The organism is Chryseobacterium taeanense, from assembly GCF_900099685.1.
GTDB classification, from domain to species: domain Bacteria; phylum Bacteroidota; class Bacteroidia; order Flavobacteriales; family Weeksellaceae; genus Chryseobacterium; species Chryseobacterium taeanense.
The window spans coordinates 1-115,343 of the sequence record NZ_FNDW01000008.1 but is presented as its reverse complement, the minus strand read 5'-3'; the positions used below and the strand labels follow the sequence as shown (position 1 = coordinate 115,343).

Genomic DNA, 115,343 nt, shown 5'->3' with positions numbered 1-115,343 from the left:
CGTTACTGGATATCATCGATAAAACATCCACACCAATGGGCGGAAGGCTTCTCAGAAGAAGAATTATTCTGCCTTTAAAATCAGTCGACGAAATCAACAGAAGACTTTCTTTAATTGATTTTTTAAACGAAAACGATCATCTTAAGTATGAAATATCCCAGCTTTTAAAAGCCATTTCGGATCTTGACCGTTTGATGGGGAAACTGGCTGCAGAAAAGATTTCTCCAAAAGAACTCGGATATCTTCGCCAGAGTCTCATTAATATTCATAAAATTAAAGGGCTGCTGCATCCTCACGCGGAAGTATTGGCGTGGCTGGATCCGCTGTACGATCAGAGTGAATTGATAAAATGTCTTCAGAATCATCTGAATGATGAATTACCGGTAAATCTTGCGAAAGGAAATGTCATTAAAGAAGGTATTTCCGAAGAACTCGACCGATTGCGCGGGCTTCAGTCTAAAGGTCGCGGTTTCCTTGACGAAATGTGCCAGCGGGAAATTGAAAGAACCGGAATTTCCAGTCTTAAAATTGATTTTAATAATGTTTTCGGATATTATATTGAAGTCCGGAATACCCACAAAGATAAAGTCCCGGCTGACTGGCTCAGAAAACAAACCTTGGTCAATGCCGAACGCTACATTACAGAAGAACTGAAAGAATACGAAAATCAGATTCTGGGTGCTGAAGAAAAAATTGGAGTACTGGAAAGCGAACTGTATAGAAAAGTTTGCTCGGATACAATGATTTATATGGATCAGATTCAGGAAAACTCAAATATTATTGCGCAGCTTGATGTCGCCGTAGGGCTTTCTGAGCTGGCTGTATCTGAGAGTTATACAAAGCCCGTTCTCAACGAAAGTTTTTCCATTGATCTGAAAGAAGCAAGACATCCGATTATTGAAAACGCACTTCCGTTAGGTGAAAAATATATTCCGAATGATATTTTCTTAGACAAAGATTCTCAGCAGATCATCATGGTTACCGGACCGAATATGGCGGGTAAGTCGGCGATTCTTCGTCAGACAGCCATTGTCTGTCTCATGGCTCAAATCGGAAGTTTTGTTCCGGCGAAATATGCTGAAATCGGAATTTTAGATAAAATTTTCACAAGGGTTGGGGCAACGGATAATATTTCTGCAGGGGAATCAACTTTCATGGTGGAAATGAACGAAGCAGCTAATATTCTGAATAATATTTCGGAGAGAAGCCTTATTCTTTTGGATGAAATCGGTCGCGGAACTTCTACTTATGACGGTGTTTCCATTGCATGGGCAATCGCAGAATATCTTCATCAGCATCCTACTCAGGCAAAGACTTTGTTTGCTACCCATTATCACGAGCTGAATGAAATGACGCTGAATTTTGACAGGGTAAAAAACTTCCACGTTTCCATTCAGGAGAATAAAGGGAATATTATTTTCTTACGAAAACTTGTTCCGGGCGGAAGCGAACACAGTTTCGGAATTCATGTAGCGAAACTGGCCGGAATGCCATCTAAGGTGGTCAACAGAGCTAATGAAATTCTGAAAACCCTGGAAGCAAGCCGCAGTCACGGCAACTCCTCGGAAAGCATTAAAAGAGTAACCGAAGAGAATATGCAGCTTTCATTCTTCCAGCTGGATGATCCGGTGCTCGAAAATATCCGTGAGGAGCTGACGAAAATAGACATCAATACTTTAACACCGATAGAAGCTTTAATGAAGCTTAATTCCATAAAAAAAATGATTGGCGGATAACCAATCATTTTTTATTAAATCTTATCGTTATGGGAACACGAAACTTATACCGTACCTTTTCTCCGTTCATTTCAGCAGGGATCCATTTTTGGGTTATTTTTGAGATAGCCCTCATTGCTTCATCATTAAAGCTTTGATTAGTACCCAAAGTCTTTATATCTGTCATATTTCCATCTTTATCAATTATAAAAATAATTTCACAGGATTCTATGTCAGCAGTACTAATGACTTTTCTAGATCTAAAATTTTTGCTAAGCTTATTGGTAAATTCAGTAGATCCAAGAGGAAAAGAAGCTGGTTTTTCGGCATCCATTCTAAGTCTGCCATTTTTTTCAACAATCAAAAGCTCATTAAGCTGAGTGGTCTGCAGCGATTGTTCTTGTGCAAGACCAAAACTAAATAAAAGAATGCAGCAAAAAGTTAGAATTTTCACAATTGAAATTTTCACAAAGATATGTTAATATATTATTTTACTAGTGCTTTTTAAGCGTTAAAGGAAAAGTGTACAGATAGCGTACAGGCTCGCCATTAATGGTGGCCGGTTTCCATTTCACAAATAACCTTCTTACTGCTGCTTCTGCCGCATCTGAATGTTTTTTGTCGCTTCCTGTTGCCGCGACGTATCTTACATAGCCTGTCTTTTCAACAATAAAATAAACACGAGTATCAATACTTTTCGATTTTACATCGATAATATCCATTTTATCAGCAAACTGCCTTCTAAAATTGTTCATTCCTCTCGGGAATTCCGCAGGCGTATCTGCTTTGGTAACGACATCGTCCAGCTTCATTCTCTTTTTTAAGATTGCATAATCGGGAAGCTGAGAAACGGAGCTGTAATCGGTCTGTGAAAATAAAAAGGTGCCGACGAATAATGCCGAAAATAAGATAACCTTCTTCATGCTGTAAAATATTTGATTGTTTTTTAGCAGCAAAAAGAGCGCCAAAGCGCTCTGTATTATAAGTGATTATATTCGTAAGTTGTAATCTCCGATTTGTACGGTTGGTTATTGCTGTGATAATAATCCCGGATCGCTTTTGTAGGGTAGCTTTTGTTATTGTACTCGTAGGTTGATTTAAAAATAGTTGATTCTTCGCCTCCGTTAGAATATGTTATGATGTTCTTATACTCTTTAAGATTCCTTGCGGATCCGTTCATGTCCTCACTTTCAAGCATTTTTATAAATCCTGTTACATTTTTAAAAGGATAATGCCCTCCGTCGTAAACGATATTTTGTAAACTTCCGGTTCCGGTGTAGGTAACTGTAGGATAAACATCAGTAACGGTTTCTGTCCAGTTTTTTAATGAGCCGTCAGAATTTGTATAAGAATCTCTGACGTATGTTTTTGTATTGCCTGGTGAGACAAAAGTTTGTGTGATTTTAATCTTGTCTCCTTCAATATAAATATAAGTTGTTGTACTTGACGAATTGGGAGAATCGCTGGAAGTCTGCGTTTGTTTAGTAATTTTTTGATTGCTGTTGTATGTCAGGATCGTTGTGTCAACAGTTCCGTCTGAGTAAGTATCTACATATTTTGTAATCAGGTCTCCGGTGTAAGTATATACTCTCGTCCAGTTTTCGGTTGTGTTTTTCATTTCAGTTATTTTGGCTCCGTCGTAGCTGAATATAAAATTGTCGCCATCCTGAACCATTTTAGTTACTAAAACCGGATTGTCAAATTCTGAGGTGTCCCGATCTGCAGTTCCGCAAGAAATAATAGCACATAAAGAGAATAATAAGTAATTTTTTTTCATTGTGTATTAATTTCTACAAAAATAGGATAAATATTTTCTAATATCGAAATTTAGCAATGAAATATTTTGTGGTATTCTAAGGCTAAAATAAAAAATCATTATCTGAATACACTATTCATTAAATTTTAATATTATTGTTCCGAAATAATATCCCATGATAAAATTAACATTCAGCCTGAAATACTTTCTGCTGACCATATTCATTTTTTTCGTTGAAGTTTTAATTGCCACCGTGCTTAAAAATATTTTCTTTGTAAGAGCTTATCTCGGAGATGTTATTGTTGTGATGTTGCTTTACACGTTTTTTAAATCTTTTTTAATTATCAAAAACAATCAAAACCTTATTTTAGGAATCTTCATGTTATCCTGTGTTATAGAATTTGCACAATACTTCAATATTGCCGATAAGCTTGGGTTTCAGCCGGGAAGTATAATGTATATAGTTGTCGGAAACTCATTTTCGTGGATAGATATTGCTTGCTATGCGGCCGGATGCCTAGTGCTGTTAGCATTAAATAAAATAAAATTATAATCTTTTATTCAAATCCTGAGCAATCAGCCAGGCCTCGCTCCAGCAGGCCTGGAAATTAAAGCCTCCGGTTACGGCATCGATATTTAAAACCTCACCGGCAATATAAAAATTCGGTAAAATTTTTGAAGACATATTTTTAAAGTTAATTTCCTTTAAATCAACACCTCCGGCGGTAACAAATTCATCTTTAAAAGTTGATTTTCCTGTCACCTGAAATTTCTTTCTGCACAGGTTTTCAATGATGGTCTGCATTTCCTTCCCTGAGATATTGGCAATCTGCTTATTAAGATCTACTTTTGAAACCTCTAGAATTCTTTGCCAAAAGCGGTTGGTTATGTCGAAGATTTTAGACTGTCCCATCGTTTTCTTTGGATTGGATTGTCTGAATTTCTGAAACAATTCTTCAGCTTCGTCAGGATCTTTAGATATAAAATTCACCACAATCTCGAAGTTATATTTCACCTTTGCCAAATTAATCGCTTCCCAGGCAGAGATTTTCAAAATAGCCGGTCCCGAAAGACCCCAATGCGTAATCAGCAGCGGCCCGCTTTCATCTGTTTTCAGTTTGGGAATAGATGTTTCTGCCATTTCAAAACTTGTTCCGGCAAGATCTTTCAACAGATCATCTTTTATGTTGAATGTGAAAAGCGACGGAACCAGATCAACAATCTTATGACCAAGGCTTTCGATTATTTTTAAAGATTTCGGAGAACTTCCGGTGGTATAAATGATATAATCTGCTTCGAAATCTCCTAAACTGGTTTTAACCAAATATTTTTCATCAGATTTTTCGATTTCCCGGACGGAACATTTGGTTTTTACTTCAATATTTTTTTGCTGGATTTCGCTCAGCATTGCGTTAATAATACTCTGTGACGAATTGCTTTCCGGGAAAACGCGGTTGTCATTTTCGATCTTTAACGAAACTTTTCGGTTTTCAAACCATTCCATCGTATCTCCCGGCTGAAACTTAGTAAAAACGCTCAGCAATTCCTTGTTGCCACGAGGATAAAACTGAACGAGCTCTCTCGGATCAAAACAGGCGTGGGTAACGTTACAGCGACCGCCACCTGAAATTTTTACTTTCTGGAGTACATTCGAATTTTGTTCGAGAATGGTAATTTTATATAGTTTTTCGTCAAGGTTGGCCGCACAGAAAAATCCTGCAGCGCCACCTCCGATAATGATGATTTGTTTCATAGTTTTTTAATCTTATGCTCAAGATTATTTTTGCAAAACTACAATTTTTATAAACCATCTTATTTGAGTAATTTTGAAGGAATATAATTTAATTATTCTAAAACTGATTTTTTAATGATTTTCTACCATAAATTTGAAGTGCGTTGGAGCGATCTCGATGCCAATAAACATTTAGCCAATTCATCTTACGTGCAATATTGCGCTCAGTCGAGAATGGCTTTTATGACCAAAGAGAAAATGGGCGTTACGCAACTTAGCCGTTGGGGAATTGGCCCGGTGATTCTTCACGAAAGATATTCTTTTTTTAAAGAAATTTATGCCGATCAGACTGTAATTGTAAGCTTGGAAATCGACGGATGTGCGGACGATTCTTCCATCTATCGTTTTTTACATAAATTTTATACTCCGGATGGGGAACACTGTGCAACTGCTGAAGCAACGGGGGTTTGGATCGATATGATGCTGAGAAAAATGACAACACCGCCGGATGACGTGGTAGAAGCCATGAATAAATACAAAACTCCTGAAACAGTGGTTTTAACAAGAGAAGATTTTAAAAACCTTCCCTTCCGACCGGAGAATATTGATCCTGCAGAATTCAATTAATACATGATAAATGATAAATGTCTGCGATAAAAATTATCGATAATCATTTATCAACTATCAATCATCAATTATAATTAAAAATATGTTTGAAGATAAAAATCCTGAACTGACACCCATTTCCAAACTGGGAGAATTTGGACTGATTAAACACCTAACACAATTCTTTCCTTTATCCAACGAATCATCGGAGCTTGGTGTGGGAGATGATGCAGCAGTTATTAATCCCGAAAATAAAAAAATAGTTCTAACGACAGACGTTCTGGCAGAGGGAGTGCATTTTAATCTGGGCTATGTTCCACTAAAACATTTGGGTTATAAAGCAGTGGTTGTGAACCTTAGCGACATTGCTGCCATGAATGCAACTCCGACTCAGATTCTGGTTTCTTTGGCGGTTTCCAATCGTTTTCCGGTGGAGGCGCTGGAAGAAATTTATGCAGGAATTCAGGCGGCTTGCGAAAGATATAAAATTGACTTAATCGGAGGTGATACAACAAGTTCCAATGCCGGACTGGTCATGAGCATCACCGCTATCGGAATTGAAAGCGACGAAAATATTGTGAAAAGAAGCGGTGCAAAACCTAATGATCTGCTTGTCGTGACTGGTGATTTAGGAGGAGCTTATATGGGGCTTCAGATCCTGGAAAGAGAACACGCCGTTTTTCTTGCAGATCCAAATATGCAGCCTGAAATGGAAGGTTACGATTATATTCTGGAAAGACAGCTGAAGCCGGAAGCAAGAACTGATGTAAAAGGAATTTTAGAACAGCTGGATATTAAACCGACTTCTATGATTGACATCTCCGATGGCTTGGCTTCAGAAATCCTTCATCTCTCGGATCAGTCGAAAGTAGGATTTCGATTATATGAAGAGAAAATCCCGATGGATAATCTGACGATTACGACTGCGGATGAATTTAATCTAAATCCTGTCATGACTGCTTTGAGCGGCGGGGAAGATTATGAATTGTTATTTACTATTTCGCCGGCTGATTTTGATAAGATTAAAAACCATCCTGATTTTACCATTGTTGGGCACGCGGTTGAAAAAGAAGAAGGAAATTTCATGATTGCGAGAGGATCTAACCAACTGGTTGCTTTGACGGCTCAGGGTTGGGATGCTTTTTTAAGTTCGAATTAGAATGTTAACTTTTACCGTACTTCCGACTTTAATTATTGTTACATTTTTAATAGTAACGCTTTATAAGCATTTCATTAAAAAACAGACTCAGAACTTAAAGGATACTTTTAGGGTTACTTTATTTTTTGTTGTAGTCTGGGCATTAATTTATTATTGGGTTTTTGGTTAATCCATATGTAGCTTGTTTTAAAGCTTTTGTAAAAATAAAACTTTGTCAAAGTTCCGAACTTTGACAAAGTTTTATTTTTTAGACGTAAAATTTTAAAAAGAATTTACGCTTTCACAATATTCACGATTACTTCCATTGCTTTCTCCATACTTTCCAACGCTACATATTCATATGGACCGTGGAAGTTGATTCCGCCAGCGAAAATATTCGGACAAGGAAGTCCCATATAAGATAACTGCGCACCGTCTGTTCCTCCTCTGATCGCTTTGATTTTCGGTTCGATTCCTGCTTCTTTCATAGCAGCTGCAGCCAGATCAATAATGTGCATTTTGCCTTCAAACTGCTGTTTCATATTTCTGTACTGTTCTTTAATTTCAATTTCAGCGGTTCCTTCGCCGTGTTTCTGATTAAATTCAGCTACTCTTTCTTCTATGAATTTCTTTCTTGCTTCAAATTTATCGGCATCGTGATCACGGATGATGTATTGCAATTTTGCTTCTGAAATATCTGCATTTAAATCCATTAAATGATAAAAACCGTCAAAACCTTTTGTGGTAGCAGGCGTTTCATTTGCAGGCAGCATTTGAGCAAATTCTGAGGCCAGTAAAGCGGCATTTACCATTTTTCCGTAAGCATAACCCGGGTGAACGCTCAGTCCGTGGATTTTTACCACAGCACCTGCAGCGTTGAAGTTTTCATATTCCAGTTCCCCTACTTCTCCTCCATCCATCGTATAGGCGAATTCTGCTCCGAATTTGGCAACATCAAATTTATGAGCGCCTCTTCCGATTTCCTCATCCGGAGTAAATCCAATTGCAATTCTGCCGTGCTTAATTTCAGGATTTGCCATTAGATATTCTGCCGCTGTTACAATTTCTGCACATCCGGCTTTGTCGTCGGCTCCCAAAAGCGTGTTTCCGTCGGTTGTAATCAATGTCTGACCGATGTATTTTTTTAAACTTTCAAATTTAGCAGGCGATAAAGTAAATCCTGTTGTCTGATTTAAAACCAAATCACTTCCGTCGTAATTTTCCCAAACCTGCGGATTTACATTTTCCCCGCTGAAATCGGGTGAAGTATCATAATGCGAAATAAATCCAATCGTTGGCTTGTCATTATTTTCAAGATTAGAAGGGACGTATCCCATGATATAGCCGTTTTCGTCAATCGATACATTTTCAAGACCGATCGTTTTCAGTTCTTCCACGATATAGTTTGCGATATTCCACTGTCTTTCTGTAGAAGGTGTAGTTTCGCTTTCTGCGTCGCTGGTTGAATATATTTTTACATAATTAAGAAAACGGTTCAGTAACTTTTCTTTCCACAAAGGGCTGAATTCTATTGCGCTCATTATTAGTATAAATTTAGGACAAAGTTAATAATTTTGAGGCTCGGAATGACTTATTTGTAATCGGATATACACGATTGAAATTTTAAATAACATATAAATGTTTGACAATCAAATTAATGGTAGATTTGGTAATTGGTAAACTAAATTGTTTAGTTTTATTATATTTGAGAAAATCTAAAAGTAAAAAATGTTTCTTACTGAATGTCCGCGTGATGCAATGCAGGGTTGGGTCGAATTTATTCCCACAGATAAAAAAATAGATTACATCAACTCTCTGATGGATGTAGGATTTGATGTGCTGGATTGCCTCAGCTTTGTATCTCCCAGAGCAATCCCACAAATGGCCGATTCTGCTGAAGTAGCTGAAAATATTGATAAATCCAGATCCAATACAAAAATTTCCGCAATTGTAGCCAACTACAGAGGGGCGGAAAAAGCACTGAAGCATCAGTCTGTCGATATTATTGGTTTCCCTTTTTCTATTTCTGAGACTTTTCAGCACAGGAATACCAACAAAAGCCAGGAAGAAGCTTTTAACGAAATTGTGAAAATGCTCAATCTGGTAAAAACGGAGAACAAACAGCTGAATATTTACTTCTCCATGGCATTCGGAAATCCTTATGGAGAAATGTGGAAATGGGAAGATGTAGATTTCTGGACACAACGGTTTTCGGAAATTGGAATTAAAGATATTTTACTTTCTGATACAACGGGAGTTGCTACATCGGAAATAATCTCTCTGTTATTTGGGAAAATCCCGGCAAAATATCCTGAAATCAGTTTTGGTGCTCATTTTCATAACCGCTATGAAGATTCTTATTCTAAGTTAAAAGCTGCTTACGATCAGGGTTGTAGAAGATTCGACAGTGCCATTAAAGGAATTGGTGGTTGCCCGATGGCAAAAGATGATTTAGTCGGCAATATGCCTACTGAACAGGTTATCAATTTCATGAGTGTGGAAAAAGCGAGTCATAAACTGAACCTGCTGAACTTCGAAAGCTCATATAATAAAGCAAAGGATATTTTTCATTTTTAAATTAATTTGAAATAATATATCTAGCAGATTTAACAGATCAAGCAAATAAAAAAAATGCACTTATTTTTCTCTTTAAAAAAATCTGCGTCATCTGCTAAATCTGCGAGAGAAAAAAAATAAAAATATCAATAGAAGCGGGCCGAAGCCCGCTTTAATATTCAGAAAACAATTGGTTTTATCCCAATTTAATTAAAAAAATCAATATAATGTCACCAATAATTTCTCCTTCCGAATTAAAAAACCTCTCCTCAGAAAATCTTGTTATTCTTGATGCCAGAGTAGGTAAAGATGTCTACCAGAATTATCTGAATAAGCATATCAAAGGTGCAAGATTTATTGATCTGGATAAAGATCTGGCAGAAATTGGAGAAGATGCTGCGTTTGGGGGAAGGCATCCCTTGCCTGGGGTTGAAAAATTTATGCAAACCCTTTCAAATCTTGGAATTTCGGAAGACTCACATATTGTTGTCTACGATGATAAAAATGGAGCTAATGCAGCTGCCAGAGCTTGGTGGATGCTGAGGGCTTCCGGGTTTGAAAAAGTGCAGGTTTTAGACGGTGGTTTTCAAAATGCGGAGAAAGAAGGTCTTGAATTTACTTCCGGTGAGGAGTACTTTAAAAAAACTGAATTAACAAAAAGAGAGAATTGGTTTCTTCCTATTTCGATGCTGGAAGAGGTTGAAAATGAAATAGTAAACACTTCTTCAACGGTCATTGATGTTCGTGATGCTTATCGTTATAAAGGAGAGTCTGAACCGATTGATCTGGTTGCAGGTCATATTCCCGGAGCGATCAATATTCCTTTTTCTGAAAATCTTGATGAAAGTGGTAATTTCCTTTCCCCGGAAATTTTAAAAGAGAAATATTCAAAATTGTTGCAAGGAAAGCCTGAAAACCTAATTATTCATTGCGGTTCTGGAGTAACAGCGTGTCATACTATTCTTGCTTTGGAGTATGCCGGTTTTAAAATCCCGTCTTTATATGTTGGCTCGTGGAGTGAATGGAGCAGAAGGGAAGGAAAAGAAATTGCGAAAGGAAATTAAGTGAGTTATTAATAGATATAAGAAAGGCTGTCGAAAAAAAGACAGCCTTATTTATTGTAACTTAAATTAAAGCATTCCCAGCTCAAATTTAGCTTCTTCGCTCATCATATCTTTATGCCAGCTTGGTTCAAAAGTAAGCTCCAGATCGACGCTTTTTACATTTTCAACCTCTGCAACCTTGTCTTTTACTTCCTGTGGAAGCGTTTCTGCAACCGGGCAGTTGGGGGTTGTAAGTGTCATGATGATTTTAACGTCTGCATCATCGGAAATCTGAACATCATAAACAAGTCCAAGCTCGTAGATATCTACCGGAATTTCAGGGTCATAAACGGTTTTTAAGACTTTGATGATCTCTTCACCAATGTCAGCAATCTGATCGTCTGTAAATTTCATTTTTTAATCTAAATTGATGTACCTTTTCAACAAATCTTCCTGACGCATACGCCGGAAAATGTTTGCCAAAGTTAAGACATCTTTTTCACAATAGTCAACTATTCTTTGCAAGTCTTTCTCTATGTAGTAGATTGATGAAACCATTGAGCCGTCAATATCGTCTTTCGGGGTAGGAATTCCAAAGAGGTGAGCCAGGAGTTCGAGAGAAACAAAACTTTTATAATCTCCGAACTTCCAGAGTTCCATGGTATCGATATGAGGAATTTCCCATGGTTTTTTCCCAAACATCTGGAACGGAACAGGCGGCATGATTCCATTGATTAGAAACCGTCTCGCAATCCACGGAAAATCAAACTCTTTGCCATTGTGGGCACATAGAATTACGTCTTTCAGCCGCGGACTGTTAAAGATTTCTCCAAACTCCAGCAGGATCTTTTTTTCGTCATCTCCTGCGAAGCTTTTAATTTTTAACGTATCATTTTTTTCCAGCATTCCGATGGTAATGCAGATGATTTTTCCAAATTCAGCCATAATTCCGGCTCTTTCTGAATAAAACTCTTCTGCAGAAATCTCATCTTTTCTCTGAAATTTTGTTTTCTTATCCCAAAGGATTTGTTCCGGCTCAGATAATTCTTCCCATGCTCCGGAGCCTGGAACTGTTTCAATATCAATAAATAAAATCCTTTCTATAGGAATGTGGTGTATCATTTGTTTTTTTATTTTTTATCCTACCTGCATACCATTTTTTGTTGGCAATGAAGGCATTAAAAGGGTTACATCTTTTTTATTTTCTCCATAAACACCCAAAACCAGGCATTCGCTGAAAAAATTGGCGATCTGCTTTTTAGGAAAATTTACTACAGCCAGAATTTGCATGCCGATCAGTTCTTCCTTTTTGTAAAGAGAGGTAATTTGAGCAGATGATTTTTTTATGCCTAAATCTCCAAAATCTATTTCCAGCTGATAAGAAGGATTTCGGGCTTTTTCAAAATCATGAACTGAAACGATCGTTCCGCATCTGATGTCAATTTTTTCAAAATCTTCCCACGAGATTTCAGGTTTTATTATCATGATAATATGTGATTAAATATTGAAGTTCTATTCCATTATAGAATTTTGTGTTCTTACAAATGTAATAAAATATTGAAACTTAAAGTGAGTCTAAATTTTTCTATTCTTAATTTGACTTAATGACGAGCTTTACCGCTAAACTTTAAAACACCTTTTAATGATAAATCTCTGGAAAGATTAGAAAAAATATATTATTTTTGCATCAAAACACGTATAATGCTGATAAAAATTTATGGAAGTGCAATTCATGGCGTTTCAGCCCAGACGATCACAATTGAAGTTAATGTAGATACAGGCGGAGTCGGTTATCATTTGGTTGGTCTTCCTGATAATGCCATTAAAGAAAGCAGTTATAGGATTTCGGCCGCCTTGAAAAATGTAGGTTACAAAATTCCCGGAAAGAAAATCACCATCAATATGGCACCGGCCGATCTTCGTAAAGAAGGCGCTGCCTACGATTTAAGCATTGCCATTGGTATCCTTGCGGCATCTGACCAGATTCTTGCCGAAAATATTCAGGATTATATTATTATGGGAGAGCTTTCTCTCGACGGTAAACTGCAGCCGATAAAAGGTGTTTTGCCAATTGCCATACAGGCCAGAGAAGAAGGTTTTAAAGGAATTATTCTTCCGAAACAGAATACACGGGAAGCGGCTATCGTAAACAATATCAATGTTTTCGCAGCAGAAAATATCAGAGAAGTTATTGACTTTTTTAACGAAGGAAAACCACTACAAAAAGTTGAAATAGACACCAGGAAAGAATTTCAGGAAAAAATAAATGATTTTCCTTTTGATTTTTCCGAGGTTAAAGGGCAGGAAACGGCAAAACGCGCCATGGAAGTTGCAGCGGCTGGTGGACATAACATTATTTTAATTGGCCCTCCCGGAAGTGGAAAGACAATGCTGGCGAAAAGAGTTCCCAGTATTTTGCCTCCGTTAAGTTTAAAAGAAGCCTTGGAAACCACAAAAATACATTCTGTAGCCGGAAAAATGGGAGCGGAAACTTCCCTAATGACGGTTCGTCCCTTTCGTGCGCCGCATCATACGATTTCTGATGTCGCGCTTGTCGGTGGAGGAGGTTATCCGCAACCCGGAGAGATTTCCCTTGCTCACAATGGTGTGTTGTTCCTTGATGAAATGCCGGAATTCAAGAGAACAGTGTTGGAAGTAATGAGACAACCTCTTGAAGATCGTGAAGTAACTATTTCCAGAGCGAGATTTACAGTGAATTATCCGGCGAGCTTTATGCTGGTTGCATCCATGAACCCAAGTCCGAGCGGATTTTTTCCTGATGATCCGAATAATACTTCCACAGTCTACGAAATGCAGCGTTATATGAACAAGCTTTCCGGACCGTTGCTGGATAGAATTGATATTCACATTGAAGTACAGAAAGTAGAATTTGAGCAACTGGCAGAACGCAGAAAAGGCGAAAAAAGCGAAGAGATCAGAAAACGTGTTCTTCTGGCTCGTGAGATTCAGAGAGAACGGTATAAGGATTTGAAAATAAGCTATAACGCTCAAATCGGACCGAAAGAAATTGAAAAATATTGCAGTCTGGACGAAAGCTCATTTAGTCTGATAAAAACAGCCATGGAAAAGCTGAACCTTTCAGCAAGAGCATACGACCGGATTCTTAAAGTATCCAGAACGATTGCCGATCTGGAAGGTTCCGAAAATATTCTTTCTAATCATGTTTCGGAAGCCATACAATATAGAAGCCTTGACAGGGAATTTTGGAATGGTTGATGCTAAACAATCATCATTTAACGTTTGACTTTAAACTCCCTTGAATCATTTGCTCTCCTATTTCCCTGGATTTTAAGGTGCATCTTTCTTGTGTTAGCTCGAACAGTAATAAGATATAATCTTTAATATATAAAAGTTAATGCAGAACATGCTTTGTTCTGCATTATAATTACTTGAATCGTAAATACAATTTAATTGTGGAGAGTAATCAAATCAATTTTAGTAGAAAGAACATCTAAATCTTTATCATGAGAAACCATCTTATAGTCATAAAGCTTGCATAGTTCGCCATAATAACAATCATTAAAATCAATTTTCTCGAAATTTTCTAAGACTATCTCCATGTCCATTGTTTGTAAACTATCTCCAATTTTTATGAGATTGGGAACATTTAATATTTTATCTAGTAATATTTTGATAGAATAAACAGATTTCTTATATTCTTCAGTTCCAACAAAATCAATCTTAAATGATTTTGTGTACGAATTAGTATTTTCTTGCCATTGCTTAAAATCCCTCCTCAATAAAACGTTTGAAAATTCAGATAATACAAGAGATGTAATATAAATTGAATTTTCACTAGAAACTAGATTACCAAAAAAATTTGAATATTTTCTTTGTTCAAATTTTTGAAAACTAGCCACGGTCCCAAAAAGAAGCAACCAAATATTTGTATCAAAGAAAAATTTATCAGAAAATTTGATTTTATAATTATCAATATTAATCTTTGCCATAAATTGAATCTTGATTATTTTTATCAATAAAATCTTTATTGGCAAAATACTCTTTTGCCCTATTAATAACTTCGATAAATAATTGTGTGTCGCTACTATCTATATTTTTTAAAAGGACATTTTCGTTTAAAAATTTTGTTGTGTATTTTTGATCCCTAAACAGAGATCCAATCGCTGCATTTAAAAATGCAGTAATTATTAATGATATATCATAGAAATCTAAAATTACAGTTTCACCCTGATTAAGGTTTTTTTCAATCTCCTTGTATACCTTCTCTCCGTTCTCTGTTGACACAGCTAAGTTAGTACCAATTACATCTTTTACCTTTAAATGGATCATAGATTTTGTTTTTGTAAATATATAATTAAAAAGAATTACTTAAGTTATTTTCTTCATTTATTAAACTGTAAGTGCAGTAATTATTAAAGATTTTATGATTAAAAAGGATTGCTTAAATCATTTTCTTCATTTACTAAACTGTAAGAATTCTTATCATTGAAATTAAAAATAAGTGTAACAATTGTCCCTCCAAAATAACTTGTGAGTCTTTGTTTTCTAACATTTCCCTTAATAACTTCATAATAACCGTCCGCAGAAACTATTTGAATACTTCCTCCGTTTAATTTAATAAACTCGAATATTACGGCTAATCCTAAACCACCGGATTCATTTTTTTTAGTTGTGTTTCCTTTAACCATTGCCCATTCTATAGCATCAGAAGCTTCAATATCTATACCTAAATGTAATGCTACATTTTCTTTTATATTAATTCCTTTATCAACTAAAGTAAAATGTAGTGGTTTGTTAATAGGTTTTGGAAAAAATTGACCACACGCATGAATATAATCACATTTACCGTGCGTTCTTGCATTTTCATAAATTTCAAAAATGTTACGAAGGATTTCTTTATGAAGAGGTTTACTAATTACTGGAAAATCTTTTTTATTTAATAATTGTGTTATTATGTACTCATTAAATCCTTCATCGTCTCGTGGTACAAATCTCATATATTTTAAAGAAGTTGCATAATTATCATTAATAGGTTGATATCCTAATTCAACGAGAAAATTATTTTTTCTCAAAATAGTTTCAACTTGATTATTAATATTAATGATTTTAAAAATATTATTATTTTCTTTTAAAATTTCTAGGCATACTCCAAAAAGTGAGCATAAGTTTGCTTGAAAAAATGTTACTTTGTCGAAATCAAAGATTACCTCCTCATTTCTCAAAATTTTCACAAGTTCTATAATATGAGAAAAGTAATTGTAACCGTCATAATTACTTTTAATGTCAGATGGAAACTTGTACAGGACCATTACATTTGTTTATGCAAATATACGTTATTACATAATAAATATAATTAATGAGTATCAATTAGTTCAATATTTTAATATTAGGTGGTTTCAAAATTAAATTCATATTAAGTATTTTATTTTATAATACAAATATCAATAAAGCTAACGACAAAACTTGTCGCATATTTTATTCAATTAAAAATAAAAAAACCGCGAAAGAAAACTTTCGCGGTTTCAAAAATATATCAATAAAGATTATTTTCTTCTTGCTCTAGGCATTTTTGTTTTGGTATCTGCAGGCGTGTTTTCGTCTCTTACCAATTGTAATTCGTCGATTAGTCTTCTTGCACCAGCGTATTTGTCGATCGTCCAAAGAACGAAACGAACGTCTACGTTGATGGTTTTTTGCCATTCCGGTTCAAAAACGATGTCACCGCTTAATGCTTCGCTGTTTCCGTCGAATGCGATACCGATCAGGTTTCCGTCTCCGTCGATTACCGGTGAACCAGAGTTACCTCCTGTAATATCGTTATTGGAAAGAAAGTTTACAGGCATATATCCTTTAGCATCGGCATACTGACCAAAATCTTTAAGGTTATAAAGGTCGATCACTCTTTGCGGAAGATCAAACTCTTCATCACCTTTCTTGTATTTTCCTACAAGGCCGGTCATGTCTGTATAGTAATTATCTGTTACCCCAAAGTAGTTTCTGTCTGTTCTGATTGGCAAAGTATCTACAGTTCCGTACGTAAGTCTCATTGTAGAGTTAGCATCCGGATAGAATTTTTTCTCAGGCAATGCTTTCATTAATCCTGCTAAAAATAATCTGTTGTTTTTAGCAAAATTATCATCAATCTTTACAAATTTTTGTGCTGAAATTCTCTGGTCTGCTACGATACCGTTGGCAATTTTCCAAAGCGGGTCTGCATCCAGTTTCAGTTTGTCAGGATTCAATACAAAGTTTGTTGCAGACGTTTTGTTGGCAAAGATGGAAGAATAGGCAACAATAGAAAGGTTTTTAGCATCAAGTCCCATAATGGTTTCTGACGCAACATCTTTGTTTACTCTTGTCTGATAAAGATTGACCATAGAATTCATCATTTCACCTTCAAGTTTGGTGTTGATGTTTTCGTAAGCAGTTTTTAAAGCAGCATCCACTTTAGGTTTCATGGCAAGTCTGCCTTTCATATCCTGATCTGCGTAAGCTTTAAGAACACTTCCTACCTGTAATGCTAAAGAGAAATATTTAGCATTTCTTGAAAGCTGAGACATATACATTCTCTCAACATTTCTATCTGAAGTTTGCTTGTAATAGATGGCAATATCATCTAAAACCGTTTCGTATTGAGCTACATTTTCCGGCTGAACCGCCCATGTTTTAAATCTTTCTTCAACGTTCTGTTTATCGGTAATCGTTCCGTTTTTGATCACGGCATCGATAGTTCCCTGTCTGTTTTTCCAGTAGTTGGCTACAGAAGCATATTGAGAAGCATAGTTAAGTTGAGTTCCTTTATCCTTATCCATGTATTTTTTCATAACATCCATGGCAAGTTTGGAAGCCTCTACCCAAGCCGGATAATCTTTGTTGACCATCTGCTGAATTCCATAAGAAGTCAGGTAGCGGTTTGTTCTTCCCGGATATCCTAAGATCATTGAGAAATCTCCCGGCTTCACTCCTTTAAGGGAAACAGGTAAGAAATGTTTAGGTTTTAGCGGAACGTTGCTTGGAGAATATTCTGCAGGGTTTCCGGCAGCGTCAGCATACACTCTGAAAACAGTAAAATCTGCAGTGTGTCTTGGCCACTCCCAGTTGTCGGTATCACCACCGAATTTTCCTAATGCGGATGGCGGAGCACCTACCAATCTGATATCTTTATAATCCTGGTAAACAAAATAATAAAATTCATTTCCGTTGAAGAAATCTCTTACGACTACTGTATATTTTCCGTTTTCAGAATTTTCAGACTGGATCGCTTTGGTTTCAGCATCGATCACCGCTTTTCTTTCTGCCGCGGACATATTGTTGTTTAGTTTTGAATTGATTCTCTGCGTAGCATCATCCATTCTCACTAAAAATCTCACATAAAGATCTTTAGCATTGAATTCGTCTTTCTGCTTCATCGCCCAGAATCCGTTCTTTAAATAATCTTTTTCAGGAGTAGAAGCAGCAGCTACTGCACCGTAACCGCAATGGTGATTGGTGAAGATAAGTCCCTGTCCGGAAACAATTTCTCCCGTACAGAAACCTCCGAAGCTTACGATCGCATCTTTTAAGCTCGAATTATTCACGGAATAAATTTCTTCCGGTGTAAGATGCAAGCCTTCTTTTTGCATATCGACACCATTGAGTCTTTTAACAAGCATTAACAACCACATTCCTTCGTCTGCCCTCATTTGAGCAAAACTTAAAAGGAAAGTGAATAGTAGAAGTATTCTTTTCATTTTATAAAATAATTTTTGTGTCGCTAATTTACTAATTTTTACCGTATTCTGGCCTTGGAATGGTATGAAATTGGATTTTAAAGGCGTATGAAGACAATATTAGTTTCGATTTTGAGTGTTTTATTTTCAGGAATATTGCTGAATTGTAGCAGTGTAAACAGCAATATCTCACACCCGGATCAGGATGCTCAGCTTCACAGAGAGTGGATGCTCGTCGCTTACGGAAATTATTCTAAAGCGGATATGATGAGCAAAGGAGCCAGGATTAACCTTACTGAGAAAACAGAAAACGGTAAAATTAGAGGAACGGCATTTATGGGCTGCAATAGTATGTTCTTTACTTCCGAATTTAAAAATGACGGCAATGTAAAAATCTCGGAGATAGGATCTACCCTGAAAGCCTGCCAGGACATGAAACTGGAAATGGATTTTGGTAAAGAATTAAGAAATATGAAAACATATGCTGTAAAGGGACATTCTTTAATCTTCACGGATGATCAGGGACATACGATGGAATTTATCGCGGCTGACTGGGATTAATGAAAAAAAGCGAAGAAATTATTCTTCGCTTTAACGATCAGCTTAAAAAAACACCTCAAAGTTATTTCTACCAGATTACACTCTCCAGAAAATCTGTTTAATCTTAATCTACCATTTTAAACTAAAATGGTAGTCTGTTTTAATTTAATCTACCGTATTATATTCTCACGGCAGCCTGATTTAGTTTAATCTATCAGTTTAGAATAAATCAGAAGTCCGGTTTAGTCTAAACTGACAGTTTAAATTAAAATGGTAAACCATTTTAAATGAAAACATCTTTTTACCACTAAGGATTTACTGCATAACGTCTTATTTTTTTGTGCTTCGTCCATTCGAGTGTTTTTTCGTAACAAAGTGGAGAAAAAATGTATCGAGAATGAAATTTATCCTCAAAACCAACTTCTCGATACGATTTTTTCAAAATCTACTCGAAGTGACGGAGATGAATAAAATGCAGAACGCGTATATTAATTGTGTTTTTTTAGTATTTCCCTGAAATTGTTTTTAAGATAATCGGTTCCAGGTTAGAAGGAAGGTCTGCAGATTTTATTTCATACTTTTTAATTTTCATTTCCTTGAACCAGTTTTCCCAATATTCTTTGATAACCGCTTCTTCGAAAGGATTTCCTTTTTCAGGATTGATTCCCAGGACAATTACTTCAAGGTTGCTGAGATTGTCATTAGCCTTTACAAAACCGTATGTATTCTTTTCAATGGTATTTTTGAAATCGGAAGTGGTGAGATTGTTAGCTTTAATTAATTTACCGGTCAGGTAAGAAGTCTTGTTTCCTTCTGCAAACTTCGTGTTTTCGTGGTACATATATCCATCCGTGAGAATAAAAAGGATGTTTCTTTTATCATCTTTAATGCAATAATCTTTCACTTTGTTTTTAAAAAACTCCCAGATATCGGATCCTACGTAATTTCCGTCTTTTATGGCTGACTGATAAATATTTAACGGCAATTCGGAATACTTTTTATCAACCAAAGCAAAGTAACTTTTCTGAGTATTTTTATCAAATGAAACCTTCAGTTCTTTCGTAAAGTCATTGATTTTTGGATCGGAAGGTTCAGGATTAAAAAATACCTGCATCTGATCGTCGTACGTAATGATTTTCTTGGATTTGATATGATTTAAAAATCCTTTTTCGATGGCTTTGATGTATTCTACATCTCTTTGGAAATACTGCATCGTAGGATTCGGATTGGTTATGGGATCGATTCTGTCTGATAAGTCAATCAGAATGCTGACATTAATGTTGTTGAGATCAGTGGTTATCACAGAATCTTTTTGGGTTTCATCTTCTTTATTGCTTCCTTTATTGCAGGAAATCAGAGAAATAACCATAAACAGATAAAATAATTTTTTCATAAGATTGATTTTATAAAGCTGATAAATACACTAAATTCTGAGTATCCGAATTGGCTCCGACTCTTTCGAGATTGGTTTCATACGTTTCAATACAGCTTTCGATCATCATCTGCTTTTCTGTTTTGGAAACCGCAATTTTTTCTCCGATAAAGGTGATCCATCCCTGAACATATTCTGAAGCATACCGTTTGTAATCTTTAGTAGGAATAATAACACTGTCTATGATATTCTGAAGCTCTTCGATTCTGCCGCGTGTTTTGATAATGAGTTCTTTAATGCTTCCGATGCTTGCCGTAATCTCTTCGATTTCCTGTTTTAAGGCAGTGATTTTTTCTAAAAGAGAAAGTATTTTTTTCTGCCTGATTTCCTGCTCGCTTCTTATTCTGTCTTTTTCACGGTGCTCTTTCATAACAAAGTCGAAAACAAGTCCCCAGATAATATAGACGATAAATCCTGCGAAAATAATTCCCCAAAACTGAATTTTGGTAAAAGCGATTTTCAGATCGAAAGGGGGAGAATCGAAGGTTTTGTTCAATTCATATAATTTTGACTCGATCTCATACGCTAGAATAGAATCGAAAACAAAAGTCACCAGAAATAACAAGCCTAATTTGACATAATTGACTTTCGTTTTATTTTCCCCAAACATGTGGATCAGAAAGCCTAAGCCAAGAAATACAAAAGGAATCAGCGTAACGAAAGCCACTTCGATAAATCCGTCATTCCAGGCTCTTTCCCAAGCTTTTGCATCTAAAACACTTTGTATAATAGTTATTTTGGGATCAAAAGTCTTAAAGAAAGCCGAATAAGAAGTGGAAATATAAAATGTGGCCAAATATAATGTGATGGGAATGAGAAGAATCAGTCCGATCCAGAATTTTGCAGATGCACCTTTGGTGGCTTTTACATTATATTTTTCGGGGCTTCTGGGCAGATCAAGAATTTCGGCTTTTAAATTATCAATATTTTGCTGATGTACTTCAATTTCTTTGTTTTTGGTTTTCAGTTGCTCTTCCTTTGTTTCCTGAGAAACGGTTAATGCTTTGATTTCCGTTTCACGGTTTTTCTGTTCATTGATGTAAGATTCTTTCAGCTTCTGTTGCTTTTCAACCATTTCCTTTTCTTCATTCTGGAATTTGGAGTAAACGGCATCCAGGCAGATGGATAGGGTAGAGTGATTCCCGCTGGTGCGCGAACTGTCCCTGTATCCTGATTCGTGATACGTTCTTTTACGACTTTCTTCGTAAGATTCTTCCGAGGTATTGATTTCGGTTTTGGGAAGCTGTTCCTCTTGCTTTTCTATCGGAACGGATTTTAATTTAAATAAGTTTTTTATGCTGGTGGTATCCATGGCAGGTTAGTTTTTTAGTTCATATAAAATTTCATGTTTGTTCTTTCCAATTTTTACGGCTTCGATGAGATAATCTACAATGGCCGTTACATTTTCTTCCAGAAATCCGAACATCAGCACGTATTTCTGCATCGCAGAATATTCATTGGGAGAAACGACTCCGTCTGCCCAGATCATCACGGTGAGATCGTACAGATAATCTACTTTTTCCTCAATGGTTTTGGGAACGATTGATTTTAGATTGATCGGATTTAAAAGAATTTCATCCAGGTTTTTAGAGGAAATTCCTCTTTCTTCGGCACAGCGGTACAGCATTTTCAGTTCCAGGGCACTGAAATCGTCATCACAAATGGCCATTTGATATAATCTTAGAAAATGCGCTTTAAGATTTTCTGTTATCTGATTGTTGTCCATGAGATTGGTTTTCTTTTGGTTTTTTAGGGTTAATAATTTGGTCCCGCGAAGGAAGTCTGAGGTTTGTTGCCTGATCTGTTGTTTCTTCGGTAATGATTTTTTCTTTTATCAGCTCCAGCTTGTCTACGAAAGTAATCAGCAGAAATAGTATTCCTGTAATCGTATCGATAGGAATCCACAGGCTTTTCCGGAACAGATAAATGGGAAAAACAGGATTGAAAAGGATAAGAATAACAAGAAAGATTATACTGAAATAATGTTGCCTAGCGCTTAAGGTAATATATAACACCAGTAACGCTGCAATAGAAACAAGAATTCTGAGGAAAGTATAATATTCTATAGGAAGCCTGAAAATACCGATGAAACAACATAACGCACAGAAGGTGAGAAATGGTTTCATGATTTTAAAATCCGGTACGGAGGTTATATTTATAGTTAAATCGATGCTCAGACATGAAAAGAAAAGCGAAGAAGTCAATCAAAGCAATGAATGCAGGAATAAAAGTCCAGCAAAAAACCAGATAAAGTATTCCCAAAATATTCTGCCCCAGATAAAATCTGTGAATGCCTAATCCTCCAAGAAATAGAGCAAGCAATGCGGTGGTAGATTTTGATTTCATAATTAAACTCTTGATAAGATTTCGTTCTTTTTAGTTTCAAATTCTTCAGCGGAAATAATTCCGTGCTCTACTAAACCTTTCAGCTTTTGAAGAACCGCAAAAGGATCTTCATTTTCAATGAGTAATGGTTTTTGTTCGTGCTGAAATTGCTGAGGTTGTGCAATAATAGGAGTCGCATTGTTTACAGTAACACCTCCGGCAGAAGCTCTCAGTGTTTCAAGATTTTTTTCTCTTCTTACACCGCGCATTCTTTCCTCCACTTCCTGAGCAAACTGATAGAGTCTTCTCGCTTGATTTTTAGGAAGATAATCCATCATATTGATATGGCTGCTTACTGTTTTCATAATAAATGTTGAGCCTATGATTCCTTCTTTTATGTGACAATCTGCAATGTCTACCCAGTTATAATCCTGGAAATCCATGGATAATCCGAAGTTTTTTGGTCTGCAGAAAATGATTCTTCTGTTGGTAAGCGCAATACAGTCTGGCGATACGTTGAGTACCGGCTTTTTCTGAACCGCAATATATTCTACGGTTTCCTGTGAGGTAAGCAGGCTTTTTATCCTTCCTAAAAGCTTTTCAACGGCTTGAGGATCCTGCTCTTCATTTAAAAAATTCTTTAAGTTCATGTTATTTTGGTTTGATTATTTTACATCTTTATTAGAAACATATCCTTTCTTGCCGCTTGATTTCACCTGTACTTTGAACCATTGTCCTTCTTTTGAAAGCTGAATCAGTTTGGCATTTTTGGAAACAGTTGTTATTATTTTAGATTGAGTTGATGGTTTTTCATAGATATTAACGGCTCCGATTCCTGCGAGATACCTGTTGTTAGAATTGATATTAACGCTCAGCTCAACTTTCGGAATCTTGCCTGATTTATTTTTTGAAGAGGTATAGGAACTTAATGTTTTGTCCTTTCTAGGCTTGCTTTTTTTATAGGAACTGCCGTAAGATGAGTTTCTTCCAGAAGAACTTCCACTGCACACGCCGCAGGTTCCTCCGCTACCGCAATGTCCGCATCGCGAACAATTTGAGCAGGCTGTGCAATAGGCAGAACCGGTACATCTTCCGCCGTGTCCTATATTGTCATTTGCTTTCACGCAGGAATGCAAAAGGAATACGCTAAAGGTAAGTATGATGAAGGGTATTAGTTTTTTCATGGATATCGTTTTAATTATAATTTTCCAACGTCTGGTGCAATTGATTTCTGTAATGGTAGATTTCATCAAGATTATTTAATAAAATCTTTTCTCCTGCATCTTTTCCGTTATGGAATATTTCAAGGTATTTGTTGGTTGTATTAAAGTGTAACCTGCAAATTGGTTTCCGGTTGTTGTCGTCCAGTAAAATACCGAAATAAGATAAAGTATCTCTATGTGCAATTCTGGAAGCAGGAATTTTCTCCCGCAAAATTGCTTTTACAACCTGAAATCCTTCCAACTCTTCTTCGGTGGTGACAATTTTGGAATCGTTATTCTCGTCAATCGGCTGTGCATTTTTTACCTCTTCATCCCTTTTTTCGATCTGCTCGTTAATGCTCAGTGCCGATTTAAGTCTGAAGCTGATCGATTCATTAATAGAAGTCGTCAGCGCCTTTTTTGTATATTCCTTAAAAGAAATCATTCGGTTCGCAGTCAGATGTTTTTCAAAAAAGCGATTGACCAGGAGTTTTACCAATTCGTCAGAAGGATTTTCAATTTCCTTTTCAAATTCTTTTCGGATGGCTTTGATGTATTTCAACGCTTCCGCAGAGTCTAAAATACTTTCCAGATTGTAATCTTTCTTGGTGAAATTTTCCAGTATTTTGATCGAACTGTCTTTTAAGTCTTCAATATTAATCGTGAAAAAAGGCTTTTCATCCATGATATTCGGCTTTTCAAGATCGGTGTAGAAATTGTAAATAATTCCGTTCGTAAGCACGCCAAATCTCGTTTTGGAAACATGATAATACCGGTGGAGCTGCGAATTGTGAGCATCTGCGCTTTCTTTCCAGTGCTTGCATTCGATGATGAAGATCGGCTCGTCATTATTTTTAATTACATAATCTACCTTTTCTCCTTTTTTGGTTCCGATATCACAGACGTGTTCGGGAACAACCTCTGTCGGATTAAAAATATCATAGCCCAGAATCTGGATAAAAGGCATGACAAAAGCATTTTTTGTAGCCTCTTCGGTTCCGATCTGATCTTTCAGTCCGATAACTTTCTGGTGAAGCTGCTCAAGTTTAATTTTAAGATCCATAGAATTAGTATTAAAGAGTTTCGTCTATAATTTCTGCGGTCGGCGCATTAGATTTTACCGAAGCAATTCCACTTTCCATTCCGGATTTTGAAGTGTAGAATTGACTTTTTCCAATGATTTCTCCGTTTCTGGCTTTCAGTACGAAATAATCTTTACCATTCACCGCTACTCTTCGGTCATACCTGGAATCGTCCTTAGAATTAATTCTTACGGATTCTATTCCTTTCTGGCAGGAGGCTTTCTGAACGTAGCCTTCGCTGGTTAAAATAATTTCACCGTTTGAAGCTTTCAGGTTAAACTGATACTCCTTATTTACTCTTTGGCTGATTATAAATTTTCCCATAATTGATTTTTAATTAACAATCCAAAATTATGAGCATTAGATCCGGAATCCTTACGGTTTTCCGTAAATGGTAAAAAATAAACCTTCCGGATGATTCCGAAAGGTCTTTTTAGGCTGTTTTTTGATGGTAACTCAGACCGATTTAAATTTTAAATATATTTTTAACATTAAGGAATTGAGTTATTTTCTTAATCATCTTAATTTAAAATCAATGTATTGATTTCTTAGTTTTTTAGCTTAATAAACTGAATGTCTAAATGTTAAAATTAAGAATAAACAAAGTTTATTTGTATGCAGTAGATTAAGTGAAACTTCATAAAAATTATTAAATAAAAATTCAAAACATTCTTATAATATGCCGATGTCCTTGCACATGACAATCAGCTCAATATTGTTTTTGGCTCCAAGACTGTCGCGGAGGTCATTCAATCTTTTTTCGATAGAGCTTTTGCTGTCCGGAGTGATGCCGTTCTTTTTAAAATGTTCTTCAATTTCGGCTTGCTTCCAGCCTTTGGACAGAAGTTCAAGTAACAGAATGTCATAATCGGTAAACTCAAAAGACGTATTTCGGATGGAATTTAAAATCTCCTGCGGAATCACCGTTTCTCCGTTAAAAACTTTTTTGATGGTATTCTTCAGCTCTTTCCCGTCATTTCTCGCTTTAGCTACAAAACCGTTGATCTTGTAGATTTTATAAAGGTCATCGATGATCTTCGGCTTTTTTTCTATTGAAAAGGCAATGACTTTTAAATTCGGCTGAATCTTTCGTGCTTCCTCTATTAATTCCTGTCCGGATTTTATTTTTTGCTGTATATGATCCTTGTCAAAAGACAGATCCGTGATAAGAAGATCATAAGGGTTATTCTCTGCAAATGCAGTCTGAATGTGTTTTAATGCATCATCGCAATAACTCACGAAATCAAAATTTTTAATGTTTAATTCTGCGAGAGTATTGACAATCCCGGAATTTCTGATCTCATGGTCTTCGGCTATTAGTGCTTTTTTAAACATAATTTAGTGTATTGGAATAGTTATTTGAATTATTAATCCGCCTGAAGGATTTTTTTCAAAAGTAATATCTCCGCCAATCGATTCAATACGGTTTTCCGTATTGTGAATCCCTGCTCCTTTCCGGTCGTTAAGATTATCGATTCCAACCCCGTTATCGGTGTATTTTATTTTTAAGAGATCGTTGTTTTTTTCAAATTTAAGAGAAGCCAGCTTTGCGTTGCTGTGTTTTTTCATATTCACCAAAACTTCACGCACGATATAATAAAGCTCAAGCTGAACATTGTAAGAAACGTTTTCCCAGATATTCTCATTGTATCCCACGGTAAGAACCTTTTGCTCAGGAGAAGAATAAGACGAAATCATTTTAACGAAGCGTGACGAAAAATCTTCCTCGATGATCGTCTCATGAGAAATGTCCCTGGATTCTTCGTACATCTTTTCAATATTATTAAGGATCTTGGTTTTATCTACTTCAGGATTATTCTGTACATCTACCATCATGTGGTAAAGCCCGTTCGCCACCACATCATGAACTTTCTTAGACATTTTGAGTTGGGTGTTTTTTACTTCGAGCTCTTTTTCCTGTTTGAGACGGATTTGTCTTTTTCTGAACCATATGATAAGAACAATAGATAAAATTAAAGCGATCAAAAGCAGCAAAATTTGATTGTCACGCTCAGAACCTTCTGCCTTTAATTTTTGATTTTCAGCATTTTTCTGTTCTATATCGTACCTTACAACAGCAAACTGATTTTTTGCCTTACTTTTAGAAATCTGTAAGCTGTCATTTAATACTTGGAATTCTTTAAAATATTTCAGATAATTTTCTTTATCGAGATTAATTATCTTCTGAAGTGCTTGTGCCTGGTCTTCTATACTGTTATTTTGAATTGATACAGCCAACATTTTTTTAGCATATTCTAATGCCTTTTCTTTGTCTCTATCTAAAAAATAATTAGATAATGTAGCGTAACTTGAATTTTGTCCTAAAAGATCATTATCCTCTTTCCTTATTTTTAATGCCTCATAAAGCTCAGGTAAAGGATTGTAGTTTGGATCTTTATTATACTTTGCTCTTGCAATATTATTCAATGCTTTTGAATAATCTCTTGTATCTTTAGTTTGGAGAGCGATTTTAAAATTGTTTATTGCTTGTTTATAGTCTTTTAAAGTTGTTAATACATCTCCAAGATTGTTATGATATAAGTACTCGTTCTTTGGGGAATTTACATATTTTAATGCTAGTTTATAAAACTTGATGGAATTGTCAAATTCATAGAGATAAGAAGAGCAGATTCCTATATTATTATAACTTGCTGCTAAAGACAACCTAGTTATACTATCATTAATATTTTTAAGAAATCTATTAGCTTCAAGAGAGGTTTCGATGCTACCATAATAATCACCATTATCATGTTGGATAATAGCCATATTTACCAATGATCTTCCAACTCCCGAAGAATCATTGTTTTCTAAATAGGAATTCTTTGCTAAATTATAATAATAGAAAGCAAGATTTCCTTTTGTACTTTTCGCTTTTTTATAATAATTGGTAGCAATATTTTCATTTTGAATATTCGTTTTTGTCTTGCCACAGGAAGATAGCAAAAGTAAGAGAATAAGTAGGAAATAGTTTTTCATGGCTGTTGGTTGTCAGTTTTATTTTGCAAAGTAATAAAAAAGAGCAGATTAAAACAATCTGCTCTATAATAATTAATTATGGATTTGTAAAAGGAGGAGGTGTCTGTCCTGTGTTGCCTCCCGTACTTCCTCCGTTTCCCGGCCCGTCCGGATCCACTCCCTCTCCCGGATCTGTTCCGTCTCCCGGCGCTAGTTGTGTGGTTATCTGTCCGTTGTTGTCGTTATTACATGTTGATGTTTGGGCATTATGGTGTCCGAATGCTAATCCTAATAGCATCAATATAAATTGGATCATTGTTCAAAAAATTTAATTGTTAAAGCATTCGTGTTCTTCCCTGCGAAACTGATCGCAGGCGGTGCTACACGTTGAAAAAATTAGAAGCGCTTCTTAAATTTTTTGGGAAGTGAACCTTCAAAAACGGAAGAGAAACGTCTGCTTCCCAACCCGGAGTTTTCTTCCGTTTTATCTGGTGATTTTTGAAATCAGTTTTGTAAATTTGTTTTTGTCTGTTTGTTTTAATGTTTTGTTTATCTACTGATTTCTGAAGCAAAGATGCGACAAAGGTTGACGCATGTGTTAGACAAAACTTGGACATCGATGGACACAAAAATGGGCACACAAACCTTTACGGAAAGCCGTAATGCGACACGGTATAAAATCACTTATTTTGTAATACCCTTAAAAAACTAATTATGTCCAAGAAAAAACTATTAATTATTGAGGTATTTGAACAAGCTAAAAGAGAGTCTGATAAGACTTCAAAAAATGGTTTGGCAATGTATTTAAAAGTACATTTAGAAACTTTTAAACTTTTTCTTGATGAGAAAACGTTTAGCAGATATCACGACTCGTTTGTGACGGGTATAAAAAAGGAAGTTAATCCGGACAAGGACACGTTGGATAAATTAAGCCAATATGTAGGCTACAAAAATTTTACAGACTTTTCAAATACATTTATTAAAAAGGATGAAGAGGCACATTTTACAGAAATAAAAGTAAATGTTGATGGTAATGAATTGTCAAGCCCAAAGCCCGGCACTGATGTATATATTAATATTACCAATACTAATAAATCAACTATTTCTCCTGTAAAAGATTTCATGGTAAAAAACAAAATGGGAATTCTGGAAATGACCTTTGTTTTACTCCTCGCTACGGGCGGTGTCGTTTTTTCAAATCCCAAAACTACAAACCCTTTAGGAATTACATCGGTTTGGAATTCTCCCGCCACAGACAAACCTTTTATGTATTGGGATAAAGACCGGTATATGGCGACAGACAGCAGCTACCTTGGGCCACAGATAGAAGTTGTGCCGATGGATAAAGAAAACTTCACTTATCTTAAAAAGATCACCAGACCTGATACACTCACGGTAGATGATAAAGTCTGGTACGATAAAACCAATAACCAGGTAGAGTTTTTTACAAGCTTCGGAAAACATCCGGAAAATGGGAAAACACTAAAAGAAGCAACAGAGCATATCATTGAAACGTATGCGGGGCGATAGTTTCCTTCACAATTATTTAAAATTCAATTCAACCTAATCCTGAAATATTCCTTTACCTTCGTTCTTTTTTAAGATGAATAAAGGAATATTTTCATTATTGATATTTATTTTCTCATTGTTTTCGGCACAGCAGAAACCCGTGCAGATTGCTTTTCTGTCGGATGTGCATTTTCAGGATCTGTATGGGAACTTTTCCGATAATGATTTTAAAGGAATTACCAATCCGAAAACAGGAAAGAAAACAATCCTCCGAACCATGGAGGCACAGCTGCATTCTACCAGGATTTTCAATGAAAACTATTTTGCCTTTCTGAAAGCATTGGATGATATTGCCGAAAAAGGTATTGAGATTGTCGCGATGCCCGGTGATTTTTCAGATGACGGACAGGCATACAATCTCCGCGGACTGCATCAGATTCTTGAGCAGTATCACCAGAAATACGGTATTGAATTTTATATAACAACGGGAAATCATGATCCGGTAGGGCCATTCCGGAAGGATGCGGGGAAAGACGATTTTCTTGGGCAGGATGGTTATCCGCTCGGAATTTACAGTAAAGACAATATCGGAAAGATCAATCACAGGATCATCACCAGAGACATTGCAGAATCAGGATATCTTGAAATTCTTGATGAGCTGAAAAACTTTGGTTTTTACCCCAAAAAAGAAAATCTGTTCTGGAGTACGCCCTTTGCCCAATATTCACTCAAGGATTATTCTTATGAAAAAGCTCTTCAGAAGGCGGCATACACCCAAAGAATGTACGATGTTTCCGAAGGATTTCCGGTTCCCGATCTGAGCTATGTCGTAGAACCGGTACAAGGTGTTTGGCTGATGGCCATCGACGGAAATACGTACATCCCTAAGAATACCCATGAAAATCCTGCCAATGCAGAAAATTATAAAGGAGCCGGCATCGGATACAATAATGTGCTTACCCATAAAAAACATCTTATAAATTGGGTGAAAAAGACGATGGAAGAAGCCCGTAAGAATGGTAAAACAGTGATCGCATTTACGCATTATCCCATGATCGATTACAATGACGGAGCCACAAAAGACATCAAAAATCTGCTTGGTGAAAAGAAATGGCAGATGGAAAGAGTGCCGCAAGATGAGGTGGCGAAAGCCTTTGCAGAGGCGGGCTTACAGATTCATTTTGCGGGACATATGCATATCAATGACACAGGGGTACGGAAAATCGGGAGCAAAATGCTGGTGAATGTGCAGGTGCCGTCATTGGCGGCCTACATTCCCGCCTATAAAGTGCTTACGATACAATCTCCTGATAAAATGGAGGTACGGACGAAAGTTTTAAATGATGTTCCCCGCTTCGATGAACTGTTTCCGCTGTATGAAAAAGAATATGAAGTCTTGCAGAAAGAAGAGAGAAAGGATAGTTGGAATAAAGACATTCTGAAATCAGCGTCTTATCACGATTTTATGCTATTTCATCTGAAAGAATTGGTACGGTTGAGAATGATTCCCGGTGACTGGCCCAAAGATTTTATTGAGAAAACGAAAGGTTTCACCGGTGAAGATCTGTTGCTGTTGGTAAAGAACACAAACAAGCAGAAAGAAAAAAGTATCTACAATGAAGCATTTAAAAAGTGGAACATGGAAGATCTGCTCTTCGACCTCTATAAATTACAGTCGGCTGATGAGCTGGCTAAAAAAGATATACCTGCCGAAAGGCTTCAGCAGTATCAGATTCTTGAAAAGCTCTTTCTTAAATATAAAGGGAACGATCCCACGACCCTGAAGCTGAAAAGTGTTTTTAAGATTCTCACACTCCTTTCTCATGGAGATCCTGCCGATCATTTTGAAATTAATTTGAAGAAAAGTACCATTAAACGTATCGGAAACTGATGCATAAACTTCCCCCGAAAGGTTAAAAAATATAGTATTAGTTTCGAGGTTTTTAGCGGCTCTTATAAGGACATAAAAAAAGTAGTCTTGGTTGGACTACTATTTCAGCTACAAATGTAAACAAAATATTTTCACCGCCAAATACTAACCTCTTATTTTCTAATTTCTTACATATTGACAACAAAAACCATAAAACCGTACAAACTTACACTACAGTTTTCCTGATTTATTTTATATATTTGTGATCTAGTGTTCATTACCTAGAAATAGTAGTCCAACCAAGACTACTTTTACAATAGCACGTATGAACACAATGATGAAAAGCTATGAACCTTCTCCATTACTACGTTTTTGCGTAGTGTGGTGGTATATTTTCATCCCTTCAAAAGCATATTCCGGTTCGTTTGTACCGGCAGATTCCATTATTTTCGTAGCTGAAGACTCGTATGTCTATTCAGAAACCTCTGTTTTTATTGCAGGTTCTGAACAGAATAAAGGTTTTGCATCAGCTAAAAAGTCCAAAGATTTTCTTAAGAGATCATCTTTATCATTTTCTAGTCAAAAGTCAGTCCATATTGCAGCCCATAAGGTCTGCTATACAGGAAGTCCGTGGAACCGTAATGACCCCGGACGCATTTCTCGTACCTCAATGTTGGGGATTACGGGAAACTCTTCAGTAAAGCTTCTTGATAAAATAATAAAACCTTTATTTCTCGCGCTTGCAGTAATAAGTAGGGATAGAAAGGAGCTTATAAACGGAGCGTTTTATCCATTTCAAATTACAAATATCATCATCAATCACTTTGTGCGTCCTCCGCCTGCAGGCACAAAAGTTTTTAACACATAAGTCGTATAAGAGATAAGGTTACAGCTTTGAAAACAAATAGAACACATAAGACTTTGAAAATCGAAGATTTTCTTACATAAGGATTCATCATTCACTATTCACTCATTATTCACTCACGAGCCACTTCGTTTGTCATCCCATAGGGATCTTAGCAAAGTATTTCAGATTGCAATTGTGAATTGGATGTTTAAAAATAAGCGAAACGCCTAATGCAGAGGATGTGACTTCGAGAACCTCAGTCACCGGCGTTTTACAAGTCTTTGTCATTTCGCTAGGAATCTCGGCATAGCTGGTAATAGTAGCATGGAAAGATTCGGGCTCAGATTCCTACGGGATGACAATCGGAGTTGTAAGGAAACTAAATTTTGGGTATTGGACTCGTCGTCAATTCGAGTGTTTTTTCGTAACAAGGTGAAGAAAAAATGTATCGAGAATGAAATTAATCCTCAAGTTCGCAAACTTCTCGATACGATTTTTTCAAAATCTACTCGAAGTGACGATAAACCCAGCGAGCTCTTATAAGTGCAACGCCTTTGTGAAACTTAACAACATAACATATTAAAAAAAATCTTTGTGGGCTTCGTGTTCACAATTAAGAATATAACAACAACATAAATACAAAACAATGAAACATTTATTTACAGCCGCCGCGATGCTGTTCAGTATGACAACATTCGCTCAGGTGGGGATTAATAATACTTCCCCAAAAGCAACCCTCGATATCACCGCCAAAACCACGGACGGCAGCAAACCCGAAGGACTCATCATCCCGCAATTATCAGGTAGTAATATCCATACTGCCACAGCAGCAGGAGTCTATGGAACAAACCAGAAAGGGCTTATCATCTATGCAACCTCCGCTGACTCATCCCCAACTGGTGCCACTGCCAACATTACCGCTGCGGGATATTATTATTTTGATGGCAGCACATGGCAGAAGATTATGACCGGTAGCGTAACCAACTCAGATCTGACGACAGGAGTAGGCGGTATCTACAAAGGAAGCGGTTCTTTATCCGGAAACACTACAGTCACACAGGGGAGTAATACGTTGGCTTTTACTTCTACAGCCACGAATGGATTTTCAGTAGATGGCACAACACTTTCTGTAGATGCAGCGAATCATAGAGTCGGGATAGGAACTTCCTCCCCAACACAAAAATTTGAAATCACATCTGGTATTGCTAATGATTCTGGAATGAAATTTAATAATCTTACATCTTCCAGCCCTGTATCCAGCGGTAAAGCCTTAGCAGTAGATGCGAATGGAAAAGTAGTCACAATAAGTACTTCCACACCCACTGCACAGGTCGTGGCTGAAAATTTAGCTCCCAATGTAGGGAGTGGTACCAATAAGTCTTGGAGTATTCCATATAATCACCCAGGAGGTTTGGCTTATATTAATATAGCAGCAACGTGTTGGTCAACAACTGGGAATATGACATCAATTACTTTTGAAATTAGAGATGCTTCAAATCAAATTATTCAGCTCAAAAGTGTAAGGCTTCCAGCTGTTGTTCCCGTAAATGTAAGAATTTCAATGCCTCCTATTATATCGGCAATAAATTTACCTGCTGGTGCTTACACATTTTATGTTTATAAATCCTCGGGATTTTCGGATACTCTGATTGATGCTTCCGATGTTATTTCTATTTCTAGTTTGATTTTTTAAATCATACCTACGTTATATATGTATTAAACTGAGTTCGGTTTAAGCAAAATTTAGAAATAGGAGACTGTTCCCTCACTCTTACTAGTTTTAAAATATAAGAGACAGGGGCTATCACTAACAATCTGACAACTACATTAATTAATCCTAATCCTCATAGGTTTGTAAAAACCTATGAGGATTTAATAACAAGTTTAACAACCATTTAAAATCAAAAACAATGGCAAACATTCTCCACAAAATCAAAGCGTATCTCTACGATAACACCTTAACCAAAGACAATCCCAATGACTTCATTGCCCGCACCGCAAGCGAGCGTTCTCTTTCTGTAAAGCAGATATGTGAAGCTGCCGCCAGCCGTGGTGGTGCAGACGTTTCCGCTTCGGCAATGGAGCATGCGACTGAGCTCTTCCTAAAAGAAATGGCGTATCAGCTTTGCGATGGCTTTTCAGTGAATACCGGGTATTTTACCGCAAGCACCACCATTCGCGGGGTATTCGACAGCGCGTCTGAGACGTTTAACAAAGACAAACACAGCATTATCTTCCAGTTTAACCAGGGAGAAAAACTGAGAGCGGAGATTCCCAATATTGAAGTTGAAATCCTGAGCGTGGCAGAATCTTCTGCTGTGATTCTCCAGGTAACTGATGTGAAGAGTGGTTCAGTAAATGATCTTCTCACACCAGGCAGAAACCTGAAGATTGTGGGCAGCAAGATAAAAGTCGCCGGTGAAGATCCTTCGGTGGGAATCTATTTTGTAAATGCCACAACACACACAAGAACCCAAGTAGACACTTCCGATATCGTCACCAATAATCCTTCGGAAGTTATGGTCGTAATTCCTGAATTACCATCAGGTACCTACAATCTGGAAATAGTGACACAGTTTTCTAAGAACAGTGCTTTTCTAAAGGAGCCAAGAGTCGCTCTTTTAGATAAATTGTTAACCGTTGAATAGGAAATCAATGGTGTCGTCCGTAGGCTTCCTTGTCCCTCGTCCGAAGGAAGGTGTTTCCTTCGCTCGGAGGACAGTGTGTCACTCACCCGAGGGATGACGTGTCCTCAGTACTGTCCGGTCAGTGCCACTCGGGCGAACCGGTCAGTGCCACAGGTACGTGTGGGATCGTGTCACAGATGTGAACCATTCCAAAATAAAATTTAAGATTTATTCAACAGCTCCGGTTTGGGAAAGATTTCCAGGCCGGAGTTTTGGCTTCGGCTCCGCTCAGCCAACTTTTGATAGAAAGGGTGTAAGAGTTTTAGAGTTGAATTCCTTGTGGTGACCGAAGCCTTGTGAATTATTCTAGGATACAAAGGCGAAAAGTATTATGTTAAACCATTTATTAAAAGATACTTAAAATAAATTGGGCGGAGATTTTGTATATTTGTGTGAAATTTATTTTATGACAAATTCTAGAGCAAGAGAAACAACGGAAGCAATTGAAAGATTGTATATCTCTATGAGACACCTCTTTTACAGAGGTTTTTTTAAACCTGCCGGTGTTTCGGGAGAAAGTATCAGAAGTTTGTTGAAAAGCATCAATCCGGAGATCTACGGAAGCATGAATGTGCCGAGTAAACTGGAGCTGGATGGTTTGATGTACGTATTAGACAGACTTCCTGAGGGAATTGAAGAATGTGCTTTTATTCATCTTACATCGGATGAAGGGTTTGATAAAGGAAGTTTCGAACCGATTGTACCTAAAAAGAGAAGAAGAAACTGCTACAGGATCGATGAGCATCAGATGAATATTGAGGTTCTTCTGGGACGTTCCGAAATTTATGATATTCTTACCCACTTAACATTCCTTTTTATTGAAGCGGATAAAATCAGAAACCTGGCTTTTATTCAGGATGAAAACTGGAAACCGACCCGCGCCTTCAAAATTATTGAGGAAGTCGTAAAGGGCGAAAAGAAATTCAGCAGAAAGGAAAAAGAAGTTGCCCTGATTCATCTTTCTTCTTTAATAGGAAGAACGTTTGATGAAACATTGAACGCATATAATACATTCGGCGACGACAGTAATCCGGATCGTTTGTTTAAAATCATCTACAACCTCGGGAAAGTAAGCCTTGAAGATGCAAAACAGACGAGAGAACGCGAAATTCATTTTAGTGCGATCTTAAAAGAAAGAGTAGGGCATCACTATTTCGGTGAAAAATGGGCTCATAAAGTGAAGGAGGTTTTATTTGAAAATGATCTTCATATGCGTCCGCTTCATATTATTTCGGCCAATATGCATTCAGTGAAAAATATGTTGTATGCCAACGAGGCGCTGAAGAAAAAAGATCATCAGGTCGATTATAAAATGTACGGAGAAATTTCGGATAAGAAAGAGCTTCGTGATAAAGTTTCGAAATACGCTTTGGATCAGGGGATGATCTATATTAATGATAAAAGCGGAAGTAATATCGATGTGCAGATCATTGACCTCAGCAAAACCAATCTCAAAAATACGCCGTTTCAGGACATTAAATTCGGAGGAGATGATGTGATTATGGTTTTCGACTATGCGTTCGGGGAACAGGCTTTTGAAGTGATGGATGAATTACTGAGACCTTTTGAACATAAAGGTGAAGTGTATATGATGAAAGTAAAATCGGTCTCTATCATGGGTAAAGCAGGAATTCTTGCCGGCGGAAAAGGGGATATCATGATTCCGACATCACATATTTTTGAAGGAACAGCAGATAATTATCCTTTTGAAAATGCCTTAAAACTGGAAGATTTCAAAGATGACGAACTACAGGCTTTTGAAGGACCAATGATTACCGTTTTGGGAACATCACTTCAGAACAGGGATATCCTTTCTTATTTTATGAAGACTTCCTGGAAAGCAATCGGGCTGGAAATGGAAGGCGCACATTATCAGAAGGCTATTCAGGTAGCATCTAAGATCAGACATCATATTTCACCAGATCTGTTTGTGATGTACGCGTATTACGCTTCGGATAACCCTCTGGAAACAGGGAGCACGCTTTCTTCAGGTGGTTTGGGACTTACCGGAGTAAAACCTACATATCTTATTACGTTAAGAATTTTAGAAAAGATTTTACAAAGCGGCAAGAAAGAAATTCAGGCTAAAAAATAATTGAAAGTAACACTGATAATATTAATCCTTCAAGGTTTCAAACTTTGAAGGATTTTTTATTTTCCACGAATCTCACAGTTTTGCAGGAAAGTAACATTTATCATCAGTAAAATTAACATAGGCAAAATATATTATCTTTAAAGATAAATTCAAATGCTATGAGTACAACTTTACAACTTGCCAAAAGATTCAGAGAAGTAGTATTAGACGGTTTATGGATCGCCAATACCAATTTTAAACACCAGCTTTCCGATGTAACATGGGAACAGGCCACCACAAAAATAGGTTCTCTGAACACCATTGCCATGCTTACCTTTCATATAGATTATTATATTGCGGGACTGGTACATGTTTTTGAAGGGGGTGACCTCGAGATAAGGGATAAATACAGTTTTGATCTTCCACCGGTAGAATCTCAACAGCAATGGGAAGATTTATTGAATAAACTTTGGAATGATGCTGAAAGATTTGCAACCCTTCTGGAACAAATGCCCGATTCTAAAATGGATGAAGGTTTCGTAGACGAAAAATACGGAACCTATTTGAGAAATATTGACGGAATGATCGAGCATTGCTATTATCATTTAGGTCAGATTACTTTGATTAAAAAACTTTTATCTTAAAAATATCACCGGCATCTGTATCACGTGAACAGGAATAACTGTCTGTGTTTAATGTGGAATATTTGTGATTATTCCTATCTGATTTTAACAATCAAAATAAATTTAATCTAAAACTGAAATAAGCAAAACGAAATCCTCATTAAAGCTTCTTTTTTGAGGGTTTTATTTTAAATACTTACCTTTAGAAAAAAATAAATTTTAAATGAAAAAATTGGTTGCAATCCTGTTTGCGTTTATCATTTCTCAGTTTCAGGCTCAGCAGGGGCCATATTATCAGCAGCATGCAAATTATAAAATGGACATTGATGTAAATGCTGAAAAATTCACCTACGAAGGCAAACAGACGCTAGACTATACAAACAATTCACCGGACGAGCTTAATGTGGTATATTTTCATTTGTACTGGAATGCTTTTAGACCCAATTCTATGATGGATCAGCGGGTGGCTGCACAGGGAAAAAATGGTGATTCAAGATTGCAGAAAGACGGGGTTTCAAGACTTGCATCAATCCCGAAAGATCAGGAAGGCGCACAAAATATTCACTGGATTAAGCAAAACGGAAAAACACTGAAATTTGAAGTCCAGGAAACCGTAATGAAAGTGTATCTGGCAGAACCGATTAAACCAAATTCTTCCACTATTTTTACCCTCGAATGGGATGCTGTAATTCCGCAACAGATCAGAAGAAGTGGCAGGAATAACAAAGAAGGCGTAGATATGACCATGACGCAATGGTATCCTAAAATAGCAGAATACGACTATGACGGCTGGGCAACCTTCGACTATATCGGAAGGGAGTTTCATGCGCCATTCGCAGATTTTGAAGTTAATATTAAAATCAATAAAGACTACGTAATCGGAGCAGGAGGAATTCTTGAAAATCCGGCTGAAGTGAAAGGATATGATGCAAATGCAAAAATTAAAGCAGATAAAAATAAAGCAACCTGGAAATGGACAGCAAAAAATATTCTCGATTTTGCATGGGCAGCAGATAAAGATTACATCGTAAAAAGCTTCGATGTTCCACAGGGCCCGAAAGTATTCCTGGTGTACCAGAATAATGAAAAGACAAAAGTTTGGGAAGAAGCGCTGCCTTACCTTACCCGATATTATCAGTTGATGAATGCCCATTTCGGAAAGTATGTCTATCCTACCTATGCTTTCATTCAAGGCGGAGATGGAGGAATGGAATACGGAATGTGTACCATGATTTTGGGAGAAGCTAAAAACATTGAAGGACTGATGGGTTTAATGGCTCATGAAGGCGCACACTCCTGGTATCAGCAGATGCTTGCTACCAATGAGCCGATGCGTCCGTGGATGGATGAAGGATTTACCAGCTACGCAGAAGGATTTGTTATGAATCAGCTTTTTCCTCCGGCGCAGCCGCTTCCAAATCCGTTTTTGAATTCAATCAATGCCTACAGAAATTTTATTAAAAAGGGAATTGAAGAGCCTGCGGTATGGTTGGGAGATCATCATGATAACGGAACTTCTTATACCTATGCCTCTTATGTAAAAGGGGAGTTGTATTTAGTACAGCTTGGTTACATCATGGGCGAACAGAATTTAGCAGAAACATTAAAACAATACTATAACCAATGGGTGTTGAAGCATCCTTCCGACAGAGATTTTCTGCATATTGCCCAACAGGTTTCAGGGATGGATCTGAAATGGTTTCAGCATTACTGGATCAATACCACTAAAACCATTGATTACGGAATCAAAGATGTGAAATATGATGCCAAATCTACCACTATTACATTAGTGAATAATGGTCAGGTACCTATGCCAATAGATTTCAGCGTAGTGACAAAAGATAACAAATTAGTTAATTATCAGATTCCGATGAATATGACACGTACCTGGAAAGAAAAAGATGTATATGGCGAATTTAAAACAATTCCTTACTGGTCATGGACTCAAAAAGAATATACCCTCACTGTTCCTTACACCAAATCTCAGCTATCTGCTTTAGTGATCGATCTTAGCCAGAGAATTGCTGATGTGAATTTGGAAGATAACGTTGTTGAAGTGAAATAGAATTTTAAAAATAATAATCTGCCACATAACTATATGATCTGTTAAACAAGCTTTGACATATAATTGGTTCAGGAAAATTACAAGAAAGGCCGTCTACACAAATTGTGAGACGGCCTATTAATTTTGACATAAATAATAAATCTATATATGATCTATGCAGAATTATATTATTTATGGTTAGTTAATATAATGCAAAATTATAAGGAAATACAATATCTTTTAACGGAACTAGGGCATCCTATAACTGACATATATGTAAGACCTGGACCCGGATTTAATTGGCATCCCATAGCATACATGCTATCGACACATTCTTGTGTATATCCTCCTTTTAAGGTTCTTAGATTTTCTCTTGAAAGTTTTTTTAGATTTTTCATAATTATTAATAATTGTTTGTAATTCCTACTCTTTAATAAGCTTTTCGGATCCCGCTTTAATTTTTTTCTAAATTAACAAATTTTCCTTACAAAGCAAGGGCTGTTTTCAAAGATTTGTGATTTTAATTTTTAGATTTATAAAGTAAAATAGATTTAATATTGAGACCCTGCTTGGATGAAAATAAAAATAAGTTTCAGATATTAAATAGCACTATCCTCCCAATAAAATAATTCCTGAATGAATTCGTTTTCGCTATATTAAAATCATTAAATTTAATGCCTTAAATAATAGAGATTCCATTTTACAGTAAATAAATGAATTCAATCGTAATCAATGTAGGAAACAGCAATATCAGATTTGGGCTTTTTAATGATGATAACTGTGATATTTCTTGGGTTATTAATACCAAACCTTACAGAACGGCAGACGAGTTATATGTTCAGATACTAATGCTGTATCAGACCTATAAAATTGAACCTAAAGAGATTGACAAGGTTATTATGGGGTCGGTAGTTCCCCAGCTTACCAAAATTATGAGTTCTGCCATCCGAAAAATTCATGATATCAGTCCGGTGATTGTAGACAGAAGTACTCATTCTGGCGTTGAAGCGAAGTCTAAGCAGATGGGAACGGATATTTATGCCAATCTTGTGGCAGCACACAATATGTATCCGGACAGGAAAAAAATTGTTCTTGATTTCGGAACAGCACTCACTGCAAGCTGTATTGCAGAAAATGGTGAAACGTTAGGAGTCATCATTGCTCCCGGAATTATTACGGCTTTAAATTCACTCATCAGCCAGACCGCTCAGCTTCCGGAGATCGAACTGGTAAAGCCCAAAACCGTTCTTGGCCTGGATACGGTAACCTGTATGCAAAGCGGGATGGTTTACGGTTTTCTGGGAATGGTGGAAGGCTTTATCGACCGAATCAATGATGAGGTGAACGATAATTGTTTTGTGGTAGCCACAGGAGGTGTTTCACATGTGTATAAACCTCTTACGGATAAAATCCATGTGATGGACAGGCTTCATACCCTGAAAGGGCTTTATTTTTTAGGAAAAGATTTGTAGAAGGAGTTTAAGGTGAGGTTTACAAAACCTGGATGTGAATAGAGCAACAAATTACTCAGCCTTAACCTTAGCCTCAACCTTTCATAATTATCTCTTTGATTTAAAGAATTCTTTCACAATAGAAGAGCATTCATTTTCCATAATTCCTGTTACGATTTCCGTTTTGGGATGCAGGGAAAGATGTTTATTGATAAATCCGCGCTGCTCGTCTCTTGCGCCAATTACGACTTTCGAAATCTGCGCCCACGAAAGGGCTCCCGAACACATTATGCAGGGCTCCAGCGTTACATAAATCGTGCAGCCTTTTAAATATTTTCCGCCGAGAAAATTCGCTGCGGAAGTGATGGCCTGCATTTCTGCGTGTGCGGTAACGTCATTTAATGTTTCAGTAAGATTATGGGCTCTTGCAATAACACGGTTATTAGATACTACGACGCAGCCAATCGGAACTTCATCTTTTTCAAGGGCAATTTCGGCTTCGCTCAATGCCATTTTCATGAAATATTCGTCGGTAAACATTTTTATTATTCAATATTCATAGTTAAAGGAAGTCGGAAACGGTACCTCACCGGATTTCCATTGACGATGGCCGGAGAAAATTTCTGCGAAACAGAATAAAGTGCAATTTCAGCCTGTCTGTTGAAGGTAAAATTATCTCCCTGTGCTTCAACATGGGTTATGGAGCCATCTCGTTCAACGATAAAAGCAACACTGGTTTTTACGGTTTTAATTTCTGAATAGACCCCACCAAGATAAAAAAGATTTGCAATCTCCGTACGAAGCTCATTAATTCCTCCGGGATAATCTGCCGCTTTGTCTATGACCGGCGATGCGACAACAGGTGCTTCAGGAAAAGCATTGGTTGTTTCTGTAAGATTGAGCCGGGCAAGATCTTCCATGTTTTTTGTTTTTAATAAAACGGCAGTTAATGCGACATTTTCAACACTGTCCATTTTCTGCATAAAGAGCAGATAATCCTGCTTGATAGATAGCTTCCGGAAATTATCTGTTTCAGCATCGAATTTTTTCTTGAACTCGCTGCCCAGCATGGAGCGATGCTGATTGTAATATTGTTTAACCAGCCTGAAATCTTCAGTCTGCTGCGAAAAGCATAAGGCAGAGATAAAGAAAAAAAGAAACAGAAAAAAGGGTTTCACTTCGATATATTTATGTAAATGTACTTAAAAAATCTTATACATTTTTAGTTTTCGAGGTAGCTGTTCAGGGACTGCTGCAAATGATTCCGGATCTCATCAACTAAAACTTTAGGTTCCAAAACCCGAACCTCTTTTCCATAAGATAAAATCTCTTGCATAAAATCATACGTCGGATGCAGAAAAAATTCAAAAAAGATCTCTTCGGGAGTTTCTTTTGTTTCTTTTTGAGACTGATGAAGCGGAAAACTTTTGATGTATTCTCCCTGATGCCTGCTGCATTTCAGTACAATTTTCTGAGGATTCTGAGCGCTGAGATTCATCACGCCGAAAGCATTTTTAAAATGTTCTCTGAAATTATATTTATACTTTTCCCTGAATTGCTTGTCGCTCACGTCAAGATAATTGATCCTGTCGAGACCAAAAGATTTCAGTGCTTTATCCTTCGTGTCAATGGCAATAAGATACCATCTGTCTTTGGATTCTTTTAATGCCAAAGGATGAACTTTACGGGAGGTCATCAGTTTATTTTTGTAATTGTAATGCTCAAAGGAAACGATTCTTTTGTTTCTGATGGCGAAAAATAAATCATAGAAATGTTCGACTCCGGTTGGTTTTCTGCTTTCAAAAAAGATAAAATCTGAAAAGTCGGGGTGGAGGTTCAGGGCATTGCTTACCTGGAAAGATTCCAATAATTTCTGGTTGTATTCATCTACTTCCATGATGGGACGGCTTTCGATATAATATCGGTTATCACCCTTCTTTTTATTGTGAATAGATAAATTAAAAAGATCTGAAATTTCACGAATATCTCTTTGTAAGGTACGAATTGAATAGCTTTTAATGTCAGCATCCTGAAACTCAAAAGAATTAAGCAGATACTCTTCCAGTTGCGAATAGGTGGCCGGAGAGCTTTCCAGTCTTTTTATAATTAAAGCGTATCTTGTCAGGTAAAAGTCTTTTTTCATTATTAAAAGTTTCTATCACAAATATATGAGCTTAATGCGACAAAAGGTGTCGTGTTTTATTATTGTGGATAAGTTTTGCCAATAAATTTTCAATAATATTCATTTTAAATTGAATGGAATATTTGTGTTAATATTAATGAATTAAATACGCAGGAAGGGAGTGACAGAAACATACGGATAAAAAAAATAACTCAAAACTGAGTTATTTTTTAGGTAAAGTCGTTTAATTCTATTTCATCACCCATTAGCATCAGAATATCCATTTCAGAGAGTGATGATTTTAGTCTGACGGCACCCATCTTCAGATCATTATCCGATAAAATGTACAACCATATTTTTCTGATGAAATCTTCAAATGGCATACTTTGATCGTAGATCTGCGTGTGGGTCTGAGCGGTAAGTACCAGCAACTGTTTCACAATTTCCCTGCATTCGTTGATCTTTTTTTCATAAGGTATCAGGACGGTGAGAACGGTGTTCTGGATGTCGTACAAAATCCCGGAAGCTGCTTTTACCTGATTTTTTTTGATGTTTGTACCTCTTCCTTCCGCCATTCTTGCTGCAATAATTTTGCTTCTGAAACCTGCAAGTTCAGATACTTCGCTGATATTATAAGTAGAAAAAATGTCTTCCGAAGTTTTCAGCCAATGCATGGTCTTGTCGACAAAATGCGGATCTTTTTTTTCAAGCGAAGAAACAATCGCAGGAAATTCCTGTAACTTTTCTTTGAGCTGGCTTACCAAAATAAACTGTGATTTTCTCATTACTCAGGAATTAAAGTTTCAACAATATTTCCATTGATATCTTCATATCGTGACCATTCCATGCCTTCTTCACTTACGCTCATTTTGGCATAGATTAGACATTTAGGATCCAGGCTCATCAGTTTGTTTGCTTCTACGATAATTTCATTTTGGTCTGCTTTTTCGATGGTTTTTCTCGCTTCAAGAAGAGTACGGTCATTAAGGCTTGCTTGCAACGTTTCGGATTTAACCTCTCCCCATTTAAAGTTGGGCAGGCTCAAACAAAAATCGGTAATGTATTCAGGAATAATTTTAAAATAAGTTTCCTGTTGTGCGGTTAGTGTCGGGGTATTTTCTTTCCTGATTTTATCAATAGCATCATCATAATATACTTCCATGTCGATCAGGAATGCTTTCAGCTGTTGGTCACTTGATGTGTCAGAGGCATTATAGCCAGTTTTCATAACAGTGGTGATTTCGTCATAAGCAAAATCTCTGAGTCTCATAATGGTTTGTACTCCTGCTTTGGCGAAGGGGATCGTAAGATCTACGGTTCCGATCTTCATTCTCGGGATAGAAAAGTTTTTCAGCATTTCATCCTGTGCATATTCTTTTGCGATTTGTACGGTCTGCAAGTCGGCCATTTTTCGGGCAGAGGCAATTTCAGAAACAATTCCTCCAAGATATTCATTTAATGTGGGCATGATAAGTTTTTTTATTTAATTAAGATGGTAGAAAAGGATGGCTGCTGAAGCAACCATCCAAAAAAAAATTAATTGTTGACTGCAGAAATGCTGTCTTCAAGCATATCCATCACTCTTGCAAGTCCGGCTGGCAATTCGTCATTTACCGCTCTTACATGAACACCCAGAGTGTATGTTCTTTCGGTAGTGGAAGTGCTGGATGAAGTCTTTTTGTATGATGCAGATGCATTAAACTTCACTTTCCAGAATTTTGCACTTATGCTTGCAGAACCACTGAATTCGCTTGAAACATTCTGAGTTTCCACAGAGTTTAGTTTAGCGTTAAAATCAATGGTCATTTCATCAATTCTCAAGGCAGGAATGGTAAGCATTGTAAGAAAAGGAACCTTAAGGTTAACTTCTGCATCGGTAAAAGGATTGCTGTATTCTTCTGGAATCTCAGTAGCACTTTCATTTACTTTTCCTTCTGCTTTTAGCTGCTCAAGAGTTTTTTCGGCATCTGGATTGGGGACCGACTTTTTGTAATTAAAATCCACGTATTTTAAAGCGACCGGTTCATCTTCGTCCTCAGAAGGAACAAAACCAACCTCTTTAATAAAATTGACCTGTGAAATGGATGCATCGTGCTGGGCTTTTACTGCTGCCTGTAACGGGCCGCCAATGTAAACGCTGAAATCTAAACTGTTTAATTCTTGTACTAAATTTGCCATAATGTTAATGGTTTTAATGGTTAATAAATTGATTATATAGCAGTGCTAGCAAACTGATATTATTGGGTAATACATATTCTTTCCAGCTTTTGAAGCTGAATACTGAAAGTAAATATGTCTGAAGTTTTTAGCCCGGAGAATTCCGGCTATTGAAATTTTTAAACTACAACAAAGAGATTGTTTAAATATCTGATTATGATTTTACAAGGATTTTCATTCAGCCTGATAAAAAATAATTTTTAAATAAATTTAAACACTCTCTAAATGTTGTAGAATATTTTTCATGTTATTTGGCTTTTTGGTTATTGTTTTTAATTTCTGAGTCAAAGATATATGCCCGTAACGACAAAACTTGACGCATAAAAATTATTTTTTTAAAATTTTTGATATAAGGTTTTAAGCTTATTTTCTGCTTTTATAAGTTAAGAAGCTTATATTTTATTTTTAATAAGTTTTTGAACGATCTGATTCAGCACTTCTCTGTGATCATCAATACAACTTAAACCTGCCTGTATCAGATTTTCGATATTTGATCTTTTTACATTATCCATTGCAGGGGATGCATTTTTTAGAGAAGGATTGATTCTATAATAGTTCTTCTGATTCCGCTGTCCCAATGTCTGAAACATCTGACATAGCTGATAATCTACTGTTTCTGCGTTGGCCGACATTAAAATATCAATAATAGGATTTACCCAACTTATTTTTCCTGCTTTTTCGAGTTTTTTGAAAGAGTAAGATCTTGCTTCTATTCCTGTTCCAATGGAAATAATAATCATATCGTTCACTACAGGATAATTGGTTTTTTGATGATTTTTCAGAACTTCCGCAAAAGGAATTTTCCGTGCTTCGGCATAGGCGCAGAGCGAAGGATTATTGGCAAACATTCCGCCATCAATAAGGCTGAAAATCTGCCCGTACATCGATTTGATCTGAACCGGCGAAAAATAAGTGGGTGCTGCTGAAGTTGCCCTGCATACATCTTTTACATAAAAATTGTCTGTACTCAGGCTTGCCTTCCATGAATTAAATAGCTTAGCTCTTCTGTTCTCGATGTCATAACTTGTTATTAAACATGGTTTTATTAATTCTTTTAATTCTAAATTTCCAAAAAATGCATTAAGATTTTTTTCGAGTGCTTCCTGAGATATCTTTTCGTTAATCAGCCCAAAAGGATTGAGAAGCTTTTCCCAAAAAGACACCTGAAATATGTCGCCACCTTTTTCAGCATACAATTCCAACCCTTTCTGGATAGAATATTTTGCTTTCCGGTGTTCATCGGGACATAGAATAATAGATGCAATCAGGCCTCCTGTACTGCTTCCGGCTACAAAGTCAAAATAATCGCCGAGTTTGGCACCTGGTTTATCATGAATCTGCAGCTGCTCTTCTATGTAACGCAGAATAATACAGGTAATAATTCCCCTGATTCCGCCCCCGTCTAAAGAAAGAATGGTTGTCTTTTTCATTTTATTTTTGCTTTTTTTGAGAAATTCCTGACAATATTAGACAACTAAAACCAATAGATTCCGGAAGAAATGGCTATTGGTTTTAATTTTATATAGAGATTGTTTTGGTGTTTCTCTAAAGCAAAAGTAGATCAGGAAAGCGACAGAACTTGACGTGTTTAAAATAATTTTTCAAATAAAAGAGAATTAAAATATCACATAATCATCTTTATCTCTTTTCATTTTAATAAGCGTTCTCCAGCTTGTTTTAATTGAACTTTTTTCCGTGAGGATGACTTTTTTCTCGAAATGCGGAAGATCTTTAAAGGTTTTCCAGTTGCCGCCCCAGTCCCAGCCATATTTTGCAAAAATTTTCACACATTCGTACCAGTCTGCTACTCTGTCATTGTCCCAGTCTTTCACGGTATCCCAACTGGCTGTTTTTCCATCGATCATCAGGCATATATCAACGGCCAGCCCGTAATTGTGGATGCTTTGCCCAGCTTTGGCATTGGTTACTTTTTTTCCGGAAGTAATTCTTCCGATTGCATACAGCTTTTCCTGCTCTTCAAAGCTTCTAAGACCTTGTGTAATCCTTATTTTTGCTCTTCCGGTTAAAGCTTTGTCACAGTCTTTAATAATCTGTTTTACCTCTTCCCTTACCAAAGGGTGAAGCTTTTCAATTCTTTGTAATGTTACTTTGTCCATATCAGTATTTTAGAGTTCCGGAAACAAAATTATAATGAGAAAGCGACAAAACTTGACGTATTAAAATAAATTAAACGATTGTATATCAAATATTTAAATTTAATGTTAAAATTGCTATTAAACATAATATTGTATGATAAAAATTCTAATTTTGTGCATTGAACCGTTCCGTTTTTCATCATGTATGCTTTAGTAGATTGCAATAATTTCTTTGTTTCCTGTGAAAGGACTTTGGATCCTACACTTGAAGGCAAGCCTGTCGTGGTACTTTCCAACAACGACGGATGTGTTGTGTCCCGAAGTAAAGAAGCAAAAGATCTCGGCATTCCTATGGCGGCACCTGCTTTTAAGTACAAAGAACTTTTTAAAGAACATGATGTAAGAAGTTTTTCTGCAAAATTTGAATTGTATAATTTTAAAAGTCAGCAGGTTATTTCAATTGCCAAATCATACGTGCTGGATCATGAAGTGTACAGTATTGATGAGCTGTTTCTGGATTTTACAGGTTTTAAATACATCAATATTCATGAGTATTGCATTGAAATTAAAAACAAAATAAGGGAGGAGGCCAATATTCCGGTAAGCATCGGAATTGCACCTACAAAAACATTATGTAAAGTGGCCAACAGGATTGTAAAAAAATATCCTGAAAATTTTGATGGCGTATTTATACTCGATTCTCCCGATAAAATTGAAAAAGCTTTAAAATGGCTGGATATAGGAGATGTCTGGGGCATTGGTCGCCGGCTTGCTATAAAAATGCATGATAACGGCGTTCATAAAGCCTGGGATCTGTTGCAGAAACCAGAAATGTGGGTTCGTAAAGTGATGGGAATTCACGGAGTGAGAATGATTAATGAGCTGAAAGGAATCCGCCAGCTGGAATTGGATGCTCCGTCGCCGAAAAAATCTATCGCGGTAACAAGAAGTTTCATGGAAATGCTTACCGACAAAAAAGATGTTCGCGAAAGGGTGGAAACCTTTGGGATGTACTGTTCTGAGCGATTAAGAAAGCAGAATACATGCTGCAAAATGGTAACGGTTTTTGTGCAGACCAACCGCTTCCGGAAAGATCTGCCGGAATATAAGAATGCAGTGACAAAGATTCTTCCGAATCCTACCAATTCTTCAATTCTTATAGGAAGAGTAGTGAATGAACTGTTTGAAGCTGTTTTCAGAGAAGGATTTCACTATAAAAAAGCCGGAGTGATTGTAAATGATTTTGTTCCGGAAGATCAAAGGCTGATTAATCTTTTTGAAGAAGATACACAAAACCAGCATCTGCCGGTAATGAAGGCTATGGATGCAATGAACAAGAAATTCGGGAAAGATAAAGTTCGCCTCGGGAGTATGAGCGGAGAAAATACCTACGGAAGAAAACAGCTTTCACCGGAATATGAAGCTTTTCTTAAAAATAATACCTTTACGGAAGCTAATTTCAGATTTCATTAGTGTTACTGAAAACTTTTACAGTTTCATTTACCAGAAATTTCACTTGATCTGGCCTTCCTCTGTCATTTTTAGGAAGATTGTTGTAGCTTCCGGTTCTTACAATGACCATGTTATGTTCAGGAATCATGATGATGTATTGTCCCTGCAAACCTAAAAAATAATAATGTTTTATCGGGTTATCATTGTTAATCCAAAAGCCCATTCCGTAAATTTCTTCAGATTTTTCTGTTGGTGTTCGCATTTGATTGATAAAATCAAGGTTTAAAACCTGCTCACCATTCACTTTTCCATTGTCTAAGAATAATTGTCCCAGTTTTGCAAAATCACGTGTAGTAGAGTGAATGCAGCAATATGTTTTTTCCATCCCGTTTTCGTCGGTGCTCCATTCTGCATTTTGTTCCATTCCCAATGGAGTCCAGAATTTTTCAGATAAATAACTCGAAAGCGATTGGTTGACCGCTTTTCTTACCGCAAAACCTAAAAGTTGCGTAGAGCCACTTTGGTATTCAAATTTTTCTCCGGGGTTTTGTTTGAATCTTCTTGAAAAAGTAGCTTTTACGAGACTACTTCCGTAATAGGCTTTGGCATTCGGTAAAAAAGGATTCTTGTAATTCTCCTCCCAGTTAAGCCCGGATTCCATCTGTGCCAGGTTTTTCAGCGTTAAATTTTCTGTGAATTCTTTACCTTTAAATTCATTAAAATAATCGGAAAACTTATCATCAATACTGTTGATTTTTCCTTCTTCGACAGCTTTTCCCAACAGCATGACCGTAACAGCTTTCGCCATGGAAAAAGAGTTAGTCTTTGAGAGTTTATCATAGCCATTCCAATATTGTTCGTGAAGGATTTTTCCATTACGGATAACAAGAAAAGAAGCTGTATTGGAATGTTTTAAATCTTCAACGATGTTTTTAGGTAATTCTGTTTTATTGTATTCAGGATCTTCTTCCCAGGGAACAGGATTTCCGGCAGCGATGATATTGCGGGAGAAAAATTTTCCGTCATCAATGTGGGCACTCATTTTCCCTTTCAGGTAGGTTTTTGAAATTCCGTTGAAAATATAGCTGTAACCGAGAATATAAAAAAGCACAGCAACGATTACAGCGAATATCGCAAAGTAAATAAGGATTATCATATAGTGGATCTTGAAACAAATTTAAAATAAATTTGAAGACAAGAAGTAGAATGACAATTTATTGCAAAAAAAAGCCCTGATTTCTCAAGGCTTTTGGATTATATTTTAGAAAGTAAATTTCTGAAACTTGTTTTTTCGTCGATAATTCTTCTTAATTCCGAAACCGGAACTCTTTCCTGTTGCATCGTATCTCTGTCTCTGATCGTTACAGTGTGATCTGTAAGAGAGTCATGATCGATCGTAATGCAATAAGGCGTTCCAATCGCATCCTGTCTTCTGTAACGTTTTCCAATTGCGTCTTTCTCTTCGTAGAATAAGTTGAAATCGTATTTCAAATCGTTGAAGATTTTTTCTGCGTATTCTGCTAAACCGTCTTTCTTCATCAAAGGAAGAATGGCTGCTTTAATCGGCGCTAAAGCTGGCGGCAAAGATAAAACTGTTCTTTCCGAACCGTCTTCCAATACTTCATCTTTAAGGCAATGAGAGAATATAGAAAGGAATAACCGGTCTAGTCCAACCGACGTTTCAACGACATAAGGAACATAGTTTTCGTTTCTTTCCGGATCGAAGAACTGAAGTTTTCTTCCTGAAAATTCTTCGTGTGCTTTTAAATCAAAATCTGTTCTTGAGTGAATTCCTTCCAGTTCTTTAAACCCAAATGGGAAATTAAATTCAATATCAGCAGCAGCATTCGCGTAGTGTGCCAACTTCTCATGATCGTGGAATCTGTAGTTTTCGTCACCTAATCCTAAGGCCAAATGCCAGTTCAGACGTTTTTGTTTCCATTGCTCGTAGAATTCAAGCTCTGTTCCCGGAGCTACGAAAAACTGCATTTCCATCTGCTCAAATTCACGCATTCTGAAGATGAACTGTCTTGCCACAATTTCGTTTCTGAAAGCTTTTCCGATCTGTGCAATCCCGAAAGGAAGTCTGTGACGGGATGTTTTCTGTACGTTTAAAAAGTTAACAAAAATCCCCTGTGCGGTTTCCGGTCTTAAATAAAGATCCATTGCAGAATCTGCGGAAGCGCCTAATTTGGTTCCGAACATCAGGTTGAACTGTCGTACTTCCGTCCAGTTTTTGGAGCCGGTATCTGGATCGGCAATTTCCAGTTCTTCAATTAACGCTTTTACATCGGCAAGGTCTTCATTTTCAAGAGATTTTGCCAGTCTTGAAAGAATAACTTCTCTTTTTGCTCTGTATTCCAGTACTTTTGGATTCGTCGCAACAAACTGTTCTTTATCAAAAGACTCCCCGAATCTCTTCGCTGCTTTTTCGATCTCCTTATTTTCTTTATCTTCAATTTTAGCGCAGTAATCTTCTACCAGAACATCTGCTCTGAAACGCTTTTTAGAATCTTTATTGTCAATCAATGGATCGTTGAAAGCGTCTACGTGGCCCGATGCCTTCCATGTTGTAGGATGCATAAGGATCGCCGAATCGATACCCACAATATTTTCGTTAAGCTGTACCATCGCTTTCCACCAATATTGTTTGATATTATTTTTGAGTTCAGCACCGTTCTGTCCATAGTCGTAAACAGCGGATAAACCATCGTAGATCTCACTCGAAGGGAAAATAAAACCATATTCTTTAGCGTGAGAAATCACTTTCTTGAAAACATCTTCTTGCTTTGCCATAATTTTTTTACGTCTGAAGTGCAAAAATAGGAATTTGGATTCCAATTCCATGAAATTCAACAAAAAAAGCAGTCAAAAAACTGCTTTTACATATTTTCTTAAAAATTATAGGTTAGTCCAATGCTATTTCCACTGATATCAATTCTGTAAGAAGTCGCTTTCGTTTCATCAGTTCCCGGATTCTGATTTTGAGTGTCTACAGCTTTTTTCAGGTTTTTCTGCGCGCTGAGTGCAAAAGGAATTCCTATTCCGATAGCGCCCAAGCCAGCTCCGATCAGCGCCCATCCTCCTTTGTCTTTTTCCTTGATGGCAACACCGTTGTAATAGACTGTTTTATTTCGGGTTACCTCTTTTACAAGTCCGAATCCGATCAATCCGCCACCCACTGCGCCGAAAATCTGAGATACCGTACTGTTGGTATTGGCTTTCTTCATGTAGCTCAGTGCTTCCGGATTCGTAAACACTTTTTTATATTCAGAAAATTTGAACTTCTGATCGCCTTTAATAAAAAACTCTCTGTTGCTTTTTCCAAGCTTTAGCGAATCTGAATTCTGTGCAAATGAAATTAAAGGTAAAAGACTCAAAACGACAGTCAGTACGTACTTTTTCATGGATAAAATTTTTTTGCGAAAATAGAAATTATAGTGTTTATGAAAAAATTCCAGATGTTAATTTTTATGAACATTTATCTTTAAAGCTTTTATTATAACGATAATCAGGGATAAGTCATCTGAAAATTTTTACTTTTGCCTCATGCTAGAAATTCTTTATCGCGACGAACATCTTATTGCCATTAATAAACCCAGCGGATTATTGGTTCATAAATCTTTCTATTCCGGAGAAGCCGATACGTATGCAATTCAGGAATTGAAAAAGCAGATCGGGCGAAAAGTTTATCCGGTACATCGCTTAGACCGAAAAACGTCCGGGATATTGCTGTTCACTTTAGATAAAGAAACCCTGAAAATTATGAGCGAGCAGTTTGCTACCCGCCAGGTTGAAAAGAAGTACATCGCTATTCTCAGAGGCTGGGCGAAAGAAGAAGAAAAGATTGATTATGATCTCGTTAATGAAAATGAAATTAAGCAGAATGCGATTACCTATTATCAGCGTTTGCAGACATCGGAAATAGATTTACCTTTCTTAAAACATCAAACCTCGAGATATTGTTTGGTGGAAGCGATCCCTGAAACGGGGAGATTTCATCAGCTGAGAAAACATTTTAAGCATATTTTACATCCGATTTTAGGCTGCCGTAAACATGGTTGCAATAAACAGAATAAACTTTGGCTTCAAACATTTGGAATCAATAAAATGACACTTCACGCACATCAATTGATTTTTGAACATCCGCTCACCAACCAAAAAATAATTATAAATGCTAAAATAGACGATGAGTTTAAGAGGGTGGGAGATATTCTGAATTTTGATCTAAGAGCCTATTTTTAGGGATTTATCATATTATTTCAGGCTTTAATTGAATCTTAAACAGATTATTTTCAACTAAAATCAATACCTTTGTATTCCAAAAAAAGGCATGTACAAAAGTTTGATCCGCCCGATCCTTTTTAAATTCGATCCTGAAGAAGTACATTATTTTACTTTTTCGATGCTTAAAAATTTCTCTTTTTTAGCAAAACTTTTTCTCCCGAAACCGATTGTCGACAAAAGACTGGAAAGAGAAGTTTTCGGATTAAAATTTAAAAATCCGGTAGGACTTGCTGCCGGTTTCGATAAGAATGCTGTGCTTTTTGAAGAACTCTCTGATCTTGGTTTCGGATTTATTGAAATTGGTACTTTAACGCCGAAAGGACAGCCTGGAAATGACAAAAAAAGATTGTTCCGACTTATGGAAGATTCTGCGATTATCAACAGAATGGGCTTTAATAATGACGGAGTGGATGCCGCGGTTGAAAGATTAAAGAAAAATAAAAACGTTCTGATCGGCGGAAACATCGGAAAAAATAAAGTAACTCCGAATGAAGAAGCTGTAAATGATTATAAAATATGTTTCGAAAAACTTTTCCCCTATGTAGACTATTTTGTAGTGAATGTAAGTTCGCCAAACACGCCAAATCTTCGGGAGCTGCAGGATAAAGAACCTCTCACTCATTTGTTGGGAACTTTACAAGAAATGAACGCCGAGAAAACTACTCCAAAGCCAATCTTACTTAAAATTGCTCCGGATTTGTCAGACGATCAGTTGCTGGATATCATCGATATTGTAAAGGAAACAAAAATCGCCGGTGTGATTGCAACCAATACGACATTATCCAGAGATGGGCTGAAATCGGAGAATAAATCTGAAGCGGGAGGCCTTTCGGGAAAACCTCTGACGAAAAGATCAACGGAAGTTATTCGTTTTCTTTCTGAAAAAAGTAACAGGGCTTTTCCGATCATCGGAGTCGGAGGAATTCATACCGCAAAAGACGCGATTGAAAAACTGGACGCAGGAGCCAGCCTTATTCAATTGTACACGGGATTTATTTATGAAGGCCCGGAACTGATTAATGAAATCAATAAAGAACTCCTGAAAAGAGCCAGCCGTTTGCCAAGATAATGCGAGTAGTTCTGATTTAAGAGAGAAAAATAAAACAAATAATGGAAATCGAAATATGACTTCCTTTTTTATTTTGATTTCGTAACCGTGGCATTCTTAATATCTACAGTTAAGGTATAAGCGGGAGAACCCGATGTCTTTTTTATGCTGAATTTCAATATTTTTTGATCTTTAAGTCTTTTTGATGTTGTATTATAAATGCCTTCCAGGCAGCTTTCAATCAGGAAACCTTCATAGCTTTTGAAATTCCAGTCGTTGGTGAAATAAATGACTCTGTAGCCTTTCTCTCCATCTCCGGCACCACACATTCCGCAATAATTAAAATTTGATAATTCTTCAAAATATAACAATACTCTGTTTCCTGATTTACCTGAAGAATATGAAACTAGCCGGTTTCCGCCGAGATTGTTGATGAAATTATATGTATTGATTTTTTTATGATTCGGAACGGTAATATAATCATTGAAACGGTATATTCTGGTGTCTTTGGTGTTCAGATTTAGAGGCAGGCTTTTATTTCCTATGGAGAAAGTTCCGGTTGCCTGTTTATCTCTTTCTTGACCTTTGATATTTATTATTTCTTTTACATTCAATGTTTTGGCGATACTGTCTGACTTTTCGATGAGGTCACGATTTATTTTTTCTTTAAAAAGCTGAACTCTCTTCTTCTGGTCATTACCAAAATTGAAAAGATACAGATCGCCAAGATTATAAATACCCGTTAAAGGAATTTTCTTTTTGTACTTATCGTAATAATACCATCCGTCGACAAAATGCTGGTATTGATGGCAATCGATTATATTATCGTAGTTCAAACGAAATGTTACGGGATTTCCTGCAATTTCACCTTTGAATACCTGAAAAGTATCTGTTACTTTTTTGAGCTCTACTTTTTGGGCAAAGAAAAATGACAGAAAGAGGGTGAATGTAAAAGTCAGTATTTTTTTCATAAAGATTTTTTATAGAAAGAAATGAGCAATCGTATAGATGATTAAGCCTACCAGCCCGCCAACCAAAGTTCCGTTGACTCTGATGAACTGAAGGTCTTTTCCTACTTCCAATTCAAGCTTCTCGCTTAATTCTTTTCCTTGCCAGTTTCCCACGGTAGAGCTGATGAGGTTTCCAAACTGATGCGTATTTTTAAGGATATATTTATAAGCTGTAACGCGAACCCAGTCGTCGATTTTGTTCTGAAGGTTTTCGTCAGTTTTTAAATTTTCTGAAAATTCATTAATGTTTCGTGACAGATAAATCTTTAATGCAGATTGTTCTTCCTGTAATTCGTTTTTTAAAGTATTTTTAATGGAAATCCAGATGTCGATTGAGTATTCTTCGATTTTATTGCCTTTTAAAAGATCGTTTTTAATACTTGTGAACTCTTCATCCCATTTTGGATCTTCTTTCAGATCAATAGAAAATTCATGAATTTTTTGGGTAATTAATGCTCTTATTTCGTGTTGAGGATCTTCTTCGATTTCTTTAAAAAAATCTGAAAGTCCGATAGCAATTTTATCCGCAATCTTGTTGTCTACAAATGATGGAATGAATGTATAACTTCCTTTTTTTACCCTTTCTTTTATCATTTCATCGTTCTCAATGATATAATTTTTAATCTGGGAAGAAAGATTGGTTACAATTCTCTGATGATCGTTTTTTTCGATAATATAGCTGATTCCGTTTCCTACAATTTTGTTCAGCTTAATATCTGTAGTCATTTCCTGGACTTTTTTTGTTATAAACTGGCTCACTGAAGAATCATCAAGCTTGTTTAGGATATCCAGAACAATATCTGAAATGTTCCTAATTACGACTTCTTGGTTTTTCTCCTTCCCGAGCCATTCTCCCACAAATCCGGAGATTTTCAGCTTTTGTATATAAGGTCTGATATTTTGAGATGAAAGGAAATTATTTACCACAAAACTGCCGAGATTATCGCCCAGCCTTTGTTTGCTGTTTTCGATAAGGTTGGTATGAGGAATCGGTAAGCCTAAAGGATGTCGGAAAAGCGCTGTAACTGCAAACCAGTCTGCCAAAGCCCCCACCATGGCCGCTTCGGAAAAAGCACGTACATAGCCTATCCAATGTGAGTTGATATTTTTCTGTAAAAGAGTAGTGGCAATAAAAATTATAGCCATTAACAGGAATAATCCTGTGGCAAATGCTTTGTATTTCCTTAACTGTTTTCTTTTTGCCTCATCATTCATATTCTCAAATTTAGTAAATTTGGTTTTGATATTATTCTTTATTCGTCATTACAAAGATCAAAGAATTTCAAATATATCGAAGACTAAGTATGCTTAAAATTTTTACTTGATCTAAATCTTTAATAAATAATTTTAAGCCAATTATTAAAAAACATTTAAAATAATTTTCATGGAAAGCCAAGCAAAAAACAATCCATATTATTCCCGCACAGATAAGACAGAGCTGAAAATTTCCAACGATGAATGGAAAACAATACTTTCTCCTGATCTTTACGCTGTTGCAAGAGAGGCTGCTACAGAAAGAGCATTTACCGGAAAATATAATGAATTCGACGAACTAGGAGAATATTTTTGTGCCGTATGCGGAAATCACCTGTTTCGTTCGACTTCAAAGTTTTCAAGCAGTTGCGGCTGGCCGAGCTTTTTTGAGGCTGATAAAGAAGGCGTTTATTATAAAAGAGATTTGGCATACGGAATGGATAGGGTGGAAGTGCTTTGTAAAAGATGCGATTCTCATTTAGGGCATGTTTTTGATGACGGTCCAAAGCCTACAGGACTTCGGTATTGCATGAATTCTGTGAGTCTGGAGTTTGTTCCCGATGGTGAAATGTAAGCTCTTTTATTCACAAAATCAGGAAGTTAAAATTTCTTAAATTTGAGTTAAATTAGTGGAGTTATTCTTTCAGGTGCATATGTTTTTATACATTTGCTGTCCTAATTGATTTAACATAATATATTGAATGAAAGGATTGTATAGCTTATTAAGTATTGTTTACATGGTTACGACTTCGTTTTACCTGTCTCCTCGAAAAGAAACAGCAAATAACGAAATCAGTACAAAAAAGATTGAAAGACCCATCGGTGCAAAATCGGGAAAGACCACGGAAAATACTTTATCCTCATCAGCAGAATTATACAAATCTATCGCATTTGAACCTGGACATGAACTTAATGAAGAAGTTTTCTTCAAAGCCTTAACTGGTTTTGAGAATTTGAAGAAAGCTGGTTTGCTTAATCAAGAGTCGCACCTGCTTACGGTATGCGACTTTTCTATGTCTTCAAATACGAAAAGACTTTGGGTAATTGATATGAATGAGCGAAAAGTATTGTTCAACTCGCTGGTTGCTCACGGAAAAAATACCGGAGAAGAGTTTGCTACAAATTTCTCCAACACCGAGAGTTCGCTTCAGAGCAGCTTAGGATTTTACATCACAGATGCTACATATAATGGAGACAACGGATATTCTCTGAGACTATTGGGAATGGATAAAGGTTTTAATGATGCTGCTTACAGAAGAGCAATCGTCATGCATGGCGCAGACTACGTAAGCGATGAATTTGCAGCAATGCATAAAAGAATTGGAAGAAGCTGGGGATGCCCGGCAGTACCGAGAGATCTTACACAGCCGATTATTAACACCATAAAGGGAAGAAATCTTCTTTTTATTTATTATCCAGATCAGAATTATCTTTCGAAGTCTGAATGGTTGAAAGCATAAGTTTAAAATGGAAAAGAATTCGGAATTTATTGAAGTGATAAGAATTATCAACGATAATGATGGAAACAGTTCTTTTGAGAAAGGCAGAATTCCTGTCCTAAAGCCTATAAAAACGACTTCATTTTGGATCAGCAATAAAACTGAAGAATGGGAGAAATCTGAACATACGGCTCCGAGAAAACAATACGTGGTAACGCTGGACGGAAAAATAAGGTTTAAGGTAAGCGATGGTTCAACATTTATTATAGAACCGGGCATTATCCTTTTAGCCGAAGATGTAGAAGGAAAAGGACATAGCTGGGAGATGGAAGAAGGTGAAAAATGGGTAAGAATTTATATTCCGGTTATTGATAGTGGTGAAGACTTTTTTGTTCCCGATTATTAGTAGAAATATTTTAATTGATTTATTTGAAAAGCAGTCTTTTGTAGGCTGCTTTTCTGCTTATAAGTTTGTGATTTAGCTTTTTATTAAAAATTTAATTTTGCTTACAGGAATTTAAATACACAAAATCCCTGCGCTTTAAAGAACAAGGAATAAATTTCAGGCATTTTGTTAGGAAAACTTTTTGAAAATCAATGTAGCATTGTGTCCCCCGAAACCAAAGGCATTGCTCAAAGCATAATTGATATTCTTTTCTTTAGCCTCTCCAAAAACAATATTAAGATCTTTCGGAATATTCTCATCAATAGAATGAAGATTAATTGTTGGCGGAATAATTCCGTTTTCAATTGCTTTAATCGAAAGAATGGCTTCAGCTGCTCCGGCTGCTCCTAGCAGGTGGCCAGTCATCGATTTTGTAGCACTGATGTCTAGATTTTTACTTCCTTTAAATAATTTATTAATCCCGTTCAGTTCCACCAAATCGCCCATGGGTGTTGAGGTTGCATGAGGATTAATGTAGTCTATATCTTCTGTATTTATTCCTGCTTCATTAAGTGCCAATTGCATTGCTTTTATGGCACCTACGCCGTCGGGATGAGGTGCTGTCATGTGATACGCATCTGCTGTCATGGCAGCTCCTACTAGTTCTGCATAAATTTTTGCGCCTCTTGCCTTAGCATGTTCATATTCTTCCAGAATCAATGATCCTGCGCCTTCTCCCATCACAAAACCGTCTCTGTCTGCATCGTACGGACGGCTTGCCGTAGCAAAATCATCATTCCTTGTAGACATGGCTCTCATAATCGAGAAACCTCCAACGGATGCCGGAGTAATGGCTGCTTCTGAACCACCACTCACAATAACTTTTGCTTTCCCCAGTCTGATATAATTGAAGGCATCCATTAAGGCTGTATTTCCTGTCGCACAGGCTGAAATTGTTGTGTAGTTGATTCCCTGAAGTCCAAATTTCATGGAGATCATCCCCGAAGCCATATTGGCAATGAACTTAGGAACGAAAAAAGGGTTAAACCGTGGCGTACCGTCACCTTTTGTAAATTCCATCACTTCACTTTCGAAAGTCCACATTCCTCCCTGGCCGGTTCCCCAGATAACTCCAGTGTCGAACGGATCCATATTTTCCAATTCAAGCCCTGAATCTTTCAAAGCTTCCGCAGTGGAATACATGGCATATTGTGAAAAAAGATCGCTTCTTTTAATTTCGTTATGGGTTAAATGAACTTTAGGATCAAAATTCTTCACTTCACAGGCAAAATGTACTTTAAATTTTTCCGTATCAAAATGGGTAATTTTATTTGCTCCGCTTATTCCGTTGATGCTGTTTTCCCAGAATTCTCCGACATTGTTTCCCAATGGGGTTACGGCACCGAGACCTGTAATGACTACTCTCTTCATAGGTAGATTTTTATCTTTATAGTTTACTTGTATCATCTCAAATCTTTCTTAGATATAATTGAGACGTTTGTATTTATCTTAAATAATTATTGTGTTTGCTTATTTTTGTAAAATCATCGTAACACCCTGACCGCGTGCTGCACAGATGGAAATAAAACCTTTTCCGCTTCCTTTTTGATTAAGAAGTTTTGCTAATGTTCCGATAATTCTGCCACCAGTAGCGGCAAAAGGATGTGCTGCGGCAAGGCTTCCGCCTTTTACATTGAGTTTATCTCTGTCTATTTTCCCTAAAGCTTTTTCAAGTCCGAATTTTTTTGCAAGATCGTCGTTTTCCCAGATTTTTAAGGTGGCTAAAATCTGTGCGGCAAATGCTTCGTGAATTTCATAATAATCGAAATCTTCAAGGTTCATGCCTGCTTTTTTCAACATTCTTTCAGCTGCGAATACCGGAGCTAATAACAGGTTCTGTTTGTTTTCAACATATTCGATCCCTGCCACTTCCGAGAAGGTGATATACGCTAAAATTGATAAATTATTTTCTTTTGCCCATTCTTCACTCGCCAATAAAATAGCAGAAGCTCCATCCGTAAATGGTGTTGAATTTCCTGCTGTCAATGTTCCATTTTGTTTGTCAAATGCTGGTTTTAATGTAGCTAATTTTTCTAAACTCGTGTCACGACGGAGATTATTGTCTTTGTCCAGTCCGAAAGCAGGCGATATCATATCGTCAAAAAATCCTTCATCATAAGCTTTTGCCATATTCTGATGACTTTTAAATGCCAGTTCGTCCTGTTCTTCACGGGAAATTCTGTAATATTTTGCAGTAATTTCTGTATGACCGCCCATCACCAGACCTGTTTTAGGTTCCTGACCTTTGTATGGAATCGGCATCCAGTCTTTCAGCTTCGGATTTAACAACTGCTTGATTTTTCCAAAAACAGATTTTTCTTTATTGGCTTTTAATAAAGCTTTTCTTAAATTTAAAGATGTTTCAAACGGGATGTTGCTCATCGCTTCAACACCGCAGGCAATGCCACTCTCGATCTGGCCTAGCGCGATTTTGTTTCCGATATAAACTGCTGCTTCAATGCCGGTGTCACAAGCCTGTTGTAGATCACAAGCCGGAGTTGCAGGATCAAGATCTGTATTCATAACAGTTTCTCTGATGAGATTGCTCTCGTAAATATGCTTGATCGTTGCACCTCCGGCAACTTCTCCTAAAAGTTTGCCCTTAAGGTTGTAACGGTCGATCAAACCATTCAAAGCAGGAAGCAATAGATCCTGATTTCCTTTGTCTGCGTAAGCTGTATTCATTCTGGCAAATGGGATCCTGTTGTATCCTACGATGGCCACTCTTTTTGTTTCCATAAGGTTGAAGTTTATGATGGGTGTTTGTTCAGTTCTTTATCGATAATCCTAAGAATTCTGTCTAATGCCTGATTGAGAAATTTTTCTTCTCCTGTTGTTTTGGATAATAAAATTCCACCTTCGATCAGCATGACAAATAATGAAGCGTATTCTTTTGCATCAGCATTTTCATTCAACTCTCCAGCTTTTTGTCCTTGTGTAATAACTTCTGAAATTTTGATTATCCATTCTTCAAAAGACTTTTTAACTTGATTTTTTAAGTCAGGGAAAGTATCATCAGCTTCGGTTGCGGCGTTCATCAGAGGACATCCTCCATTGAGAAATACCGGCTTCCAGTTTTTCCTGTAAAATGCAACAAACGCCCGTAGCTTATCAATGACATTAGGAAATTCTTCACTGAAAGAACGCGACATGTTTTGCTTTAATAATCTTGCATTGTACTTGTACACTTCAAGGGCGACTTCGTCCTTATTTTCAAAGTTTCCGTAAATACTGCCTTTCGTTAATCCGGTGACTTCCGTAATGTCTGATAGTGTCGTAGAAATATACCCCTTGGTGTTAAACAAAGACGCTGTTTTTTCGATGATAAATTGCTTTGTCTTTTCTGCTTTTGACATTTCAATTGATTATGGTGCAAATATATAAAAAATATACCAATCGGTATATTTTAATTAAAGATTAAATATGATTTTAATTTATAAGTATAAACCATTAAATATAATCAAATGTTTTTGGGCTTCGGCTAAAGCCAATCGATTGATTTTCTAAATGGAAAAAACGGGCTAAAGCCCGTTCCTGCTGATGATTTAAAGTTTTAGTTTTAGTTCGCCAAAGTAGCCTCTAAAGTAATCTCAAAATTGAATGCAGCACTTACCGGGCAACCTTCTTCTGCGATTTTAGCGTACTTCTGAAATTCTTCTTCTGAAATTCCCGGAACCTTTGCAGTTAAAGTTAATTCAGATTTTGTAATTTTCCCGATGTTTGGATCTAATGTAATCACTGATTTTGTCGTTAGTTCCTCAGGAGTAAATCCTGCCTGAGAAAGTTCAGCGCTTAATTTCATGGTAAAACATCCTGCATGTGCAGCCGCCAGTAACTCTTCAGGGTTTGTTCCTACGCCATCCTCGAATCGGCTGTTAAATGAATATTGCGTCTGGTTTAAAGTTGTACTTTGTGTAGTCAAATGTCCTTTTCCTTCTTTGATGGTGCCGTTCCAAACAGCTGTTGCATTACGTCTCATAATACTTTAATTTTTTTGTTGTTAATATTGTTTGTTTTGATGTTACAAAGGTATATCACATTTCATTCCAAATAAATACATAAAAAGACTTAAATGTTGTACTTTTTTCCCGGAATGTAATTTTTCTTGAAGTTTGTGGGTGTACTTCCAGTTTTGTTGGTAAAAAGACGATTAAAATAGGCCGGATCTTCGTATCCTAAATCGTAAGCAACTTCTTTAACAGTTTTTTCCGTGTAAATAAGAAGTCTTTTGGCTTCTAACAGAATTCTGTTGATGATGAGATGGTTAGGAGATTCAAGATGTAAATTTTTAAACTTATGGGTCAGTGTTTTCGGCGCAATATGAAGAAGGTCTGCATATTCTGAAACATTGTGTTTTTCTCTGAAATGAATTTCCAGATATCTGCTGAAGTCCCGGAAAATATCAATTTCATTATTTGGAATTTTAAGGGTATCATTATCAAGATTCTGCTTTTTCCATTTTCTTGTAGCCCGAATGATAATCTGTTTTACATACGTTCTAATCATTTCTTCAGCAGAGGAATCTTTTTCTTGCAGCTCATCTTTAATATTTTTAAATAAACTTTTAATAATAGAATCTTCATTTTCCTCAAGCTCTACAAAGGGGATTTCAAAAACATTATGGAAAAGAAGTCCGTCACAAGCCACTTCTTTATCGTGAATCTGAATGCAGTAAAAATCACGGTTATAGTATAGCAAAGTAGCGCTTTCATTGGTTTTTGAGATTTTTATCTGTTGATTGGTGAGGAAAAAAAGACTGGGTTTTGTTGCTTTAAAATGATTAAAGTCTACAGAAATCTCAGAGCCGGATGGCATATATAAAACTTTAATATCATAACGAAACTTACTTCCGTTGAAGGCTTCAAGAGGGTTTTCAGAAAGATTTTCTATACCGAGCTTCTTGTAATGATCTTCAAAAATAAGTGATTGTGACATGAATTTTCCTTTATGATAAATATACAAAAAAGCATGGCTTTAATCATTAAACCATGCTTTTGCTAATTTAAAAATTTGCGAATGAAATAATTTGAAAATCATTCAAGCTTTATAGCTCTCAAACTTTAGAACGTCACATCCAGCCCGACATAAAAATTAGCTTTCATAATCGGAGCGTAAACCATTCCGCCGTCAAAATAATTTCCGAAAGGGTTCTTTACGTCAACAATTGCATTTTTCTGATAATAAGAAGTTAAATTCTCACCACCCAAATAAGCTCTTATTTTTTTATTGAAATTTCTTGAGATCTGCGCATTTAATACAACATAAGAGTTGGAATAAATTGGTATTTGAAACTGTTCCGGATTCGTTGAGGTGTTCGGAAGTCTTTGTTTTCCAACCATATTCAATGTTGTGTCAAAACTCCAGAAACCACCATTGTTGTTTTTGTTTGTTGAATAAGCAACATTTACAAATCCACGATGTTTAGCCATAAAAGGAACTTCTCTTCTTCCACTCAGATAATCTGCCTGCACGTCATAATATTTGTAAGCCAGTCTTACATCAAAGTTTCTGAATGGTATGAAATCCCACTGAGTCTGAAAAGAATTGGCAAATGACTTTCCTTCCAGGTTATAAAAAGTCAGTTGCTGAGGCGACTGATCCAAATCTACCATCACCTGGTTCTGAAAATCTGTTCTGAAAAAATCGGCAATAACCGTAGATTTCCTTCCGAAGATTTTGAACTCCTGCTGAAGACTCGCACCGTAATTCCATGCGATTTCAGGTTTTAAACCATAAATATTTCCCCCATTTTCTAGAATCTGAATATTTCTGTTTGAAGCAAAATATTGTTGGCTTTCCGCAAAAACATTTGCTGTTCTGAAACCTCTTCCTGCCGACAGTCTTAAAATAGTTTGAGGCGTAATATCATACTTAAAATTTAATCTTGGTGTGAATTGAGTTCCTGCCAGATTGTGAAAGTCAACCCTTGCTCCTGCGACCAAAGTATATTTTAGACCAGTTAAAGTGTACTCGGCAAAAGCTCCCGGAACAATTTCGTTTCTTTTAAAATTTCCAGCTAAATATGTTTCGTCATAACCGTCATACATAAAACTTACTCCTGCTTTGTATTTGTGATTGGTATTCCCTAAAATACTTTCAAAAATTAAATTTGAATAATAGGTTTGCTGCTTTCCTGAATAATTTCTAAGACCGAAGAAGCTGTCCTGCTGATGAAAGGTGTACTGATTCATCCAGCCTAAACTTTGGTAAGGTTTTCCTTTAAAAACATATCCTGTTTTATTCCAAACCTGAAATCGTGAGATATCGATCCCGACACCGTACAATGACTGCTGATTTTGTGGAATTTTTTTATCAAATCCAACCTGACCTGCAGTTCTTTCATCTTTGATAAAATTAATTCCGAAATGAGATCCGAATCCAGACTTTTCAAGGTCATTAAAGTTCAGTAAGTAGGCGGCGTTAAGTTGGGTTCCTTTCGGGCGGTCAAGAAAGCCATCCTTGTTCATATCAGTATCACCAAACGTTCCGTTGCCATGAAGAAGGAAAGTCTGAGACCATTTTTCGTCGATTTTAGAAACGCTGGTAATGTTAGCTTCCGTTCTACCGTTGAAATCTGCAAAAAGATTGAGCGATGTTTCAGGCTTTTCTGAATTTTTCAATAATTCAGTGTTAATTTGTCCGGTAATACTTTCATAACCATTCGTTACCGTACTTCCTCCTTTGGTAAGCTGAATACTTTCGATCCATCTTCCTGGAATGAAACTTAGTCCGTAAGCAGATGCCAAACCTCTTATTTCGGGCAACAGTTCTTTTGTCAGACTTGTGTATTTCTGATCTAAGCCTAACATTTTTAGCTGCTTCGTACCGGTTACCGCATTGCTGAATGAAACATCCACCGTTGCATTGGTTTCAAAACTTTCGGATAAATTACAGCAGGCAGCTTTTAGCAGTTCTTTTTTATCAATATTGAAAATTAATCCTGCTTCTTTTTTACTAAGTGAAGTAGATGCCTTGCTACCTGTTACTGTAACACCTTCGATGGCTTTTTCATTGTTGTTTTCAGTGTGTGAAGCTCCATGATCATGATGGTCTTGGCTGGTACTTTCTTCCGAATGAACTTTCGGATTTGCTTCACCAAATTGAATTTCCCTGTCGTAAAGACAGCAGGAGGGCAAATTTTTATAAGTGCTGTCGCTGGATTTGTATTTTTCATTATCATGCCCCACTTGAGCGATTTTCTTTAAAATTTTATCCGCTGAAGTCTTTTCAAGGTTAAAATTTAATATAACTGTTTGTTTTTCTGCACTCCATTCTGCTGAGTCGGCACCTGCATCTTTAGCTGCCTTTTCAATTCGGGCTTTGCATGATTCGCAATTTCCCTTTACATAGAATTCATTTTCTTTTTTTGAATGGATATGATGATCTTCATTGGCAACTATTTGATCTCTTTCATAATGACAACAGGCCGGAAGTGCATTATATACGGTTTCATCCGCTTTGAATAGCTCATTATCGTGACCTGCCTCTGCAACTTTCTTTAAAATGTCAGCGGATGAAACATTTCCTTCTGTTTCTAACGTTAAAGTTTGTGAATCAATAGAGTAACTTGCTTTTTTGGCACCAGCCTTTTTTGCAGTAGTTTCGATTCGCTCTTTGCACAGGTCGCAATTTCCTTTTACTTTAAATTGGTTCTGAGAAAGGTTCTGTGCAAATATAAATGGGGTAAATAATAGGAATATACCAAGAATGACCTTGGAAATATATGATTTCATGTTGTTTAAAATTTAGATTAATTCAATTAATGGAACAATTTAACAATGCAATAATTTAACAGTCATTGATAGATTGTTAAACAACTACATTGTCACATTTCTTTTTAATTAACCTATTTTCGGCGGTTGCCAGATTTCTTTTAAACGACCGGAAATATAAGGATCCGAATATTGAAATTGTAAATTTTTACCGGATCTATAATAAGAAATATCAAGATTAATGTCTCTTGAATAAGGAATTTCTATAAAGCTATAGCAGGTGGCACAATAAGAGCAACAATCGTCATTACATGATTGTTTTTCCTGTTGTTTTTTACCATGATTTTCTTTTGAATGCTCTGTGTGCTGTTTTTTGCAGCAGTCATTTCCCGAGCTTTCTTTACAACATGTTTCCTGCATATTCTGAGCATAAAAATTATCTTTAGGAATCAGAAAAATTCCTAAACAGAAGACAATTGTTATGATCTGAACCAGTTTCATTGTTGCAAAAATACAAAAATTATGGCAAAGGTTCACCAACTTTTACGCTGCAATTATGCCAGGGTTCACCATGAGCAGGATTTAGTTCGGGTTTAGGACCTGTCGGAGTCGGAGTATTTTGGGCAATAACCTGAGTCGGTTGTGCAGCGGGAGCGGGTTTACTGTTCAATGGCTGCCCCACAGGAATATCACATCGATGACCGGGTTCGCCGTGTGGAGGGTTCATTCCTTTTGGTGTTTTAACGTTTTTTGCTTTCCCATTGTTATCGACAGAGAATTTTCCGGGTTGTAAAGCATTAGGATCAATCTGTATCGTCTGGGTGTTATTTTGTGCTGAAGCTGACGTTTGTGATACAGGAGCAGGCTTGCTATTTAAAGGCTGACCGACCGGAATATCACATCGGTGTCCGGGTTGTCCGTGAGGAGGATTCATTCCGGGTGCGGTAACTGCTGTAGCTTGAGTATTCTGTGCTGTCTGAATTCCTGCCTGATCTAAAAGCGAAGGTTTGGGCGTTTGATTTACCGCAAGTGCCGGTTGCTGAACACCTGCCTCTTCTTTTAAATAAGTTGCTCTTTCATCTTTTTTGCAAGAAATCGTCAGTATAGAAATAGCGATTAAGCCTAAAATTGTATTCTTCATATAAAACAAAATTAGCAAAACATTTTTAATTGCTTTGCTAATTTTATAGTTGATAAGAATATTTTGTATTTAGTTTTTAACTAAAAGTCTGAATCCTTCACCGTGAACATTGATGATTTCTAAGCCTTCGTCGTCTTTCAGTAACTTACGAAGTTTTGCGATATAAACGTCCATACTTCTTGCTGTAAAGTAATTTTCTTTTTTCCAGATTTTTCTTAATGCCAGGTCTCTCGGCATAAAATCGTTTCTATGAATGCAAAGAAGTTTCAGCAGTTCGTTTTCCTTTGGGGAAAGCTTATATTCATTATCACCGACTCTCAATTGTCTTAGCATAGAATCAAAGAAAATATTGCTGATCTTGAACTGTTCCTGCTCTTCATTTTCCAATGTAGAACTTCTCTGAAGAATTGCTTTAATTTTGTATAAAAGTAATTCAGTATCAAAAGGTTTAGTGATGTAATCATCGGCTCCAAGCTGATATCCCTTCAGAATGTCTTCTCTCATATTTCTGGCTGTTAGAAATATGATCGGAGTATTTTTGTCAATTTTTTTCACGTCTTCGGCTAACGAAAATCCGTCTTTTTTCGGCATCATCACGTCGAAAATGCAGATGTCGAATTCATTTTCCGTAAATTCTTTCAATCCCTGTTCTCCATCTATCGCGAGTGTAACTTCAAAATTATTTATGGATAAATAGTCTTTTAATACTGCTCCGAAACTCTGATCGTCTTCTACTAATAATATTCTGTTGCTCATAATTTTAATAATTTAGAATTAAAATTTAATAATAAGTAAGAATGAATAGTCACTCTCTTCTTCTTCTATTTTGTTTATTTGGTTTGAATTTTTTTTAGTTCGTAGGTAATTTTATGGTGAATGTGCTTCCTTTTCCTTTGTGGGAATCTACCAATATCTGACCTTTATGAAGCTCAACAATTTTTTTTACATAGGAAAGACCTAATCCTTGTCCTTTCACATTATGAATGTTTCCGGTTTCTTCCCTAAAGAATTTCTCGAAGATTTTTGTTTTATTGTGAGTCTCCATTCCCATGCCTTTGTCAGAAACTTCAATGACGTACCAATGTCCTTCGTTTCTGGTTTTTATAGTTATTTCAGGCGTTTCGGGAGAATACTTATTGGCGTTATCCAGAAGATTCACCAACATATTAGAGATATGAAACTCATCAATTTTAAAATTATATTCTGTTGCATTAAATTCCTGTCTAAGGATTCCGTTTCTCTGTTGCACAATGAGATTGAAGGATTCTGTCGTCTTTCTGATAAGTTCGCGCACATTCGTCTCTTTCAAAAATAATTTCACTTCATTTCTTTCAAGCTTAGACATATTCAATACATTTTCTACCTGTTTTTTCATTCTCAGGTTTTCCTGCTTTATCAGTTCAGAATAGTATTTTACTTTGTCAGGATTGGTCGCGATTTTATCATTTGCTAAAGAATCAGTAGCAACGGAAATAGTTGCGAGAGGAGTTTTAAACTCGTGAGACATATTATTGATGAAATCTGTCTTTACTTCAGCCATCTTTTTCTGCCGCATCATATAATTAATGGAAATAATATAAATCCCTAATATCGTGAGCAAAGAAAGAAAAGTGCCCAGAAGCATTGGCCAGTTGTTCATCGCCAGAGAATATTCTTTTTTAGGAAAAACCAAAGCCAGCGTATAAAGCGTTCTTTCTTTTGAGTCTGTAAAAAGCGGATAACTGTACGTATTGTTGTCTTTCTTTTCTTTGTATAAATTATTAACGACGCTTGTCAGTTTGTTATTTTTATCGGTAATTCCGTAGCCGAAAGTTGCGGAAATTCCTCTGATTCTCAGTTCTTTTGTGATTACAGAATCAAGAACTTTTTCGTCTACTCTTTTGGTGATAGGCAGATTGTTTCCATTGACTTTCACAAACTCTTTCATGGCATAATCGCCGTTTTCAATGTCACGGTTGATGTCTGTTGTAAGAAGTTCGCGATTGGTAGTGTCCCTTTTTATTTTGTAGGCTGCCTCGTCAGAATATAAAGTGGTCAGCTTCAGCGAATCTCCTTTTGCGGAAATCGGGAGCTGATTTTTCTCAATAATACTTTTTGAATAAACAATCTGTCTCTGCGTCCCAGAATCTTCCACCTGTTGTATCGTCGTTAAAGAAGGCTGGTTACTGCTGGCCAAAATACTATTTCGGAAATCTTTGTTTTCAACATTCAGGTATTTGTCGACTTCTGCCTCACCGATGATTTTTGAAGTATTTTCCAATGAGGAATATACTTTAGAAGAGAAATCCTGATCCAACGCACCGTAATAACGCTTCAACCAATAAAACTGTAGCGTAACAAAGACAATCAGTGAGATCGTCATAAACACCGATATTATTGGGATGAATTTATTATTCATTATTTATTCAATTAAAAAATAGAATGTTAAAATTAAATATTTTATGACTTCATAAACAAAAAACGAGCCATAAAATTGTTTAATTTTTCTTAAAAAGCAGTTTTTTAACATTTATTTATAAATTGTTTAATGCTTGGCATAAGAAATGTGTTCCGGGAAAATGGAAAAAGACCGTTTGTTTATTGGTATTTTCAATTATTTAAAAAAATAAAATGGAAAGTAAAAATACTCTCCATTTTTATTTAAGTTAAATTCTCAGATTAATTCTTCATCCTGAAAATACTGAATAATTGCCTTTTTCATCAGAAGCTGTTGTTCATTTGGCTTCAATTCGGGAAGATCTTCCAGTTTTTCAAAGTGTGGATATCCATCGTCGTCATAATGAGAGAATTTGTAGTATCCGAAAGGCTCAAGTAATCGGCAAACGGCAATATGAATGAGGTTTACTTTGTCATCTTTCGTATATTTCTGCTGCCCGCTGCCCAATTCCTGAAGGCCAATTAAAAAAAGGTATGTTTCAATGGGTGCATCTTTCTCTGTGTCAAAATTTTCAATGAAAAACTGTTGTATTTTCTGCCAGTATTCTGCTTCATTCATGATTGATAATTGATAATTTATAATTGATTTTGTGGGTGTTTTAATTCATCACCAAGTTTCTTTTTGTAAGATGAAGTTGCTTTTAGGATTTCATCACATTCTTTTAAAAAATCATTTAGTTTTTCTTTTTTTAATAAATTTAGTTCATTAAGCAATTCTAACCAGAATATAGTTTCATCTGCTTCCTCTACAACAATGCAAATTTTAGAATATTTTTCCCTTAACGATCTGGCTCTACACATTGCTCTGTAATTACTTGCAGTTGAAGAGGAGGAACGAAAGATCTGTTTTCTAATATTTGATATTTTGTCAGAGTAAGGAATTTCAGATAACTCATTAATTATTGCTACGGTTAAGGATTTTGTTCTCCTTGCAAATAATTGATTATAATTAGTTTCTGTAGTCATCAATTATAAATTATCTCTTATCAATCATAAGTAAAAACGCATATTCCAGTGCATCTTCTTTTAAAGATTCAAATCTTCCGCTGGCTCCGCCATGTCCTGCGCTCATATCTGTTTTGAAAATCAGAATGTTGTTATCTGTTTTTAATTCTCGCAGTTTTGCAGTCCATTTTGCCGGCTCCCAATACTGAACCTGAGAATCGTGCAATCCGGTGGTAATTAATAGATTTGGGTAATCTTTAGATTCTATATTATCGTACGGTGAATATTCTTTCATATAATGATAATATTCTTCGTCATTTGGATTTCCCCATTCATCATATTCTCCGGTCGTTAAAGGGATCGTGTCGTCAAGCATGGTCGTCACGACATCTACAAAAGGAACTTGCGCTACAATCCCGTTGAATAAAGTAGGTTCGTAATTCATCACGGCACCAACCAGCAATCCTCCTGCACTTCCACCCATCGCATAAAGATGTTTTGATGAGGTATAATTTTCTTTAATCAGGAATTTTCCGGTATCAATAAAATCGAAAAATGTATTTTTCTTAAACAGCATTTTTCCGTCTTCATACCATTCTCTTCCTAAATATTCACCACCACGAATATGTGCAATGGCATAAATGAAGCCTCTGTCTAAAATCGAAAGTCTTACATTCGAAAAGCTTGCATCAACCGTATGTCCGTAACTTCCATAACCGTAAAGAAGTAAAGGCGTGTCCGCAGATTTTTCCGTGTCTTTGTGATAAACCAGGGAAATAGGAATTTTCGTCTTTCCGTCTCTGGAATCTGCCCAGATTCTCTCTGAAATATAATTTTCCGGGAAAAATTTTCCGCCCAAAACTTCCTGTTGCTTCAGTAGTTTTGTGGTTTTTTCCTTCATATTGTATTCGTAAGTTGAGCTAGGCTTTGTTAAAGAAGTATAGCCGTAGCGTAAAATCTCGGTATCAAATTCAAGATTGATACCTATGTAAGCGGTATAAGTAGGATCCGAAAATGGTAAATAATGAGATTCCTGCTTTTTTTCGTCAATAATTTTTATCTGTAGCAAGCCTTGCTCTCTTTCTTCAAGAACGAGATAATTTTTAAAAATTTCAAAGCCTTCCAATAAAACTTCAGGGCGGTGCGGAATTACATCTACCCAGTTTTCCATTCCGCAGTTATTGATCTTTGTTTTAACGATTTTAAAATTAAATGCATCGTCTGCGTTGGTGATGATGTAAAATTCATCTTCGTAATGTTCTACAGAATATTCAAGATCATCTATTCGAGGCTGAATGATCGTCCAGTCTGCAAAAACATTATCGGAAGGAATAAACCGATGCTCGTCTGAAATCGTACTCGAGCTGGCAATGAAAATATATTCTAAAGATTTTGTTTTAAAAACATTCACATCAAAAGTGTCGTCCTTTTCATGGAAAATTAAAACATCTTCAGAAGAATTTGTTCCCAGTTTGTGTCTGTACACCTGAAACGCCCTTAAACTTTCATCTTTTCTTATATAGAAAATGTGTTCATTGTCGCTTGCCCAAACTGCCTTTCCAGTGGTGTTTTCAATTTTATCCGGAAGAATTTCTCCGGTTATTACATTTTTAAAATTGATGGTATAAATTCTTCGGCTTACATTATCCGTCGAAAAAGATGCCAGTTCATTATTCGGAGCTACTGCTACACTTCCGACATCGAAGTAATCTTGTCCTTCTGCCAGGACATTAACATCGAGAATAATTTCTTCTTCATTCTCTAAGCTTTGGTACTTTCTGCAGAAAATAGGATATTCTTTCCCTTTTTCATAACGAACCATATACCAGTAACCGTTAAAAAAATACGGTAAAGATTCATCGTCTTTTTTATAGCGGGCTTTCATTTCTTCAAAAAGTTCTTCCTGAAGCTGTTCCGTATCTTTCATGATAAAATCCGCGTAAGTATTTTCTTCTTCAAGATATTTTATTACCTCAGGATTTTCTCTTTCATTGAGCCAGAAATAACTGTCAATTCTTTTATCACCGTGTTTTTCAAGTGTTTTTTCTATTTTTTTTGCCTTTGGAGCTTCCATTCAATATTAATTCTTGTTCAAATTTAGTTAAAAAAAAACCATCTTTCCTGTAAGAAAAGACGGTTGCTTTATTTTTTATAGTAAAGCTTACTTATGAAGCGCCTTAATATATTTTTCCAGTGCCATCGTCATAGACGGAGTTTCCTTTGTAGGAGCCATAAGGTCTACTTTCAGTCCTGCTTCTTCAGCGGCAGCCATTGTTGTAGTTCCGAATACACCGATTTTTGTTTCTTCTTGTTGGAAATCCGGAAAGTTTTGTTGTAGAGACTTTATTCCTTGTGGGCTGAAGAATATCAGCATATCATACTCTTTTACCTTGATATCGGTAAGATCGCTGCATACTGTTCTGTACATGATTGCTCTTGTCCAGTCAACATTGGAAGCTTCCATTGTTTTCACGATATCCGGGCTCAGAACATCTGATGACGGAAGCAGATATTTTTCTGTTGGGAATTTTTTAAATAAAGGAAGAAGGTCAGAGAAATTCTTTTCCCCGAAACTGATCTTTCTTTTTCTGTACACAATATGTTTCTGAAGATAATTGGCGATCGCTTCCGACTGGCAGATGTATCTCATCGTGTCAGGAACCGCAAAACGCAGCTCTTCCGCTAATCTGAAGTAGTGATCAATCGCATTTTTACTCGTGAAAATAATTCCCGTATATTGCGTAAGATCAATCTTCTGTGTTCTCAATTCTTTATTGTCAACTCCTTCGACGTGGATGAAAGGGCGGAAATCTATTCTTATCTTTTCCTTCTTTGCAATATCCAGGTACGGAGACGACTCACTTGGCGCTGGTTGAGAAACCAATATAGACTTTATTCTCATCATTGACAGTATTAAAAAAATAATAATTTCCAAAGCAACAAAAGAGGTGCAATTTGGAGGGTGCAAATATACAAAAATTTATAATACCATTTTTCAGGTAAGATGTTGTTCTTGTGAAATAAATAGAAAAAAACCTTGAAAATGAATACGAAAGAAAAAAAGAAAAAGTAATACATAAACATTTTATTTCTGTCAATCGGGAAATAATAATGGGCTACACACAAGATTATCAGTAAGAATGACAGGATAAAATAAAATTTTGTTGCAGTAAAGTAAAAAACAGTCCACTTTTTTCCATCGCCGGTACTTTGAAAAAATAAAAATCCCAAACCTGACTTTATCATATAAAAAAGAATGACAGCAAGTAAACAATATCCGAATTTGTTCAGTTGGTATCCCAAGATCTGCAGATCTGCAATGTATTTGGGCACAACAGGAATATACTGTGAGATCAGTACAGATAGGGTGAGGGCGGTCACGCATGAGGTAATAACCCAACTTGGAAGATTGTTGCTGGCATCAAAATATTTCTGTAGCAAAAAATCTTTCAGATTGGCTTCCCTTTCAACGATATTCATCATGAAAAGGTATAAAAAGATGCAGCCCAACAATATAAAGATTACCCAATCGTTGTTCTCAGGTATTCTTATATGATTTATAAAATGTTGTGATAAAGGCAAAGGAGTATTTTTTTGCAAAATTATAGATTATTTTGTATAAAATAAAAAGGTTAAATAAACTATCTTTGCAAACTGAAATGAAAAAACTCGTCATCATTCCCACGTATAACGAAAAGGAAAATATTGAAAATATTATTTCCGCAGTTTTTGCATTGGAAGATGGCTTTCATATTTTGGTTGTGGACGATTCATCTCCCGATGGAACAGCTGATATTGTGAAGGAACTTCAGGAAAAATATCCGCATTTCCTGCATTTATCCGTGAGAAGAGTTAAAGACGGCTTGGGCAAAGCCTATATTCATGGATTCAAATGGGCTATCGAAAACAAATACGATTATATTTTTGAAATGGATGCGGATTTCTCGCACGACCCTAATGATCTTCCAAAACTTTTTGAAGCCTGCCTGAATGCCGATATGGCAATCGGGTCGAGGTATTCTAAAGGTGTTAATGTGGTCAACTGGCCAATGGGGAGAGTGCTGCTTTCTTATTTTGCTTCAAAATATGTAAGATTTGTGTTAGGATTACCGATTCATGATACAACAGCAGGTTTTGTATGTTTTTCAAGAAAAGTGCTTGAAGAAATTGGCTTGGATAATGTGAAATTAAAAGGATACGGATTTCAGATCGAAATGAAATTCAGAGCCTTTAAGAAAGGATTCAAAATTGTAGAAGTACCTATCATTTTTACCAACAGAATCCTGGGAGAAAGCAAAATGAATGGCGGAATCATTCATGAAGCGGTTTTTGGAGTTTTAAATTTAAAATGGAAATCCATCATCAACAGATTATGAAAAAACTGATCTTCATTTTCGTTTTAATGTGTCTTTTTTCCTGCGGAGATTATATTGATAAGCCTAAAAACCTGATATCAGAAGATAAAATGGCTGAAATCATGGCCGACCTGGCAATCAACGATCAGGCAACTTTCATGTATACGAATTCAAATCTTGAAGCAGGAACAAGGTATGTTCTTAAAATGCATAACGTAAAATCTGCGGACTATATTGACAGCTTCAAATATTACATCGTAAAAGAGAAAATGAACGCTATCGCCGAAGATGCGCAGGAAATATTATTAAAAAAAGATCCGAAAGCGGAAAAATATGTAAAGGATAAAAAAAGTAAAACGGAGAATTTTCAGAATGCTCCCGTTTTATCAAGATAATTTATGATGCAAAAATTTTTTAATATAGAAAAAACCTCGGAGGGAAAGGCAAGAACGGGAGAACTTACGACAGATCATGGTAAGATTCAGACACCGATCTTTATGCCGGTAGGCACGGTTGCAAGCGTAAAGACCGTTCATCAAAGAGAGTTAAAAGAAGATATAAAAGCTCAGATTATTCTGGGAAATACATACCACCTCTATCTTCGTCCAGGAATGGAAGTGATGAAGGAAGCTGGAGGGCTACATAAATTTATGAACTGGGATCTTCCAATTCTTACAGATTCAGGAGGTTTTCAGGTCTTTTCATTAGCGAGCAGCAGAAAAATGTCTGAAGAAGGAGCTAGATTCAAATCTCACATCGACGGAAGTTATCACATGTTTTCTCCGGAAAAATCTATGGAAATCCAAAGGCAGATCGGAGCAGATATTTTCATGGCTTTCGACGAATGTGTTGCATATCCTTGCGAATATAATCAGGCGAAATCTTCCATGGAACTTACGCACCGCTGGTTGAAGAGATGTATCGAATGGACCGAAAATAATCCTGAATTATATGGTCATAAACAAAGGCTTTTCCCAATCGTTCAGGGGTCTACTTTTTCGGATTTAAGAAAAATTTCAGCAGAAGTTATCGCAGAAGCTGGCGCGCAAGGGAACGCTATCGGAGGACTTTCTGTCGGGGAACCCGAAGAGGAAATGTACAGAATTACCGATGAGGTAACGGATATTCTGCCAAAAGAAAAACCAAGATACCTAATGGGAGTCGGAACGCCATGGAATATTCTGGAATCCATCGGATTAGGAATTGACATGATGGATTGTGTTATGCCTACAAGAAATGCCAGAAATGCTATGCTTTTCACATGGCAAGGCGTCATGAACATGAAAAACGAAAAGTGGAAAAAAGACTTTTCACCATTAGACGAGTTTGGAACAAGTTTCGTAGACAGAGAATATTCAAAAGCTTATGTGAGACATTTATTTGTTTCTAAAGAATATCTGGCAAAACAAATCGCTTCAATTCATAACTTAGCGTTTTATTTAGATTTGGTTAAAGTGGCAAGAGAACACATCATAGCAGGGGATTTTTATCAATGGAAAAACTCTGTTGTTCCTGTTCTGAGACAAAGGCTTTAAATTTTAATATACATCAGATGCTGAAAATCGTAGACAGATATATCATAAAAAAGTACCTTGGAACCTTCAGTTTCATGCTGATACTGCTGTCTATAGTTGTACTTGTGATTGATGTGCAACAGAAGATTCCGAGAATTGAAAACGCTACGGCAATTGATCCTAAACTGAATGTCACGTATTTTTTAGTACATTTTTATCCGTTCTGGATCGTTAATCTTGTGATGACGTTTCTGTCTATTTTGGTATTTATTTCAGTAATTTATTTTACGTCCAGAATGGCAAATAATACAGAAATTGTAGCCATTATCAGCAGTGGAGCAAGTTTTCACAGATTTGCGAGGCCTTATTTGTTAACATCGCTTTTTATTGCTGTGGTATCATTAGGGATTAATCATTTTGTCCTGCCTTGGGCAAATATTCAGAAAAATCAGTTAGAAGCTTACACTTACAATGCTGCCAATAAGGAAAAGGTATTGGGTACGGCTCCCGCCTCGGCGCAGTTGAGCAAAACAGAATATATTTTTATCAATTCATGGAATAAACGGGAAAAGAGAGGTTCAGGATTTGTTTATCAGAAGTTTGATAAAAACAGAAAGATGACGTATGAGCTGAAAGCTTCGGATGTATCCTGGGATAAAGATAAAAAGCTTTTTGTACTGAATTCCTACACCGAAAAAACGATCAATAAAGATGATACGGAAAAACTGGCAAACGGATTTGATCTGAAAAAAAGCTATGGACATGATCCTGAAGAGCTTTTCCCCAATGAACTTTTAGGCCAGAATAAAACAACTCCTGAACTTCTGAAATTCATTAAGAGAGAAACCGAAAAAGGGAACAGTAATCTGAATGCGCATCTTAATGAGCTTTATCAGCGGACTTCAATGCCTGTTTCTATTGTAATTCTTACTTTTTTGGCACTTTCCCTTTCGTCGCAGAAAAAAAGAGGAGGATTGGGAATTAATCTTGCATTGGGAATTTCCCTGGCATTTGTTTTTGTATTCTCATTTGAGGCTTTAAAAGTCGTATCTGAAAACAAAAGTATGTCGCCGGCTCTGGCGATGTGGTTTCCAAATATTGTTTTCTCACCACTGGCTTTGTTTTTATATCTGAAAAGAGCCAATCAGTAAAGAAGTTTTATTTCTTTGTGATAAAAAGATTTTAAGCCATCATTTTCGAGATCAATCCAGATTTCTCCATTTTTGTCAGCATTTTTGATGATGCCATTTTGTCGCTGTCCGTTCAGTTCAAAAACAGAAATCTCATTCTTTCGGAATAGATTAACGTTAAAATAATTCAGAATTTCAGTTTCAGATGGAATTTTATTTAATTTTTCTACTAAAAAATCGTGAAGGGAAATCGTAAATGCATTAAGATCAAAATGCTTGTTAGTAAGGGTTAAAAGCGAACCTGCATTTGATATTTCGTCAAATTTTTCCTGAAGAACATTAAAGCCCGCTCCAATGATGAAATAATTGTCTTGATTAATTTTTTTCTTCTCAATTAAAATTCCGACGATTTTTTTACTTTTAAGGATAATGTCATTCGGCCATTTAATTTTTATGTTATTTTCAGTCAAATTGGCAAGGAAATCACGGATTATGTTTGCGGTATAATAATTGAACATGAAATCGGACAACTTAATGTTTTCCGCCTTTGTCGCAAGAGTATAGGCTAAATTTTTTTCAGCAGTTGATGACCAAGTATTTCCATACTGACCCCTCCCGTTGGTTTGATTGAATGTATAAAGTGCCGTAAAATCAGAATTTTCATAAAGTAAAAACTTTGAAATTTCGTCATTAGTAGAAGAGCATTCCTTCAGATAGAATAGTTGACTCATTTAAGAAAACTTTAAGACTTTCGGGCGGTAAAAGTAAGGCTAAAGTGAAAGAAAAACAATAAATTTGCAGATTATAGTATTTTTTAATGAATAAAACAGTAGAAAAACAAGCGCTAATAGATAAAATTGTAGAAGCTATTCAGGATGTAAAAGGTGAAGATATCATGATCTTTGATCTTTCTAATATTGAAAATTCAGTAGCAGAAACTTTTATAATTTGTAGCGGAAACTCAAACACTCAGGTTTCAGCGTTGGCAGGAAGTGTAGAGAAGAAAGTAAGAAACGATCTTAAAGACAGACCTTGGCACGTAGAAGGTACGGAAAATGCAATGTGGGTGCTGGTAGACTACGTTTCCGTGGTTGTACATATTTTCCAGAAACAGGTACGCGAGTACTACGATATAGAGGAACTCTGGGGTGATGCCGCCATTACCAGAATTGAAAATGAATATTAAATTTTAAAAAGTATAAATGAACAATAAAGGATTTAACTGGTTCTTTCCGATTGCGATCATAGCTCTTTTGTTATTTTTTGTCCCTAATTTTTTAGGCGATAATAGTGCAAAATCTATTGATGAGGATGGTTTCTTTAAAGAAATGCAGGCAGGGAAAGTCCAGAGAGTTTTGATAGATAAACAAGCCCAAAAGGCTGATGTATTTTTAACACAGGCTGCTAAAACAGCTGCCGTAAAAAAAGATGATAAAACAACAAGCCCTTTTTCTGCCTTTTCGATGGCTCCAAAAGCAGATTATACACTCAAATACGGAGATCTGAGACTTTTCCTAGAGAAATTTGAGGCTCTGAAACAGCAGAATCCTCAGCTTACCACATCCAAAGATTATGCAGAAGGAGAAAGCCCGTTGATGAGTATTCTTATTCAGGCTTTGATCTGGATCACGATTTTAGGATTGTTTTATTTCCTTCTTTTCAGAAAAATGGGTAGCGGAGGCGGTCCCGGAGGACAAATTTTTTCTATCGGGAAATCTAAAGCTAAGCTTTTTGATGAAAAGGAAAGAATTCAGGTGACATTTAAAGATGTTGCGGGGCTGGAAGGAGCAAAAGAAGAAGTTCAGGAAGTTGTAGATTTCCTTAAAAACTCAGAGAAATATACAAAATTAGGAGGGAAAATTCCTAAAGGAGTTCTTTTGGTAGGCCCTCCGGGAACAGGTAAAACTTTATTGGCGAAAGCTGTAGCGGGTGAGGCTAAAGTTCCGTTCTTCTCATTATCTGGTTCCGATTTTGTGGAAATGTTTGTTGGAGTTGGAGCTTCAAGAGTAAGAGACCTTTTTGCTCAGGCGAAGGCTAAATCTCCTGCTATTATTTTTATCGATGAAATTGATGCAATAGGACGTGCGAGAGGGAAAAACAATTTCTCTGGCGGAAATGATGAAAGAGAAAATACACTCAACCAGCTTCTTACGGAAATGGACGGTTTCGGAACTGATACCAATGTTATCGTAATGGCTGCCACCAACAGAGCAGATATTCTGGATAAAGCATTAATGAGAGCAGGGCGTTTTGACCGTTCTATCTTCGTTGATCTTCCGGAATTACATGAAAGAAGACAGATTTTTGATGTACATTTAAAGAAAATTAAGCTTGATGATAATGTAGACCGCGAGTTTTTAGCAAAACAAACTCCTGGTTTTAGTGGGGCAGATATTGCTAATGTTTGTAACGAAGCGGCACTTATTGCAGCAAGAAACAATCATACATCCGTAACGAAACAGGATTTCCTTGATGCGGTAGACCGTATCATCGGAGGTCTTGAAAAGAAGAATAAAGCCATCAAACCTTCTGAAAAGAAAAGAGTGGCGTATCACGAAGCGGGACATGCAACAATCTCATGGCTTGTAGAGCATGCATCACCATTGTTGAAAGTTACGATCGTTCCTAGAGGGCGTTCTTTAGGGGCTGCATGGTATCTGCCGGAAGAAAGACAGCTGACAACAACTGAACAGATGCTTGACGAAATGTGTGCGACATTAGGAGGTAGAGCCGCAGAGCAGGTGATATTTAATAATATTTCAACAGGAGCACTTTCTGACCTTGAAAGTGTAACGAAAAGAGCTCAGGCGATGGTTACTATTTATGGATTAAGCCCGAATATCGGTAATATTTCTTACTACGACAGTTCTGGCCAGTCTGAATATAGTTTTGGTAAACCATATTCTGAAGAAACCGCAAAGAGAATTGATGTTGAAATTAAAGGAATTATAGAAACTCAATATGAAAGAGCGGTTCAGATTTTAAGAGACAATAAAGATAAGCTCGATGCGCTTGCCAATAAGCTCTTAGAAAAAGAAGTAATCTTCAGAGAAGATCTTGAAGAAGTATTCGGAAAAAGAGCCTGGGATCCGGAATTGACGGAAAAACCTGTAACGAATACAATCCCGACGGCTAAGGAGCCGAATGAAGAAATTATCATTAAAGATAAAGAGGAAGAAAGTGAAATTCAGGCACCTGAAAGCCCGACACAACTTTAAAAATCTTTAAAATTAAATAAGTAAAACCTGACAGTTCCGTAATTGTCAGGTTTTTTCATATTTATCGGCACGTTTTTAGATTTCTATGTGATTAATTTTATATTTTTGTATTAATTGATTAAAAAAATAATTTAAATTGAATTTATTCAAGAGGATTGTAAGCAAACTTACCAACCAGCCTGAAGAGGAAGAAAGACCAAGTCTGGAGAAGCTAGGGGATTCGCTGAAAAATGCGGATCTTGATTACAAATTTGCCCAATTGTTTACTCATTCAGGAGGATTTTTCAATTACTGCGCAGATGAAGCCGAGGCTTTGCAGACTTTACACCAAATTATTAAAATAGAAAACATCAACAACATTTTCTGCTGGGATAAAGACCTCCAGAACTTTTTGAATGTTGTAAAAACTCCTTATACCCAAGAGCTGAAAAGCGATAATGATGCTAGTTTCATTACCTGCGAATATCTTATTGCATATGATGGAAGGATTATGCTTTCTCATAATAATATCCTTCATTATCACTCTTCAAGGCTGCCCAACAAGATTATTATCATGGCAAACGTTTCACAGATCGTGAATAACCTTAACGATGCGATGGGGAAGATCAAAAGAAACGGAAATATCAAAAATCTCACATCCATCAGTGGAGCTCAGTCGAAGCTGGATACTTCTTCCAATAGCAATACCAAACTGTTTTTACTGTTGCTTGAAGATTAGGCATCACTTTATAAATTTTTAGAATTTTGGACAAAAATCTCATTCAAAGAACGATATCAGGAATTGTTTATGTAGCAATCATTATTCTTTGTACAACACCGCTGGGAGCACAGCTTATCAATAGTATAGTGCCGGATCTTGTGAAGCAACAATATCTGTATTACGGTTTAATTACATTGCTGCTTGGAGTAGGTTCGTGGGAGTGTTTTAAAATAATGAAGTTCGGAAACGGATATGAAAGATGGGTTGTCCTTCCGCTCATCATTTTTATATTTTATATTTTTTCTAAACGATATTTCCACTTTGATTTCTTTTTCGATTTCAGGATCAGTGAGATTTTGGCTTTACTTTTAATAGTTATTGCAGTGGTCACACTGTTCAAATATCCGAACGAATTGTATTATGATAGTGGGAAATTGATTTTTACAGTCATTTACGTAGCGCTTCCCTTCAGTTTTGCATTAGGCTTACCGAAGTTCTCCAGATTCGATGATCGGTTTTCCTTAGAGGTACTTTTTCTTTTTGTTTTAATATGGAGCAGCGACACGTTTGCTTATCTTACCGGAAAGTTTTTTGGAAAACATAAAATGGCACCCAAGATTTCCCCTAAAAAAACATGGGAAGGCTATATAGGTGGAGTACTGCTTACCTTGGTCTTGTCATATTTTATTGAGCAATATCAGCCTGATCTTCGTGGGAACTGGATCGTAGTAGGATTTCTGGTGGCCGCTTTTGCGCCTGTGGGAGATTTGGTGGAAAGCCAGTTGAAAAGAAATTTCGGGGTAAAAGACAGTGGAAACATTATTCCGGGGCACGGCGGAGTGCTGGATCGTCTGGATAGTTTTTTAATCTGCGTTCCTGTCGTATATTTGTACTTTATTTTAGAAAAATTTATTTAATCTCATGAAATTACACAAAGAATCAAAAGGAACAATTACCGTTGCATCCTTATTGTTTATCATTTTGAGTGCATTGGCCATTTATTTCCTCGAAATGTGGTCGTTGGTAATCATTCTGCCTTTGCTGGTGGTTTACAGTCTTGTATTTTGGTTCTTCCGGGTGCCGGATCGTGATATACTGGAACACAGAGAAAATGTGATCGCACCGGTTGACGGAAAGGTAGTCATGATTAAAGAAGTGGAAGAAGATGAATTTATCAAAGGAAAAGCGATTCAGATTTCTATATTTATGTCTCCGCTTAATGTACATATCTGTCGATATCCGGTTTCAGGAAAAGTTATTTACAAAAAATATCATCCCGGGAAATATCTGGTTGCATGGCATGAGAAATCTTCTACCGAGAATGAAAGAACTACTGTTGCTGTAGAAAGCTTAACCAATCATCAGGTCGTTTTCAGACAAATTGCCGGGTATGTTGCCAGAAGAATTGTTTTCTATTGTAATGAAGGCGATGATGCAAAAGCAGGACATGAGTTTGGCTTTATTAAATTTGGCTCAAGAATGGACGTTTTCCTTCCTCTTGATACGGAGATTATTTGTAAGATCGGTGATATTACAAAAGGCGGACTGGATGTAATCGCAAGAATGAAGGACTAAAGAATAAAAAATTTATTTGATAATATAGGGCTGTTTCTTAAGAATACAGCCTTTTTTAATTCATCATTAAAAACAGCAGGTGAAAAATATACTTTAATACTCATTTATCTTTATTATTTTGATACTTATTTTGTACTTCATCCTAATAAATGAATAAGTAAATTTGTAGCTTTGGAGAAAATAAATAATTTATGAGAAAAATTCTACTTTATTTAATGATCTTCATCGGCTTTTGTAAAAGCACAGCGCAAACCACGGTCAATGTATTTTCACAAATCGTTTTTTACGACGGATATGCTGCTAATGTTTCAGATCCCGTTCCTGCCAATACCATAAGGCTTGCCAATTTCAGATATACTAAAAAATTAACGGATTCTGAACTGAATTCTTTTCACAATAAAATTCAGATGAATGTTAAAATCGGAGCGCTTTGTGATAACTATGACAGAATCGGAGGTGTTCATATTGCACTGGTTCCGAAAAATCAGGCATCATACACACTCAATGATACGACTGTAAAAAGGATTGAGGTCGGGAGATATATTACACCTTTCATGAATAAAAATATTTCTCCTATAGAAGTTCCTTATACTTATCAGGTAGACAATCTTTATTCGATTTTTAGCAATATGACGTTGCGAAATTCTTATGATATCTGGGTAGAATTGGATGTTTTTGGTGTTCCTTATGCTGCCAATACTCAGGTTGCCGGTTGTGCCGGAAGAAACGATGTTTTTGCCGGAACGCTTGATTTTGTTACTTATAATGATCCTTCACTTATTACGGCTTACAATAATCTGCTTCCGCTTTTAGATTCTAATGAATTAAATAATTATAATAATACCGATCAGACAGGGCAAACAGTAAGGCTTGTCAATTTTAATCTTACGCAAAGTACAGATAATGCCCAGTTTTTTATTATTTCCACACCACACGGCGCTAATACAAATGGTGAAGAATATGTAAGAAGGCAGAATTTTGTGTCATTGGATAATAATCAGGTTTTAACTTTCACTCCGGGTGGAACTTCCTGCGAACCTTACAGAATGTATAATACTCAGGGAAACGGTATTTATGGAACATCCGTTCATTCTACATCCTGGTGGACTTCCTGGAACAACTGGTGTCCGGGTGATGCTGTTCCTATAAGAAGTTTTACGACAGCTACCTTGGCGGCAGGCAATCATACACTTAAATATGAAGTGCCAAGTGCTGTTTTCTACGGACAGGACGGAAGAATCGTTCTTTCCATGTATTTGCAAAGTACCAGTCAGCAATTGTCTGTGAAAGATGTTTCTACCGTTGATGTTGCCATATTTCCTAATCCTACGACAGATTTTGTGAATATCAGATCAGATAAAAAACTCAGAAGTATTTCGGTTTATTCTACGGAAGGAAGAAAACTTAATGAAGTAAAGGAATCGAAGGTAGATCTTTCGGCTTATCCTGCAGGAGTATATATTTTAGATATAAGCCTTGAAGGCGGAATGCAGTTTAAACATAAAATAGTAAAGAAATAAAATTTTATAAACGAAGAATATACATAAAGGCTTGGATTTTATAATCTGAGCCTTTTTATTTTATTTAGCCAGAAAGAAAAGTATAATCTAAAATTTAGAACACAATATTTAATATATATTTGTTGATGAAGTTCAGGGATAATTCTATACTACTTCTGAAACAAAAGATTGAAATTATCATAATTTGATATGAAAAAAGTATTTTTAATTTGTTGTCTGTTCCTTATAGTTAATAAAGTGCTTTCACAAAATACATCATTTATTTATGAGCTGAAATACAGACCAAATGCAGAGAAACAATACTATAAAGACCAGCTTTTCTACCTGGATATATATGGTAAAGAATCTATTTTTAGGTCACAGCATGAAAGAAGTGCAGATTCACTGATTCAAAAAACAGGTTTTGGTCTAGGATTTAAAATGAATTATAATCATCAGTATTACACTCAAAAAATATTAACCGAAAATAAAGTGTATAAAATTATAGTTACCCCTATTTTTAGTGATATTTATTCTATTCCGATTGAAGATCTTGCCTGGAAAATCACCAACGATAAAACAAAAATAGGTGACTTTGATTGTCAGAAGGCAGAATTAATTTATGGTGGCAGGAGTTGGACTGCATGGTTTACGCAGGAAATTGTTTTACAGGATGGTCCTTACATCTTTCATGGACTTCCAGGTATGATTATTAAAATCACGGATGAGCGTTCTGATTTTGTTTTTTCATTGGTGAAAATTGAAAAAAATATGTCTCAAATTTCTCCGCTCAGATCCAAAAAAGAAATTAATTGGGAGATATTCAGGAAACTTGAGTCTGACTTTTATAAAGACCCTTATGCAGAAGTGAAGGCACGCAATATAGGATATGTAAATGCCAATGAAAAAGGCGAAAAGATAAATATAAGTATGAAGAAAATGACTGAAAGTATGCAGAAAAATATTAGAGATAATAATAATGCGATTGAATTGAATCATGCATTAAAATATGATTACCAGAAAATATGATTACCAGGTTTTTTTAGCAATATTTTACTAAAAAAAGGAGTATTTCGCTGAGAAGTACTCCTTTTTAATTTATTTAAATGATGAAAATTAATCAAAATTTTGCAACTCAACCAACTTCTGATATGTTCCTTTTTTTGCGATGAGCTCGTGGTGAGTTCCCTGTTCCACGATGTTACCTTTTTCCATGACAACAATCCAGTCAGCTTTTTGAATCGTTGAAAGACGGTGGGCGATCACCAGGGAAGTTCTGTTTTCCATCATCTTTTCAAGAGCATCCTGAACAAATCTTTCAGATTCCGTATCCAGTGCGGAAGTGGCTTCATCCAGAATCATGATTGGAGGGTTTTTCAAGACCGCTCTTGCAATCGAAACTCTTTGTTTCTGCCCTCCGGAAAGTTTACCGCCATCATCCCCAATATTAGATTCGTAGCCATTAGGTAATTGTGAAATAAATGAATCTGCATTGGCGATTTTTGCAGCCGCAATTACTTCTTCGCGTGTTGCATCAGGTTTACCCATCAGAATATTATTGTACACCGTGTCGTTGAATAGAACAGACTCTTGGGTAACCATTCCCAATAGTTTGCGGTATTCTTTTAGGTTTAAATTTTTAATGTTTTCTCCATCAATCAGGATTTCTCCTTCAGAAACATCATAAAATCTTGCCAGAAGGTTGGCAATAGTTGTTTTCCCACTTCCACTTTGTCCTACCAAAGCTACTGTTTTCCCTTTTGGGATACTCAATGAAAAGTTTTTAAGAATCGTGTGGTCTTTATCGTAATAAAAACCAATATTATTAAATTCTATTGATTTATCCAGGGTTGAAATACTTACCGGATTCGCAACTTCATCAATTTTTACATCGGCATCCAGGATTTCCAGTACTCTCTCCAACGATGCTTCCCCTTTCTGAACGTTTGAAATAGACTGGGATAAACTTTTTACCGGAGGCAAAATCTGGAAGAAAATTCCTAAAAATACCAAAAAATCAGCCGGCGAAATACTTTGCTCTACGATAATCTGCTTCCCCCCGTACCAGGCAATAATTAAGAAAGTAACGGAGCCTAAGAATTCGCTCATTGGAGAAGCTAGTTCCTTCTTTCTTCCTAGACTTATAGAACTATTGATCCATCGTTGCATCGACTGCATAAAGCGGTTGTCCATTATTTTCTCAGCGCTGAAAATCTTAATGACTTTCGTAGATTTTAGGGTTTCGTCTACAATAGAGAAAATGTTTCCCATCTCGTTCTGAGCTTTATGAGAATCTTTTTTAAGGCTTTTCCCAATCAGGGCAATCATTGTTCCCATCACCGGTAAAACCAGAAGGGAGAAAAGTGTCATTTCCGTACTTAAGAAAAACAAAGTTATCAATGTGCTGATGAGCATGAAAGGGGCATTGATTAATTCTACCAAACTTCCTAAAATATTTCCCTCAACTTCCCCTACATCATTCGACATACGCGACATCAGATCTCCTTTTCTACTTTCGGTAAAAAAAGCAACCGGCAGGGAAAGTATTTTCCTGTACATCGCTCCACGAAGGTCTTTGGTAACGCCTACACGATAATTAATCAGTAAAAAAGATCCCAGGTATCTGAAAAGATTTCTTAACAGAAACATAAAAGCTGTTATTATACATAGCCACGCCAAAACGGTAAGCGCTCCGTATTGTGTTACCAGGCTTTGGACGTAATAGTTGGCATATTCTTTTGCGTAAGAGAAAAAATCCAGAATTTCTCCTGAATAGACTGGTGGAGTGCTGTATTTTTTAGCTTCGATAGTTCCGAAAAGCATTCCCAAAACCGGCAGAATGGTTCCTAAGGAAGCAATCTGGAAAACAGAATACATAAGGTTGAAGAATAAACTTCCGTAGATGTATTTTTGATGAGGTCTTGCGAACTTAAGTATTTTAATGTACTGATTCATTCAATGAAAAAATTGGATAGCAAAATTACATAATTTAAATGATAAGACGTTTTTTAATAGACTTATACTTTATCTAATAGGTGTTACTTATGATCTGTTTGTTACAAACTCTCTCATTAAATATTATAACAAAAGATTTTCCGATGTGGTTTTTGATTACAGATTAAAATTAATCGTAGATAAACGGATTTATTAAAATTAAAAAATAAAAAAACAGCTCCTGAAAAGAAGCTGTTCTCACTCAAAAAATCGTTGTAAGGTTATCGAAGTCTGTCTACAGATTTTACGAGCCTCTCATCTTTTTTGATGTACGTGTTTGCAATAAACAAACATACAATCGCAATCAATGGAAACATTGGCTCAATACCCTTCTCAGGAAACTGAATTCCTCCGGGTAAGTTTAGTAACCAGTACGTCAATACACCAACCAACAAAACGTTTATAATGATGCTGATGTTATTCAGCAAAATTTGTCTTTTTCTGTTTTTGTAACTGAATACACTTAGTAATCCGACCAAAACAAGGATCACACAGGCAATATTCAGTATCGGGAAATGATCGGAGAGGATCACATCCTGACCTGTAATGAACAGAAACACAGCAGCTAAAACTGCCAGAAATGTCCATATGGTCTGTATTCTTTGTATCATTACAATTAAATTCAAAGCAAAAATAGCATAAATTTTGCACAATTCAAAAATAAGTGTAGATTTGCATTATACAAATGTACTTGAAAACAAAAGTCACCGGACTTACTTTTCTTACTCACAATTAATTACATTTTTTACATTAAATATGTTTAACATTGAAACGTTAAGGTCAAAATCCGTAACGGAACTGACTAAAATCTTAAAGGATTTGGGCGTTAAAGTTGCAAGAAACAGCACTGAAAATGACAAAATCTTTGCAATTCTTGACTTTCAGGCTTCAAATCCAAAAGTAGCGAAAGAATATTTCAACGCTACAGAAAACAGTTTAGAAACTGAACAGAAAACCGAGGATAAACCCGCAAAAGCACCTGCAAGAAAAGTTGCACCAAGGAAAACAGCAGCCAAGCCAAAAACGGAAGCTAAAGCAGAACAAAAACCAACGGCTGAAGAAAAAGCTGAAACAGAAGAGAAGCCTTCTGAAGAGCCAAAACAGGAAGAAGTGAAAACAGAACCCGCAGCCAATGCAGAAGAAACTTCACCACCTGCAGCGAAGAAAAAAAGGAAAAGGGTAAACACAACAGATGCGGCGGTTGCTGCCCCGGAAATTCAGCAGGAAAAACCTGACACTTTTAAAAACACAGAATCTCAAGAATCTGCTCCGGCAGAAGAAAGGCCAGCCAACCCTCAACATCAGGCCAGATCTCAAAAAGGACAACACAACAATCCGCACAACAACGGAAATCAAAATAAAAATCAGCATCAGAATCAAAACCAAAATCAGAATAAGCAACAACAGCAGAATTCTGAAAAAAATGATGAGCACCAGGAACAGAAAAAAGAGTTCTCTTTTGACGGAATGGTCAGCATTGAAGGTGTTTTAGAGATTTTGCCGGATAACTATGGCTTCCTTCGTTCATCGGATTTCAGTTATATTTCTTCCCCTGATGATGTGTATGTTTCTACCGCGCAGATCAGAAATTTCGGTTTGAAAACCGGGGATACCGTAAAAGGAATCGTAAGATTGCCTAAAGAAGGTGAAAAATATTTTTCATTATTAAGACCAACTGAAGTCAACGGGCGCGACCTTGCTTTCATTAAAGACCGTGTTGCTTTCGAGTATCTTACACCGCTTTTCCCACAGGAGAAATTTAACCTGGCAGGAAAAGGTTCTACGATTTCTACGAGAGTTGTCGATTTATTTGCTCCAATCGGAAAAGGGCAGAGAGCAATGATTGTGGCTCAGCCGAAAACGGGTAAAACCATGTTGCTGAAAGATATTGCCAATTCTATTGCTGCCAATCATCCTGAAGTTTATATGATGGTTCTTCTTATCGATGAACGTCCTGAAGAAGTTACCGACATGGAAAGAAGTGTAAATGCAGAAGTTATCGCTTCTACCTTTGACGAAGCGGCAGAAAAACACGTAAAAGTGGCCAACCTCGTTTTGGCAAAAGCGCAGAGAATGGTAGAATGTGGACACGATGTTGTTATTTTGCTTGATTCTATTACAAGATTGGCGAGAGCGTACAATACGGTAACGCCGGCTTCAGGAAAAGTGCTTTCCGGAGGGGTTGATGCCAATGCGCTCCACAAACCGAAAAGATTCTTCGGGGCGGCCAGAAAAATTGAAGGTGGCGGTTCTTTAACGATTATTGCAACAGCACTTATTGATACAGGTTCTAAAATGGATGAAGTGATCTTTGAAGAATTTAAAGGAACCGGGAACATGGAACTTCAGCTTGACAGAAAAATTGCCAACAGAAGAATTTATCCTGCGATTGATCTCGTGGCTTCAAGCACGCGTAGAGACGATTTGCTTCTTGATGAAGTGACTTCACAGAGAATGTGGATTTTAAGAAAGTATCTTTCTGAAATGAATCCTGTGGAAGCTATGGAATTTGTTGACAGAAACATCAAAGGAACGATCAATAATGAAGAATTCCTGATGTCTATGAATAAATAATAATAATTAATTTATTTTGTTAAATAGAAAGCACGGATCACTCGATTCGTGCTTTTGCTTTTTAAGGAACTTTTCTATTATACTATTTTCCTGCTTCATAATTCTCCTTCTTGATTTTAAAAATTTAATTCATTCTAAATCAATCTGTCAATGTTAAAGATTTATTAAAGTAATGTATGATTTTTGAATATCGTTTTATTTATGGCTAAATTTGGGTTAATAACAATTAAAAAATAAAATATGTCATTTGAATTACCAAAACTAGGATATGCTTACGATGCATTAGAGCCAACTATTGATGCGAAAACAATGGAAATTCACCATACAAAACATCACCAGGCATATATCGATAATTTAAACAATGCAATTAAAGGAACTGACCTTGAAGGAAAAAGCATTGAAGAAATCTGCCAGACAGGAACTGATAAACCTGCAGTAAGAAATAACGCAGGAGGGCATTTCAATCACTCTCTATTCTGGGAGATACTTACGCCCGGAGGAAGTAAAGAGCCTGTAGGAAATGTAAAAGCTGCTATTGAAACGTATGGTGGTTTCGAGAAATTTAAAACCGATTTTTCTGATGCTGCTAAAACAAGATTCGGGTCAGGATGGGCTTGGCTAGTAAAAAATGGTGACGGTTCTGTTACTGTAACTTCTACACCTAATCAGGATAACCCGTTAATGCCTGTTGCGGATGTAAAAGGGACACCTGTTTTAGGACTTGATGTTTGGGAACATGCTTATTATCTGAATTATCAAAACAGAAGACCAGACTATGTTGCAGCATTCTTCGATGTGGTAAATTGGGATAAAGTAGAAGAATTATTCAACAAATAATTTTAAACTATTATAGAATAAAAAAGGTTCAGCGTTACGCTGAACCTTTTTTATTAATGCCTTGTTGTATCGCTGCCCGAAAGTCCATTCATTTTCAGGCCATATTTCCAGTTTACATAGGCAAAAACCTGATACAATTTGTACTCAAATTTTACTCCGTATTTTTCTTTTGGATCGTAGTCAATTGATGATTCTATAATATTTCTGTATCGTCCGGAAAAATAATAAGAATTCCATTCAGAAACCAATAAAGTATTTCTGTTCTTTAAATAAGATTCAGAATATTGGCTTATGGGTTTTGCAATAGCATTCAGAAAATAATCGAATTGCGGATCGATTACTGTAAGTTCCCATTCACCATCTTCGTTTTTTGAAGGCTTCATTTCTGATTTCTCTTTCTCATTTTTAGGTTCAGTCTGAGCAAAACAACTGCAAGACAAAAGAGATAAGATTAATATTAAAAGAAAATTTTTCATATGCATAAAGTTATAAAAAAAGCACTCAAAATGAGTGCTTTAATTTTTATGGTTCTTTCTGAAGAACTACAAAAGCCGGGAAATGGTCGCTATAACCGCCGGTAAACTGATCTCCGTTCCATGATCGGAAAGGATATCCTCTGTAATTCCCTTCTTTATTTACGAGATAAGCGGGAGCAAAAATTTCTGCTTTATACACTGAATATTCTTTTGTTACATTATCTGAAATCAGATTTTTAGAAACAATTATCTGATCGAATAAGTTCGGAGCATCCTGATATGCCAGTGAAGCTACCCCTTTTTTATATAAAGGATACATTAAATTGAGATAAGGTGTCGTTTCGCTCAAATCTTTCGGACTAGGCTGTGCCTTTAAGTAATTTTTTAAGCTTGAACTTACCGGATCATCATTAAAATCTCCCATGGCAAAAAGTTTTGTAGTAGGATCTGCAGCTCTTACGCTGTCCATTTGCTGCTTTAGCAATGCTGCCGCAGCATTCCTTTTTGGAAGAGATGCCGCTTCGCCTCCTCTTCTTGAAGGCCAGTGATTCATGAAAAATGCGACTTTTTCATTATCCAGAAAACCGGTAACAACTAAAATATCTCTTGTATATTCTCTTTTCCCGTTTTCACCGAAAATTTTAAGTTCTTTTTTTAAAGAGTTAGTAGGGGTAAATCTTCTCTTCTGATAAATAAGTGCAACATCAATTCCCCTGTAATCGTAAGAGTTGTAATGAATAATGCCATAATCGTATTTCTTTAGCGCGGGCTCCTGGATGAGATCTTCAATGACCTGTCTGTTTTCTACTTCAATAAGTCCGACTACTGCAGGGGCTGTTTTGGTATATTGTGCTCCCATTTCGGAAATTACCTTTGCCTCGTTAGCAAGTTTTGCCTTGTAAATTTTGGTATTGTAATTTTTTGCACTTTGAGGAGTAAACTCTTCGGAACCACTTTGGTATCTCACGACTTTTTTACCAGCTAATGCACCATCGCTCCATACGCCGTCATATTTTTCTGCTTCTAAAAATTTAATGGAATCAATAGGAATACTCCTGTGAAACGCAGGGTTTTTAATATCCTTCGTTCCATCGATATAATCTGCTGAGCGTATCGTATCCCAAAGGTTTTCCACATTTAAAAATCCTACTGTTGCAACTTTTCTCAGTTTTCCCTGCTGTTGAGAGAATGCCATGATCGAAAAAACAATGGCAAACAAACTCGAAAATCTCTTCATTATCTGTTAGCGTTAATATTAATAAATTAGTTAATCTGCAAATTTACTTTTTTTTAATTCATTGCATTTTAAATATTTGTAAATTTAATACGTAGATTTTATGTTTTTTATTTATAATGATTCTTAAAAGATTACAATGTTAAGAAAAAATAATGTGAATAACATTGTAGATTATAAATTTTGACTAAATTTGTCGCCCCAACTTTTTAAACTGTTGAGAATTAATAGGAAAAGTGTTAAAAAAATAAATATACTCATGATTAAAAAACTATCATTAGTCTCTTTATTTACTTTGCTTCCAGCATCATATTATTTTGCACAGACTACAGTCTCTGCATATTTGAAGGATGCCGAAGGCAAACCCGTTGAAAGGGCAGAAGTAGATCTTAAAGGGAGTGAGAATGATGTAACGGCCGACAAAATCGGATATTTCCAGTTTGTAGACCTAAAGCCGGGACATTATCAAATTGTGATTACAAAACCGAATTACGAAACAAAAGTAATGGAGTTTGATGTAATGGACAGTGAGAAGAAAAAGGATTTAGGGATTATTACCCTTTATTCTTCACTTACAAGTGCGGATCAGGGGTTAGCTATTATTGATAATGGCGGCGACAGTGATGAAAGCAGCAGCCAGGTTTCTACTGTTGGTTTATTACAATCTTCACAGGATGTATTCAGCAGAATTGCGGCATTTGATTTAGGTTTTTACTGGTTCCGACCAAGGGGAATTGATGGTAGATCGGGAGAAACAATGATGAACGGTGTTTCCATGGTAAAATCAGACAATGGAAATGTAGACTTTAGCAATTGGGGAGGTCTTAACGAAATTACGAGATATCCGGAGATTGCTTCCAACCATTCGCCGTCAGAATACGCATTTGGAGGCAACAGTGGTGTTATTTACAAAAATACGAAAGCCAGCGAATACAGAAAAGGTTTTCAGTTTACACAATCATTAACCAACAGAAATTACAGAAATAGAACATCTTTGCGATATACTTCAGGAATGAGTAAAAGCGGATGGGCATTTACGGTAATGGGAGCGAGAAGATGGGCTGAAGAAGGTATTCAGGAAGGCACATTCTATGATGCATACGGAACTTACCTGGGTGTTGAAAAAAAATTCAGTGATAAGCATACGATGACCTTCAACTTCATTGGATCTCCTTATAGAAGGTCTACGGCAAGCCCAAGTACTCAGGAGGTTTATGATTACCGAGGAGTACATTACAATTCTTACTGGGGATGGCAGGATGGAGAAAAAAGAAGTGAAAGGGTAAGAAAAGGATTCCAACCTATTTTCCAGCTACAGGATTTCTGGAAGATAAATAAAAAATCAAACCTTTGGACTACTGTTTCTTATCAATTAGGTAAAGATAAAGGTTCCCGCTTAGATTGGAACGGTGTGACAAACCCTTCTCCTACTTATTACAGGAATTTACCAAGTTATTCCATTAATAGCATCATTTATAATGCTACAAATAATCCTCAATTTACCCCGGATCAATTTACGACCTTAATTGATGATTATAATACAAAACTAAATGCATGGGTAAGTGGAGATCCAAACGTTACTCAGATTAATTGGAACAGACTTTATGATAATAACAGAAAGTATGACCAAAACAGAAGAGACGAAACACTTCGTTTGTATGGCTTAACAGGAAACCGCTCTTTGGTTTATTTGGTAAATGATGTAAGTGATGATAAAATCTTTAATGCAGGAACTCACTATACTTATAATTTTAATGATCGTACAAAGTTTATTTTAAACGTTTCTTATCAAAACTACCGATCTGAGCTCTATCGTGAAATGAAAGACCTTTTAGGTGGAGACTTTGCCGTGAACGTAGACCCGTTCAAAGAGACGGCAAAACCAGGCTCTTCCGGAAGTTATAATACCTTAAATCCGAATTTTCAGGTAAATGTTGGTGATCGCATGACCTACAATTACATTCTTAGAAGACAGGAGGCAAAAGTAAATCCGGGACTAAAATTCTCAACAGGAAATTTTGATGTTTTTGTTTCTGCTTTGGCAGGCTACTCTTCTTCAAACAGAGAGGGATTGTTTAAGCATTATTTGTACGAAAATTCCTATGGAAAAAGTAAAGATTACAACTTTTGGAATTTTGGGTTAAAAGGACAGGTAATCTATCGTATTAATGGTAGAAACTTCCTTGTGTATAATGGGGCAGTTTACAATCAGGCTCCTTTCCTTGAAGACTTGTTCATTAATCCGAGAGTTAATTCTCTTGTAAATCCTAATATCAGAAGTACCGTCTATACAGCAAATGATTTAAGCTATGTGGTGAGTACTCCTTTCCTGAAAGTAAGGGCTACAGGGTATTTGGTTGATACCCAGAATGAGACTAACGTGCAGCGATTCTTTGCAGATGGTATTCAGTTGAATAATACTAATCCTGATGGATCTGTTTCTCAGGTACAGAGTGCTTTTGTAACCCAGGTTATGTCTAATGTAGAAAAGAGAAACATGGGGGCTGAATTAGGTGTTGATGTTAAAGTTTTACCAACTTTATCACTACAAGGACTGGCAAGTTACGGACAATTCGTTTACCGAAATAATCCCGATGTTTATCTCGTATCAGATGCTTCAGGAAGCAATGTTACTTCGTTCGGGAAAGCTTACATCAAAAACTACAAGCAGGGAGGAACTCCTCAACAGGCATTCTCTTTAGGATTCCGATACAATAGTCCGAAATATTGGTGGGTAGGAGCAAACTGGAATTACCTTGATGATAATTATTTAGACCCTGCTCCGGCACTGAGAACAAATAATTTCATTCAAAATGCTTATTCCAGTACACCTTATCTTGGTCTTACGGAAGATGATGTAAGAGGTCTGCTAAAACCGGTAAAACTACCTTCCGCATTTTTCTTAAATGCCAATGTTGGAAAGTCCTTTGTATTTGGTAAGTATTATCTGTTAATTACAGCATCTGTTAATAATATTTTAGACAATAAAAAATATATTACCGGCGGATTTGAGCAGACAAGAGAAACAAAAGCAATTGATTTTGCAACTGATTATTATAGCCCGACACCTTCTTTCGGACCAAAATACTGGTACACACAGGGGCGCTCTTATTTTGTTAATTTACAATTCAGATTCTAATAAAAGATAAATAATATGAATAATATCACTAACTTTTTAAAAACGACATTCCTGACGGTAGGGGTACTGTCTGCAGTGTCTTCTTGTGTAAAGAACGACGAATGGGAAACACCACCTATTGAATGTTCAAATAAATTCCCGGCTACTACGATTTCTATGGCAGATTTTGTAGCTCAGGTACCTTCTTCAGGATATAAACTAATTACTACGGATCAGATTTTTGATGGTTACATTATCTCTTCTGATGAACAGGGCAATTTTTATAAAACAATTTCTTTTCAGGATAAGACATCTAATCCTACAGTAGGTTTACAGATTGAAGTAGACAAAGCAAGTAACTTTGCAGATTTTCCTGTAGGATCCCACATTAGAATTAATGCCAAAGGCCTTCGTCTAGGAGTAGACAGAGGAACCGTAAAATTAGGTTCTGAAGATCCTGTATATGCAATCGGAAGAATTCCGCAGGCTCTTGTAGGAAGATATGTATCGGGAGTATGTGGAGGAAATGGTCTTGATATACAAACTATTGTGCCGACACAGCTTACATCATTAGCAGATGCCAAAAATCCTAATTTAATTAATACTTTAGTTACGGTTCCGGATGTTCAGTTCAATATTGCCGAAATTTATCCTAACGTAAAGAAATTCATTGATTATGATGCAGGAGGACAAGGTTTGGATACGGACAGAAATATCGAAGATAAACTTGGAAGTTCAGCGGTTATCAGAAACTCAGGCTTCTTTAAAACCGGAGGAGAACTGTTGCCGACAGGAAACGGAAATATCACCTTTGTGGTGAGTAGATATAATTCAACTTGGCAGATGTTGATTAGAAGTATTTCAGATATTAAATTTACAGGAACGAGAGTAGATGCTACTCCGCCAAAAGGAGGAACTGCAATTACCTATTCAGGTTCATTCCTTGAAAATTTTGAAAGTTATTCTACCTCACCTTCCAACCTTGAAGTTTATCCTAAATATGTAAATGACCCGGTTTTAGGAAATAGATACTGGCAGCTGAAAACATTTAATAGCAATAAATATATTCAACTTGGGGCGAACTCTGGTTCAGGACCTTATGTAACTTATTTTGCAGTTCCGGTTGACTTTACAGCAGCAAATAGTTTAAAATTTGATGTGAATGTAGGATATTGGAATGGAAATGCTTTAAAAGTATATTATACAACTAATTATACTCCGCTGGGAGATATTACGCAAGCTACAAAAACGGACATTACTTCTGAATTTACAATTCCTCAGACTCCTGTAAGTGGCTACGGAACATTGGCACCTGCCGGAACGTACACTTTCCCTACTTCGCTTACCGGTAACGGATTTATTTTATTCGAATATACAGGTAACGGAAGTGGTGTTACAACTACAATCCAGCTGGATAATATTCAGGTTCAGTAAGATTTTAAAATTTAAATATGAAAGACTGTCTTTTTTGGACAGTCTTTTTTTTATTATATGAATTTGAATTCACTGTAAAGATTTCATATTTACCATATTTAATCGTTGAATCCCTATAACAACAAATAAATAATAATAATCTCTTGAATCGATGAGTTTAATTTCATATTCGTTGTGGAATTTTTTATTACTTACTAGTTGAAACTTGTTGCAAATTGCCTTGTTTTTGGGTAAATAATAACAAAAAACCACCGCAATTGCGATGGCTGATATAAATTTAATTTTAATCTAAAAAGAAACTTCATTCACTTCTTTTCCTCTTTGGAAATTCATCGTTTTCAGCTTGCCTTTATAAGCAATGTTCACGAGGTTGATCTGTTTCGGATATGCACTCAGAAGAATAGTATTTTTTATTCTTAAGGTACTAATATCGGAGATGCCTCCCGTCTCATAATATACCCAAACTGTTTCTCCGCTTACCTGACTTCCGGTGAATGTAAGTGTTTTCGGAGAGCCATTGACATACACATCAAAATTATTATTTACATACTTCTTTACTTCTGCTTCAAATCCCGCCGTATTGGGGTTTATTTTAATAGCATCAGAAATATGGTTTGTATTCATTTTAGTGGTAAACTTCAATGTCTTGCTTCCGTCAATATAATCCACCTTTGTCATTGAAGAAAAAAAGTCTAAATATATAAAACTCATTAACACAAAAAGTGTCAATATTCCGGATATATAAAAATATTTTTTCATCTTAAATAATCGATTTACAATCATGATTGTTTATTAAGGGTGACAAATAATATGCCATTAAAAATTTACATTTACAGAATATTTATCATAAAATGCCTTGATATGCGCTACCGCCTCATCCGCAGTATCTACCACACGGTAAAGATCGAGATCTTCTTCGTGAATCATTCCTTCTTTAAGCAAAGTTTCCTTGAACCAATCCAGTAATCCGCACCAGAAATCAGAACCTACCAGAACAATCGGAAATCTTCCTATCTTGTTTGTCTGGATCAGCGTCAGAGCTTCCGTAAATTCATCCAAAGTACCAAAGCCTCCCGGCATCACAATAAACCCCTGAGAATACTTCACAAACATTACTTTTCTCACAAAAAAATAATCAAAGTTCATGGAGTATGATTTATTGATATAAGGATTAAAATGCTGCTCAAAAGGAAGGTCGATATTCAAGCCGATTGATTTTCCCTGAGCGTTGAAGGCTCCTTTGTTTCCTGCCTCCATAATTCCCGGACCACCGCCGGTAATGATCCCGAATCCTAATTTCGTAATCTTTTCAGCAATCTCCACTGCCATTTTATAGTATTTGGTCTGTGGTTTCAGCCTTGCAGACCCGAAAATAGAAACACAGGGACCTATTTTGGCAAGTTTTTCGTAGCCATCTACAAATTCAGCCATTACTTTAAAAACCATCCAGCTGTCTTTCGTGATGGTTTCATCCCACGTCTTTTGTCGCAGGCTGTTCTGGAGTTTCGTTTCGTTGATATCAAGTTCAGGATTCACCAAACTTTCGTCTCTGCTTCCTTCAATTTCCATTGCAAATTCAAATTATTTAAAATATTTTTCGGCTTCTTTTACAGATTCCGGTCTTCCGACATCTATCAGGATACTGTTGTGCACAAAGCCGTGAATCTTTTCAGTGTGCATCAGATCAAGATATTCTTCCATCACGGAAAACTTACCCGTTCTTTTTATTTTCTCGAAAATACGAGGATTAATACAGTGAACACCGCTGAATGCTAAAGCTTTAAATCCTTTATTAAATTCAGCCAGACGCTGTTCGCCGGTCTGTACATTCAGCCAGCCCCTTAATACCAAATCATCATTAAAGAGCAGTTTTCTGGAACTTTCCCGATCCGAAACAGCTAATGTAGCAAAATCTTTTATCTTTTTGTGGTATTCTACAAAATCTGTGATATTAATGTCTGTAAGAATATCTGCATTCATGATGAGAAAATCTTCACCGTGATCGAGGAATTTTCGAGCAAAAATCAAGCCGCCGCCTGTTTCCAGAAGTTCTTCAGATTCATCTGATATTTCTATTTTACATCCAAAGTTGTCATTTAGCTTTAAAAAATCAACTATTTGATTTCCAAAATGATGAATGTTGATGACAAAATCGTTTATTCCGAAATTTTTTAAATATCGGATATTTCTTTCCAAAAGGGGAATATCATTGACTTTAGCCAAAGCTTTAGGGTGATTATCAGTAAATGGTTTCAGTCGCGTTCCTTTTCCTGCTGCAAAAATTAGAGCCTTCATAGTCTATAATTGATAAGGGATGAATGATGATTGATAATTTTCAAAGTGTTTAATAATCATTTATAAATTATCGCTTATCATTTATGAATTAAGTTGGTGCTGTTCATCATGATGAAGACTGATTTCCACTTTGTCACCATATTTTTCTTCAATGAAATGTGCAATTTTTATCGCAGAATATACCGATCTGTGTTGTCCGCCTGTACACCCGAAATTGATCTGAAGATTCTCAAAACCTCTTTCCAGGTAATTATCGATATTAATAGAGATCAGGCTTTTGATTAATTCTAAAAATTTAGGCATTTCAGTTTTTGTTTCCAGGTATTCCTGAACGCCGATATCATTTCCGGTCTGAATTTTATATTCTTCCACTCTTCCGGGATTCAGGATGCCGCGGCAGTCGAATGTAAATCCGCCTCCGTTTCCTGTTGTGTCCTTAGGAATTCCTCCTTTCTTGTACGAAAAACTGTGTATGTCGATGTGTAGCATTTATTTATATTTTATCTTATTAACCATTAACTTCTTAAATAAAATCTTAATGGTTCAAAATTTCCTCAATTTTTAATTTTGTACTATCCAGATTCAATTGTCCGATCACTTTTTTCAGTTCCGGAAAATCTTTCATATCCTCCCACGTTTCAGCGAATTCTGTAATATTTTTGATCCCTTTTTCCAGACTTGCCATAAAATGTGGTTTTCTCTGAATTAATCCTCTGAAACCATAAGCCCCCAAAACCTGAAGTAATCTCATCATCTGAAGTGGCTTCACCGATTGTCTTAGTTGAAGCTTTGTTTCTTCATCAGCAAACTGTTGGATGTAAAACTCCAGCATTTCATATTTAAAATCTTCCGGAAAATTAGCTTTAGCCTGAAACAGAAAAGAAATTACGTCATACATCAAAGGGCCTTTCATTGCAGACTGATAATCAATGAATGAAACCAAACCTTTTTCATTTACCATAATGTTTCTTGACTGGAAATCCCGGATCATGAGACCTTTAGGCTCGAGGTTTTCAACAAGATATGCAATCTTTTTAAATTCTTTCAGCAAAGAAGATTTATGGTATTCCAGTTCCAGAATATCTGCCACAAAATTTTTAAAATAATAAAGATCGTGGATTACCGGAAGTTCATCATAAGCTTCGTATTCAAAAGTCTTTTTAAAATCGATTTTATTAAGGGTAAGGATCTGAAGCTGATAAAGTTTTTCTAACGTCTGTTTTACTAAAGCTTTTACATTTTCAGAAAGGCCTTCTTTTGTAATGATGTCAGAAAGTGTATGCGCTCCCAAAAACTCCTGAATATAGATTTTCCGATCTTCGGAAACCGCAAATATTGCAGGTGTGTTGAGGTTTAGTTTTGAAAACACCTGTGAATAGTACAGAAAACTTTCATTTTCCATCATATTTTCATTGTAGGTAACGATGTATTTTTCTGTTTCAGTAATTGCCAGAAAATTCACCCTCGCAGAACCACTTTGAGCTAAAGTCAAAAATTCAGAAGATTTTTTTCCTGTATTTTTTTCAAAAAATCGTTTAGCGTTTTCAGAATTCATATATGAAACAAATATAGTAAATTACAGCCTAATTTTTATCTTTGTATTATGCTAAAGGATTTTAAACCGGTTTTGGGTATTTTGCTGCGCTTCATCGTTGTGTATGTTGTGCTGCTGCTGGCTTATCAATTTTATCTCAATGAATTCGCACAGCTAGGGTTAGATTTGTTTTCGAGATTTGTTGCAAAACAGGTAATGGATGTTCAGAACTTTATGGGATATCCTACACAGCTTTATGATGATATAAAAGGAGAGCAGGTTTATTTTAAGGTAAAAGGTGTGTATGCTACAAGAATGGTGGAAGGTTGTAATGCGGTATCCGTGATGATACTCTTTGCCTCTTTTGTTTTTGCTTTTTATAAAGGCAGAAAGACCTTTTTTTTTGTTTTAGGAGGGCTCGTCTTATTGTATGTTATGAACGTTCTGAGAATTGTAGGACTCAATATCGTGATGACAGATCACAAACAATATGGGAAAGTAGCCCATGATTTTATTTTCCCTGCTGCAATCTATGGCACTGTTATGATACTTTGGTTACTATGGATTAAATTCTTTGCTTTAAAAAAATGAAAATTATTAATTGGCTGTTTATCATTGCAGGTATTTCAGGTCTTATCGGGGTAAGAGCTTTGGAAAACCAGATCTTCTATGACCCTTTTCTCGATTACTTTCATGAGGCCAACAAGAACATGGTTTTTCCGGATTTTGATTGGGGGAAATTGATTGTAAATTATCTTTTCAGGTTTATTTTAAACCTTCTTTTCTCCTGTGTGGTGATTCATTTTTGGTTTAAAAATAAAAAATGGAAGGTTCAGGGTGGTGCTTTAATACTGATTATTTTCGGCATCACCTTTCCGATTTATCTTTACTGTATCTACACTCATTTTGAGATCGGATATCTCTTTTCTTTCTATATGAGAAGGTTTGTGATACAGCCACTGATCCTTTTGCTTATTATCCCGATGTTTTATTACCGTCGATATACGCTTGATAATGATATTTAGACGTTTAAGGCTCATCTCTATACGTTTAAGATATATAATTATCTATGTTAAATGTATAAATATTAGTATAAAATGTAGACGAATGTATTTAAGACGTATTTTTATATATGTTAGATTTCAATGGATGTATCTAAGACGCATAGCGAGGAGTCCGCAACGCCAATGGACCTATTTATAACCCCAACCATTTAAAAAAATAAACAGTATGATGAATAGAATGTATCTCCGAAAAAGTAATCATCCGCACCCTCATATAGGGCAATTGGTAAAGAGCGTAATGCGCGATAAAAAGCTCAGCCAGGCCGAAGTGGCAAGACGAATGACGATCAGTCCTTCTTCTCTCACCAATTATTTCAAACAGTCTTCGCTACAGTTCGGAATCCTCTGGAATCTCGGCATCGCTATGGAATATGATTTTCTTACTGAGCTTAGCGATTATTATCCTCCCGGATTCGTCTTAAATGCCAAATCTAAAATGGTTGCAGAATTGGATGAAAAGATAAAGCTGATTGCTGATCTTCAAAAAGAAATCAGCATTTATAAAAGTGCCTTGGGAATTAAAGAATAAAAACGGTTATGCTTTATTCCGCTGTATGTTTATCCACAGAGGTTACGTTTTCGGGAGTCCAGTTTAGTCTTTTTACAAAATCGTTTTCCCGTACAGGGCAGTCGGCGATCTGACAGATAGAGCAGGAGATGGGTCTGCAGTCGTCCATATGGAAATTAAACTCTATGGTTCTGTCGATGTTTTTAACAAGAATAATAATCACTTTTTCCATTTCAGTATGGGCATCACGAAGGCTGTAATACCAAGGAAGTGTAATATGAGCATCAATGTGAAGATGAGCCCCAAACTGCTGAATTTTCATGTTGTGAATGTCAATCCATTCTGTATGGCGGTTTTCTTCCAGTACTCTGATAATCCGGTTTAAAAGATCAGGATCCTGCTCATCCATAATTCCACTTAACGATTTCCGAACGATTTTGTATCCCACCACGATAATATATACCCCGAAACCCAAGGCAACAACAGAATCCAACCAGTAGATTTTGGTGAAATAAACCACGATGAGACTGACCACAACCCCCAGCGTTGTAAAAGTATCGGATTGAAGATGTTTTCCGGAGGAGATCAGTACCGGAGAGTTTTCTGCTTTACCTTTTTTAATAGAGACATAGCCCAACAGATAGTTGATGATTGCTGTTGCCGCAATAATCCAGATGCCGAGGTCGAGCTTGTTTAAAACTTTTCCAATGATTAAGCTGTGAACTCCTTCATAGATAATCATGAGTCCGGCAATGGCAATTAAGGCACCTTCGATTCCGGAGGTTACGAATTCCACTTTTCCATGTCCGTACGGATGATCTTCGTCCTTTGGTTTGGCGGCTAGATATAGCGAATACAATCCCATGAATGCGCTGATGACATTGACGATACTTTCCATGGCATCGGAAAATACAGCATCCGAATTGGTGAGTTTCCAGGCAATGATTTTTCCGACGAAGAGAATAATTCCGAATGCGGCAATAATCTTTTGAAAGGCTAATTTATCTTTATTATTATTTTTCTGAACGTTCATAGGTTTGATAAAAAAAAGAATCTCAATTCTGAGACTCTTTTATATTTTGTTAGTTTACACTAAGTTGTTGGCTGCAAGATATTCTGCGATCTGTACTGCGTTGGTTGCGGCTCCCTTTCGCAGGTTGTCTGCCACAATCCAGAGATTCAGCGTCTTGGGCTGTGAGAGATCCCGTCTTATCCTTCCGACGAAAACTTCGTCTTTACCTTCGGAATACAGCGGCATAGGATATTCGTTGTTTTTAACGTTATCCATTACCACAACTCCGGGAGTTTCAGATAATATCTTTCTTACTTCATCAAGATCGAATTCATTTTCAAACTCGATGTTTACACTTTCCGAATGACCTCCCTGAACAGGAACTCTCACCGCGGTTGCTGTAAGATTGAACGTGTCGTCCCCTAAGATTTTCTTAGGTTCTTTCATCAGTTTAATCTCTTCTTTGGTGTAATCATCATCTGCGAAAACATCACAGTGCGGAAGAGCATTTTTAAAGATCTGGTAAGGGTAAACCTTCGCAATCGTTTTATCTCCCGTGATTTCGGAATTCAACTGATCTACGGCTGCTTTTCCGGTACCTGTAACGGATTGGTAAGTAGAAACAATTACTCTTTTCAGATCATATTTCTTGTTTAAAGGTCCTAGAACCATCACCAGCTGAATGGTAGAACAGTTCGGGTTGGCGATGATCTTGTCTTCTTTTGTCAGTACATCGGCATTGATTTCCGGAACAACCAGCTTTTTATCAGGATCCATTCTCCATGCAGAAGAATTGTCGATCACGGTGGTTCCCGCTTCAGCAAAAAGTGGAGCAAACTCCAGTGAAGTGGCACCTCCGGCTGAGAAAATGGCAATATCAGGTTTGGCAGCTATAGCGTCTTTCATGCTTACAATCGTAAATTCTTCCTGTTTATACTTCACCTTCTTACCAACAGATTTTTCGGATGCTACCGGAATTAATTCTGTGACAGGGAAGTTTCTCTCCTCGAGAACTTTAAGCATAACTTGTCCAACCATTCCTGTTGAACCTACTACAGCTACTTTCATTGATTTAATTAAAAATTGTTTACGTTAATATATTTATGCCCCGAAGACTCTCATCCAAGGGAATGCGAATGCAAATAAACCTGCTGCGATCAATCCCATAAAGACAATTCCCAACGAGATTGTAGGGTTGGTCTTTACTTTTTTGTTGATGATCGTCATTAAAACGGCAGCGATCAGCATAGAAAAAGGATGTTCTACATACTGGAATCTTGAGTAAGAATCACTCATCAAAGTACCGGAATCCAATGCGGCTTTAAACCCTGGGGAAAAAATTAACAGCAAGCATATTCCTACTAAGAACTGCACATGAAAGAAAATCATCGTAAAGAGAGTGGTTTTCTTCAGGAACTTGTTTACTTTACCGCTAAAGCCAAACATGACAGCTAAAAGAGCAATAATAAATAATGCTACTAAAACCAATTCCAGGTACCCGAATCCTTTGTGGGCACTAAGAAAAATTTTGTAAAAATCCATAGTTCTATTTTTTCTTTTCTAGGACACAAATATAGCAAAAAATCCCGGCGAAAAGCCGGGATTGATATTTATAAATCTAATGTTTTTTTATTAGAAGTTGAAAGATAATGTTGCTGCCCAAGTTCTTCCAAATCCAAATAATACTCTGTTGCTTGGATCAATACCTTTGTATAGAGTAGACTGATAGGCTTCATATTGAGCTGCTGTTGCAAATTGATCAGCTGTCTTTGTAAATACGTTTGTTGATGCATCAGAAATGTAAGTAGTATCAAACAAGTTGTAAACATTAGCACCAATAGTGAAATATTGATTGTTATCTCTTAATCTGATTTTATATGATGCTCCTAAATCAAATAAATTGAAATCAGGTAATTTCATTACTCCTTTTTGTTGTGCAGCTTCGTTAGAGAATGTTGCAATATCAATTGAGGAGTAAAGTTTTCCTACATATCTCCATGTACCAAAAATACTAAGATCTTTTACAGGCTTTACAGTAGCTCCTAGTGAGGCTGTCATTTGAGGAATACTGTTGTTGCTTGTACCTCCAACTTTTACTTTATCTAAATAGAGAGTTGTAGATGTAGAAGTTCCTGCTAAAGTAAGCGGATTGTTGTTGTCGTCAAATGCTGCTCCTGTAGCATTGCCTTTGTAATGGTAATCTCCCCAAGAGAACATACCCTGAACTTCTAAGAAATTAAATGGTTTGTAAACTGCATCTACTTCAACTCCTTGGTGGATTTCAGTAATACCACTGATTTCTGCATATCCTGTAGTTGTTGTGTTATCAGGTAAAGTAAATGTCTGGTTTGTTCTTCTTAACCATCTGTCTCCCCATGAAGTTCTGTAGATGTTAACGTTAGCACTAAGCTTTGAAGATCTGAATCCATAACCAACTTCAGCAGAGAAAATTTTCTCATTTGTCAATGTTGGATTAACCACTTGGAAGTTACTTGGATAAACAGAGTTGAAGAATGGTTGTTTACTATAATATCCTATGTTAGCAAATACATTATTGTTAGAATCAATGTTATAGTTAGCTCCTGCTTTAATGTTGTAACCGAATAAATTTTTGAATCCTGTTTTTGTATTAACAGTTTGCCCTTGTTGTTTAGTTACACCATCTTGTATGAAATTATCAATTCTTTGATATCCTTGATTAGAAACTGATCCCTGTAAAAAGGCAGATAAATTGTTTTTGGAATATTCAATCTGACCAAATCCACTATACCAAATAACTTCACCATCATTACTGTAGCCAATTTGGTCTTCAATAGGTGCGGTACTACCCCCAAAAGGATTCCATGATAGTTTTTGATAATCATAAGTTTTACTTACAATCTTAGGTCCAATATTTTTATTATTACTATCCTTATATCCTGAAGCTCCATATAAATCTGAGGCTACTTGATAGTGATATCCATAATAATATCTGTCATCTGTACCTACTGAGAAATTCCAGTTATCATTAATTTTATGTTGGAAGTTTGCTAAAATCCCGTACCAGTTGTGAGAGTTTACACTCGCTCTACGGATCAAGGTGCTTCCAGCAGAAGCTGTATTTAAATTAACGGCTTGGTTTGCTGCGAAAATTGCGTCATAATTGAAATGTCCTTCAGCATCATAAAAGCTGGTGATTCCTTTTCCTCCAACTCTACCAATGTCACCTGTTCCACCACCTCTACCGTTCGACATATAAAGAACAGTACTTAATTTAGACTTTTCGTTCATCGTCCAGTCCCAGTTTAGCATCATTACAGGCTTAGCGTAGTAGTTTGCTCTGTTAGCTAATGCGACTTTATTTCCATTTGCATCCGTGTAATAACCATAGTCAGAATTATATTGTCTATACGGTGTTCCGTCGTGATCAGGATTAAAGTTTATATAGTTTTGAATTGTAGATGAATAAGTTCTTTGGTTGTGCCACTGGGGAGCGGAAGTTAATGTAAACTGGAAATTATGCTTTTTGTTGGGTTCCCAACCTAATGCGAAATAATAAGCATAAGATTCATAATCTGTATTTTCGATATAAGTACTACCTGCTTGTCTACTCATTAAGAAAGAAGAAGACCATCCTTTATCAGATTTACCTGTATTATATGCGAAAGATGTCTTAAAATAGTCATTGTTACCAACTCCCAATCTAATAACCCCTCCTTTCTTCATATCTGCTGACTTTGTTAAGAAGTTCATTGTACCTCCAACAGAAGCAATAGCAAGTTTTGAAGAACCTAGTCCTCTTTGTACCTGTAGTGTACTTGTTACGTCTGCTAATCCCGTCCAGTTTGAAAAATAAACGGTACCTCCTTCCATATCATTTACAGGCATACCATTTACCATTACGGCGATATTTCTTGATTCAAAACCACGCATAGTGATCTGAGAATCTCCAAATCCACCACCTCCTTTTGTAGCATATACAGAAGGTGTAGTGTTAAGTAATTCAACAAGTTCTTGGTTTCCTTGTCTTTCAAGAATTTGTGCAGCTTTGATGGTAGATACTGCAACCGGTGTCTTTCTATCCTTTGCGATATCCGTAACACCTTGTAAAATTACTTCCTCAATATCTTTGGACCTTGTGTCTTTTACAGTGTCCTGAACTTGTTGAGCGTAATAAACACTAGCTGTAGATAGCGTAATAGCTACAGTCAGTATTGATTTGTTGATTAATTTCATAATCGTTAGTAATAGTTAGATTTTATTTTCTGCAAAATTGGTGAAATAAATTTTAACTAATATTAACTTTATGTTAATTTTTAAACGATCTCAATAAGCTTTATTTTTCTGATTTACAATGCGTTGAATAATATGTGTTGTTTTATATGAATAAAATCATATTATTGAATTTTTAATAAAAAGGCTTTGTTTTTATTAAAAATTTAACTTTATTTTAGCGCTTTAAGGCTCAAATCAATATTTTCTGCTGAATGTGTTAAGGCACCTGCTGAAATATAAGTAACGCCGGTAGAGGCAATTTCTTTAAGCTGATCCCTGGTGATCCCGCCGGAAGCTTCTGTTTCGCAAGATCCATTGATAAGCTTTACTGCCTTCTTCATAATATTCACATCCATATTATCAAGCATGATCCTGTCCACTTTTGCTTTGATGGCTTCTTGTACTTCTTCAAGATTTCTGGTTTCTACCTCAATCTTTAGTTTCTTTTTATTCTTTTTAATATAATCCTTAGCCATTTTTACGGCATTCGTAATGCTGCCATTGTAATCAATGTGGTTGTCTTTTAGCATAATCATATCATAAAGCCCGTAGCGGTGATTTGTTCCTCCGCCAATAGCTACAGCCCATTTTTCACAGATTCTGAAATTCGGGGTTGTTTTTCTGGTATCAAGAAGTTTGGTTTTGGTTCCTACAAGCCGGGAATCCCAGTCGTGGGTAAGGGTTGCAATTCCGCTCATTCTCTGCATACAGTTCAGGACAAGCCTTTCGGTAGAAAGAATTGATCTGGCACTTCCGGTTACGATAAAAGCAACGTCTCCCACTTTTGCGGCATCGCCGTCTTTTATAAAAGTTTCTACTTTAAGGTTTTTATCGAAAGTTTTAAAGATAATTTCAGCCAGCTCAACGCCGGCCAGAATACAATCCTGTTTTACCAAAAGTTTTGCGCTTTGCTCCAAATCTTTCGGGATTGTGGAAAGAGTAGAGTGATCTCCATCCTGAATGTCTTCTTCCAAAGCATTTTTGATGAATTGTTTTAATGCTTTATCTGTGACGTAAGCAGGTCTTTTCATATTTTTTTTGTGGTTTTAAGCTAAATCTTTATTATAAAATGCTCCTTTATTTTCCTTCATTTCCATCGATTGGGTAATGATGAGGTGTGCAACGGTAGTTAAATTTCTTAGTTCCGAAAGTTGTGGGGAGAGAATAGAGTAGTGGTAGATTTCGTTTACAGCGGCAGCAATTTCCTGATGTTTTTGAAGGGCCATATTAAGACGGCGATTGCTTCGTACGATTCCTACAAGATCGCTCATCATTTCCTGAAGCTGTTTTCTGAGGTAAGAAACAATCACCATTTCGTCCATGATTTTCATTCCCTCTTCATTCCATTCTGGAACGGCTTTTAAATCTTCAAAATTGAATTTATTTTCATTTAAAAGCTCAACGGTTTTCATAGCTGCATTGTGCCCGAAAACCAACCCTTCGAGCAATGAGTTTGAAGCCAGTCTATTAGCTCCATGAAGCCCGGAATTGGTACATTCTCCTACTGCAAAAAGGTTTCTGATGGACGACTGTCCGTCCTGATCGACTTCGATGCCACCCATAAGGTAATGGCAGGCAGGCACCACGGGAATCAGCTGTGTGAAGGGATCTATTCCTTCGTCTTTACATTTTTTATAAATATTCGGAAAATGCTCGAGGAACTTTTCGTGGTTCATCTCGCGACAGTCAAGGCCTACATATTCATCACCGGTAATTTTCATTTCGGCATCAATAGCTCTGGCTACGATATCTCTGGAGGCCAGCTCTTCACGCTCGTCATATTTGTGCATGAATTTTTCTCCTCTTTTTGTCCTCAATTTTGCTCCGTCTCCGCGCACGGCTTCGGAAATCAGGAACAGCATTCCGTCGATCTTACTATATAAAGCGGTGGGGTGAAACTGGTAGTACTGCATATTCGACACATTTCCTTTTGCTCTGGCAACGAAAGCGATACCATCTCCTGTTGCAATGGTAGGATTGGTGGTGTTTTTGTAAACATGCCCGGCACCACCTGTTGCTACCAGGGTTATTTTTGAAGTGATCTTTTTTATTTTCTTAGACTTTTCATCTAAAATATAAGCACCATAGCAGTTGATGTCTCCTTCATTCACCTCTTTTCCCGGAACGTGGTGCTGGGTGATAATGTCAATGACATAATGATGGTCGAGGATTTCAATATTTTCACTTTTATTGGCTGTTTCCAACAAAGCTCTTTCGATCTCGAAGCCTGTGATATCTTTGTGATGTACAATTCGGTTTTCCGTGTGGCCGCCTTCTCTTCCTAATGCAAATTCACCATTTTTCATGTCGAAGTTGGCTCCCCATTCCACAATTTCATTGAATCTTGCAGGAGCTTCAGTGACGACCATTTTTACAACATCGCGTTTATTTTCACCGTCTCCGGCACGCATGGTATCTTCAATATGTTTTTCAAAATTATCATTTTTAGAATCTGTAACAACTGCAAGACCGCCTTGGGCGTATTTGGTATTGCTTTCATCTTCGTCGGACTTTGTTACAATGATTATTTTGGCATCAGGAAGCTGCTCAGAAACTTTTATGGCATAAGAAAGTCCCGAAATCCCGGAACCGATTACTAATACATCCGCTTTTATCATATCCTTAGTTTAAGACTAATCGTCTAAATAATTAAATAAATTTAAATAATTTTTCGTTTGGTTTTCTCACTTTTTTCATGTGCTGGAAATGATCTTCTTCCGAGCGGTAGCCTAAGGCAAGGGTGACGGTTACTTTTTCTTCGTCTGAATTAATATCCAAAATCTCTTCGATGATATCCTGGCGAAAGCCTTCCATCGGGCAGGTATCTACATTTTCCATCGCTGCGGCATACATCAGGTTGGCTAAAACAATATAAGACTGTTTTTCTGCCCAGTTGAAAATTTCATCCTGAGTTTTTTGGTTAATATGCTGATTGATGCTGTTTCTGAAGAGGTCAAGTTTTTCTGCAGGAGTCTCTCTTACTTCTGAAATATGTCTGAAATATCCGTTAATGTAGCTTTCATCTAATATTTTCTTTGAAATAATAACGACCAGATGCGAGCATGTGGAAATTTGTGACGGATTGTAAAATGCAGGAATCAGTTTTTCCTTCATTTCCTTACTTTCTACCACAATGATTTTGTAAGGCTGGAGGCCCAATGAGCTTGCCGATAATTTCCCGGATTCCAGAATGTTGTGCAACGTTTTCCCGGGGATAATTTCGGCATTAAATTTTTTCACAGAATATCTTCTGCTTAAAGCTTCCAAATAATTCATAGAACAAATTTAAGCATTGAACGTGAATTAACCCGATTTAAATCTATTTTCCTTATAATATTTCCTTTTTATGATAGAATATTAAAAAGTCTTTCAGAATATCCAAAGAATGTCAATAATGGAAGCTAGGCCTCAGCCATTGCAGAAAAACTAAGAGCTAAAAACATCAACGCGTTACAGAACAAAGAAATGTATATCGAAAACGAAATCAATAATTATTTTGCCGGGATGCTCTTCGATAAAAAGTTTACCAGCGATTTAAGTGAAAAAGAACAGAAACTTCTGAATATCTATTTAAAAGGGGTTACGGAAAATATAAAAGACATATTACAATAATTGATGATTCAAATACAAAAAGTTCTTTGAATCGAAAGATCAGCTTCTCAAAATATGAGTATAGAATAATTGTATTAGTCATTTATACATCGATAATTTTTAAACCAAAGGTGGCTGAGCGAAGTCGAAGCCACCTTTATAATGCGAGTTTTCGAGTCACCTCAGGCTCCGCCAGTCGATCGCTTCTAAATTCCCCTCCACTGAGGGGAATTTTTGCAACGCTTTAAACTCTCCCACTCAATGGTGGCTTCGACTCCGCTCAGTCACCAAGGCTCCCAATGTAACGCGAGCCTTCGAGCCATCTCAGGCTCCGTCATTCTATAACTTTTTGTTGTTTTATAAGAATTCTCTAATCATTATACATCAACATACTCACACTAAAACTCTCAGACCTGCAAAGGCGGCTGAGCGGAGCCGAAGCCACCTTTATAACGCGAGCCCTCAAGTCGCCTCAGTATTCTCTATTACTTTAACGCTATGGTTCGCAAGAAATTTATAATGTTGCATACATATTATTTAGATCGCAAAGGTACTTCGACAGGCTCAGCATAAACTTTAACATTCAGCAAATGATAACTGTAAATTTTAACCTCCATTTTAGATACTTCCGTAGGGATCTAAGCACAAATATTCCCATCCTAATATTCCCACGATGCTATGATTCCTTTGGATGACAAATGCTTAGTTAATATTCAGAATTAGATCTGAAAGTTCATTAGGATTTGCTATCATTTGCTGAATGTTAACGCCTTTGCGAACAAAAAATAAGCGCAATTACTTCAAATAAACTCTTGCGCTCATTGCGTTAAATTCTCGTAAGAAGCCGGGCGAATGCAAAAAAACTCCGGCCTGGAAATCTTTCCCAAACCGGAGCTGTTGAATAAATCTTAAATTTTATTTTGGAATGGTTCACACCTGTGAAACGATCCCACACATACCTGTGGCACTAACCGGTTCGCCCGAGTGGCAGTGTACGGACAGTACTAACGGCACGTCATCCCTCGGGCGAGGGACACACTGTCCTCCGAGCGAAGGAAACACCTTCCTTCGGACGAGGGACAAGGAAGCCTACGGACGACACCATTGATTTCCTATTCGACGGTTAACAATTTATCTAAAAGAGCGACTCTTGGCTCCTTTAGAAAAGCACTGTTCTTAGAAAACTGCGTCACCACTTCCAGATTGTAGGTGCCTGCTGCCAATGCAGGAATTACTACCATAACCTCCGAAGGATTATTAGTGACGATATCGGAAGTGTCTACTTGGGTTCTTGCCTGTGTTGTGGCATCTACAAAATAGATTCCCACCGAAGAATCATCACCGGCGACTTTGATCTTGCTGCCCACAATCTTCAGGTTTCTGCCGGGCGTGAGAAGATCATTAACCGAACCACTTTTCATATCTGTTACCTGCAAGATCACCGCAGAAGCTTCTGCCACACCAAGAATTTCTACCTCAATGTTTGAGATCTCAGCCCGCAGCTTTTCGCCCTGATTGAACTGGAAAATAATGCTGTGCTTGTCTTTGTTAAAAGTATCCGACGGACTATCGAATACCCCTCGAATCGTCGTGCTTGCCGTAAAATAACCGGTATTGACTGAAAAGCCATCGCAAAGCTGGTACGCCATTTCTTTCAGGAAGAGCTCGGTCGCATGCTCCATTGCCGAAGCGGAAACATCTGCACCACCGCGGCTGGCGGCGGCTCCACAGATCTGCTTTACGGAAAGGGAACGCTCGCTTGCCGTACGGGCAATGAAATCATTGGGATTGTCTTTGGTTAAAGTGTTATCGTAGAGATACGCTTTGATTTTGTGGAGAATGTTTGCCATTGTTATTGGTTTTAAATGATTTTAAATTTGTTATTTAAACCCTAACAGGGTTGAGACCGCTGTTAGGGTTAGGATTAATTAATGTAGTTGTTGTCGTATTGCTGGCGCGAGCATCACCCTCGTGACCAACATTTTGCCTGAATCTCTATTTTATATTTTAAAGCTGCACGAACGAGACGCTCGCGTCAGCAGGGAGATTGAAAAGTCGCGATATTATGTTTTATTTTACCCAAACTTGATGATAAGTCGAGTTTGCTGCATTAGTCAGAAAATCATCTACTTCCCATCTTGGAATCCCCACACCTGCACCGTTAATTCCCCAATGATAAGTATTACCTTTATAAAATGGGTATGTTGTAAGAGATTGATCATCTTGATCACTAGAATAGGTACTTGTGTTAACAGGCAAAAAAGCAGTGTGTCCTGACAGAGCAGTATAGCTTGTTGATAGTCCTGTAAAACTTCCTGTTCCTGTTTTTATGTATGAAATGCCATTAGCAAGTGATGTTTTAAAATGTATAATTCTGCTATGACCACTTGTCTTGCCATAAAAACGGATAGAACTAAAACTCATTGTATTGAGTATATTTTTTGAGGTATGTCCCCAATTATCTGTATTACTACTTTCATCATTACCAAGGGTAGTGCTTCCAATGACTGGAAAAGAATTAGTTTTCACCGAAAGAGAAGGTGTTGTATTGCCTTTATGAAGATAATTTAGTATTAGCGTCCATCCACCACCATCAGTCGTCATATCACATTGCGCTTTAACAGGGGTATAAGTACTTCCTGCCTGATCAATATCTACGTAGTAAACACCATCCGCTGTTGTCAATCCTTTATCTTTAATTTCCTTACAGCTTGCACATGGTCCTAAGTAAATGGTACATCCGCCGGCTGTCGTAAAGGTTACTGCTCCATTAGTTGTGCCTGTGTAGGTTCCGGATAAAGTATAAGTTAAATTTCCGCTGGTACTGTAGGTTCCCGCTGTTAATGTCAGTGTAAGACCGCTTTGGGTAATGGTTTCCCCTGTGTAAGCACATCCTCCTACAGTATATGGTAATGTGTAAGTACCGGAATATGCCGTTCCATTGATCAGTCCATTAAGCCTGTATTCAGGTAATACACTTACCCAGGATCCTGCGCTACAATTGAAGTTAGGCATCACCGTGGATATTTTGGTAGAGTTCAATGTAAGCTTGCTCCAAGCTGCCGACAGTGTTCCGCAGGCTGCCGGGGTTCCGGAAAGGGTGTATGTTACCGTCACACTTGCTCCTGCGACCATGTTGGTGACATTAGCAGGACTCACCGAAGCCACTGATAAACCACCGACTCCGGAAAGCAATAGATCTGAAGTACCGAAAGCAATAGTGGCCGGACTAAAAGAATTATTAGTTATTGTTACTGTAAAAGTATTAGAAGCAGTCATGGCAGTTCCTGCTTTATAGGTTCCGTTAAGAGCTGATGAGGTTACAACAACTGCCGGCACCGAAGAATTAGAAAGCTTCTGCCAAACGCTTCCGTCAAAATAATAATATCCTTCTGCGTTAATATTAGCTGTTTTAGTACTTGGAGAACTGGCAGCAGACAAGGCATAAATGATCGCTCCTTTTTGAGCGGTATCATACTGCCCATCACCTGACTGGATCTGATCACCAGTCAATCTGGGTGCAATCAATCCTTCGGGTTTGGTGCCATTATTTGTTTTGGCAGTAATATCGAGGGTTGCTTTTGGGGAAGTGTTATTAATCCCCACCTGAGCTTTAATAATGAGGCTGATAAATAGAACAGCCAGTGTAATAAAATGTTTCATTGTTTTGTATTTAATTTATGTTGTTATATTTTTAATTGTGGACACGAAGCGCACTAAGATTCTTACGCGTTGTGCATTTTGATTCACTCCGTCACTTCGAGTAGACTTTGTAAAAGTCGTATTGAGAAGTTTGCGAGCTTGAGGATACACTTCATTCTCGATACATTTTTTCTTCACTTTGTTACGAAAAAACACTCCTTTAGATTTGTAAAAGAAATTAATACATTTATTACAAGAGAAAAGTGTTTAAGTAAACTAAGATTCACTCAGAGAAAAACTCAT

114 protein-coding genes (1 of these 114 running past the window's edge) are annotated in these 115,343 nt (G+C 36.6%); 42 read left to right on the top strand and 72 right to left on the bottom strand.

What is annotated here, in order from left to right; all coding sequences use genetic code 11:
• Nucleotides 1-1,736, top strand: partial view of a DNA mismatch repair protein MutS gene (gene mutS / locus BLR30_RS12315; protein ID WP_089859153.1) — the 3' portion only. The gene continues 853 nt to the left of window position 1, outside the view; 1,736 of the gene's 2,589 nt are visible here — the last part of the coding sequence; its start codon lies off the left edge, out of view; the stop codon is at nt 1,734-1,736.
• A gap of 4 nt (nt 1,737-1,740) precedes the next feature.
• Here the strand turns inward: mutS and BLR30_RS12310 are convergent, their stop codons facing one another.
• From BLR30_RS12310 to BLR30_RS12300, 3 genes are read right to left on the bottom strand one after another with little or no spacing between them, the layout of a single operon-like run.
• A complete protein-coding gene (locus tag BLR30_RS12310; RefSeq protein WP_089859150.1) occupies nt 1,741-2,169 on the bottom strand; it encodes an energy transducer TonB in 429 nt (142 codons plus the stop codon).
• Between the two features lie 40 nt (nt 2,170-2,209).
• On the bottom strand, nt 2,210-2,638 hold the full coding sequence (locus BLR30_RS12305; protein ID WP_089859146.1) for an energy transducer TonB: 429 nt from the start codon (nt 2,636-2,638) through the stop codon (nt 2,210-2,212).
• Between the two features lie 56 nt (nt 2,639-2,694).
• Entirely contained in the window at nt 2,695-3,492 is a 798-nt protein-coding gene (locus tag BLR30_RS12300; RefSeq protein WP_089859144.1) for a hypothetical protein, read from the bottom strand.
• A gap of 154 nt (nt 3,493-3,646) precedes the next feature.
• On the opposite strand from BLR30_RS12300, the gene BLR30_RS12295 reads away from it, so the two are divergent.
• Nucleotides 3,647-4,024: a ribosomal maturation YjgA family protein gene (locus tag BLR30_RS12295; protein ID WP_089859141.1), complete on the top strand. Its 378-nt coding sequence runs from the start codon at nt 3,647-3,649 to the stop codon at nt 4,022-4,024.
• Here the strand turns inward: BLR30_RS12295 and BLR30_RS12290 are convergent.
• Nucleotides 4,019-5,224 (bottom strand): BaiN/RdsA family NAD(P)/FAD-dependent oxidoreductase, encoded by a 1,206-nt coding sequence (locus BLR30_RS12290; protein WP_089859139.1) that lies wholly within the window; start codon nt 5,222-5,224, stop codon nt 4,019-4,021. The genes BLR30_RS12295 and BLR30_RS12290 overlap by 6 nt on opposite strands.
• A gap of 114 nt (nt 5,225-5,338) precedes the next feature.
• Between BLR30_RS12290 and BLR30_RS12285 the strand changes: the two genes are divergently transcribed.
• Together BLR30_RS12285 and thiL are read left to right on the top strand one after the other, a co-directional pair.
• Nucleotides 5,339-5,830 (top strand): acyl-CoA thioesterase, encoded by a 492-nt coding sequence (locus BLR30_RS12285; RefSeq protein WP_089859136.1) that lies wholly within the window; start codon nt 5,339-5,341, stop codon nt 5,828-5,830.
• An 82-nt stretch (nt 5,831-5,912) separates the two neighbouring features.
• Nucleotides 5,913-6,968, top strand: coding sequence for a thiamine-phosphate kinase (gene thiL, locus BLR30_RS12280; protein ID WP_089859134.1), 1,056 nt, complete (start codon nt 5,913-5,915; stop codon nt 6,966-6,968).
• 272 nt (nt 6,969-7,240) lie between these two features.
• Here the strand turns inward: thiL and pepT are convergent, their stop codons facing one another.
• Nucleotides 7,241-8,488, bottom strand: coding sequence for a peptidase T (pepT, locus tag BLR30_RS12275; RefSeq protein ID WP_089859132.1), 1,248 nt, complete (start codon nt 8,486-8,488; stop codon nt 7,241-7,243).
• A gap of 187 nt (nt 8,489-8,675) precedes the next feature.
• Between pepT and BLR30_RS12270 the strand changes: the two genes are divergently transcribed.
• Both BLR30_RS12270 and BLR30_RS12265 read left to right on the top strand, forming a co-directional pair.
• Nucleotides 8,676-9,524 (top strand): hydroxymethylglutaryl-CoA lyase, encoded by an 849-nt coding sequence (locus BLR30_RS12270; protein WP_089859129.1) that lies wholly within the window; start codon nt 8,676-8,678, stop codon nt 9,522-9,524.
• 206 nt (nt 9,525-9,730) lie between these two features.
• Nucleotides 9,731-10,567, top strand: a complete 837-nt coding sequence (locus tag BLR30_RS12265) for a sulfurtransferase (RefSeq protein ID WP_089859126.1) — start codon at nt 9,731-9,733, stop codon at nt 10,565-10,567.
• 66 nt (nt 10,568-10,633) lie between these two features.
• On the opposite strand, the gene BLR30_RS12260 is transcribed toward BLR30_RS12265, so the two are convergent.
• Genes BLR30_RS12260 through BLR30_RS12250 form a run of 3 tightly spaced genes read right to left on the bottom strand, consistent with a single transcriptional unit; the run spans nt 10,634 to nt 12,031 of the window.
• Nucleotides 10,634-10,960: an SUF system Fe-S cluster assembly protein gene (locus BLR30_RS12260; protein WP_042722805.1), complete on the bottom strand. Its 327-nt coding sequence runs from the start codon at nt 10,958-10,960 to the stop codon at nt 10,634-10,636.
• Nucleotides 10,961-10,963: 3 nt separating this feature from the next.
• On the bottom strand, nt 10,964-11,668 hold the full coding sequence (locus BLR30_RS12255; protein ID WP_089859123.1) for a 3'-5' exonuclease: 705 nt from the start codon (nt 11,666-11,668) through the stop codon (nt 10,964-10,966).
• 15 nt (nt 11,669-11,683) lie between these two features.
• On the bottom strand, nt 11,684-12,031 hold the full coding sequence (locus tag BLR30_RS12250; protein WP_089859120.1) for a tRNA-binding protein: 348 nt from the start codon (nt 12,029-12,031) through the stop codon (nt 11,684-11,686).
• 216 nt (nt 12,032-12,247) lie between these two features.
• Between BLR30_RS12250 and BLR30_RS12245 the strand changes: the two genes are divergently transcribed.
• Nucleotides 12,248-13,783 carry a YifB family Mg chelatase-like AAA ATPase gene (locus BLR30_RS12245; RefSeq protein ID WP_089859117.1) on the top strand — a complete coding sequence of 512 codons (1,536 nt, stop codon included), beginning with the start codon at nt 12,248-12,250 and terminating at the stop codon, nt 13,781-13,783.
• A gap of 191 nt (nt 13,784-13,974) precedes the next feature.
• Here the strand turns inward: BLR30_RS12245 and BLR30_RS12240 are convergent, their stop codons facing one another.
• From BLR30_RS12240 to BLR30_RS12225, 4 genes are all read right to left on the bottom strand, one after another.
• Complete coding sequence (locus BLR30_RS12240) at nt 13,975-14,517, bottom strand: PIN domain-containing protein (protein ID WP_089859114.1); 543 nt, start codon at nt 14,515-14,517, stop codon at nt 13,975-13,977.
• Nucleotides 14,504-14,857 (bottom strand): STAS-like domain-containing protein, encoded by a 354-nt coding sequence (locus BLR30_RS12235; RefSeq protein WP_089859111.1) that lies wholly within the window; start codon nt 14,855-14,857, stop codon nt 14,504-14,506. The genes BLR30_RS12240 and BLR30_RS12235 overlap by 14 nt, the downstream gene beginning before the upstream one ends.
• A 98-nt stretch (nt 14,858-14,955) precedes the next feature.
• Nucleotides 14,956-15,837 (bottom strand): ATP-binding protein, encoded by an 882-nt coding sequence (locus BLR30_RS12230; RefSeq protein ID WP_089859105.1) that lies wholly within the window; start codon nt 15,835-15,837, stop codon nt 14,956-14,958.
• 234 nt (nt 15,838-16,071) lie between these two features.
• On the bottom strand, nt 16,072-18,258 hold the full coding sequence (locus BLR30_RS12225; protein WP_089859103.1) for a S46 family peptidase: 2,187 nt from the start codon (nt 18,256-18,258) through the stop codon (nt 16,072-16,074).
• Between the two features lie 87 nt (nt 18,259-18,345).
• Between BLR30_RS12225 and BLR30_RS12220 the strand changes: the two genes are divergently transcribed.
• Nucleotides 18,346-18,798 carry an META domain-containing protein gene (locus BLR30_RS12220; protein WP_089859100.1) on the top strand — a complete coding sequence of 151 codons (453 nt, stop codon included), beginning with the start codon at nt 18,346-18,348 and terminating at the stop codon, nt 18,796-18,798.
• Between the two features lie 481 nt (nt 18,799-19,279).
• Here BLR30_RS12220 and BLR30_RS12215 read toward each other — a convergent pair whose 3' ends face one another.
• From BLR30_RS12215 to BLR30_RS12160, 12 genes are all read right to left on the bottom strand, one after another.
• Nucleotides 19,280-20,170 carry a hypothetical protein gene (locus BLR30_RS12215; protein WP_089859097.1) on the bottom strand — a complete coding sequence of 297 codons (891 nt, stop codon included), beginning with the start codon at nt 20,168-20,170 and terminating at the stop codon, nt 19,280-19,282.
• A gap of 10 nt (nt 20,171-20,180) precedes the next feature.
• Nucleotides 20,181-21,521, bottom strand: coding sequence for a coiled-coil domain-containing protein (locus BLR30_RS12210; protein ID WP_089859094.1), 1,341 nt, complete (start codon nt 21,519-21,521; stop codon nt 20,181-20,183).
• A 6-nt stretch (nt 21,522-21,527) separates the two neighbouring features.
• A complete protein-coding gene (locus tag BLR30_RS12205; RefSeq protein WP_089859092.1) occupies nt 21,528-21,935 on the bottom strand; it encodes a hypothetical protein in 408 nt (135 codons plus the stop codon).
• Nucleotides 21,904-22,335 carry a DUF6804 family protein gene (locus BLR30_RS12200; protein ID WP_089859089.1) on the bottom strand — a complete coding sequence of 144 codons (432 nt, stop codon included), beginning with the start codon at nt 22,333-22,335 and terminating at the stop codon, nt 21,904-21,906. Before BLR30_RS12200 ends, BLR30_RS12205 begins: the two co-directional genes overlap by 32 nt.
• A gap of 4 nt (nt 22,336-22,339) precedes the next feature.
• Nucleotides 22,340-22,555 (bottom strand): TM2 domain-containing protein, encoded by a 216-nt coding sequence (locus BLR30_RS12195; RefSeq protein ID WP_089859086.1) that lies wholly within the window; start codon nt 22,553-22,555, stop codon nt 22,340-22,342.
• A 2-nt stretch (nt 22,556-22,557) separates the two neighbouring features.
• Nucleotides 22,558-23,184, bottom strand: a complete 627-nt coding sequence (locus tag BLR30_RS12190; RefSeq protein WP_089859083.1) for a PH domain-containing protein — start codon at nt 23,182-23,184, stop codon at nt 22,558-22,560.
• 15 nt (nt 23,185-23,199) lie between these two features.
• A complete protein-coding gene (locus BLR30_RS12185) occupies nt 23,200-23,718 on the bottom strand; it encodes an SH3 domain-containing protein (protein WP_175443657.1) in 519 nt (172 codons plus the stop codon).
• 10 nt (nt 23,719-23,728) lie between these two features.
• On the bottom strand, nt 23,729-24,799 hold the full coding sequence (locus BLR30_RS12180; protein ID WP_089859076.1) for a type I restriction endonuclease: 1,071 nt from the start codon (nt 24,797-24,799) through the stop codon (nt 23,729-23,731).
• A 10-nt stretch (nt 24,800-24,809) separates the two neighbouring features.
• Nucleotides 24,810-25,142 (bottom strand): YegP family protein, encoded by a 333-nt coding sequence (locus BLR30_RS12175; RefSeq protein ID WP_089859073.1) that lies wholly within the window; start codon nt 25,140-25,142, stop codon nt 24,810-24,812.
• A 348-nt stretch (nt 25,143-25,490) separates the two neighbouring features.
• Complete coding sequence (locus BLR30_RS12170; protein ID WP_089859070.1) at nt 25,491-26,153, bottom strand: response regulator; 663 nt, start codon at nt 26,151-26,153, stop codon at nt 25,491-25,493.
• Between the two features lie 3 nt (nt 26,154-26,156).
• Nucleotides 26,157-27,794, bottom strand: a complete 1,638-nt coding sequence (locus BLR30_RS12165; RefSeq protein WP_089859066.1) for a sensor histidine kinase — start codon at nt 27,792-27,794, stop codon at nt 26,157-26,159.
• A 76-nt stretch (nt 27,795-27,870) separates the two neighbouring features.
• A complete protein-coding gene (locus tag BLR30_RS12160) occupies nt 27,871-28,089 on the bottom strand; it encodes a hypothetical protein (RefSeq protein ID WP_139164624.1) in 219 nt (72 codons plus the stop codon).
• Between the two features lie 398 nt (nt 28,090-28,487).
• Here BLR30_RS12160 and BLR30_RS12150 point away from each other — a divergent pair, with 398 nt between their 5' ends.
• From BLR30_RS12150 to BLR30_RS12115, 8 genes are all read left to right on the top strand, one after another.
• On the top strand, nt 28,488-29,303 hold the full coding sequence (locus BLR30_RS12150; RefSeq protein WP_089859057.1) for a hypothetical protein: 816 nt from the start codon (nt 28,488-28,490) through the stop codon (nt 29,301-29,303).
• Between the two features lie 73 nt (nt 29,304-29,376).
• The gene (locus BLR30_RS12145) at nt 29,377-31,173 is read left to right on the top strand and encodes a metallophosphoesterase family protein (RefSeq protein WP_089859054.1); all 1,797 of its coding nucleotides are present in this window, start codon (nt 29,377-29,379) and stop codon (nt 31,171-31,173) included.
• Between the two features lie 304 nt (nt 31,174-31,477).
• Nucleotides 31,478-32,020, top strand: coding sequence for a hypothetical protein (locus BLR30_RS12140; protein WP_139164623.1), 543 nt, complete (start codon nt 31,478-31,480; stop codon nt 32,018-32,020).
• Between the two features lie 625 nt (nt 32,021-32,645).
• Nucleotides 32,646-33,692: a hypothetical protein gene (locus BLR30_RS12135; protein ID WP_139164622.1), complete on the top strand. Its 1,047-nt coding sequence runs from the start codon at nt 32,646-32,648 to the stop codon at nt 33,690-33,692.
• Nucleotides 33,693-33,909: 217 nt separating this feature from the next.
• Nucleotides 33,910-34,647, top strand: a complete 738-nt coding sequence (locus BLR30_RS12130; RefSeq protein WP_089859046.1) for a DNA-binding domain-containing protein — start codon at nt 33,910-33,912, stop codon at nt 34,645-34,647.
• Between the two features lie 445 nt (nt 34,648-35,092).
• Nucleotides 35,093-36,781, top strand: coding sequence for a DUF6909 family protein (locus BLR30_RS12125; protein ID WP_089859043.1), 1,689 nt, complete (start codon nt 35,093-35,095; stop codon nt 36,779-36,781).
• Nucleotides 36,782-36,939: 158 nt separating this feature from the next.
• The gene (locus BLR30_RS12120; RefSeq protein WP_089859040.1) at nt 36,940-37,404 is read left to right on the top strand and encodes a DUF1572 domain-containing protein; all 465 of its coding nucleotides are present in this window, start codon (nt 36,940-36,942) and stop codon (nt 37,402-37,404) included.
• A 202-nt stretch (nt 37,405-37,606) separates the two neighbouring features.
• A complete protein-coding gene (locus BLR30_RS12115; protein WP_089859038.1) occupies nt 37,607-39,448 on the top strand; it encodes a M1 family metallopeptidase in 1,842 nt (613 codons plus the stop codon).
• Nucleotides 39,449-39,645: 197 nt separating this feature from the next.
• On the opposite strand, the gene BLR30_RS18090 is transcribed toward BLR30_RS12115, so the two are convergent.
• Nucleotides 39,646-39,825 (bottom strand): bacteriocin-like protein, encoded by a 180-nt coding sequence (locus BLR30_RS18090; RefSeq protein WP_449390418.1) that lies wholly within the window; start codon nt 39,823-39,825, stop codon nt 39,646-39,648.
• Nucleotides 39,826-40,140: 315 nt separating this feature from the next.
• Here BLR30_RS18090 and BLR30_RS12110 point away from each other — a divergent pair, with 315 nt between their 5' ends.
• Nucleotides 40,141-40,899 (top strand): type III pantothenate kinase, encoded by a 759-nt coding sequence (locus BLR30_RS12110; protein WP_089859033.1) that lies wholly within the window; start codon nt 40,141-40,143, stop codon nt 40,897-40,899.
• A gap of 87 nt (nt 40,900-40,986) precedes the next feature.
• On the opposite strand, the gene BLR30_RS12105 is transcribed toward BLR30_RS12110, so the two are convergent.
• From BLR30_RS12105 to BLR30_RS12070, 8 genes are all read right to left on the bottom strand, one after another.
• A complete protein-coding gene (locus tag BLR30_RS12105) occupies nt 40,987-41,418 on the bottom strand; it encodes a nucleoside deaminase (protein WP_089859030.1) in 432 nt (143 codons plus the stop codon).
• Between the two features lie 5 nt (nt 41,419-41,423).
• Entirely contained in the window at nt 41,424-42,056 is a 633-nt protein-coding gene (locus BLR30_RS12100; protein ID WP_228400760.1) for an energy transducer TonB, read from the bottom strand.
• Nucleotides 42,057-42,100: 44 nt separating this feature from the next.
• Entirely contained in the window at nt 42,101-43,021 is a 921-nt protein-coding gene (locus BLR30_RS12095; RefSeq protein WP_089859027.1) for a helix-turn-helix transcriptional regulator, read from the bottom strand.
• A gap of 209 nt (nt 43,022-43,230) precedes the next feature.
• Nucleotides 43,231-43,785 (bottom strand): hypothetical protein, encoded by a 555-nt coding sequence (locus BLR30_RS12090; protein ID WP_089859024.1) that lies wholly within the window; start codon nt 43,783-43,785, stop codon nt 43,231-43,233.
• Nucleotides 43,785-44,468 (bottom strand): hypothetical protein, encoded by a 684-nt coding sequence (locus tag BLR30_RS12085; protein ID WP_089859022.1) that lies wholly within the window; start codon nt 44,466-44,468, stop codon nt 43,785-43,787. Before BLR30_RS12085 ends, BLR30_RS12090 begins: the two co-directional genes overlap by 1 nt.
• Nucleotides 44,469-44,536: 68 nt before the next feature.
• On the bottom strand, nt 44,537-45,178 hold the full coding sequence (locus BLR30_RS12080; RefSeq protein ID WP_089859018.1) for a DUF2589 domain-containing protein: 642 nt from the start codon (nt 45,176-45,178) through the stop codon (nt 44,537-44,539).
• A 431-nt stretch (nt 45,179-45,609) separates the two neighbouring features.
• Nucleotides 45,610-46,647 (bottom strand): patatin-like phospholipase family protein, encoded by a 1,038-nt coding sequence (locus BLR30_RS12075; RefSeq protein WP_089859015.1) that lies wholly within the window; start codon nt 46,645-46,647, stop codon nt 45,610-45,612.
• A 186-nt stretch (nt 46,648-46,833) separates the two neighbouring features.
• A complete protein-coding gene (locus BLR30_RS12070) occupies nt 46,834-47,334 on the bottom strand; it encodes a M15 family metallopeptidase (RefSeq protein WP_089859012.1) in 501 nt (166 codons plus the stop codon).
• Nucleotides 47,335-47,514: 180 nt separating this feature from the next.
• On the opposite strand from BLR30_RS12070, the gene BLR30_RS12065 reads away from it, so the two are divergent.
• Entirely contained in the window at nt 47,515-48,786 is a 1,272-nt protein-coding gene (locus BLR30_RS12065; protein ID WP_089859009.1) for a Y-family DNA polymerase, read from the top strand.
• On the opposite strand, the gene BLR30_RS12060 is transcribed toward BLR30_RS12065, so the two are convergent.
• From BLR30_RS12060 to BLR30_RS12050, 3 genes are all read right to left on the bottom strand, one after another.
• Nucleotides 48,773-49,921: a serine hydrolase domain-containing protein gene (locus BLR30_RS12060; RefSeq protein WP_089859006.1), complete on the bottom strand. Its 1,149-nt coding sequence runs from the start codon at nt 49,919-49,921 to the stop codon at nt 48,773-48,775. The genes BLR30_RS12065 and BLR30_RS12060 overlap by 14 nt on opposite strands.
• A 98-nt stretch (nt 49,922-50,019) precedes the next feature.
• Nucleotides 50,020-51,561, bottom strand: coding sequence for a glycine--tRNA ligase (locus tag BLR30_RS12055; protein ID WP_089859003.1), 1,542 nt, complete (start codon nt 51,559-51,561; stop codon nt 50,020-50,022).
• Between the two features lie 98 nt (nt 51,562-51,659).
• A complete protein-coding gene (locus tag BLR30_RS12050; protein WP_089858999.1) occupies nt 51,660-52,172 on the bottom strand; it encodes a hypothetical protein in 513 nt (170 codons plus the stop codon).
• A gap of 142 nt (nt 52,173-52,314) precedes the next feature.
• On the opposite strand from BLR30_RS12050, the gene BLR30_RS12045 reads away from it, so the two are divergent.
• Entirely contained in the window at nt 52,315-53,010 is a 696-nt protein-coding gene (locus tag BLR30_RS12045; RefSeq protein ID WP_089858996.1) for a pseudouridine synthase, read from the top strand.
• Between the two features lie 88 nt (nt 53,011-53,098).
• Nucleotides 53,099-54,121, top strand: a complete 1,023-nt coding sequence (locus BLR30_RS12040) for a quinone-dependent dihydroorotate dehydrogenase (RefSeq protein ID WP_089858993.1) — start codon at nt 53,099-53,101, stop codon at nt 54,119-54,121.
• Nucleotides 54,122-54,189: 68 nt separating this feature from the next.
• On the opposite strand, the gene BLR30_RS12035 is transcribed toward BLR30_RS12040, so the two are convergent.
• Both BLR30_RS12035 and BLR30_RS12030 read right to left on the bottom strand, forming a co-directional pair.
• The gene (locus tag BLR30_RS12035; protein WP_089858991.1) at nt 54,190-55,071 is read right to left on the bottom strand and encodes a hypothetical protein; all 882 of its coding nucleotides are present in this window, start codon (nt 55,069-55,071) and stop codon (nt 54,190-54,192) included.
• Nucleotides 55,072-55,080: 9 nt separating this feature from the next.
• Nucleotides 55,081-56,325, bottom strand: a complete 1,245-nt coding sequence (locus BLR30_RS12030; protein WP_089858988.1) for a DUF445 domain-containing protein — start codon at nt 56,323-56,325, stop codon at nt 55,081-55,083.
• A gap of 169 nt (nt 56,326-56,494) precedes the next feature.
• On the opposite strand from BLR30_RS12030, the gene msrB reads away from it, so the two are divergent.
• The 3 genes from msrB to BLR30_RS12015 all read left to right on the top strand — a co-directional run bounded on the left by msrB (nt 56,495) and on the right by BLR30_RS12015 (nt 58,209).
• Nucleotides 56,495-56,938: a peptide-methionine (R)-S-oxide reductase MsrB gene (msrB, locus tag BLR30_RS12025; RefSeq protein ID WP_089858984.1), complete on the top strand. Its 444-nt coding sequence runs from the start codon at nt 56,495-56,497 to the stop codon at nt 56,936-56,938.
• Between the two features lie 127 nt (nt 56,939-57,065).
• Nucleotides 57,066-57,824 carry a murein L,D-transpeptidase catalytic domain family protein gene (locus BLR30_RS12020; protein WP_089858981.1) on the top strand — a complete coding sequence of 253 codons (759 nt, stop codon included), beginning with the start codon at nt 57,066-57,068 and terminating at the stop codon, nt 57,822-57,824.
• Between the two features lie 7 nt (nt 57,825-57,831).
• Nucleotides 57,832-58,209: a cupin domain-containing protein gene (locus BLR30_RS12015; protein ID WP_089858978.1), complete on the top strand. Its 378-nt coding sequence runs from the start codon at nt 57,832-57,834 to the stop codon at nt 58,207-58,209.
• Between the two features lie 168 nt (nt 58,210-58,377).
• Here BLR30_RS12015 and fabF read toward each other — a convergent pair whose 3' ends face one another.
• The 15 genes from fabF to BLR30_RS11940 all read right to left on the bottom strand — a co-directional run bounded on the left by fabF (nt 58,378) and on the right by BLR30_RS11940 (nt 73,962).
• A complete protein-coding gene (fabF, locus tag BLR30_RS12010; RefSeq protein ID WP_089859309.1) occupies nt 58,378-59,619 on the bottom strand; it encodes a beta-ketoacyl-ACP synthase II in 1,242 nt (413 codons plus the stop codon).
• A 99-nt stretch (nt 59,620-59,718) separates the two neighbouring features.
• On the bottom strand, nt 59,719-60,987 hold the full coding sequence (locus BLR30_RS12005; RefSeq protein WP_089858975.1) for an acetyl-CoA C-acetyltransferase: 1,269 nt from the start codon (nt 60,985-60,987) through the stop codon (nt 59,719-59,721).
• A gap of 11 nt (nt 60,988-60,998) precedes the next feature.
• On the bottom strand, nt 60,999-61,604 hold the full coding sequence (locus BLR30_RS12000) for a TetR/AcrR family transcriptional regulator (protein ID WP_089858973.1): 606 nt from the start codon (nt 61,602-61,604) through the stop codon (nt 60,999-61,001).
• A gap of 203 nt (nt 61,605-61,807) precedes the next feature.
• Nucleotides 61,808-62,227 (bottom strand): OsmC family protein, encoded by a 420-nt coding sequence (locus tag BLR30_RS11995; protein ID WP_089858970.1) that lies wholly within the window; start codon nt 62,225-62,227, stop codon nt 61,808-61,810.
• A gap of 89 nt (nt 62,228-62,316) precedes the next feature.
• The gene (locus tag BLR30_RS11990; protein WP_089858967.1) at nt 62,317-63,183 is read right to left on the bottom strand and encodes a helix-turn-helix domain-containing protein; all 867 of its coding nucleotides are present in this window, start codon (nt 63,181-63,183) and stop codon (nt 62,317-62,319) included.
• A gap of 125 nt (nt 63,184-63,308) precedes the next feature.
• Entirely contained in the window at nt 63,309-65,981 is a 2,673-nt protein-coding gene (locus tag BLR30_RS11985; protein ID WP_089858965.1) for a TonB-dependent receptor domain-containing protein, read from the bottom strand.
• Nucleotides 65,982-66,089: 108 nt separating this feature from the next.
• Nucleotides 66,090-66,461: a hypothetical protein gene (locus tag BLR30_RS11980; RefSeq protein WP_175443656.1), complete on the bottom strand. Its 372-nt coding sequence runs from the start codon at nt 66,459-66,461 to the stop codon at nt 66,090-66,092.
• A 19-nt stretch (nt 66,462-66,480) separates the two neighbouring features.
• Nucleotides 66,481-67,101 carry a hypothetical protein gene (locus BLR30_RS11975; protein WP_089858962.1) on the bottom strand — a complete coding sequence of 207 codons (621 nt, stop codon included), beginning with the start codon at nt 67,099-67,101 and terminating at the stop codon, nt 66,481-66,483.
• Between the two features lie 69 nt (nt 67,102-67,170).
• Nucleotides 67,171-67,857, bottom strand: coding sequence for a response regulator transcription factor (locus tag BLR30_RS11970; protein ID WP_089858959.1), 687 nt, complete (start codon nt 67,855-67,857; stop codon nt 67,171-67,173).
• 94 nt (nt 67,858-67,951) lie between these two features.
• Nucleotides 67,952-69,499, bottom strand: coding sequence for a sensor histidine kinase (locus tag BLR30_RS11965; RefSeq protein ID WP_089858956.1), 1,548 nt, complete (start codon nt 69,497-69,499; stop codon nt 67,952-67,954).
• A gap of 255 nt (nt 69,500-69,754) precedes the next feature.
• The gene (locus tag BLR30_RS11960; protein ID WP_089858953.1) at nt 69,755-70,096 is read right to left on the bottom strand and encodes a hypothetical protein; all 342 of its coding nucleotides are present in this window, start codon (nt 70,094-70,096) and stop codon (nt 69,755-69,757) included.
• A 17-nt stretch (nt 70,097-70,113) separates the two neighbouring features.
• The gene (locus BLR30_RS11955) at nt 70,114-70,503 is read right to left on the bottom strand and encodes a four helix bundle protein (RefSeq protein WP_089858950.1); all 390 of its coding nucleotides are present in this window, start codon (nt 70,501-70,503) and stop codon (nt 70,114-70,116) included.
• A 10-nt stretch (nt 70,504-70,513) separates the two neighbouring features.
• Nucleotides 70,514-72,556 carry a S9 family peptidase gene (locus BLR30_RS11950; protein ID WP_089858947.1) on the bottom strand — a complete coding sequence of 681 codons (2,043 nt, stop codon included), beginning with the start codon at nt 72,554-72,556 and terminating at the stop codon, nt 70,514-70,516.
• 87 nt (nt 72,557-72,643) lie between these two features.
• A complete protein-coding gene (locus BLR30_RS11945) occupies nt 72,644-73,384 on the bottom strand; it encodes a uroporphyrinogen-III synthase (RefSeq protein WP_089859303.1) in 741 nt (246 codons plus the stop codon).
• 11 nt (nt 73,385-73,395) lie between these two features.
• Nucleotides 73,396-73,962 carry a DUF4271 domain-containing protein gene (locus tag BLR30_RS11940; RefSeq protein WP_262484107.1) on the bottom strand — a complete coding sequence of 189 codons (567 nt, stop codon included), beginning with the start codon at nt 73,960-73,962 and terminating at the stop codon, nt 73,396-73,398.
• A gap of 179 nt (nt 73,963-74,141) precedes the next feature.
• Here BLR30_RS11940 and BLR30_RS11935 point away from each other — a divergent pair, with 179 nt between their 5' ends.
• From BLR30_RS11935 to BLR30_RS11920, 4 genes are read left to right on the top strand one after another with little or no spacing between them, the layout of a single operon-like run.
• Nucleotides 74,142-74,858 (top strand): polyprenol monophosphomannose synthase, encoded by a 717-nt coding sequence (locus tag BLR30_RS11935; RefSeq protein ID WP_089858944.1) that lies wholly within the window; start codon nt 74,142-74,144, stop codon nt 74,856-74,858.
• Nucleotides 74,855-75,232 (top strand): DUF4296 domain-containing protein, encoded by a 378-nt coding sequence (locus tag BLR30_RS11930; RefSeq protein WP_089859297.1) that lies wholly within the window; start codon nt 74,855-74,857, stop codon nt 75,230-75,232. The genes BLR30_RS11935 and BLR30_RS11930 overlap by 4 nt, the downstream gene beginning before the upstream one ends.
• A 6-nt stretch (nt 75,233-75,238) precedes the next feature.
• Nucleotides 75,239-76,372, top strand: a complete 1,134-nt coding sequence (gene tgt / locus BLR30_RS11925) for a tRNA guanosine(34) transglycosylase Tgt (protein WP_089859294.1) — start codon at nt 75,239-75,241, stop codon at nt 76,370-76,372.
• Between the two features lie 20 nt (nt 76,373-76,392).
• Entirely contained in the window at nt 76,393-77,502 is a 1,110-nt protein-coding gene (locus BLR30_RS11920; RefSeq protein WP_089859291.1) for an LptF/LptG family permease, read from the top strand.
• Here the strand turns inward: BLR30_RS11920 and BLR30_RS11915 are convergent.
• Nucleotides 77,496-78,212, bottom strand: a complete 717-nt coding sequence (locus BLR30_RS11915) for a biotin--[acetyl-CoA-carboxylase] ligase (protein ID WP_089858941.1) — start codon at nt 78,210-78,212, stop codon at nt 77,496-77,498. The genes BLR30_RS11920 and BLR30_RS11915 overlap by 7 nt on opposite strands.
• Nucleotides 78,213-78,298: 86 nt before the next feature.
• On the opposite strand from BLR30_RS11915, the gene rsfS reads away from it, so the two are divergent.
• The 7 genes from rsfS (at nt 78,299) to BLR30_RS11880 (ending at nt 85,502) form a co-directional block, all read left to right on the top strand.
• The gene (rsfS, locus tag BLR30_RS11910; RefSeq protein ID WP_089858938.1) at nt 78,299-78,667 is read left to right on the top strand and encodes a ribosome silencing factor; all 369 of its coding nucleotides are present in this window, start codon (nt 78,299-78,301) and stop codon (nt 78,665-78,667) included.
• 16 nt (nt 78,668-78,683) lie between these two features.
• Nucleotides 78,684-80,699: an ATP-dependent zinc metalloprotease FtsH gene (gene ftsH, locus BLR30_RS11905; protein WP_089858935.1), complete on the top strand. Its 2,016-nt coding sequence runs from the start codon at nt 78,684-78,686 to the stop codon at nt 80,697-80,699.
• Between the two features lie 136 nt (nt 80,700-80,835).
• Nucleotides 80,836-81,417: an LUD domain-containing protein gene (locus BLR30_RS11900; RefSeq protein WP_089858931.1), complete on the top strand. Its 582-nt coding sequence runs from the start codon at nt 80,836-80,838 to the stop codon at nt 81,415-81,417.
• A gap of 26 nt (nt 81,418-81,443) precedes the next feature.
• The gene (locus BLR30_RS11895; RefSeq protein WP_089858928.1) at nt 81,444-82,316 is read left to right on the top strand and encodes a phosphatidate cytidylyltransferase; all 873 of its coding nucleotides are present in this window, start codon (nt 81,444-81,446) and stop codon (nt 82,314-82,316) included.
• Between the two features lie 4 nt (nt 82,317-82,320).
• On the top strand, nt 82,321-82,974 hold the full coding sequence (locus BLR30_RS11890; RefSeq protein WP_089858924.1) for a phosphatidylserine decarboxylase family protein: 654 nt from the start codon (nt 82,321-82,323) through the stop codon (nt 82,972-82,974).
• A gap of 191 nt (nt 82,975-83,165) precedes the next feature.
• Nucleotides 83,166-84,494, top strand: a complete 1,329-nt coding sequence (locus BLR30_RS11885) for a peptide-N-glycosidase F-related protein (RefSeq protein WP_089858922.1) — start codon at nt 83,166-83,168, stop codon at nt 84,492-84,494.
• Between the two features lie 189 nt (nt 84,495-84,683).
• On the top strand, nt 84,684-85,502 hold the full coding sequence (locus BLR30_RS11880; RefSeq protein ID WP_089858919.1) for a GLPGLI family protein: 819 nt from the start codon (nt 84,684-84,686) through the stop codon (nt 85,500-85,502).
• Nucleotides 85,503-85,589: 87 nt separating this feature from the next.
• Here BLR30_RS11880 and BLR30_RS11875 read toward each other — a convergent pair whose 3' ends face one another.
• The gene (locus tag BLR30_RS11875; protein WP_089858916.1) at nt 85,590-87,428 is read right to left on the bottom strand and encodes an ABC transporter ATP-binding protein; all 1,839 of its coding nucleotides are present in this window, start codon (nt 87,426-87,428) and stop codon (nt 85,590-85,592) included.
• A gap of 260 nt (nt 87,429-87,688) precedes the next feature.
• A complete protein-coding gene (locus BLR30_RS11870) occupies nt 87,689-88,078 on the bottom strand; it encodes a DUF4293 family protein (protein WP_089859288.1) in 390 nt (129 codons plus the stop codon).
• A gap of 145 nt (nt 88,079-88,223) precedes the next feature.
• On the opposite strand from BLR30_RS11870, the gene rho reads away from it, so the two are divergent.
• Nucleotides 88,224-90,041 carry a transcription termination factor Rho gene (gene rho, locus BLR30_RS11865; protein ID WP_089858913.1) on the top strand — a complete coding sequence of 606 codons (1,818 nt, stop codon included), beginning with the start codon at nt 88,224-88,226 and terminating at the stop codon, nt 90,039-90,041.
• 240 nt (nt 90,042-90,281) lie between these two features.
• Entirely contained in the window at nt 90,282-90,878 is a 597-nt protein-coding gene (locus tag BLR30_RS11860) for a superoxide dismutase (RefSeq protein WP_089858910.1), read from the top strand.
• A 53-nt stretch (nt 90,879-90,931) separates the two neighbouring features.
• Here the strand turns inward: BLR30_RS11860 and BLR30_RS11855 are convergent, their stop codons facing one another.
• Both BLR30_RS11855 and BLR30_RS11850 read right to left on the bottom strand, forming a co-directional pair.
• Complete coding sequence (locus BLR30_RS11855) at nt 90,932-91,354, bottom strand: DUF6146 family protein (protein ID WP_089859285.1); 423 nt, start codon at nt 91,352-91,354, stop codon at nt 90,932-90,934.
• Between the two features lie 46 nt (nt 91,355-91,400).
• Nucleotides 91,401-92,591 (bottom strand): endonuclease/exonuclease/phosphatase family protein, encoded by a 1,191-nt coding sequence (locus BLR30_RS11850; protein ID WP_089858906.1) that lies wholly within the window; start codon nt 92,589-92,591, stop codon nt 91,401-91,403.
• A 256-nt stretch (nt 92,592-92,847) separates the two neighbouring features.
• On the opposite strand from BLR30_RS11850, the gene BLR30_RS11845 reads away from it, so the two are divergent.
• Together BLR30_RS11845 and BLR30_RS11840 are read left to right on the top strand one after the other, a co-directional pair.
• Nucleotides 92,848-95,727, top strand: a complete 2,880-nt coding sequence (locus tag BLR30_RS11845) for a TonB-dependent receptor (RefSeq protein WP_089858903.1) — start codon at nt 92,848-92,850, stop codon at nt 95,725-95,727.
• Nucleotides 95,728-95,742: 15 nt separating this feature from the next.
• Nucleotides 95,743-97,140, top strand: a complete 1,398-nt coding sequence (locus tag BLR30_RS11840) for a M949_1556 family lipoprotein (protein ID WP_089858900.1) — start codon at nt 95,743-95,745, stop codon at nt 97,138-97,140.
• Nucleotides 97,141-97,428: 288 nt separating this feature from the next.
• On the opposite strand, the gene BLR30_RS11835 is transcribed toward BLR30_RS11840, so the two are convergent.
• From BLR30_RS11835 to BLR30_RS11815, 5 genes are all read right to left on the bottom strand, one after another.
• A complete protein-coding gene (locus BLR30_RS11835; protein WP_317041394.1) occupies nt 97,429-97,851 on the bottom strand; it encodes a DUF6702 family protein in 423 nt (140 codons plus the stop codon).
• Between the two features lie 105 nt (nt 97,852-97,956).
• Nucleotides 97,957-98,709 carry an LOG family protein gene (locus tag BLR30_RS11830; RefSeq protein ID WP_089858893.1) on the bottom strand — a complete coding sequence of 251 codons (753 nt, stop codon included), beginning with the start codon at nt 98,707-98,709 and terminating at the stop codon, nt 97,957-97,959.
• Between the two features lie 12 nt (nt 98,710-98,721).
• Nucleotides 98,722-99,435 carry a nucleotidyltransferase family protein gene (locus tag BLR30_RS11825; RefSeq protein WP_089858890.1) on the bottom strand — a complete coding sequence of 238 codons (714 nt, stop codon included), beginning with the start codon at nt 99,433-99,435 and terminating at the stop codon, nt 98,722-98,724.
• Between the two features lie 81 nt (nt 99,436-99,516).
• Nucleotides 99,517-99,924, bottom strand: a complete 408-nt coding sequence (locus BLR30_RS11820; protein WP_089858887.1) for a RapZ C-terminal domain-containing protein — start codon at nt 99,922-99,924, stop codon at nt 99,517-99,519.
• A 46-nt stretch (nt 99,925-99,970) separates the two neighbouring features.
• Nucleotides 99,971-100,990: an aminoglycoside phosphotransferase family protein gene (locus BLR30_RS11815; protein ID WP_089858884.1), complete on the bottom strand. Its 1,020-nt coding sequence runs from the start codon at nt 100,988-100,990 to the stop codon at nt 99,971-99,973.
• A 48-nt stretch (nt 100,991-101,038) separates the two neighbouring features.
• Between BLR30_RS11815 and xrtF the strand changes: the two genes are divergently transcribed.
• The 3 genes from xrtF to BLR30_RS11800 all read left to right on the top strand — a co-directional run bounded on the left by xrtF (nt 101,039) and on the right by BLR30_RS11800 (nt 102,562).
• Complete coding sequence (gene xrtF / locus BLR30_RS11810) at nt 101,039-101,560, top strand: exosortase family protein XrtF (protein ID WP_089858881.1); 522 nt, start codon at nt 101,039-101,041, stop codon at nt 101,558-101,560.
• The gene (locus BLR30_RS11805; protein ID WP_089858878.1) at nt 101,557-101,994 is read left to right on the top strand and encodes an exosortase F system-associated membrane protein; all 438 of its coding nucleotides are present in this window, start codon (nt 101,557-101,559) and stop codon (nt 101,992-101,994) included. The genes xrtF and BLR30_RS11805 overlap by 4 nt, the downstream gene beginning before the upstream one ends.
• 205 nt (nt 101,995-102,199) lie before the next feature.
• Nucleotides 102,200-102,562 carry a helix-turn-helix domain-containing protein gene (locus BLR30_RS11800; protein ID WP_139164621.1) on the top strand — a complete coding sequence of 121 codons (363 nt, stop codon included), beginning with the start codon at nt 102,200-102,202 and terminating at the stop codon, nt 102,560-102,562.
• A gap of 13 nt (nt 102,563-102,575) precedes the next feature.
• Here BLR30_RS11800 and BLR30_RS11795 read toward each other — a convergent pair whose 3' ends face one another.
• The 7 genes from BLR30_RS11795 to BLR30_RS11765 form a co-directional block, all read right to left on the bottom strand.
• Complete coding sequence (locus BLR30_RS11795; RefSeq protein WP_089858871.1) at nt 102,576-103,574, bottom strand: cation diffusion facilitator family transporter; 999 nt, start codon at nt 103,572-103,574, stop codon at nt 102,576-102,578.
• A gap of 54 nt (nt 103,575-103,628) precedes the next feature.
• Nucleotides 103,629-104,621, bottom strand: a complete 993-nt coding sequence (locus BLR30_RS11790) for an aspartate-semialdehyde dehydrogenase (protein WP_089858869.1) — start codon at nt 104,619-104,621, stop codon at nt 103,629-103,631.
• Nucleotides 104,622-104,654: 33 nt separating this feature from the next.
• The gene (locus BLR30_RS11785; RefSeq protein ID WP_089858866.1) at nt 104,655-105,095 is read right to left on the bottom strand and encodes a hypothetical protein; all 441 of its coding nucleotides are present in this window, start codon (nt 105,093-105,095) and stop codon (nt 104,655-104,657) included.
• Nucleotides 105,096-105,185: 90 nt separating this feature from the next.
• Nucleotides 105,186-107,768, bottom strand: coding sequence for a TonB-dependent receptor (locus BLR30_RS11780; RefSeq protein ID WP_089858861.1), 2,583 nt, complete (start codon nt 107,766-107,768; stop codon nt 105,186-105,188).
• 209 nt (nt 107,769-107,977) lie between these two features.
• Nucleotides 107,978-108,838, bottom strand: a complete 861-nt coding sequence (gene nadC, locus BLR30_RS11775; protein WP_089858858.1) for a carboxylating nicotinate-nucleotide diphosphorylase — start codon at nt 108,836-108,838, stop codon at nt 107,978-107,980.
• A 15-nt stretch (nt 108,839-108,853) separates the two neighbouring features.
• Nucleotides 108,854-110,425, bottom strand: a complete 1,572-nt coding sequence (nadB, locus tag BLR30_RS11770; RefSeq protein WP_089858855.1) for an L-aspartate oxidase — start codon at nt 110,423-110,425, stop codon at nt 108,854-108,856.
• A gap of 31 nt (nt 110,426-110,456) precedes the next feature.
• Complete coding sequence (locus BLR30_RS11765; protein WP_089858852.1) at nt 110,457-111,083, bottom strand: NAD(P)H-dependent oxidoreductase; 627 nt, start codon at nt 111,081-111,083, stop codon at nt 110,457-110,459.
• 189 nt (nt 111,084-111,272) lie between these two features.
• Between BLR30_RS11765 and BLR30_RS17755 the strand changes: the two genes are divergently transcribed.
• Nucleotides 111,273-111,419: a BTB/POZ domain-containing protein gene (locus tag BLR30_RS17755; RefSeq protein ID WP_175443655.1), complete on the top strand. Its 147-nt coding sequence runs from the start codon at nt 111,273-111,275 to the stop codon at nt 111,417-111,419.
• A 1,091-nt stretch (nt 111,420-112,510) separates the two neighbouring features.
• Here the strand turns inward: BLR30_RS17755 and BLR30_RS11760 are convergent.
• Together BLR30_RS11760 and BLR30_RS11755 are read right to left on the bottom strand one after the other, a co-directional pair.
• A complete protein-coding gene (locus tag BLR30_RS11760; protein ID WP_089858849.1) occupies nt 112,511-113,248 on the bottom strand; it encodes a DNA-binding domain-containing protein in 738 nt (245 codons plus the stop codon).
• 220 nt (nt 113,249-113,468) lie between these two features.
• Nucleotides 113,469-115,061: a fibrinogen-like YCDxxxxGGGW domain-containing protein gene (locus tag BLR30_RS11755; protein WP_089858846.1), complete on the bottom strand. Its 1,593-nt coding sequence runs from the start codon at nt 115,059-115,061 to the stop codon at nt 113,469-113,471.
• Nucleotides 115,062-115,343 lie beyond the last annotated feature (282 nt).

Excerpts from the sequence above, each read along its gene's own strand:
- BLR30_RS12305 (WP_089859146.1), bottom strand. The coding sequence starts at position 2,638 with ATGAAGAAGGTTATCTTATTTTCGGCATTATTCGTCGGCACCTTTTTA.
- BLR30_RS12300 (WP_089859144.1), bottom strand. The coding sequence starts at position 3,492 with ATGAAAAAAAATTACTTATTATTCTCTTTATGTGCTATTATTTCTTGC.
- BLR30_RS12295 (WP_089859141.1), top strand. The coding sequence starts at position 3,647 with ATGATAAAATTAACATTCAGCCTGAAATACTTTCTGCTGACCATATTC.
- BLR30_RS12290 (WP_089859139.1), bottom strand. The coding sequence starts at position 5,224 with ATGAAACAAATCATCATTATCGGAGGTGGCGCTGCAGGATTTTTCTGT.
- BLR30_RS12285 (WP_089859136.1), top strand. The coding sequence starts at position 5,339 with ATGATTTTCTACCATAAATTTGAAGTGCGTTGGAGCGATCTCGATGCC.
- thiL (WP_089859134.1), top strand. The coding sequence starts at position 5,913 with ATGTTTGAAGATAAAAATCCTGAACTGACACCCATTTCCAAACTGGGA.
- pepT (WP_089859132.1), bottom strand. The coding sequence starts at position 8,488 with ATGAGCGCAATAGAATTCAGCCCTTTGTGGAAAGAAAAGTTACTGAAC.
- BLR30_RS12270 (WP_089859129.1), top strand. The coding sequence starts at position 8,676 with ATGTTTCTTACTGAATGTCCGCGTGATGCAATGCAGGGTTGGGTCGAA.
- BLR30_RS12265 (WP_089859126.1), top strand. The coding sequence starts at position 9,731 with ATGTCACCAATAATTTCTCCTTCCGAATTAAAAAACCTCTCCTCAGAA.
- BLR30_RS12260 (WP_042722805.1), bottom strand. The coding sequence starts at position 10,960 with ATGAAATTTACAGACGATCAGATTGCTGACATTGGTGAAGAGATCATC.
- BLR30_RS12255 (WP_089859123.1), bottom strand. The coding sequence starts at position 11,668 with ATGATACACCACATTCCTATAGAAAGGATTTTATTTATTGATATTGAA.
- BLR30_RS12250 (WP_089859120.1), bottom strand. The coding sequence starts at position 12,031 with ATGATAATAAAACCTGAAATCTCGTGGGAAGATTTTGAAAAAATTGAC.
- BLR30_RS12245 (WP_089859117.1), top strand. The coding sequence starts at position 12,248 with ATGCTGATAAAAATTTATGGAAGTGCAATTCATGGCGTTTCAGCCCAG.
- BLR30_RS12240 (WP_089859114.1), bottom strand. The coding sequence starts at position 14,517 with ATGGCAAAGATTAATATTGATAATTATAAAATCAAATTTTCTGATAAA.
- BLR30_RS12235 (WP_089859111.1), bottom strand. The coding sequence starts at position 14,857 with ATGATCCATTTAAAGGTAAAAGATGTAATTGGTACTAACTTAGCTGTG.
- BLR30_RS12230 (WP_089859105.1), bottom strand. The coding sequence starts at position 15,837 with ATGGTCCTGTACAAGTTTCCATCTGACATTAAAAGTAATTATGACGGT.
- BLR30_RS12225 (WP_089859103.1), bottom strand. The coding sequence starts at position 18,258 with ATGAAAAGAATACTTCTACTATTCACTTTCCTTTTAAGTTTTGCTCAA.
- BLR30_RS12220 (WP_089859100.1), top strand. The coding sequence starts at position 18,346 with ATGAAGACAATATTAGTTTCGATTTTGAGTGTTTTATTTTCAGGAATA.
- BLR30_RS12215 (WP_089859097.1), bottom strand. The coding sequence starts at position 20,170 with ATGAAAAAATTATTTTATCTGTTTATGGTTATTTCTCTGATTTCCTGC.
- BLR30_RS12210 (WP_089859094.1), bottom strand. The coding sequence starts at position 21,521 with ATGGATACCACCAGCATAAAAAACTTATTTAAATTAAAATCCGTTCCG.
- BLR30_RS12205 (WP_089859092.1), bottom strand. The coding sequence starts at position 21,935 with ATGGACAACAATCAGATAACAGAAAATCTTAAAGCGCATTTTCTAAGA.
- BLR30_RS12200 (WP_089859089.1), bottom strand. The coding sequence starts at position 22,335 with ATGAAACCATTTCTCACCTTCTGTGCGTTATGTTGTTTCATCGGTATT.
- BLR30_RS12195 (WP_089859086.1), bottom strand. The coding sequence starts at position 22,555 with ATGAAATCAAAATCTACCACCGCATTGCTTGCTCTATTTCTTGGAGGA.
- BLR30_RS12190 (WP_089859083.1), bottom strand. The coding sequence starts at position 23,184 with ATGAACTTAAAGAATTTTTTAAATGAAGAGCAGGATCCTCAAGCCGTT.
- BLR30_RS12185 (WP_175443657.1), bottom strand. The coding sequence starts at position 23,718 with ATGAAAAAACTAATACCCTTCATCATACTTACCTTTAGCGTATTCCTT.
- BLR30_RS12180 (WP_089859076.1), bottom strand. The coding sequence starts at position 24,799 with ATGGATCTTAAAATTAAACTTGAGCAGCTTCACCAGAAAGTTATCGGA.
- BLR30_RS12175 (WP_089859073.1), bottom strand. The coding sequence starts at position 25,142 with ATGGGAAAATTTATAATCAGCCAAAGAGTAAATAAGGAGTATCAGTTT.
- BLR30_RS12170 (WP_089859070.1), bottom strand. The coding sequence starts at position 26,153 with ATGTTTAAAAAAGCACTAATAGCCGAAGACCATGAGATCAGAAATTCC.
- BLR30_RS12165 (WP_089859066.1), bottom strand. The coding sequence starts at position 27,794 with ATGAAAAACTATTTCCTACTTATTCTCTTACTTTTGCTATCTTCCTGT.
- BLR30_RS12160 (WP_139164624.1), bottom strand. The coding sequence starts at position 28,089 with ATGATCCAATTTATATTGATGCTATTAGGATTAGCATTCGGACACCAT.
- BLR30_RS12150 (WP_089859057.1), top strand. The coding sequence starts at position 28,488 with ATGTCCAAGAAAAAACTATTAATTATTGAGGTATTTGAACAAGCTAAA.
- BLR30_RS12145 (WP_089859054.1), top strand. The coding sequence starts at position 29,377 with ATGAATAAAGGAATATTTTCATTATTGATATTTATTTTCTCATTGTTT.
- BLR30_RS12140 (WP_139164623.1), top strand. The coding sequence starts at position 31,478 with ATGAACACAATGATGAAAAGCTATGAACCTTCTCCATTACTACGTTTT.
- BLR30_RS12135 (WP_139164622.1), top strand. The coding sequence starts at position 32,646 with ATGAAACATTTATTTACAGCCGCCGCGATGCTGTTCAGTATGACAACA.
- BLR30_RS12130 (WP_089859046.1), top strand. The coding sequence starts at position 33,910 with ATGGCAAACATTCTCCACAAAATCAAAGCGTATCTCTACGATAACACC.
- BLR30_RS12125 (WP_089859043.1), top strand. The coding sequence starts at position 35,093 with ATGACAAATTCTAGAGCAAGAGAAACAACGGAAGCAATTGAAAGATTG.
- BLR30_RS12120 (WP_089859040.1), top strand. The coding sequence starts at position 36,940 with ATGAGTACAACTTTACAACTTGCCAAAAGATTCAGAGAAGTAGTATTA.
- BLR30_RS12115 (WP_089859038.1), top strand. The coding sequence starts at position 37,607 with ATGAAAAAATTGGTTGCAATCCTGTTTGCGTTTATCATTTCTCAGTTT.
- BLR30_RS18090 (WP_449390418.1), bottom strand. The coding sequence starts at position 39,825 with ATGAAAAATCTAAAAAAACTTTCAAGAGAAAATCTAAGAACCTTAAAA.
- BLR30_RS12110 (WP_089859033.1), top strand. The coding sequence starts at position 40,141 with ATGAATTCAATCGTAATCAATGTAGGAAACAGCAATATCAGATTTGGG.
- BLR30_RS12105 (WP_089859030.1), bottom strand. The coding sequence starts at position 41,418 with ATGTTTACCGACGAATATTTCATGAAAATGGCATTGAGCGAAGCCGAA.
- BLR30_RS12095 (WP_089859027.1), bottom strand. The coding sequence starts at position 43,021 with ATGAAAAAAGACTTTTACCTGACAAGATACGCTTTAATTATAAAAAGA.
- BLR30_RS12090 (WP_089859024.1), bottom strand. The coding sequence starts at position 43,785 with ATGAGAAAATCACAGTTTATTTTGGTAAGCCAGCTCAAAGAAAAGTTA.
- BLR30_RS12085 (WP_089859022.1), bottom strand. The coding sequence starts at position 44,468 with ATGCCCACATTAAATGAATATCTTGGAGGAATTGTTTCTGAAATTGCC.
- BLR30_RS12080 (WP_089859018.1), bottom strand. The coding sequence starts at position 45,178 with ATGGCAAATTTAGTACAAGAATTAAACAGTTTAGATTTCAGCGTTTAC.
- BLR30_RS12075 (WP_089859015.1), bottom strand. The coding sequence starts at position 46,647 with ATGAAAAAGACAACCATTCTTTCTTTAGACGGGGGCGGAATCAGGGGA.
- BLR30_RS12070 (WP_089859012.1), bottom strand. The coding sequence starts at position 47,334 with ATGGACAAAGTAACATTACAAAGAATTGAAAAGCTTCACCCTTTGGTA.
- BLR30_RS12065 (WP_089859009.1), top strand. The coding sequence starts at position 47,515 with ATGTATGCTTTAGTAGATTGCAATAATTTCTTTGTTTCCTGTGAAAGG.
- BLR30_RS12060 (WP_089859006.1), bottom strand. The coding sequence starts at position 49,921 with ATGATAATCCTTATTTACTTTGCGATATTCGCTGTAATCGTTGCTGTG.
- BLR30_RS12055 (WP_089859003.1), bottom strand. The coding sequence starts at position 51,561 with ATGGCAAAGCAAGAAGATGTTTTCAAGAAAGTGATTTCTCACGCTAAA.
- BLR30_RS12050 (WP_089858999.1), bottom strand. The coding sequence starts at position 52,172 with ATGAAAAAGTACGTACTGACTGTCGTTTTGAGTCTTTTACCTTTAATT.
- BLR30_RS12045 (WP_089858996.1), top strand. The coding sequence starts at position 52,315 with ATGCTAGAAATTCTTTATCGCGACGAACATCTTATTGCCATTAATAAA.
- BLR30_RS12040 (WP_089858993.1), top strand. The coding sequence starts at position 53,099 with ATGTACAAAAGTTTGATCCGCCCGATCCTTTTTAAATTCGATCCTGAA.
- BLR30_RS12035 (WP_089858991.1), bottom strand. The coding sequence starts at position 55,071 with ATGAAAAAAATACTGACTTTTACATTCACCCTCTTTCTGTCATTTTTC.
- BLR30_RS12030 (WP_089858988.1), bottom strand. The coding sequence starts at position 56,325 with ATGAATGATGAGGCAAAAAGAAAACAGTTAAGGAAATACAAAGCATTT.
- msrB (WP_089858984.1), top strand. The coding sequence starts at position 56,495 with ATGGAAAGCCAAGCAAAAAACAATCCATATTATTCCCGCACAGATAAG.
- BLR30_RS12020 (WP_089858981.1), top strand. The coding sequence starts at position 57,066 with ATGAAAGGATTGTATAGCTTATTAAGTATTGTTTACATGGTTACGACT.
- BLR30_RS12015 (WP_089858978.1), top strand. The coding sequence starts at position 57,832 with ATGGAAAAGAATTCGGAATTTATTGAAGTGATAAGAATTATCAACGAT.
- fabF (WP_089859309.1), bottom strand. The coding sequence starts at position 59,619 with ATGAAGAGAGTAGTCATTACAGGTCTCGGTGCCGTAACCCCATTGGGA.
- BLR30_RS12005 (WP_089858975.1), bottom strand. The coding sequence starts at position 60,987 with ATGGAAACAAAAAGAGTGGCCATCGTAGGATACAACAGGATCCCATTT.
- BLR30_RS12000 (WP_089858973.1), bottom strand. The coding sequence starts at position 61,604 with ATGTCAAAAGCAGAAAAGACAAAGCAATTTATCATCGAAAAAACAGCG.
- BLR30_RS11995 (WP_089858970.1), bottom strand. The coding sequence starts at position 62,227 with ATGAGACGTAATGCAACAGCTGTTTGGAACGGCACCATCAAAGAAGGA.
- BLR30_RS11990 (WP_089858967.1), bottom strand. The coding sequence starts at position 63,183 with ATGTCACAATCACTTATTTTTGAAGATCATTACAAGAAGCTCGGTATA.
- BLR30_RS11985 (WP_089858965.1), bottom strand. The coding sequence starts at position 65,981 with ATGAAATCATATATTTCCAAGGTCATTCTTGGTATATTCCTATTATTT.
- BLR30_RS11980 (WP_175443656.1), bottom strand. The coding sequence starts at position 66,461 with ATGAAACTGGTTCAGATCATAACAATTGTCTTCTGTTTAGGAATTTTT.
- BLR30_RS11975 (WP_089858962.1), bottom strand. The coding sequence starts at position 67,101 with ATGAAGAATACAATTTTAGGCTTAATCGCTATTTCTATACTGACGATT.
- BLR30_RS11970 (WP_089858959.1), bottom strand. The coding sequence starts at position 67,857 with ATGAGCAACAGAATATTATTAGTAGAAGACGATCAGAGTTTCGGAGCA.
- BLR30_RS11965 (WP_089858956.1), bottom strand. The coding sequence starts at position 69,499 with ATGAATAATAAATTCATCCCAATAATATCGGTGTTTATGACGATCTCA.
- BLR30_RS11960 (WP_089858953.1), bottom strand. The coding sequence starts at position 70,096 with ATGAATGAAGCAGAATACTGGCAGAAAATACAACAGTTTTTCATTGAA.
- BLR30_RS11955 (WP_089858950.1), bottom strand. The coding sequence starts at position 70,503 with ATGACTACAGAAACTAATTATAATCAATTATTTGCAAGGAGAACAAAA.
- BLR30_RS11950 (WP_089858947.1), bottom strand. The coding sequence starts at position 72,556 with ATGGAAGCTCCAAAGGCAAAAAAAATAGAAAAAACACTTGAAAAACAC.
- BLR30_RS11945 (WP_089859303.1), bottom strand. The coding sequence starts at position 73,384 with ATGAGAATAAAGTCTATATTGGTTTCTCAACCAGCGCCAAGTGAGTCG.
- BLR30_RS11940 (WP_262484107.1), bottom strand. The coding sequence starts at position 73,962 with ATGAATATCGTTGAAAGGGAAGCCAATCTGAAAGATTTTTTGCTACAG.
- BLR30_RS11935 (WP_089858944.1), top strand. The coding sequence starts at position 74,142 with ATGAAAAAACTCGTCATCATTCCCACGTATAACGAAAAGGAAAATATT.
- BLR30_RS11930 (WP_089859297.1), top strand. The coding sequence starts at position 74,855 with ATGAAAAAACTGATCTTCATTTTCGTTTTAATGTGTCTTTTTTCCTGC.
- tgt (WP_089859294.1), top strand. The coding sequence starts at position 75,239 with ATGCAAAAATTTTTTAATATAGAAAAAACCTCGGAGGGAAAGGCAAGA.
- BLR30_RS11915 (WP_089858941.1), bottom strand. The coding sequence starts at position 78,212 with ATGAGTCAACTATTCTATCTGAAGGAATGCTCTTCTACTAATGACGAA.
- rsfS (WP_089858938.1), top strand. The coding sequence starts at position 78,299 with ATGAATAAAACAGTAGAAAAACAAGCGCTAATAGATAAAATTGTAGAA.
- ftsH (WP_089858935.1), top strand. The coding sequence starts at position 78,684 with ATGAACAATAAAGGATTTAACTGGTTCTTTCCGATTGCGATCATAGCT.
- BLR30_RS11890 (WP_089858924.1), top strand. The coding sequence starts at position 82,321 with ATGAAATTACACAAAGAATCAAAAGGAACAATTACCGTTGCATCCTTA.
- BLR30_RS11885 (WP_089858922.1), top strand. The coding sequence starts at position 83,166 with ATGAGAAAAATTCTACTTTATTTAATGATCTTCATCGGCTTTTGTAAA.
- BLR30_RS11880 (WP_089858919.1), top strand. The coding sequence starts at position 84,684 with ATGAAAAAAGTATTTTTAATTTGTTGTCTGTTCCTTATAGTTAATAAA.
- BLR30_RS11875 (WP_089858916.1), bottom strand. The coding sequence starts at position 87,428 with ATGAATCAGTACATTAAAATACTTAAGTTCGCAAGACCTCATCAAAAA.
- BLR30_RS11870 (WP_089859288.1), bottom strand. The coding sequence starts at position 88,078 with ATGATACAAAGAATACAGACCATATGGACATTTCTGGCAGTTTTAGCT.
- rho (WP_089858913.1), top strand. The coding sequence starts at position 88,224 with ATGTTTAACATTGAAACGTTAAGGTCAAAATCCGTAACGGAACTGACT.
- BLR30_RS11860 (WP_089858910.1), top strand. The coding sequence starts at position 90,282 with ATGTCATTTGAATTACCAAAACTAGGATATGCTTACGATGCATTAGAG.
- BLR30_RS11855 (WP_089859285.1), bottom strand. The coding sequence starts at position 91,354 with ATGAAAAATTTTCTTTTAATATTAATCTTATCTCTTTTGTCTTGCAGT.
- BLR30_RS11850 (WP_089858906.1), bottom strand. The coding sequence starts at position 92,591 with ATGAAGAGATTTTCGAGTTTGTTTGCCATTGTTTTTTCGATCATGGCA.
- BLR30_RS11845 (WP_089858903.1), top strand. The coding sequence starts at position 92,848 with ATGATTAAAAAACTATCATTAGTCTCTTTATTTACTTTGCTTCCAGCA.
- BLR30_RS11840 (WP_089858900.1), top strand. The coding sequence starts at position 95,743 with ATGAATAATATCACTAACTTTTTAAAAACGACATTCCTGACGGTAGGG.
- BLR30_RS11835 (WP_317041394.1), bottom strand. The coding sequence starts at position 97,851 with ATGAGTTTTATATATTTAGACTTTTTTTCTTCAATGACAAAGGTGGAT.
- BLR30_RS11830 (WP_089858893.1), bottom strand. The coding sequence starts at position 98,709 with ATGGAAATTGAAGGAAGCAGAGACGAAAGTTTGGTGAATCCTGAACTT.
- BLR30_RS11825 (WP_089858890.1), bottom strand. The coding sequence starts at position 99,435 with ATGAAGGCTCTAATTTTTGCAGCAGGAAAAGGAACGCGACTGAAACCA.
- BLR30_RS11820 (WP_089858887.1), bottom strand. The coding sequence starts at position 99,924 with ATGCTACACATCGACATACACAGTTTTTCGTACAAGAAAGGAGGAATT.
- BLR30_RS11815 (WP_089858884.1), bottom strand. The coding sequence starts at position 100,990 with ATGAATTCTGAAAACGCTAAACGATTTTTTGAAAAAAATACAGGAAAA.
- xrtF (WP_089858881.1), top strand. The coding sequence starts at position 101,039 with ATGCTAAAGGATTTTAAACCGGTTTTGGGTATTTTGCTGCGCTTCATC.
- BLR30_RS11805 (WP_089858878.1), top strand. The coding sequence starts at position 101,557 with ATGAAAATTATTAATTGGCTGTTTATCATTGCAGGTATTTCAGGTCTT.
- BLR30_RS11800 (WP_139164621.1), top strand. The coding sequence starts at position 102,200 with ATGATGAATAGAATGTATCTCCGAAAAAGTAATCATCCGCACCCTCAT.
- BLR30_RS11795 (WP_089858871.1), bottom strand. The coding sequence starts at position 103,574 with ATGAACGTTCAGAAAAATAATAATAAAGATAAATTAGCCTTTCAAAAG.
- BLR30_RS11790 (WP_089858869.1), bottom strand. The coding sequence starts at position 104,621 with ATGAAAGTAGCTGTAGTAGGTTCAACAGGAATGGTTGGACAAGTTATG.
- BLR30_RS11785 (WP_089858866.1), bottom strand. The coding sequence starts at position 105,095 with ATGGATTTTTACAAAATTTTTCTTAGTGCCCACAAAGGATTCGGGTAC.
- BLR30_RS11780 (WP_089858861.1), bottom strand. The coding sequence starts at position 107,768 with ATGAAATTAATCAACAAATCAATACTGACTGTAGCTATTACGCTATCT.
- nadC (WP_089858858.1), bottom strand. The coding sequence starts at position 108,838 with ATGAAAAGACCTGCTTACGTCACAGATAAAGCATTAAAACAATTCATC.
- nadB (WP_089858855.1), bottom strand. The coding sequence starts at position 110,425 with ATGATAAAAGCGGATGTATTAGTAATCGGTTCCGGGATTTCGGGACTT.
- BLR30_RS11765 (WP_089858852.1), bottom strand. The coding sequence starts at position 111,083 with ATGAATTATTTGGAAGCTTTAAGCAGAAGATATTCTGTGAAAAAATTT.
- BLR30_RS17755 (WP_175443655.1), top strand. The coding sequence starts at position 111,273 with ATGTATATCGAAAACGAAATCAATAATTATTTTGCCGGGATGCTCTTC.
- BLR30_RS11760 (WP_089858849.1), bottom strand. The coding sequence starts at position 113,248 with ATGGCAAACATTCTCCACAAAATCAAAGCGTATCTCTACGATAACACT.
- BLR30_RS11755 (WP_089858846.1), bottom strand. The coding sequence starts at position 115,061 with ATGAAACATTTTATTACACTGGCTGTTCTATTTATCAGCCTCATTATT.